Annotated in this window: 106 protein-coding genes and 1 pseudogene (2 of these 107 only partly in view); 54 read left to right on the top strand and 53 right to left on the bottom strand. The window is 65.4% G+C overall.

Annotated elements, in window-relative coordinates; genetic code table 11:
- The 4 genes from AB4Y40_RS16360 to AB4Y40_RS16375 all read left to right on the top strand — a co-directional run.
- Positions 1–741: the 3' portion of an alpha-D-ribose 1-methylphosphonate 5-triphosphate diphosphatase gene (locus tag AB4Y40_RS16360; RefSeq protein WP_368688599.1), read on the top strand. It extends 393 nt beyond the left edge of the window; only the last 741 of its 1,134 coding nucleotides appear in the window; the start codon falls outside the window, past its left edge; it ends in the stop codon at positions 739–741.
- 479 nt (positions 742–1,220) lie between these two features.
- Positions 1,221–1,988: an ABC transporter substrate-binding protein gene (locus AB4Y40_RS16365; RefSeq protein ID WP_324160635.1), complete on the top strand. Its 768-nt coding sequence runs from the start codon at positions 1,221–1,223 to the stop codon at positions 1,986–1,988.
- A gap of 245 nt (positions 1,989–2,233) precedes the next feature.
- The gene (locus tag AB4Y40_RS16370) at positions 2,234–3,349 is read left to right on the top strand and encodes a succinylglutamate desuccinylase/aspartoacylase family protein (RefSeq protein ID WP_368688600.1); all 1,116 of its coding nucleotides are present in this window, start codon (positions 2,234–2,236) and stop codon (positions 3,347–3,349) included.
- Between the two features lie 501 nt (positions 3,350–3,850).
- The gene (locus tag AB4Y40_RS16375; protein WP_368688601.1) at positions 3,851–5,017 is read left to right on the top strand and encodes a porin; all 1,167 of its coding nucleotides are present in this window, start codon (positions 3,851–3,853) and stop codon (positions 5,015–5,017) included.
- Between the two features lie 154 nt (positions 5,018–5,171).
- Here AB4Y40_RS16375 and AB4Y40_RS16380 read toward each other — a convergent pair whose 3' ends face one another.
- Positions 5,172–5,513 carry a zinc ribbon domain-containing protein YjdM gene (locus tag AB4Y40_RS16380; RefSeq protein ID WP_368688602.1) on the bottom strand — a complete coding sequence of 114 codons (342 nt, stop codon included), beginning with the start codon at positions 5,511–5,513 and terminating at the stop codon, positions 5,172–5,174.
- A 167-nt stretch (positions 5,514–5,680) separates the two neighbouring features.
- On the opposite strand from AB4Y40_RS16380, the gene AB4Y40_RS16385 reads away from it, so the two are divergent.
- A complete protein-coding gene (locus AB4Y40_RS16385; protein WP_368688603.1) occupies positions 5,681–6,097 on the top strand; it encodes a DUF6232 family protein in 417 nt (138 codons plus the stop codon).
- Positions 6,098–6,152: 55 nt separating this feature from the next.
- Here AB4Y40_RS16385 and AB4Y40_RS16390 read toward each other — a convergent pair whose 3' ends face one another.
- Complete coding sequence (locus tag AB4Y40_RS16390) at positions 6,153–8,606, bottom strand: glycogen/starch/alpha-glucan phosphorylase (protein ID WP_368688604.1); 2,454 nt, start codon at positions 8,604–8,606, stop codon at positions 6,153–6,155.
- Between the two features lie 604 nt (positions 8,607–9,210).
- Here AB4Y40_RS16390 and AB4Y40_RS16395 point away from each other — a divergent pair.
- Complete coding sequence (locus tag AB4Y40_RS16395) at positions 9,211–10,563, top strand: MFS transporter (protein WP_368688724.1); 1,353 nt, start codon at positions 9,211–9,213, stop codon at positions 10,561–10,563.
- An 81-nt stretch (positions 10,564–10,644) separates the two neighbouring features.
- Here the strand turns inward: AB4Y40_RS16395 and ltaE are convergent, their stop codons facing one another.
- Positions 10,645–11,649, bottom strand: a complete 1,005-nt coding sequence (gene ltaE / locus AB4Y40_RS16400; RefSeq protein WP_368688605.1) for a low-specificity L-threonine aldolase — start codon at positions 11,647–11,649, stop codon at positions 10,645–10,647.
- A 153-nt stretch (positions 11,650–11,802) separates the two neighbouring features.
- Positions 11,803–12,525, bottom strand: a complete 723-nt coding sequence (locus AB4Y40_RS16405) for a peptidoglycan DD-metalloendopeptidase family protein (RefSeq protein ID WP_368688606.1) — start codon at positions 12,523–12,525, stop codon at positions 11,803–11,805.
- Positions 12,526–12,815: 290 nt separating this feature from the next.
- Between AB4Y40_RS16405 and AB4Y40_RS16410 the strand changes: the two genes are divergently transcribed.
- Positions 12,816–13,136: a hypothetical protein gene (locus AB4Y40_RS16410; protein WP_324161282.1), complete on the top strand. Its 321-nt coding sequence runs from the start codon at positions 12,816–12,818 to the stop codon at positions 13,134–13,136.
- Positions 13,137–13,266: 130 nt separating this feature from the next.
- On the top strand, positions 13,267–14,079 hold the full coding sequence (locus AB4Y40_RS16415; protein WP_342919043.1) for a DUF2968 domain-containing protein: 813 nt from the start codon (positions 13,267–13,269) through the stop codon (positions 14,077–14,079).
- Here the strand turns inward: AB4Y40_RS16415 and AB4Y40_RS16420 are convergent, their stop codons facing one another.
- The 11 genes from AB4Y40_RS16420 to AB4Y40_RS16470 form a co-directional block, all read right to left on the bottom strand.
- On the bottom strand, positions 14,080–15,003 hold the full coding sequence (locus tag AB4Y40_RS16420; protein ID WP_368688607.1) for a dihydrodipicolinate synthase family protein: 924 nt from the start codon (positions 15,001–15,003) through the stop codon (positions 14,080–14,082).
- A 17-nt stretch (positions 15,004–15,020) separates the two neighbouring features.
- Positions 15,021–16,748, bottom strand: coding sequence for an IlvD/Edd family dehydratase (locus AB4Y40_RS16425; RefSeq protein WP_368688608.1), 1,728 nt, complete (start codon positions 16,746–16,748; stop codon positions 15,021–15,023).
- Positions 16,749–17,235: 487 nt separating this feature from the next.
- Entirely contained in the window at positions 17,236–17,562 is a 327-nt protein-coding gene (locus tag AB4Y40_RS16430) for a DUF4148 domain-containing protein (protein ID WP_368688609.1), read from the bottom strand.
- Positions 17,563–17,771: 209 nt separating this feature from the next.
- Positions 17,772–19,184, bottom strand: a complete 1,413-nt coding sequence (gene gndA, locus AB4Y40_RS16435; RefSeq protein ID WP_324161278.1) for an NADP-dependent phosphogluconate dehydrogenase — start codon at positions 19,182–19,184, stop codon at positions 17,772–17,774.
- A gap of 119 nt (positions 19,185–19,303) precedes the next feature.
- Entirely contained in the window at positions 19,304–19,924 is a 621-nt protein-coding gene (locus tag AB4Y40_RS16440; RefSeq protein ID WP_368688610.1) for a DUF938 domain-containing protein, read from the bottom strand.
- A 42-nt stretch (positions 19,925–19,966) separates the two neighbouring features.
- On the bottom strand, positions 19,967–20,584 hold the full coding sequence (locus AB4Y40_RS16445) for a pyridoxamine 5'-phosphate oxidase family protein (RefSeq protein ID WP_368688611.1): 618 nt from the start codon (positions 20,582–20,584) through the stop codon (positions 19,967–19,969).
- Between the two features lie 28 nt (positions 20,585–20,612).
- A complete protein-coding gene (locus AB4Y40_RS16450; RefSeq protein WP_368688612.1) occupies positions 20,613–21,479 on the bottom strand; it encodes an NAD-dependent protein deacetylase in 867 nt (288 codons plus the stop codon).
- 20 nt (positions 21,480–21,499) lie between these two features.
- Positions 21,500–21,760 carry an oxidoreductase-like domain-containing protein gene (locus AB4Y40_RS16455; protein WP_368688613.1) on the bottom strand — a complete coding sequence of 87 codons (261 nt, stop codon included), beginning with the start codon at positions 21,758–21,760 and terminating at the stop codon, positions 21,500–21,502.
- Positions 21,761–21,846: 86 nt separating this feature from the next.
- Complete coding sequence (locus AB4Y40_RS16460; protein WP_368688614.1) at positions 21,847–22,611, bottom strand: SDR family oxidoreductase; 765 nt, start codon at positions 22,609–22,611, stop codon at positions 21,847–21,849.
- Complete coding sequence (locus AB4Y40_RS16465; protein WP_368688725.1) at positions 22,604–23,533, bottom strand: LysR family transcriptional regulator; 930 nt, start codon at positions 23,531–23,533, stop codon at positions 22,604–22,606. The genes AB4Y40_RS16460 and AB4Y40_RS16465 overlap by 8 nt, the downstream gene beginning before the upstream one ends.
- A gap of 112 nt (positions 23,534–23,645) precedes the next feature.
- Complete coding sequence (locus AB4Y40_RS16470) at positions 23,646–25,055, bottom strand: DUF2252 domain-containing protein (RefSeq protein WP_368688615.1); 1,410 nt, start codon at positions 25,053–25,055, stop codon at positions 23,646–23,648.
- Between the two features lie 252 nt (positions 25,056–25,307).
- Here AB4Y40_RS16470 and gltS point away from each other — a divergent pair, with 252 nt between their 5' ends.
- The 3 genes from gltS (at position 25,308) to AB4Y40_RS16485 (ending at position 28,399) form a co-directional block, all read left to right on the top strand.
- Positions 25,308–26,522 (top strand): sodium/glutamate symporter, encoded by a 1,215-nt coding sequence (gene gltS / locus AB4Y40_RS16475; protein ID WP_368688616.1) that lies wholly within the window; start codon positions 25,308–25,310, stop codon positions 26,520–26,522.
- An 86-nt stretch (positions 26,523–26,608) separates the two neighbouring features.
- Positions 26,609–27,229 carry a LysE family translocator gene (locus tag AB4Y40_RS16480; protein WP_368688617.1) on the top strand — a complete coding sequence of 207 codons (621 nt, stop codon included), beginning with the start codon at positions 26,609–26,611 and terminating at the stop codon, positions 27,227–27,229.
- A 192-nt stretch (positions 27,230–27,421) separates the two neighbouring features.
- Positions 27,422–28,399, top strand: a complete 978-nt coding sequence (locus AB4Y40_RS16485; RefSeq protein WP_368688618.1) for a 2-dehydropantoate 2-reductase — start codon at positions 27,422–27,424, stop codon at positions 28,397–28,399.
- Between the two features lie 124 nt (positions 28,400–28,523).
- Here the strand turns inward: AB4Y40_RS16485 and AB4Y40_RS16490 are convergent, their stop codons facing one another.
- Both AB4Y40_RS16490 and oxlT (AB4Y40_RS16495) read right to left on the bottom strand, forming a co-directional pair.
- Entirely contained in the window at positions 28,524–29,660 is a 1,137-nt protein-coding gene (locus tag AB4Y40_RS16490; RefSeq protein WP_368688726.1) for a LysR family transcriptional regulator, read from the bottom strand.
- Positions 29,661–29,682: 22 nt separating this feature from the next.
- Complete coding sequence (gene oxlT, locus AB4Y40_RS16495; RefSeq protein ID WP_368688619.1) at positions 29,683–31,035, bottom strand: oxalate/formate MFS antiporter; 1,353 nt, start codon at positions 31,033–31,035, stop codon at positions 29,683–29,685.
- A gap of 372 nt (positions 31,036–31,407) precedes the next feature.
- Between oxlT (AB4Y40_RS16495) and AB4Y40_RS16500 the strand changes: the two genes are divergently transcribed.
- Complete coding sequence (locus AB4Y40_RS16500; protein ID WP_368688620.1) at positions 31,408–32,352, top strand: LysR family transcriptional regulator; 945 nt, start codon at positions 31,408–31,410, stop codon at positions 32,350–32,352.
- Between the two features lie 103 nt (positions 32,353–32,455).
- Here AB4Y40_RS16500 and AB4Y40_RS16505 read toward each other — a convergent pair whose 3' ends face one another.
- From AB4Y40_RS16505 to AB4Y40_RS16525, 5 genes are all read right to left on the bottom strand, one after another.
- Positions 32,456–33,430 carry a hypothetical protein gene (locus AB4Y40_RS16505; RefSeq protein WP_368688621.1) on the bottom strand — a complete coding sequence of 325 codons (975 nt, stop codon included), beginning with the start codon at positions 33,428–33,430 and terminating at the stop codon, positions 32,456–32,458.
- Positions 33,431–33,481: 51 nt separating this feature from the next.
- Entirely contained in the window at positions 33,482–34,294 is an 813-nt protein-coding gene (locus AB4Y40_RS16510; RefSeq protein ID WP_368688622.1) for a fumarylacetoacetate hydrolase family protein, read from the bottom strand.
- A 15-nt stretch (positions 34,295–34,309) separates the two neighbouring features.
- Positions 34,310–35,557: a formyl-CoA transferase gene (gene frc / locus AB4Y40_RS16515; protein ID WP_368688623.1), complete on the bottom strand. Its 1,248-nt coding sequence runs from the start codon at positions 35,555–35,557 to the stop codon at positions 34,310–34,312.
- A 463-nt stretch (positions 35,558–36,020) separates the two neighbouring features.
- The gene (locus AB4Y40_RS16520; protein WP_133185668.1) at positions 36,021–36,749 is read right to left on the bottom strand and encodes a GntR family transcriptional regulator; all 729 of its coding nucleotides are present in this window, start codon (positions 36,747–36,749) and stop codon (positions 36,021–36,023) included.
- Positions 36,730–36,966 (bottom strand): hypothetical protein, encoded by a 237-nt coding sequence (locus AB4Y40_RS16525; protein WP_368688624.1) that lies wholly within the window; start codon positions 36,964–36,966, stop codon positions 36,730–36,732. The genes AB4Y40_RS16520 and AB4Y40_RS16525 overlap by 20 nt, the downstream gene beginning before the upstream one ends.
- A gap of 558 nt (positions 36,967–37,524) precedes the next feature.
- Here AB4Y40_RS16525 and AB4Y40_RS16530 point away from each other — a divergent pair.
- On the top strand, positions 37,525–37,938 hold the full coding sequence (locus AB4Y40_RS16530; protein ID WP_368688625.1) for a DUF2917 domain-containing protein: 414 nt from the start codon (positions 37,525–37,527) through the stop codon (positions 37,936–37,938).
- A 117-nt stretch (positions 37,939–38,055) separates the two neighbouring features.
- On the opposite strand, the gene AB4Y40_RS16535 is transcribed toward AB4Y40_RS16530, so the two are convergent.
- On the bottom strand, positions 38,056–39,219 hold the full coding sequence (locus AB4Y40_RS16535; RefSeq protein WP_368688626.1) for a porin: 1,164 nt from the start codon (positions 39,217–39,219) through the stop codon (positions 38,056–38,058).
- A gap of 625 nt (positions 39,220–39,844) precedes the next feature.
- Between AB4Y40_RS16535 and mprF the strand changes: the two genes are divergently transcribed.
- The 3 genes and pseudogenes from mprF to AB4Y40_RS16550 all read left to right on the top strand — a co-directional run bounded on the left by mprF (position 39,845) and on the right by AB4Y40_RS16550 (position 44,312).
- Complete coding sequence (mprF, locus tag AB4Y40_RS16540) at positions 39,845–42,454, top strand: bifunctional lysylphosphatidylglycerol flippase/synthetase MprF (RefSeq protein ID WP_368688627.1); 2,610 nt, start codon at positions 39,845–39,847, stop codon at positions 42,452–42,454.
- On the top strand, positions 42,451–43,824 hold the full coding sequence (locus AB4Y40_RS16545; RefSeq protein ID WP_368688628.1) for a virulence factor family protein: 1,374 nt from the start codon (positions 42,451–42,453) through the stop codon (positions 43,822–43,824). Before mprF ends, AB4Y40_RS16545 begins: the two co-directional genes overlap by 4 nt.
- Before the next feature lie 264 nt (positions 43,825–44,088).
- Positions 44,089–44,312 (top strand): annotated as a pseudogene (locus AB4Y40_RS16550) (HigA family addiction module antitoxin).
- Positions 44,313–44,323: 11 nt separating this feature from the next.
- Here the strand turns inward: AB4Y40_RS16550 and AB4Y40_RS16555 are convergent.
- Positions 44,324–44,587 (bottom strand): cupin domain-containing protein, encoded by a 264-nt coding sequence (locus AB4Y40_RS16555; protein WP_368688629.1) that lies wholly within the window; start codon positions 44,585–44,587, stop codon positions 44,324–44,326.
- A gap of 467 nt (positions 44,588–45,054) precedes the next feature.
- Between AB4Y40_RS16555 and oxlT (AB4Y40_RS16560) the strand changes: the two genes are divergently transcribed.
- The gene (oxlT, locus tag AB4Y40_RS16560) at positions 45,055–46,398 is read left to right on the top strand and encodes an oxalate/formate MFS antiporter (RefSeq protein ID WP_368688630.1); all 1,344 of its coding nucleotides are present in this window, start codon (positions 45,055–45,057) and stop codon (positions 46,396–46,398) included.
- A 75-nt stretch (positions 46,399–46,473) separates the two neighbouring features.
- Here oxlT (AB4Y40_RS16560) and ahpF read toward each other — a convergent pair whose 3' ends face one another.
- From ahpF to AB4Y40_RS16575, 3 genes are all read right to left on the bottom strand, one after another.
- Positions 46,474–48,075 carry an alkyl hydroperoxide reductase subunit F gene (gene ahpF / locus AB4Y40_RS16565; RefSeq protein ID WP_368688631.1) on the bottom strand — a complete coding sequence of 534 codons (1,602 nt, stop codon included), beginning with the start codon at positions 48,073–48,075 and terminating at the stop codon, positions 46,474–46,476.
- Between the two features lie 188 nt (positions 48,076–48,263).
- On the bottom strand, positions 48,264–48,827 hold the full coding sequence (gene ahpC / locus AB4Y40_RS16570) for an alkyl hydroperoxide reductase subunit C (protein WP_368688632.1): 564 nt from the start codon (positions 48,825–48,827) through the stop codon (positions 48,264–48,266).
- A gap of 312 nt (positions 48,828–49,139) precedes the next feature.
- Complete coding sequence (locus AB4Y40_RS16575) at positions 49,140–50,048, bottom strand: LysR family transcriptional regulator (protein ID WP_368688633.1); 909 nt, start codon at positions 50,046–50,048, stop codon at positions 49,140–49,142.
- A 127-nt stretch (positions 50,049–50,175) separates the two neighbouring features.
- On the opposite strand from AB4Y40_RS16575, the gene AB4Y40_RS16580 reads away from it, so the two are divergent.
- From AB4Y40_RS16580 to AB4Y40_RS16605, 6 genes are all read left to right on the top strand, one after another.
- On the top strand, positions 50,176–50,901 hold the full coding sequence (locus tag AB4Y40_RS16580; protein WP_342919069.1) for a pirin family protein: 726 nt from the start codon (positions 50,176–50,178) through the stop codon (positions 50,899–50,901).
- A 133-nt stretch (positions 50,902–51,034) separates the two neighbouring features.
- Entirely contained in the window at positions 51,035–51,448 is a 414-nt protein-coding gene (locus AB4Y40_RS16585; protein WP_042268447.1) for a DoxX family protein, read from the top strand.
- Positions 51,449–51,527: 79 nt separating this feature from the next.
- The gene (locus AB4Y40_RS16590) at positions 51,528–51,794 is read left to right on the top strand and encodes an FCD domain-containing protein (protein ID WP_368688727.1); all 267 of its coding nucleotides are present in this window, start codon (positions 51,528–51,530) and stop codon (positions 51,792–51,794) included.
- Positions 51,795–51,851: 57 nt separating this feature from the next.
- A complete protein-coding gene (locus tag AB4Y40_RS16595; RefSeq protein WP_342919072.1) occupies positions 51,852–52,409 on the top strand; it encodes an FUSC family protein in 558 nt (185 codons plus the stop codon).
- Positions 52,410–52,675: 266 nt separating this feature from the next.
- Entirely contained in the window at positions 52,676–52,804 is a 129-nt protein-coding gene (locus tag AB4Y40_RS16600; RefSeq protein ID WP_368688634.1) for a hypothetical protein, read from the top strand.
- Between the two features lie 40 nt (positions 52,805–52,844).
- Entirely contained in the window at positions 52,845–53,261 is a 417-nt protein-coding gene (locus AB4Y40_RS16605; RefSeq protein ID WP_368688635.1) for a rubredoxin, read from the top strand.
- Positions 53,262–53,287: 26 nt separating this feature from the next.
- Here the strand turns inward: AB4Y40_RS16605 and AB4Y40_RS16610 are convergent, their stop codons facing one another.
- Positions 53,288–54,142, bottom strand: coding sequence for a response regulator transcription factor (locus AB4Y40_RS16610; protein ID WP_368688728.1), 855 nt, complete (start codon positions 54,140–54,142; stop codon positions 53,288–53,290).
- 130 nt (positions 54,143–54,272) lie between these two features.
- Between AB4Y40_RS16610 and AB4Y40_RS16615 the strand changes: the two genes are divergently transcribed.
- Both AB4Y40_RS16615 and AB4Y40_RS16620 read left to right on the top strand, forming a co-directional pair.
- Positions 54,273–55,103 carry a carbon-nitrogen hydrolase family protein gene (locus AB4Y40_RS16615; protein WP_368688636.1) on the top strand — a complete coding sequence of 277 codons (831 nt, stop codon included), beginning with the start codon at positions 54,273–54,275 and terminating at the stop codon, positions 55,101–55,103.
- A gap of 132 nt (positions 55,104–55,235) precedes the next feature.
- Entirely contained in the window at positions 55,236–56,591 is a 1,356-nt protein-coding gene (locus AB4Y40_RS16620) for an APC family permease (RefSeq protein WP_368688637.1), read from the top strand.
- 98 nt (positions 56,592–56,689) lie between these two features.
- On the opposite strand, the gene AB4Y40_RS16625 is transcribed toward AB4Y40_RS16620, so the two are convergent.
- A complete protein-coding gene (locus AB4Y40_RS16625; RefSeq protein WP_368688638.1) occupies positions 56,690–57,361 on the bottom strand; it encodes a GntR family transcriptional regulator in 672 nt (223 codons plus the stop codon).
- A gap of 386 nt (positions 57,362–57,747) precedes the next feature.
- Here AB4Y40_RS16625 and AB4Y40_RS16630 point away from each other — a divergent pair, with 386 nt between their 5' ends.
- Both AB4Y40_RS16630 and AB4Y40_RS16635 read left to right on the top strand, forming a co-directional pair.
- A complete protein-coding gene (locus AB4Y40_RS16630; RefSeq protein WP_368688639.1) occupies positions 57,748–58,905 on the top strand; it encodes a branched-chain amino acid ABC transporter substrate-binding protein in 1,158 nt (385 codons plus the stop codon).
- A 386-nt stretch (positions 58,906–59,291) separates the two neighbouring features.
- Positions 59,292–60,389: a DUF2242 domain-containing protein gene (locus AB4Y40_RS16635; protein ID WP_368688640.1), complete on the top strand. Its 1,098-nt coding sequence runs from the start codon at positions 59,292–59,294 to the stop codon at positions 60,387–60,389.
- 76 nt (positions 60,390–60,465) lie between these two features.
- On the opposite strand, the gene AB4Y40_RS16640 is transcribed toward AB4Y40_RS16635, so the two are convergent.
- Positions 60,466–61,092: a LysE family translocator gene (locus AB4Y40_RS16640; RefSeq protein WP_368688641.1), complete on the bottom strand. Its 627-nt coding sequence runs from the start codon at positions 61,090–61,092 to the stop codon at positions 60,466–60,468.
- Positions 61,093–61,481: 389 nt separating this feature from the next.
- Between AB4Y40_RS16640 and AB4Y40_RS16645 the strand changes: the two genes are divergently transcribed.
- Positions 61,482–61,964 (top strand): Lrp/AsnC family transcriptional regulator, encoded by a 483-nt coding sequence (locus AB4Y40_RS16645; protein WP_028202732.1) that lies wholly within the window; start codon positions 61,482–61,484, stop codon positions 61,962–61,964.
- Between the two features lie 39 nt (positions 61,965–62,003).
- Here the strand turns inward: AB4Y40_RS16645 and AB4Y40_RS16650 are convergent, their stop codons facing one another.
- The 6 genes from AB4Y40_RS16650 to AB4Y40_RS16675 all read right to left on the bottom strand — a co-directional run bounded on the left by AB4Y40_RS16650 (position 62,004) and on the right by AB4Y40_RS16675 (position 67,998).
- Entirely contained in the window at positions 62,004–62,666 is a 663-nt protein-coding gene (locus tag AB4Y40_RS16650; RefSeq protein ID WP_368688642.1) for a flagellar motor protein MotB, read from the bottom strand.
- 6 nt (positions 62,667–62,672) lie between these two features.
- On the bottom strand, positions 62,673–63,476 hold the full coding sequence (locus AB4Y40_RS16655; protein WP_368688643.1) for a flagellar motor protein: 804 nt from the start codon (positions 63,474–63,476) through the stop codon (positions 62,673–62,675).
- A gap of 20 nt (positions 63,477–63,496) precedes the next feature.
- Positions 63,497–64,720 carry a cyclic nucleotide-binding domain-containing protein gene (locus tag AB4Y40_RS16660; protein WP_368688644.1) on the bottom strand — a complete coding sequence of 408 codons (1,224 nt, stop codon included), beginning with the start codon at positions 64,718–64,720 and terminating at the stop codon, positions 63,497–63,499.
- Between the two features lie 317 nt (positions 64,721–65,037).
- Positions 65,038–65,268, bottom strand: a complete 231-nt coding sequence (locus AB4Y40_RS16665; RefSeq protein WP_254333091.1) for a DUF2783 domain-containing protein — start codon at positions 65,266–65,268, stop codon at positions 65,038–65,040.
- An 18-nt stretch (positions 65,269–65,286) separates the two neighbouring features.
- Positions 65,287–66,999, bottom strand: coding sequence for an FAD-dependent oxidoreductase (locus AB4Y40_RS16670; RefSeq protein WP_368688645.1), 1,713 nt, complete (start codon positions 66,997–66,999; stop codon positions 65,287–65,289).
- 39 nt (positions 67,000–67,038) lie between these two features.
- On the bottom strand, positions 67,039–67,998 hold the full coding sequence (locus tag AB4Y40_RS16675; RefSeq protein ID WP_254320125.1) for an MBL fold metallo-hydrolase: 960 nt from the start codon (positions 67,996–67,998) through the stop codon (positions 67,039–67,041).
- 274 nt (positions 67,999–68,272) lie between these two features.
- Between AB4Y40_RS16675 and AB4Y40_RS16680 the strand changes: the two genes are divergently transcribed.
- Genes AB4Y40_RS16680 through AB4Y40_RS16690 form a run of 3 tightly spaced genes read left to right on the top strand, consistent with a single transcriptional unit; the run spans position 68,273 to position 71,512 of the window.
- A complete protein-coding gene (locus tag AB4Y40_RS16680; protein WP_368688646.1) occupies positions 68,273–69,145 on the top strand; it encodes an IclR family transcriptional regulator in 873 nt (290 codons plus the stop codon).
- A 59-nt stretch (positions 69,146–69,204) separates the two neighbouring features.
- On the top strand, positions 69,205–70,011 hold the full coding sequence (locus AB4Y40_RS16685; RefSeq protein WP_368688729.1) for an IclR family transcriptional regulator: 807 nt from the start codon (positions 69,205–69,207) through the stop codon (positions 70,009–70,011).
- 49 nt (positions 70,012–70,060) lie between these two features.
- A complete protein-coding gene (locus AB4Y40_RS16690; protein ID WP_368688647.1) occupies positions 70,061–71,512 on the top strand; it encodes a cytochrome P450 in 1,452 nt (483 codons plus the stop codon).
- A gap of 3 nt (positions 71,513–71,515) precedes the next feature.
- Here AB4Y40_RS16690 and AB4Y40_RS16695 read toward each other — a convergent pair whose 3' ends face one another.
- The 3 genes from AB4Y40_RS16695 to AB4Y40_RS16705 all read right to left on the bottom strand — a co-directional run bounded on the left by AB4Y40_RS16695 (position 71,516) and on the right by AB4Y40_RS16705 (position 74,407).
- Positions 71,516–72,427 carry a MurR/RpiR family transcriptional regulator gene (locus AB4Y40_RS16695; protein WP_028202741.1) on the bottom strand — a complete coding sequence of 304 codons (912 nt, stop codon included), beginning with the start codon at positions 72,425–72,427 and terminating at the stop codon, positions 71,516–71,518.
- Between the two features lie 76 nt (positions 72,428–72,503).
- Positions 72,504–73,565, bottom strand: a complete 1,062-nt coding sequence (locus tag AB4Y40_RS16700) for an ABC transporter ATP-binding protein (protein ID WP_368688648.1) — start codon at positions 73,563–73,565, stop codon at positions 72,504–72,506.
- A gap of 59 nt (positions 73,566–73,624) precedes the next feature.
- Entirely contained in the window at positions 73,625–74,407 is a 783-nt protein-coding gene (locus AB4Y40_RS16705; RefSeq protein WP_368688649.1) for an SDR family oxidoreductase, read from the bottom strand.
- 301 nt (positions 74,408–74,708) lie between these two features.
- Between AB4Y40_RS16705 and AB4Y40_RS16710 the strand changes: the two genes are divergently transcribed.
- The 3 genes from AB4Y40_RS16710 (at position 74,709) to AB4Y40_RS16720 (ending at position 77,873) form a co-directional block, all read left to right on the top strand.
- Positions 74,709–75,941, top strand: coding sequence for an ABC transporter substrate-binding protein (locus tag AB4Y40_RS16710; RefSeq protein WP_368688650.1), 1,233 nt, complete (start codon positions 74,709–74,711; stop codon positions 75,939–75,941).
- Positions 75,942–76,125: 184 nt separating this feature from the next.
- A complete protein-coding gene (locus tag AB4Y40_RS16715; protein ID WP_368688651.1) occupies positions 76,126–77,031 on the top strand; it encodes a carbohydrate ABC transporter permease in 906 nt (301 codons plus the stop codon).
- Entirely contained in the window at positions 77,028–77,873 is an 846-nt protein-coding gene (locus AB4Y40_RS16720; RefSeq protein ID WP_324140996.1) for a carbohydrate ABC transporter permease, read from the top strand. The genes AB4Y40_RS16715 and AB4Y40_RS16720 overlap by 4 nt, the downstream gene beginning before the upstream one ends.
- Before the next feature lie 15 nt (positions 77,874–77,888).
- On the opposite strand, the gene AB4Y40_RS16725 is transcribed toward AB4Y40_RS16720, so the two are convergent.
- The 3 genes from AB4Y40_RS16725 to AB4Y40_RS16735 form a co-directional block, all read right to left on the bottom strand.
- Positions 77,889–78,092, bottom strand: coding sequence for a glycine zipper 2TM domain-containing protein (locus AB4Y40_RS16725; RefSeq protein WP_368688652.1), 204 nt, complete (start codon positions 78,090–78,092; stop codon positions 77,889–77,891).
- 63 nt (positions 78,093–78,155) lie between these two features.
- Entirely contained in the window at positions 78,156–79,097 is a 942-nt protein-coding gene (locus tag AB4Y40_RS16730) for an AEC family transporter (RefSeq protein ID WP_368688653.1), read from the bottom strand.
- A gap of 69 nt (positions 79,098–79,166) precedes the next feature.
- Positions 79,167–80,654 (bottom strand): DHA2 family efflux MFS transporter permease subunit, encoded by a 1,488-nt coding sequence (locus AB4Y40_RS16735; protein ID WP_368688730.1) that lies wholly within the window; start codon positions 80,652–80,654, stop codon positions 79,167–79,169.
- 223 nt (positions 80,655–80,877) lie between these two features.
- Between AB4Y40_RS16735 and AB4Y40_RS16740 the strand changes: the two genes are divergently transcribed.
- Positions 80,878–81,321 (top strand): MarR family transcriptional regulator, encoded by a 444-nt coding sequence (locus AB4Y40_RS16740; protein ID WP_342919094.1) that lies wholly within the window; start codon positions 80,878–80,880, stop codon positions 81,319–81,321.
- Positions 81,322–81,340: 19 nt separating this feature from the next.
- Here the strand turns inward: AB4Y40_RS16740 and AB4Y40_RS16745 are convergent, their stop codons facing one another.
- Positions 81,341–82,831, bottom strand: a complete 1,491-nt coding sequence (locus AB4Y40_RS16745; protein WP_368688654.1) for an aldehyde dehydrogenase — start codon at positions 82,829–82,831, stop codon at positions 81,341–81,343.
- A gap of 82 nt (positions 82,832–82,913) precedes the next feature.
- Positions 82,914–83,465 (bottom strand): cupin domain-containing protein, encoded by a 552-nt coding sequence (locus tag AB4Y40_RS16750; protein WP_368688655.1) that lies wholly within the window; start codon positions 83,463–83,465, stop codon positions 82,914–82,916.
- Positions 83,466–83,910: 445 nt separating this feature from the next.
- Between AB4Y40_RS16750 and AB4Y40_RS16755 the strand changes: the two genes are divergently transcribed.
- The 12 genes from AB4Y40_RS16755 to AB4Y40_RS16810 all read left to right on the top strand — a co-directional run bounded on the left by AB4Y40_RS16755 (position 83,911) and on the right by AB4Y40_RS16810 (position 97,986).
- Positions 83,911–84,135: a hypothetical protein gene (locus tag AB4Y40_RS16755; protein ID WP_236596917.1), complete on the top strand. Its 225-nt coding sequence runs from the start codon at positions 83,911–83,913 to the stop codon at positions 84,133–84,135.
- A 278-nt stretch (positions 84,136–84,413) separates the two neighbouring features.
- On the top strand, positions 84,414–85,223 hold the full coding sequence (locus AB4Y40_RS16760) for a gamma-glutamyl-gamma-aminobutyrate hydrolase family protein (protein ID WP_368688656.1): 810 nt from the start codon (positions 84,414–84,416) through the stop codon (positions 85,221–85,223).
- A gap of 31 nt (positions 85,224–85,254) precedes the next feature.
- A complete protein-coding gene (locus AB4Y40_RS16765; RefSeq protein WP_133185707.1) occupies positions 85,255–86,589 on the top strand; it encodes a glutamine synthetase family protein in 1,335 nt (444 codons plus the stop codon).
- A gap of 18 nt (positions 86,590–86,607) precedes the next feature.
- A complete protein-coding gene (locus AB4Y40_RS16770) occupies positions 86,608–88,050 on the top strand; it encodes an aspartate aminotransferase family protein (protein ID WP_368688657.1) in 1,443 nt (480 codons plus the stop codon).
- Positions 88,051–88,125: 75 nt separating this feature from the next.
- Positions 88,126–89,247 carry a polyamine ABC transporter substrate-binding protein gene (locus AB4Y40_RS16775; protein WP_368688658.1) on the top strand — a complete coding sequence of 374 codons (1,122 nt, stop codon included), beginning with the start codon at positions 88,126–88,128 and terminating at the stop codon, positions 89,245–89,247.
- Between the two features lie 250 nt (positions 89,248–89,497).
- A complete protein-coding gene (locus AB4Y40_RS16780) occupies positions 89,498–90,649 on the top strand; it encodes an ABC transporter ATP-binding protein (protein WP_368688659.1) in 1,152 nt (383 codons plus the stop codon).
- A 25-nt stretch (positions 90,650–90,674) separates the two neighbouring features.
- Positions 90,675–91,634 carry an ABC transporter permease subunit gene (locus AB4Y40_RS16785; RefSeq protein WP_368688731.1) on the top strand — a complete coding sequence of 320 codons (960 nt, stop codon included), beginning with the start codon at positions 90,675–90,677 and terminating at the stop codon, positions 91,632–91,634.
- A complete protein-coding gene (locus AB4Y40_RS16790) occupies positions 91,631–92,545 on the top strand; it encodes an ABC transporter permease subunit (RefSeq protein WP_133185711.1) in 915 nt (304 codons plus the stop codon). Before AB4Y40_RS16785 ends, AB4Y40_RS16790 begins: the two co-directional genes overlap by 4 nt.
- Positions 92,546–92,659: 114 nt before the next feature.
- Positions 92,660–94,240 (top strand): DUF3138 family protein, encoded by a 1,581-nt coding sequence (locus AB4Y40_RS16795; protein WP_368688660.1) that lies wholly within the window; start codon positions 92,660–92,662, stop codon positions 94,238–94,240.
- 62 nt (positions 94,241–94,302) lie between these two features.
- A complete protein-coding gene (locus tag AB4Y40_RS16800; RefSeq protein ID WP_368688661.1) occupies positions 94,303–95,595 on the top strand; it encodes an NAD(P)/FAD-dependent oxidoreductase in 1,293 nt (430 codons plus the stop codon).
- Complete coding sequence (locus AB4Y40_RS16805; RefSeq protein WP_368688662.1) at positions 95,595–96,896, top strand: NAD(P)/FAD-dependent oxidoreductase; 1,302 nt, start codon at positions 95,595–95,597, stop codon at positions 96,894–96,896. The genes AB4Y40_RS16800 and AB4Y40_RS16805 overlap by 1 nt, the downstream gene beginning before the upstream one ends.
- A gap of 115 nt (positions 96,897–97,011) precedes the next feature.
- Complete coding sequence (locus AB4Y40_RS16810; RefSeq protein WP_368688663.1) at positions 97,012–97,986, top strand: aldo/keto reductase; 975 nt, start codon at positions 97,012–97,014, stop codon at positions 97,984–97,986.
- Here the strand turns inward: AB4Y40_RS16810 and AB4Y40_RS16815 are convergent.
- Positions 97,934–99,466 carry a PLP-dependent aminotransferase family protein gene (locus AB4Y40_RS16815; RefSeq protein ID WP_368688664.1) on the bottom strand — a complete coding sequence of 511 codons (1,533 nt, stop codon included), beginning with the start codon at positions 99,464–99,466 and terminating at the stop codon, positions 97,934–97,936. The two genes, AB4Y40_RS16810 and AB4Y40_RS16815, sit on opposite strands and share 53 nt — an antisense overlap.
- Before the next feature lie 100 nt (positions 99,467–99,566).
- On the opposite strand from AB4Y40_RS16815, the gene AB4Y40_RS16820 reads away from it, so the two are divergent.
- Positions 99,567–100,031, top strand: coding sequence for an N-acetyltransferase family protein (locus AB4Y40_RS16820; protein WP_368688665.1), 465 nt, complete (start codon positions 99,567–99,569; stop codon positions 100,029–100,031).
- An 18-nt stretch (positions 100,032–100,049) separates the two neighbouring features.
- On the opposite strand, the gene AB4Y40_RS16825 is transcribed toward AB4Y40_RS16820, so the two are convergent.
- The 3 genes from AB4Y40_RS16825 to AB4Y40_RS16835 all read right to left on the bottom strand — a co-directional run bounded on the left by AB4Y40_RS16825 (position 100,050) and on the right by AB4Y40_RS16835 (position 102,576).
- Positions 100,050–100,631 (bottom strand): DUF3501 family protein, encoded by a 582-nt coding sequence (locus AB4Y40_RS16825; RefSeq protein ID WP_368688666.1) that lies wholly within the window; start codon positions 100,629–100,631, stop codon positions 100,050–100,052.
- Positions 100,632–100,670: 39 nt separating this feature from the next.
- On the bottom strand, positions 100,671–102,008 hold the full coding sequence (locus AB4Y40_RS16830) for a heterodisulfide reductase-related iron-sulfur binding cluster (RefSeq protein WP_368688667.1): 1,338 nt from the start codon (positions 102,006–102,008) through the stop codon (positions 100,671–100,673).
- A 145-nt stretch (positions 102,009–102,153) separates the two neighbouring features.
- Positions 102,154–102,576, bottom strand: coding sequence for a rubrerythrin family protein (locus AB4Y40_RS16835; protein ID WP_069261580.1), 423 nt, complete (start codon positions 102,574–102,576; stop codon positions 102,154–102,156).
- A 306-nt stretch (positions 102,577–102,882) separates the two neighbouring features.
- Here AB4Y40_RS16835 and AB4Y40_RS16840 point away from each other — a divergent pair, with 306 nt between their 5' ends.
- The 3 genes from AB4Y40_RS16840 to AB4Y40_RS16850 all read left to right on the top strand — a co-directional run bounded on the left by AB4Y40_RS16840 (position 102,883) and on the right by AB4Y40_RS16850 (position 104,570).
- Positions 102,883–103,242 (top strand): DUF3564 domain-containing protein, encoded by a 360-nt coding sequence (locus tag AB4Y40_RS16840; protein ID WP_042268533.1) that lies wholly within the window; start codon positions 102,883–102,885, stop codon positions 103,240–103,242.
- Between the two features lie 243 nt (positions 103,243–103,485).
- The gene (locus AB4Y40_RS16845; protein WP_368688668.1) at positions 103,486–104,274 is read left to right on the top strand and encodes a DNA/RNA non-specific endonuclease; all 789 of its coding nucleotides are present in this window, start codon (positions 103,486–103,488) and stop codon (positions 104,272–104,274) included.
- Between the two features lie 35 nt (positions 104,275–104,309).
- Positions 104,310–104,570, top strand: coding sequence for a hypothetical protein (locus tag AB4Y40_RS16850; RefSeq protein WP_368688669.1), 261 nt, complete (start codon positions 104,310–104,312; stop codon positions 104,568–104,570).
- Positions 104,571–104,594: 24 nt separating this feature from the next.
- Here the strand turns inward: AB4Y40_RS16850 and AB4Y40_RS16855 are convergent, their stop codons facing one another.
- The 3 genes from AB4Y40_RS16855 to AB4Y40_RS16865 form a co-directional block, all read right to left on the bottom strand.
- Positions 104,595–105,836 (bottom strand): dienelactone hydrolase family protein, encoded by a 1,242-nt coding sequence (locus tag AB4Y40_RS16855; protein WP_368688670.1) that lies wholly within the window; start codon positions 105,834–105,836, stop codon positions 104,595–104,597.
- A gap of 80 nt (positions 105,837–105,916) precedes the next feature.
- The gene (locus AB4Y40_RS16860) at positions 105,917–106,558 is read right to left on the bottom strand and encodes an HAD family hydrolase (RefSeq protein ID WP_368688671.1); all 642 of its coding nucleotides are present in this window, start codon (positions 106,556–106,558) and stop codon (positions 105,917–105,919) included.
- 177 nt (positions 106,559–106,735) lie between these two features.
- Positions 106,736–107,440, bottom strand: coding sequence for a Crp/Fnr family transcriptional regulator (locus AB4Y40_RS16865; protein ID WP_368688732.1), 705 nt, complete (start codon positions 107,438–107,440; stop codon positions 106,736–106,738).
- 139 nt (positions 107,441–107,579) lie between these two features.
- Here AB4Y40_RS16865 and AB4Y40_RS16870 point away from each other — a divergent pair, with 139 nt between their 5' ends.
- Positions 107,580–108,116 carry a DUF962 domain-containing protein gene (locus tag AB4Y40_RS16870; protein ID WP_368688672.1) on the top strand — a complete coding sequence of 179 codons (537 nt, stop codon included), beginning with the start codon at positions 107,580–107,582 and terminating at the stop codon, positions 108,114–108,116.
- Between the two features lie 21 nt (positions 108,117–108,137).
- On the opposite strand, the gene rarD is transcribed toward AB4Y40_RS16870, so the two are convergent.
- Positions 108,138–109,031, bottom strand: coding sequence for an EamA family transporter RarD (gene rarD, locus AB4Y40_RS16875; RefSeq protein WP_368688673.1), 894 nt, complete (start codon positions 109,029–109,031; stop codon positions 108,138–108,140).
- A 478-nt stretch (positions 109,032–109,509) separates the two neighbouring features.
- Between rarD and egtD the strand changes: the two genes are divergently transcribed.
- Complete coding sequence (egtD, locus tag AB4Y40_RS16880) at positions 109,510–110,514, top strand: L-histidine N(alpha)-methyltransferase (RefSeq protein ID WP_368688674.1); 1,005 nt, start codon at positions 109,510–109,512, stop codon at positions 110,512–110,514.
- A gap of 66 nt (positions 110,515–110,580) precedes the next feature.
- Here the strand turns inward: egtD and AB4Y40_RS16885 are convergent, their stop codons facing one another.
- Positions 110,581–110,877, bottom strand: coding sequence for an acylphosphatase (locus tag AB4Y40_RS16885; protein WP_069261571.1), 297 nt, complete (start codon positions 110,875–110,877; stop codon positions 110,581–110,583).
- A gap of 128 nt (positions 110,878–111,005) precedes the next feature.
- On the opposite strand from AB4Y40_RS16885, the gene hpnA reads away from it, so the two are divergent.
- Positions 111,006–111,116: the 5' end (the start) of a hopanoid-associated sugar epimerase gene (hpnA, locus tag AB4Y40_RS16890; RefSeq protein WP_368688675.1), read on the top strand. The gene runs 912 nt beyond the window's last position; 111 of the gene's 1,023 nt are visible here — the first part of the coding sequence; its start codon is at positions 111,006–111,008; its stop codon lies beyond the right edge, outside the window.

Below are 111,116 nucleotides of genomic sequence, written 5' to 3' on the forward strand. Positions count from 1 at the left end.
CACTTCCTGCACTTGCGCTGCGAAATCGCCACCGAAGACGTGATCGAGCTGTTCGACACGTTGAGCGACCACCCGCTGCTGCGCCTCGCCTCGGTGATGGACCACACGCCGGGCCAGCGCCAGTGGCACGACCGCGAGCAATGGCGCAAATTTCAGGAGCGCCACGGCAAGTGGACCGACGAGCAGACCAACACCATGCTCGCCGAAATGGCCACCGAGCAGGAACGCTACGCCGACGCGCACCGCCTCGAAATCGTGCAGCGTTGCCGCACGCGCAACATCCCGCTTGCGAGCCACGACGACACGCTCGTGGAGCACGTCGAGCAGGCCGCCGCCGAAGGCATCGTGCTCGCCGAATTCCCGACCACGCGCGTGGCCGCCGAGGAAGCGAGAAAGCGCGGCATCGCGACGATCATGGGCGCGCCGAACGTGGTACGCGGGGGCTCGCACTCGGGCAACGTCTCGGCGCTGGAGCTGGCGCAGGCCGGTTTGCTCGACATCCTCTCGTCCGACTACGTGCCGTCGAGCCTCCTGACCGCCGCGTTCGACCTCGTGACCAAGGCCGACTGGACGCTGCCGCGCGCACTCGCCACGGTCTCGTGGGAACCCGCCAGCAAGTCGGGCCTGCACGACCGCGGCGCGATCGAGCCGGGCCTGCGCGCGGACTTCGTGCGGGTGACGATGCTCGATTCGCTGCCCGTGCCGCGCGCGACGTGGCGCGCGGGCGGGCGCGTGGTCTGACGTCATCGACGCAGTGCAGCCGATGTGACTGCTGCATCGCAACAAAAAACGGCGCGCCGCCCGGCCCCATTTGAGCCGAAAGCCAACGGCACGCCGTCGATTCAATTTCAATCTCCCTTCAGACTACTGACGATGCCGCGAGCGCGCGGCATCGCATTCTTCCGACTGTTGCGGCAGAGCATCGCGCAGCCCATCCCAAGCCCCTCGTAGCGGCCTGTCCCCATTGGCCTGCACGCCTTGCCCGACAAGGCTTCGCGTTAAATCGTACAAGCGCACGGGCGTACACTTACCGGCACCCTTTCCCGCTATCCGGTATTACACTAGCGACGCAGCAATTTTGACCTGGTAAGCTTGCGCGCGCTTCGCTGGCCGCAGGCTGGCGGGTCCAACAATAATCCTGCGCGAGCCGCGCCGGAAAATGCGCCACGGCGGCACAACCGCACGCGGCGCGTCCTGAACCATCTCGAGGAGTACCCATAGTGAAGAAACTGCTTGCCACCCTCACGGTTGCCATGCTCGCCGTCTCGGCCGGCGTCGCCCATGCGAAGGACTGGTCCACCGTGCGTTTCGGCGTTGACGCCAGCTACGCACCGTTCGAATCCAAAGCACCCGATGGCAAGCTGGTCGGCTTCGACATCGACCTCGGCAACGAAATCTGCAAGCGCCTGAACGCCAAGTGCGTGTGGGTCGAGCAAGACTTCGACGGCATGATCCCGGGCCTGAAGGCCAAGAAGTTCGACGGCGTGCTCTCGTCGATGACGATCACCCCGCAGCGCGAGCAGCAGATCGCCTTCTCGGCGAAGCTGTTCAACACGCCGACGCGCCTCGTCGCCAAGAAGGGCTCGAGCCTCGCCCCGACGGCCGACTCGCTCAAGGGCAAGTCGGTTGGCGTCGAGCAAGGCACGATCCAGGAAACCTACGCGAAGGAAAACTGGGCGCCGAAGGGCGTGAACGTCGTTCCTTACCAGAACCAGGACCAGGTCTACGCCGACCTGATCTCGGGCCGTCTGGACGCCGCGCTGCAGGATGAAGTGCAAGCGGATCTGGGCTTCCTGAAGACGCCGCGCGGCGCTGGCTTCCAGTTCGCCGGCAAGGAAATCCCGACGGGCGCCGCCGCCATCGGCCTGCGCAAGGAAGACGCCGACCTGAAGGGCAAGATCGACAAGGCCATCGCCGACATGATCAAGGACGGCACGTACAAGAAGATCGAAGCCAAATACTTCGACTTCGACGTGTACGGCGGCTAAGCACCGCATCGCGCCGGCGCTGCATCACGGCGCGCGAAGCCCGGGCTTTCCGCCCGGGCTTTTTCTTTTCTGGAATTTTATTTCGGATTCCGTATTTTTAGACGATGCCACAGGCACGTGCGGGCGCGCTGGTTCCGGCAGCGCGTCGAATCGGCTAAGATCGGTCTACCGCCCCCTGCACATGCTCAGGGGGCCATCGTTCACCCCAACACCTTTTGCGGGCCGCCGCGCCCCGCGCATCCATCATGCAAACCCGAAACCACCCGTTGATCGCGCCCGCCCTCGGTACCGCGCGGGAACTTGCCAGTTTCCACTACGGCAAGGCCGGCGGTCCCAAGGTCTATATCCAGTCCTCGCTGCACGCCGACGAATTGCCGGGCATGCTCGTCTCGTGGGCGCTGCGCCGCAAGCTCGCGGACCTGGAAGCTGCGGGCCGCCTGCGCGGCGAGATCGTGATCGTGCCGGTGCCCAACCCCGTGGGCCTGAATCAGCACTGGCTCGGGCATATGATCGGCCGCTTCGAATCGAACACGGCGCAGAACTTCAACCGCAATTTCCACGAGCTCACCGCGCTCGTGCTGCCCAGCATCGAGGCGCGCCTCGGGGCCGACGAAGCCGCGAACCGCACCGCGATCCGCGCCGCCATGGGCGAAGCACTGGCCGCGCAGGAGCCGAAAACCGAACTCGATTCGATGCGCCTCGCGCTTCAGCGCCTTTCGTACGACGCCGACATCGTGCTGGACCTGCATTGCGACTGGGAAGCCGCCATGCACATCTACACGAACCCCGAACTATGGCCCGAAGTCGAGCCGCTCGCGCGCTATCTCGACGCCAAGGCGTCGCTCCTCGCGCTCAACTCGATCGGCAATCCGTTCGACGAGATTCACAGCTTCTGCTGGTCGGAGCTGCGCGAGCACTTCGGCACGCGCTTCCCCATTCCGTATGGCTCGATTTCGGTGACGGTCGAGCTGCGCGGCCAGCGCGACGTCTCGCACGAGCTCGCCGAGCACGACGCCCAGGCCATCGTCGACTATCTGATCGGGCGCGGCATCATAGAAGGCACGGCCGCGCCGCTGCCGCCGCTCGCCCATGCGGCCACGCCGCTCGCGGGCACGGAGCCGATCGTGGCGCCTGCCAGCGGCGTGCTCGTGTTTCGCGTGGATTGCGGCACGTGGGTGGAACGCGGCGCGGCCATTGCCGATGTCATCGACCCGCTCGCCGACACCGTGACGACGCTGCATGCGGGCGTGAGCGGCGTGATGTACGCACGCCATAGCGCGCGCTTCGCCACGGCCGGCATGGAAGTCGCACGCATTGCCGGCGAAAAACCCATTCGCAGCGGCTCGCTTCTTTCGCTGTAACGGCAACGCCATACCGTAAAAAGGCTCGCATCACGGATGCGAGCCTTTTTACATGAGCGTTTCCCGCCATTTCAGTTAGTTCGGGTAACTAATTTTTGACTATCATGAATCGACCGCAATCAACCATGTAAAGCGCGCATTGATCGGCCGCTAATGCGCCCTTGAGATAAATCAAGCTCAGCCTGAAGCCAGATTCAAAAAATCGATTAACCCGGCGAATAGAAGAAAGCTTAGAAAAAATTTTTATAAGGCCGATTGCCGCAGCCCAGCCTTTCAAATTGACAGGAAAATCGCCCGCAAAGCCAATAACGGCGGGCTTCGGGCGCTGCCTTCCCCGTCTGCAACTCGTGTGTCGCATCCACACAACAGAATGGCGACATTTTCCCTACAAAGCCTTACTGTCACATTCCTTTCGTTATCGACCCTTAAATTGCAGCCCGTCACATTGACCGGCCCATAAGAGGCCGGAGTAGTCATCTCGTCCTTTACCCGGAGAAACAGTTGAAAAAGAAAATTCTGACCACCGCTATTCTGGCCTCGATCGCAGGCGTTGCCCACGCACAAAGCAGCGTAACGCTGTACGGCGTGATCGACGCGGGTGTGAACTACATCAGCAACGTGAAGAACGCGACGGGCGGCAGCTCGCATCAGTTCTCGTACGGTGACGGCGTGGCCCAAGGCAGCCGTTGGGGCCTGCGCGGCACGGAAGACCTGGGCGGCGGCCTGAAGGCAATCTTCGTGCTCGAAAACGGCTTCAACAGCGGTAACGGCACGGCAGGCCAGGGCGCCGCGATGTTCGGCCGTCAAGCATTCGTCGGTCTGACGCAGTCGAACATCGGTTCGCTGACGTTCGGCCGTCAATACTCGTTCAGCACGGACATTCTCGGCTCGCAGTACTCGACCGGTGGCAACACGGTTTCGGGTAACTGGGCCTACCACTTCAACGACGTCGACCAGCTGACCTCGAGCCGCATCAACAACGCGGTCAAGTTCCAGAGCGTGAACTTCTCGGGCTTCACGTTCGGCGGTCTGTATGGCTTCTCGAACTCGACCTCGTTCGCCGGCGCACCGACGACGGCTTCGACGGCTTCGTCGCGCGCATACAGCTTCGGCGCGAACTACGGCTACGGCCCGTTCAGCCTCGGCGCGGCCTACACGAACATCACGTACCCGGGCAACACCACGCAGTCGACGACCTCGATCGCCAACCTGCCGGCAACGCAACAGGCCAACTTCGCGCTGAAGGGCCTGCGCTCGTTCGGCGTTGGTGGCCGTTACATCGTCGGCCCGGCCACGCTGTGGGCCCTGTGGACCAACACGCTGCTCTCGCCGATCGCCACGTCGTCGACGCTCTACAACGCGTATGAAGTGGGCGGCAAGTACGCCTTCACGCCGGCTATGTCGGCTGGTCTCGGCTACACGTACTCGCGCGCGTCGGGCAGCCAGACGGCTCACTGGAACCAGGTCAACGCTTCGCTCGACTACGCGCTCAGCAAGCGCACCGACGTCTACGGCCTCGTGTCGTACCAGGACGCATCGGGCACGCTCGCGAACGGCCAGAAGGTTCAGGCGCAGATCGGCGACTCGAGCTCGAGCATCTACCAGCCGTCGGGCACGGGTTCGCAGGATCAAGTCGCGGTTCGCGTCGGTATCCGCCACAAGTTCTAAGCAGCGTCACGTACGCAACAGCGGCGGCCGGCGACTCATAGCGCCGGCTCTGCTCGGCGCGCCGCAGCTCACGCGCCGCGCCTTACCGGACGGGGCATCCCTTGGGATGCCCCGCTTTTTTTGCTTCATCGCAGTCGGTGCGCGACGCCCTTCGTCACGCCTTCTTGACGAATTCCGATTTGAGGCTCATGGCGCCGAAGCCGTCGATCTTGCAATCGATATCGTGATCACTGTCCACCAGCCGGATGTTCTTCACTTTGGTGCCCATCTTGATCACGCCACCCGAACCCTTGAGTTTCAGGTCCTTGATGACCGTGACGGTATCGCCGTCCTGCAGGACATTGCCGGCCGAATCGCGATAGACCTTGCCCGCTGCTTCGGCGGGCGACGTGGCTTGCGCCGACCATTCATGGGCACACTCCGGGCAGATGTAGACGCCCCCATCTTCGTAGGTGAACTCGGAATTGCATTTCGGACAGCGTGGCAGTGCGCTCATGGAGAATCCCTGGTGCCGACGGGGGCATTAAAAGCGCGCAAGTATAGCGGCTTCGGCAGGTGCCCCAACCCGCCATGCGTTCGGCCTGCGACGTTATGTCCGCCGCGACCCCGCCCTGGCCCCGCTTCTGGTACGCTGCGCTCTCTCACCTCGCAGCTATCGAACCGATGGAACTCCCTTTCAACGAAGCCGCCGTCTCGGTCACGCGCAACGCGCTCTCCGCAGCCGGCCAGGTCTTCCCCATGCGCGACATCGAGGACGTGCGTATCGTCATCGGGCGGCGCAGCCGCGTCGTGCCGATCGCGATTAGCCTGGTCGGCGCCGCCGGGGCCGTCGTGGGCGGCGTGCTCGGCTCGGCGGCCGGTCTCGCGTGCGGCGTGATGGTGATCGTGGTGGGCTGGCTCGCGTGGCTCTGGCAGGAAGCCGTGCACCGGCTCTACGTCGTGACGGGCGGAGAATCGCGCGAAGCGGTCACGAGCCTCGATCCGGCATTCCTCGAACGCGTGCAGGAAGCCGTGCGCACCGCCAAGGCCGCGCAAGCGGCGCAGGCCGAAGGCGGAGCGACGCGGCCCGCAGCGCCCTGATCCCGCCGGAAGCACCGCTGGAAGCACCGCCGGCAGCACCGCGGGCGCTCGCCCCTCACTCCATCTCGATCGACTTCACGTGCCAGATATCGCGGGCGTATTCCGCGATCGCACGGTCCGACGAGAACTTCCCCATCCCCGCTACGTTTTCGATCGCGCTCGCGGTCCACGCCGGCACGTCCATGAAGCGCTGGTCGGCGGCGTCCTGGGCCTCCATGAAGGCCGAATAGTCGGCCAGCACGAGGTAGTGGTCACCCCAGTCCACGAGCGTATGAAAGATGTCCGTGTAGCGTGCCGAATCGTGCGGTGAGAAGAAGCCCGTGCGGATCTGGTCGAGCGCGCGGCGCAGCTCGGCGTTTTCCTCGTAGACCTGGCGCGGCCGGTAGCCCGCGCAACGCAGCTGGTCGACCTGGTCGGACGTGTGACCGAAGATGAAGATGTTGTCCTGCCCCACGGCCTCGCCGATCTCGATGTTCGCGCCGTCCAGCGTGCCCATGGTGAGCGCGCCGTTGAGCGCGAGCTTCATGTTGCCGGTGCCCGAGGCTTCGGTGCCCGCCGTCGAGATCTGCTCGGAAAGGTCCGCCGCGGGAATCAGCACCTCGGCCACGCTCACGCCGTAGTTCGGCACGAACACCACCTTGAGCCGGTCGCCCACCACGGGATCGTTGTTGATCTTCGCGGCCACGTCGTTGATGAGGTGGATGATCATCTTCGCCATGCGGTACGCCGACGCGGCCTTGCCCGCAAACAGCACGACGCGTGGCACCCAGTCGCGCTCGGGCGCTTCGAGAATGCGGTTGTAGCGCGTGATCACGTGCAGCACGTTGAGCAGCTGCCGCTTGTACTCGTGAATGCGCTTGACCTGCATGTCGAACAGCGCGTCGGGATTGAAGACGATGCCCGTGCGCTGCAGGGCGCGATGTGCGAGACGCACCTTGTTGCTGCGCTTGGCCGCGCGGAACGCGGCTTCGAACGAAGCGTCGCCGCGCAGCTTGCGCAGCGCGCCCAGTTCGAAGAGATCGCTGCGCCAGCGCGGCCCGATCGCTTCGTCCACGAGGTGCGCGAGCGGCGGGCTCGCCTGCGCGAGCCAGCGGCGTGGCGTGATGCCGTTGGTCACGTTGGTGAAGCGGTCGGGAAAGAGGCGCGCGAAGTCGGCGAAGATATCGCGCGTCATCAGTTGCGAGTGCAACTTCGACACGCCGTTCACCTTGTGGCTCGCCACGATCGCGAGATAAGCCATGCGTACGCGGCGCTGGCCATATTCGTCCACGAGCGAGATGCGGCGGATCAGGTCGAGGTCGTGCGCGCCGCGGTCGCTCGCTTCGCGCAGAAATGCCGCGTTGATGTCGAAGATGATTTCGAGGTGGCGCGGCAGGAGGCGCGCCAATAGTTCGATGTCCCAGGTTTCCAGCGCTTCGGGCATCAGCGTGTGGTTGGTGTACGAGAACACGCGGCGCACGTGGCCCATCGCCTCGTCCCATGGCAGATGATGCACGTCCACGAGCAGGCGGATCAGCTCGGGAATGGCCAGCACCGGGTGCGTGTCGTTCAGGTGCACCGCGACCTTTTCGGAGAAGCGCCCGAACGTGCTGTGCGTGCGCAGGTAGCGGCGAATCAGGTCCTGCATCGTCGCGGAGACGAAGAAGTATTCCTGGCGCAGACGCAGTTCGCGCCCGGCCATCGTCGAGTCGTCGGGATAGAGCAGCCGCGAGACGTTCTCGGAGATGTTGCGCGCTTCCACCGCGCGCTGATAGTCGCCCTGGTTGAACGCCGAGAGATCGAGCTCTTCATCCGCGCGCGCGGACCACAGCCGCAGCGTGTTGGTCGCGCTGGTGGCGTAGCCGGGAATCACCGTGTCGTAGGCCATGGCGTTCACGTGCTGCGTGTCGACCCATTCCACATTGCCGTTGCGCTGCATGGTGCGCCCGCCAAAGTGCACGGAATACTGCACCTCGGGCCGCGGAAATTCCCACGGATTGCCATAGCGCAGCCAGTAGTCGGGCGCTTCGACCTGTTCGCCGTTCACGATCTGCTGACGGAACATGCCGTAGTCGTAGCGAATGCCATAGCCGAAGCCCGGAATGCCGAGCGTCGCCATCGAATCGAGAAAGCACGCCGCGAGCCGGCCGAGACCGCCGTTGCCGAGCGCCGCGTCGGGCTCGTAGTCGAGCACCGTGTCCATGTCGACGCCCACGCTCGCCAGCGCCTCTTTCATCTGGTCGTGGATGCCGAGCGCGATCAGCGCGTTCGAGAACGTGCGGCCGATGAGAAATTCCATCGACAGGTAATAGACGCGTTTGACGTCCTGGTCGTACTGGCGGCGCGTGGTGATCATCCAGCGCTCGACGAGCCGGTCGCGCACGGCGAGCGCCGCGGCGTGCAGCCAGTCCTGCGGACGGGCCGTCACGGCGTCCTTGCCGACACCGTACATCAGGCGATTGGAGAGGGAACGGCGCAGCGCTTCGACGCTGCTTTGCAACTGATCGAACTCGAGACCGATGGCTGTCATCGATTGACTCCTGTCGAGTGCACCTGGTGCAGAGCGCCTGGTGCAGTCCCACGCATAGCGCTGGAAATGGCGGCGCACCCATAAAGGTGCAGGGCGCGCGGTTGTTCCGGGCCTGCGCCGCGCGCGGCGGTACGGAACGATGACGCATCGGCGCCACGGCGGAAATGGCCGGCACCGCTCCCCAGCGAGCGCAGATCAATTTGCAGAGTAGTGCATTTTCAAATGGCGTGCGGCGGCGCGCCATGCGGGCGCGGAGCGCGGCCGCCAGCCACGCGGAACCCGCCGGCCGCCTCGATCCCTTGCCATGCGGACGGTTGCGCGCGCGCAGCGCGGCGCCACACCTGCGCGTGACGGGCTTGGCAGTTAGTTGCGATATGCCGGCGCGCGATGGCGGTCGCGCGCGCCACCCACTGCCTTACAGTCGCCCCACGCTCTGGAGCGTCTCCTGCAGAACCCGGCGGCCTCTGTAACAATCGCAAAATTCGTCCGCTCGGCCCGCGCCGCAGCCTTCATCGTCCATCCGCCCGAGACTGTCTTGTCCGAAACCTTTTCCGCGGCGCGCGAAACCCGCAATACCCTCAATACCGAGCCGCCCGACGCGCCGATGTCCGCGAAGAACCGCCGCGCCATGGGCGCGGTGATGCTCGCCGTCGCGCTCGCCACGCTCGATACCGCCATCGCCAACACCGCGCTGCCCGTCATCGCCACCGACCTGCACGCGGCCCCCGCCGCCTCGGTGTGGATCATCAACGCGTACCAGCTCGCGATGGTCGCCACCTTGCTGCCGCTCGCCGCGCTCGGCGACATCATCGGCCACCGGCGCATCTATATCAGCGGCCTCGCGATCTTCACGGTCGCCTCGCTCGCCTGCGCGCTCGCACCCACGCTCACCGCGCTTGCCGGGGCGCGCGTGCTGCAGGGGCTCGGCGCGAGCGCCATCATGAGCGTGAACACCGCGCTGATCCGCTTTCTCTACCCGCCGCACCGGCTCGGGCGCGGGCTCGGCATGAATGCGCTGATCGTGGGCGTTTCGTTCGCCGTGGGTCCGACCATGGCCTCGCTGATCCTCTCCGCAGGCACCTGGCCATGGCTCTTCGCGATCAACGTGCCGCTCGGCGTGCTCGCGCTCGTGTTCGCGCTGCCCGCGCTGCCGCAGACGGCGCGCGGCAAGCACGCCTTCGATCCCGTCGCGGCGGTGCTCAACGTGATCACGTTCGCGGCGCTGATCTTCGCGCTCGGCGAGGCTGCGCAGCGCGCGCCCGGCATGGAAGTGGGTATTGCGGCCGTCGTCGCGCTGGTGTTCGGCGCGCTGCTGATCCGGCGCGAGGCCGGGCATCCCGCGCCCATGCTGCCCGTGGACCTGTTCCGCCGGCCGGTTTTCGCGCTTTCGTCGGTCACCGCGATCTGCTCGTTCGCAGCGCAGGGCCTCGCGTTCGTCTCGCTGCCGTTCTATTTCGAAACCGTGCTGATGCGCAGCCAGGTGGAGACCGGCTTCCTGATGACGCCCTGGCCCGTGGTCGTGGCCGCCGCCGCGCCGATTGCGGGACGCCTCTCCGACCGCTATCCGCCGGGCCTGCTCGGCGCGATCGGGCTCGCCATTCTCTCGGCGGGCATGGCGTCGCTGGCGCTGCTGCCCGCGCACCCCTCGGTGACGGACATCGTCGTGCGCATGGCGATCTGCGGCGCGGGCTTCGGCTTTTTCCAGTCGCCCAACCTGCGGGCGATCATGGCGAGCGCGCCGCCCGAGCGCAGCGGCGGCGCGAGCGGCACCATCGCGGTCTCGCGTCTGCTCGGGCAGACCACGGGCGCGGCGCTGGTGGCGCTGTGCTTCGGGATCGTGGGCCGGCACGGCCCGACACTCGCCCTGGGCCTTGGCTGCGCCTTTGCGGGCGCGGCGGCCATTGCGAGCGGGCTGCGGCTGTTCGCGCCGTCGCACCGGGCGGTGCAGCGCGGGTGATGCGGGTGGTGCGGGCGGCTGAGGTCTGAGCCAATGGCGCGCGGGAAACGCGCGCCTTCGCCAGCTAGCCCGTCGACCGGCTTATCGCGCGAAGTAACCCTTCACCGCCGCCACGAACGTGTCGATATCGGCGGCCGTCACGTCGAGGTGCGTGACGAAGCGCGACGCGTACAGCATCTGCGTGAGGATGCCGCGCTCCTTGAGATACGCCTCCAGCGGCGCGCAGTGTTCCTGCGGGAACTGCACGAACACCATGTTCGTGGCCTGCGACATCACCTTCACCTGCTCGATCTGCGCGAGACCGGCGGCGAGACGCGCAGCGTTCGCATGGTCGTCGGCGAGACGCGCGACGTTGTGATCGAGCGCGTAAAGGCACGCGGCCGCGAGCACGCCCGACTGGCGCATGCCGCCGCCCAGCACCTTGCGCCAGCGATGCGCCGCGTCGATGAGCGCGCGGCTGCCCACCAGCACCGACCCCACCGGCGTGCCCAAGCCCTTCGAAAAGCAGATCGACACCGAGTCGAAGCCCGCCGTGAGCGCCTCGAGCGGCTGGCCCGAGGCGACCGCCGCGTTGTACACGCGTGCACCGTCGAGGTGCGTGGCGAGCGCGCGCTCATGCGCGAGCTGCGTGGCCTTCGCGACGTAATCCGCCGGCAGCACCTTGCCGCCGATGGTGTTTTCGAGCGCGAGCAGGCGCGTGCGCGCGAAGTGGTCGTCGATCGGCTTGATCGCCGCGGCGATGCGATCGAGCGGGATCGAGCCGTCTTCGGCGTTGTCGAGCGGCTGCGGCTGGATGCTGCCCAGCACGGCCGCGCCGCCGCCCTCGTACTTATAGGTGTGGGCCGCCTGGCCGACGATGTACTCGTCGCCGCGCGCGCAATGCGCCATCAGCGCGGCGAGGTTGCTCTGCGTGCCGCTCGGGAAGAAGAGTCCCGCCTCCTTGCCCGCCTCTTGCGCCACGCGCGCCTGCAGGCGCAGCACGGTCGGGTCGTCGCCCCATACGTCGTCGCCGGTTTCGGCGCGGGTCATGGCGGCGAGCATGGCTTCGCCCGGACGGGTGACGGTGTCGCTGCGCAGGTCGATCATTGCGATGAAATCCTCGTGGTTGAAGCACGCGCGGGACGCACTGGCGCGCGCCTGGTCGAGCGCGCGCCGCGCGGCGTGGGAACCATCGAGTGTATTTTCAAACGGCGGCCCAGCGCAATGCCGCGCCGGGCGCAGAGCGCGCTTTCGCCGTGACTAGTGCGCGAGCAGCGGCAACGGATCGACGGGCTTGCCGTCGCTACGGACTTCGAACTGAACGCCGCCGGTGCCCATTTCCGCGATCGGCTGGCCTTGCGAGACGGCGTCGTCTTCCTTCACGAGCAGCTTGCCGTTGCGGCCGTAAGCGGTCACGACCTGGTCGTTGTGCTTGATGATCACGAGCGGCCCGTAGGCCTCGATCCCCGTGCCCGCGTAGACCACGCGGCCAGCGGCGGCGGCCTTGACCTCCTCGCCGGGCGTGCCGCCGATCACGATGCCGGTGGACTTGCCCGGCACGAAGCGCTGCAGGATCGGCCCGCGCGCAGGCCACGCGAGCGCGATGCTGGGCGCGACGGGCGCCGGCATGGCGACGCCGGCGGCGGCGGGCGCGCCGCCAGGCATCTGCGCCTGCGGCGCAGCCGCTGCGTAGTTGGGCGGGGGCGCGACGCGCAGCACCTGGCCCGGCAGCAGCTGGGCGTTGGCCGAAGGCAGCTGGTTCCAGCTCGCGATGTCCTGGGGACGCTGGCCGAAGGCCCCCGCCACGCGCGAGAGCGTGTCGCCCGGATTGACGCGGTAGTAGCCCGCGGGCACGCCGCTCGTGGACATGGGGGGCGCGCTTTGGGATTCCCAGGGCGTAAAGGTGCTGCTACAGGCGCTGCAGACGAGCGTGAGGGCGGCCAGCGCCGCATACGCGCCCGGGTTTCGCCGTTGTCGATTCATCTTGCTGTTCCTCGCTTGGTCCTCGCGTATGACGAAAAAATACGCATGTGGAGTGCGCGGCGGGCCGCAGGCGTTCGCTTGCGCGCCACCTTCCGCGCGAATGAAGACGGAATAAGCCGGAAATGGCGAACGTCCCCCATTATATCGTTCATGCTCCAGCCGCCTTTTTTCGCCGGCATGCTCGCCCGGCCTGCGTTTGCGCGGGTCAACGCCTATACTGGTTCACGCGTCGCCCGATAATCAGATGAAAGGCCTCTCGCTGCAGTCCCATGGCCCTGAGGGATCCGAGAATGAACAAAGCCACCTTTCTTTCGCTGCAGCTCAACGTCGAAGATGTCACGTCGTCGCCGGGCCTCGTCGAATTGTTGAACAACCATCTCATCTTTGCGGCCGACGTGGCCGAAGCCGCCGACGAACTGGTCCAGCACGCCAGCATCGCACGGCTTTCCGGCGCCACCGAGGCGTCCGTGGAAATTCCCGCCGTAGTCATCGAGCGCCTGCGCGATGCGCTCGACACGCTGAGCGGCTATGACGAAACCTGGCTTTTCGCGCTCGAGCCCGGGCGTGCGCTCTTCGACGACATCGCACGCCGGCCGCGCCTGCTTCACTAGTACGCGAACCCGGAGCGGACGGCGCCCTACCCGCATCGCCCGCCCCATTTGCCTGCGCGCCGGCGCCCGTATGCCACGCTGCCGCGCGCGGAGCGCCTTGTTTTTGGCGCGCCAAACTGGGGGAACCGCCGTGAAATCCATTTTGAACCGCCGTAACGCCGCGCTCTCTGGCGCACCATCACGAATCCTGGCCGTCGCCCATGATGCCGCCACGCAGCGCGCCGTCGCAAGCGAAGCCGCGAGCCGCGTCCCGCAGTCCGCGGCCGAGCCTACCGTGACGCCGCCCGAGGCCCCCGTCGAGATCGAATCTCGCGCGGAGCCGGCCGCGGGCGCGGCCGTGCAGCCCGAAGGCGCCGGCGGGCCACGGCCGGTCTCCACGCTCCATCCGGTACCGGTGATGCCCGCGCACCTGAACGGCCGCCCGGTGCAGATCGCCGACGGCGCCGCATTCGAAGCCCTCCACGCCGCCGACGAGTTGATGACGTTCCGCGTCTTCCGCTGCTTCGCGTATACGGTCAGCCTCTTCTTCCATCCGCCCACGCTCGGCTACTTCGTCGCGCTCCATCAGGAAAGCGTACTGTGGCGCGCGCTGAAAGCCAACGACCTCGACGCGGCCGGCTCGGCGTTTCACCTGATGCAGGAGCAAGCCACGCGCCTCGCCGACGGCGAAACGCGCCGCGTGCAACTCGTCGCGCAAAACGCGGAACTCACGCGGCAGATCGAGGAGTCGGAAGCCCAGGCCGAACGCCTGCGCGTGGACCTGCAGCGCCATGCGGAACAGGAACAGACGGTGACGGGCCGCCAGCACCAGATACGAAAGGACGTCGCTCAGCTGGAGGCGCAGCGCATCGCCGCGCAGGCCCAGTTGAACAAGGCCCACCGGGCGCTGCATCAGCTCAAGGTCGCGACGAGCGAGGGCGTGCCCCATCTGCATGCGCGGTGATCACGCGAGCGGGCCCAGTTGCCGCGCGAATCGCCGGGCGGCTTCGAGGCCGAAGCAGCTCGGCGCCAGCTTCACGTCGCGCTCATGCTCGACGTCGAGGCCCATGCGCCATGCCGCGATGCGCTTGCCGTAGCAAATCAGCGTATCGAGCGACTGCATGACGAAGACGATGGCGGGCAGCACCTGCTGGTACAGGGCTTGTGCGCGCTCGAGATCGCCTGCGCAATACGCGGCGTACACCTGCTGCTGCCAGTCGAAGCAATCGGGCGCGACGATCATGCCCGCGCAGCCCGCGCGCAGGTTGTCGAGCAATTCCAGGCCGCCGCGGCCGTTGAGCACGGGCATCAGGTCGCCGATCTGCGCGATCGTTTCGGCGATCGTCACCGCCGGGCCTTCGCCCTTGAGCACGCGAAAGTTCGGGCATTGCGCGGCGAGCGCGCGCAAACTGCCCGGCGCGAGCCCGACGCCCAGATACTCCGGCGCGTTCTGGATGCCGACCGTCACGTCGAGCCCCGCCATCACGCCAGCGAAGAAGTCGAAGTAGAACGATTCGGGTTGCGCAGGCTCGCCTTGAGCGCGCGCGGGCGGCTGGAGGATCAGCCATGCCGCGCCGCGCCCGATCGCGTGTTGCGCGAATTCGCGCTGCGCCTGCACCGTGGGACCGCTCACCGTGACGGCAATCGGCCGCGCGCCGCCGCTGTCCTCCTGGGCCCAGTCGATCACCTGCTCGCGTTCGGCGCGCGAAAGCTTGTTGACCTCGGTGGCGAGCCCGAGCACCGCGATGCCCGGCGCGCCGCCGCGCACGGCCGCTTCGACCTGGCGCCGCATGGCGGCGCGGTCGAGACGGTTATTGCGATCGAAGAACGCATAGAGGATCGGGTAGATGCCGGCGATGGCACCGGCGGCTTTGGCTGGCGCGCCCATCGCGTGCTCCGGCGCGCTCAGTGGGAGTCGCGCGGCACGGCCGCGCCGCTCGCGCCGACAAGAAAGTCCAGGTCGGCGCCCTTGTCGGCCTGCAGCACGTGTTCGACGTAAAGCCGGTAATAGCCGCGCTCGGGCAGCTCGGGCGCCGTCCACTCGGTCTTGCGGCGCGCGAGTTCTGCGTCGGAGACTTCCAGATGCAGACGCCGCGCCGCGACGTCCAGCTCGATCATGTCGCCCGTGCGCACGAGTGCGAGCGGACCGCCCGCCGCCGCTTCTGGCGACACGTGCAGCACGACCGCGCCATACGCCGTGCCGCTCATGCGGCCGTCCGAAATGCGCACCATGTCGGTAATGCCCTTTTGCAGCACCTTCTTCGGCAACGGCATGTTGCCGACCTCGGCGAAGCCCGGATAGCCCTTCGGCCCGGCGCCCTTGAGGACCATGATGCAATGCTCGTCGATATCGAGCGAATCGTCGTCGACCTTCGCGTGCAGTTCCTCGACGTTCTCGAACACCACCGCGCGGCCGCGATGACGCAACAGCGCGGGCGTGGCTGCCGAAGGCTTGATGACCGCGCCGTCGGGCGCGAGATTGCCCGTGAGCACGGCGATGCCGGCTTTGGGCTTGAACGGCTGCGCGAACGAGGTAATGACTTCGGCGTTGTAGTTCGGCGCGTCGGCCACGTTTTCCCAGATGGATTTACCGTTGACCGTCAACGCGTCCCGATGCAGCAGCCCTTGCTCGCCCAGTTGCCGCAGCACCGCAGGCAGGCCGCCCGCGTAATAGAAGTCCTCCATCAGATAATGGCCGGAAGGCTGCAGATTCACGAGGCAAGGAACATCGGAGCCCAGCTCCCAGTCGTCGAGCGAAAGCGGCACGCCGATGCGCCGCGCGAGTGCGATCAGGTGCACGACGGCGTTGGTCGAGCCGCCGATGGCAGCATTGGTGCGGATCGCGTTTTCGAATGCCGCACGGGTGAGGATCTTCGACATCGTGAGGTCCTCGCGCACCATCTCGACGATGCGCCTACCGGCGAGTTGCGCGAGCACCTGGCGGCGCGCATCGACAGCGGGAATGGCCGCGTTGTGCGGCAGCCCCATGCCCAGCGACTCGACCATCGAGGCCATCGTGGACGCCGTGCCCATGGTCATGCAGTGGCCGCGCGAGCGGTTCATGCACGACTCCGCCTCGACGAATTCGGCCTGCGACATCGTTCCCGCGCGCACTTCCTCCGACATTTGCCACACGCCCGTGCCCGAGCCGATCTCATGGCCCCGGAAACGGCCGTTGAGCATCGGGCCGCCCGAGACGGCGAGCGCGGGCAAGTTGCACGACGCCGCACCCATCAGCAAGGCCGGCGTGGTCTTGTCGCAACCGACGAGCAGAATCGTGCCGTCGATCGGATTGCCGCGAATCGACTCCTCGACGTCCATGGACGCGAGATTGCGAAACAGCATCGCGGTGGGCCGCAGGTTCGATTCGCCGAGCGACATGACGGGAAATTCGAGCGGCAGGCCGCCGGCTTCGTACACGCCTTTTTTCACGTACTCCGCGAGTTCGCGAAAATGCGCGTTGCACGGCGTGAGTTCCGACCACGTATTGCAGATGCCGATGACGGGACGGCCGTCGAACGCGTCGTGAGGGATGCCCTGATTCTTCATCCACGAGCGGTGAATGAAGCCGTCCTTGTCGGCTTTGCCGAACCAGGCCTGGCTGCGCAAGGGCTTGCGGGTGGAGCGGGTCATGGCGGGGCGTCTCCTGTAGCGAGGCAACTTCAGGGAAACTGCCGCCCGATCATAGGAGTGACGTTCGGACCCGTCAATGTTTGATATGGCGTCCTTAGATATGGACAAACCACGCCACAAAAAAGTACGGGCCGGTGGAGAACCGGCCCGTGCTGGACTGCCTTGCAACAACGTACTGCCTACTGCGTTCTGCGTACTGCAACTGCACGGCTGCACCTCTCACTGCGCCAGCCAACTTCAACTACCTTCTGCTCTCTGCGTACTGCAACTTCCTGACTGCAACAACTCACCTACTGCGTACTGCGTACTGCGTATTGCAACTGCACACTGCGAACTGCACCTTCTACTGCAACCACTCACTGCGTATTGCAACTGCAACTGCAACTCACTGCTCACTTCTGCTGCAACAACTGACTACGTACAGCGACAACTCACTACAGGGGGTAGCTTGCCGGAACCGCCTGGAGCGGTTCCGTTCGGTCAGGGCTTAGTGGCCGAAGTAAATGCGCTGGTTCGGTGCGACTTGCGCCGGTTGCACCGCGGCACCCGACTGCGACGTGCCGACTGCCGGTGCGCCGTAACCGCTGGTATCGCCGGCGGCCAGCTTTTCCTGGCTCACGCGCGCTTGCGCGGCCTGCAAGTTTTCCGGGTAGTTCACATGGTCAGCCGACGGGTTGTAGCCAGCGTGCTCGAGTTGAACCAGTTCCGCGCGCACTTGAGCGCGGGTCAGGCCCTGTTCGCTCGACTGGGCGAACGAGATTGCCGGGATGGCAAGAGCGGCGGCAACGACAACTGCGGGGATAAGCTTGTTCATGATCGGACCTCCATCTGTTTTATTTCCGCTTCGGAACACCGTGTTCGTCAGCGATTGATTACAGTGTAGGCGTCCGATCACGCTAGGGAAAACCCTAATTCGTCAAAACACCATTGCGATTTCGGTAATAAAAAAAGGTGAGCCCTGCGGACTCACCTTACGATTCCAACAAAGACCGCAACGACAGTGCGGCCTTCTGTCTTGCGACCTTACGACCAGTCGGCGTGGAAGCTGCCCGGCTTGTCGATGCGCTCGAACGTGTGCGCGCCGAAGAAATCGCGCTGCGCCTGCACGAGGTTGGCGGGCACGCGCTCCGAGCGGTAGCCGTCGAAGTACGCGATGGCCGACGAGAACGCCGGCACCGGCACGCCCGCGCTCACCGCCTGGATCACGACATCGCGCAGCGCCGACTGATAGTTGGCCGCGATGTCACGGAAATAGGGATCGAGCAGCAGGTTGTCGAGCTGCGGGTCCTTCGCGTAGGCGTCCGTGATCTTCTGCAGGAAGCGCGCGCGGATGATGCAGCCCGCGCGGAAGATCTTGGCGATCGTGCCGTATTGCAGGTCCCACTTGTACTCGTCGGAAGCCATGCGCAGTTGCGAGAAGCCTTGCGCGTACGAAATCACCTTCGAGAAGTACAGCGCGCGGCGCACCGACTCGATGAACGCCTTGCGGTCGCCCGAGAACGGTTTCGCGTCGGGGCCCACAAGCACCTTGCTCGCGGCCACGCGCTGCGTCTTGAGCGACGACAGCACGCGCGCGAACACGGCTTCGGTGATGAGCGGCAGCGGCGCGCCGAGATCCAGCGCATTTTGGCTCGTCCACTTGCCGGTGCCCTTTTGTGCGGCGCGGTCGAGGATCACGTCGACGAGATCCTTGCCCGTTTCCTCGTCCTTCTTGCCGAAGATCTTCGAAGTGATCTCGATCAGATAGCTGTCGAGCTCGCCTTCGTTCCACTCGGTGTAGACCTTGCCCAGTTCCTCGTTCGAGAGGCCGAGCACCTGCTTGAGCACCGCGTAGCTTTCGGCGATCAGCTGCATGTCGCCGTATTCGATGCCGTTGTGCACCATCTTCACGAAATGGCCCGCGCCGTCCGGGCCCATGTAGGCCACGCACGGCTCGCCGTCCGTCGGCGCCTTCGCGGCGATTTCAGTGAGGATCGGTGCAACCAGATCGTAAGCATCGCGCTGGCCGCCCGGCATGATCGACGGCCCCTTGAGCGCGCCTTCCTCGCCGCCCGACACGCCCGTGCCGATGAAGTGCAGGCCCGACTTCGCGAGTTCCTGGTTGCGGCGGATGGTATCGGTGAAGTGCGTGTTGCCACCGTCGATCAGGATGTCGCCCTTCTCCAGCAGCGGCTTGAGCGCGGCGATGGTGTCGTCGGTGGGCGCGCCGGCCTTCACCATCATCAGAATGCGGCGCGGCTTTTCCAGCGAATCCACGAACTCTTCGAGCGTGTACGCCGGCACGAGCTTGCGATCCGGATACTCGGCGATCAGCTCGTCGGTTCGGGCGCGGCTGCGATTGAACACCGAGACCGCGTGGCCGCGGCTTTCGATGTTGAGCGCCAGATTGCTACCCATCACGGCCAGACCTACAACGCCGATTGGCTGTTTGCTCATGTTGTTTCTCCACTTCATTCATTGACGGCGCCGCAACGGGGCGCCAACCGTGCAAGCATAAGGGAAACGTAGCGGCGCTGCGCGAACGCGCGCATGCGCGCCGGACGTTTGCCGACTGCTTAGCGTTTTCGGAACACCAGGCTGAAATTGTTCGCGGGCATCGGCACGCGCGCTTCGCACTCGAAGCCTTGCGCCTGGGCCAGCGACTCCACGTCCTCCATGTCGCGCACGCCCCAGGACGGGTCGCGCGCGCGCAAGTCGGCGTCGAAGGCCTCGTTGCTCGGCGCCGTGTGCGCGCCTGCGCGCCGGTACGGCCCGTAGAGCACGAGCGCTCCACCCGTAGCAACGCGCGCGCCCGCGCCTTGCATGAGCGCCTGCGCCGCTGCCCACGGCGCGATGTGAATCATGTTGATGCAGACCATGGCGTCCACCGCGTCGATCGGCCAGGGCTCGCGGCACACGTCGAGATCGAGCGGCGCGCGCAGGTTGGCGAGACCCGAGTGCTCGCGCCAGGCGTCGATCGAGGCGCGGGCGCGCGCGTCGGCGTCGCTCGGCTGCCAGGCGAGGCCGGGAAACGCGGCCGCGAAGTGGACGGCATGCTGGCCGGTGCCGCTCGCGATTTCGAGCACGGTGCCCCGCGCGGGCAGCGCGCCGCGCAGCACCTCCAGGATCGGCGCGGCGTTGCGCTCGGCGGCGGGCGCGGACAGGCGTTGGGCGGCTTGCGGGTCGTTCATCGTCATGCTGTCTTTCGGCGTTCGGTCGGCGTTCGGTCGGTTGTTCACTCAGTACAGCGAGTTCTTGATGCGCTCGGCGAGCCCGGCTTCGTAAGTCTCGGCGTCGAACGTCTCGCCATATTGCTCCTCGTTCACGCGGCGCAGCATTTCGCCCGCGCCCGGCAGGTGCGAGCGTTCGACGTGGCGCGACGGGTCCCACAGCTTCGAGCGCACGATGGCCTTGGAGCAATGGAAGTACACGCTTTCCACGTCGACCACGAGCACCGAGCGCGGCGGCTTGCCATCCACGGCGAAGCTCGCGACGAGCGCGGCGTCGGTGCTCACGCGGCCACGCCCGTTCACGCGCAGCATCTCGCCTACGCCCGGCACCATGAACAGCAGCCCCACCTGCGACGAGGCGATCACGTTGCGCAGGCTGTCCACGCGATTGTTGCCGGGCCGGTCGGGCAACGCGAGCGTGTGCTCGTCGAGAATGCGCACGAAGCCGGGTGCATCGCCGCGCGGTGAGCAGTCGAGACCTTCCGGACCGCCCGTGGCGAGCACGACGAACGGCGAACTCTCGATGAAGCGCCGGTAATCCGCGTTGACGTGATCGATTTCCTTGCGCAACGCGCGTTCGTGCGGCGTGCCGTAGTGCGCTTCGAGGTCGGCTAGCGTGGTCAGCATGTCGTCGGTTCCGTGGGGTCGTGAAGTGTCAGGAGGCGAGGCGCGCACCCAGCGCGTCGAGCACGGCCGCGCAGGGAGCTTCGAGCTTGAGGGCGAGGAGCGGGTCGGCACGCGTCTTGCCCATGTTGATCGCGGCCACGGGTTTGCCGCGCTGCTGCGCCCACGCGCAGAAGCGGTAGCCCGAGTAGACCATGAGCGAGGAGCCGACCACGAGCACGGCGTCGGCCTCGTCGAGCGCGTTCGAGGCGCTCGCGACGCGCTCGCGCGGCACGTTCTCGCCGAAGAACACCACCGAAGGCTTGAGCATGCCGCCGCACGCCGCGCACGCGGGCACGTGGAAGGCATTGGCGCCGTCGAAGTCGAGATGGGCGTCGCCGTCGGCGGCGGGTTCCGCGCTCGCGCCCGCAATGGCCGGGTTGCGCGCCTCGAGTTCCGGCTGGATCGAGGCGCGCGAATACTGCGCGCCGCAGTCGAGGCAATGCACGTGCGCGATGCTGCCGTGCAGCTCGATCACGTCGCGGCTGCCCGCGCGCTGATGCAGGCCGTCCACGTTCTGCGTGACGAGCGTGCGCGCGTAGCCCGCCGCACCGAGGCGCGCGAGCGCGCGGTGCGCGCCGTTGGGCTGCGCGAGCCCCACCGTGGGCCAGCCGATCAAGCTGCGCGCCCAGTAGCGGCGCCGCATGCTTTCGGAGCCGAGGAATTCCTGCAGCGTGATGGGCGGCAAGCGCTTCCAGGCGCCGTTCTCGTCGCGGTAGCCCGGAATGCCCGAATCCGTGCTGATGCCCGCGCCGGTCAGCACGAACAGGCGTGGATGACACTCGACGAACGCCTGCAGCGCGTCGAGGGCGGCGGCATCGAGGACGGGAGCGTTGGCAACGAGGATGGATTCGGTCATGGCGGCAGGCAGTAGGCAGTTCAGCGCGAGGGCTTGCCGCCCGACGGCGCGGCCGCTGGCGAAGCCGGTTTTGCGGCTCGCTTGCGCGGGGCTTTCGCCTGCGCCTGCCGTTCGGCTTCGCGCGCTTCCCACGCGGCCAGCGCGGCGCGGTACCGGCCGTACTCCTCGTCGTACAGATCGAAGATGCAGGGGTCGCAGCCGCTATGGCAGCAGTCGCCGTTATCGGGGCATTCGGGCGGCTGGGGACGGGGATCGTCGTCCGGACGCGGGGGCAAAGACATGGGCGCTCGGGCGTCGTAGTGGTTCAGCGGCCAGTATACGGGACGTGGCGGCCGGGCGTGCGGCAGCGCCCGCCCGGCCTGCGCACTCAGCCGCGCCCCACGAACGGCATCTTCGTCGCCATGATGGTCATGAACTGCACGTTCGCTTCGAGCGGCAGCTGCGCCATGTGCAGCAGCGCGTCGGCCACGAGTTCGACGTCCATCAGCGGCTCGACGGCGATCTCGCCGTTCGCCTGCGGCACGCCGCGGGCCATGCGTTCGGCCATCTCGGTCGCCGCGTTGCCGATGTCGATCTGCCCGCACGCGATGTCGTAGCGCCGGCCATCGAGCGAAACGGTTTTCGTGAGGCCCGTGATGGCGTGCTTGGTCGTCGTGTAGGCGGCGCTGAACGGCCGCGGCGCGTGCGCCGAAATCGAGCCGTTGTTGATGATGCGCCCGCCTCGCGGCGTCTGCCGCTTCATGAGCCCGAACGCCGCGCGCGTGCACAGGAACACGCCGGTGAGGTTCGTATCGACCACGGCGCGCCAGTCGTCCACCGAAAGCTCGTCGATGTCCACGGCCGGCGCGTTGCGGCCCGCGTTGTTGAAGAGCAGATCGAGCCGTCCGTAGCGCGTGCGGATCGTCTCGAAGAGCGCCTCGACGGCCGCCGCGTCGGTCACGTCGCAAGGCGCCGCCAGCGCCTCTTCGCCGCGCAAGCGGGCCTCGCTCGCGAGCGCTTCGAGCGGCGCGGGCCGCCGGCCCGCCAACACGACGGCAAAGCCGTTGGCCAGCAGCCTTTGCGCGCACGCGCGGCCAATGCCGCTGCCCGCGCCCGTCACCAATGCGATCTTGCGTGGTTCCGTATCACTCATCGTTGCCTCCTGGTTTCGGTTGAGCCTTCCACGCCGTGCAGGCAGCGGCGAGGCAGCCACGCAGCACTTCCACGAACGCGTTGCCTGCCTGCGAGTCCATGCCGCCTTCGCGCCACATCGCGAACACGCCGACCGTGAGCGCCGGCTCGACGCGCCGGATCGCCACCGGCTCGCCCGCCCCGCGCGCGCTGAGTTCGTCGAGCAGCACGCGGCCGATGCCGCGCGCCGCGAGTGCGCGCGCGACGTGCCACGTCTGCGCCTCGACGGCCGCGAGCCGGTCGTCCACGCCTTCGGCTTCGAGCAGGTTGCCGATCGCCTCGCCGAGCGGATCGACGTTGCCGATGCTGATCCAGTCGCCGTCGACGAGATCGCGCAACGCGAGCGGCGCGTGTTCCGGCGTCGGGTCGTCGGGCGGCCCGACGCAGACCACGGCCGTGCGCGCCAGTTCGACCGCGGCGATGCCCGGCCGCGCGGGCGGATTGAGCGCGACGCCCAGATCGAGTTCGCGCGTGAGCAGCGCGTTGAGCAGTTCCGCCGTGTGGCGCGTCTGGATCCTGAGCGACACCTCGGGATAGCCCGCGCGAAACATCTGCACGGCGGCCGGTATCAGGCTCATGCCGAGGCTCGGCAGGCAGCCGATGCGCAACAGCCCTTGCGGACGCAGCGCGAGATTGCGCGCGAGATCGCGAATGCTGTCGAGGTTCGATTGCAGCTTCTGCGTTTCGGCGAACAGCAACTCGGCCTCGCGCGTGGGCTGCAGGCGGCCGTGCGCGCGGCTGAAGAGCTTGAGGCCCGCGCTGCGCTCCGAATGCGCGAGCACCTTGCTGACCGCGGGCTGCGAAACGCACAGCAACTCGGCCGCCTTGGAGAGCGAGCCGGTGCGCATGATCGCGTGAAAGACTTCGATATGACGTAGACGCATGGGGCGCATGCCGGGCATGCGTACGAGGCTCATGCGCGGCGCGATGAAAGAAAAGCGCAAGGATAGCGCGTTCGGCTGCGCGCTTCGCCTGCCGGTTCGATTCAGGCTCTGCTCAAACGCGGAAATCGGCGGCCATGTCGTCGTCGCTGCGCGCGACGATCGCGCCGCTGCGCGCGGCCTTGAGGAACACGTCGTAATCGCGCTCGACCTGGTCGGCATAGCTGAACGCGTAGCCCGTGAGCGCCTCAGCGAACTGGTCGCTGCGGCCGATGTACGAAGAGATTTCAATGGCGGCGCTGCCCGACTTCGCATGCGCGCGTGCAAGCGCCCAGCCGCACAAACGCGCATAGCCGCAGAGCAGCGTGCTGTCGAGCAGCTGGAGATCGACCGAAAGCTTCATGTCGCGCAACTGGCGCACGTAGAAATGACGCCCGTTGGGCCCCGTGGTCCAGCCAAGGAAGATATCGCTCGCGGCCTGCAGCAGCCGCTGGCCGTGCACGACGCGCGCGCCTTCGTGCTTGATCGAAGGCGACTTGAAGTACTGCGAAACGACCGAGCGACGCGCCTCTTTCACTTGCAGGAAAAGCGGCTTCTCGTGATGATCGACGAGCAGCATCACGAGGCAGCGCGTGCCCACGCTGCCCACGCCCACCACCTTGAACACCAGGTCCTGAATCGCGAAGTGATCGAGCAGTTCGCGCCGGTCGGGCGCGAGCGTCTTCGCGTAATCCTCGTACATGGGCTCGATCAGCGTGCGCCAGTCACCGAGCGTGAACCAGTCGTCTTCGGGTTCGAACAGCGTGTTGACGCCGTGCACGTGAAAGAGCGCGGGCGGGGCGTCGTGAATCGTCCAGTGGTCGCCATCGCGCTCCGCGAGCTTTTCGAGCAGGTTCTCGTGCGTGCGATTGGCGGCCTTCTCCATGCCGCGCCGGATCAGGCGGCGGCCTTCGGGCGTGAGCGCGGTTTCGACCATGCGGTCGAAGGTGATTTTGTCGTACCAGAGATCGAGCGCGCCGTACTCCGCGTACTGGCGCAGGCGGTCGCGATAGCTGGTGACGGCCGTCATCACCAGTTCCTCGGCCGCGCCGCGCGAGTAGCGCATGTGCCGCGCCGCCACGACGAAGCTCGCCACGAGGCGCTTCACGTCCCACTCCCACGGCCCGGGCGCGACCTCGTCGAAGTCGTTGAGATCGAACACGAGCTGGCGCTCGGGCGTGGCGAAGGCGCCGAAGTTCAGCAGATGCGCGTCGCCGCAAATCTCCATCGCCATGCCGGTGTTGGGCACACCCGCGAGGTCGTGCGCCTGGAGGATCGCGCTGCCGCGAAAGAACGTGAAGGGCGAAACGATCATGCGCCCGTAGCGCAACTGCACGAGGTTCGGCACGCGGCCTTCGCTGCTCGAGCGCAGCAATGCGAGCGGATCGCGCTTGATGGTGCCGGTTTCCTTGTGGCTCGAACGCTTCGAGCGCTCGCGCGCGGCACGCCCGGCTGCCTCGCGATCAGCAACGGTGCTCCCATTCATGACCTTCTCCGGTTCTTGTACGGTCTCGCGCCATCGTGGCGAACGGGGAAATGCGAGGGTATTCGTCCTGCATGGGCGGCGGCTTTGCACCTGTGAATGTCTGCCAATTTAAGCGTGGGGCCCCGTTTCGTGCAAGCAACGTGGCCGGCGCCGCGCTGCGCACCATGCGCGCAACGCGCAGGCGCCTGATGTACCGTGCGCGAAAGATGCGCCGCCAGCCTGGCCCCCTCTTCGCCCCGCCGGACACTCGCCATGAACGTCAAAGTCTACGGAACGCTCGTCGTCGCATCGCTCGTGTTGCTGGTCGGCCAGTGGCTCGTCGCCGCCGTGCCGGTCCTGCGCAAATGGACGATACCGGAACCCGTGGCAGGCGGCATCGTCGCCGCGCTGATCGTGTTCGGACTGCACAGCTTCGCGCACATGGACGTGGTCTTCGACACCTCGCTGCAGGCGCCGCTCATGCAGGCGTTCTTCGCCACCATCGGCCTCAATGCGAACCTCGCCAACCTGAAACACGGCGGCCCGGTACTCGTGCGCTTTCTTGCCGTCGTGGTCGCCCTGCTCGTGCTGCAAAACGTGCTGGGCATCTCGCTCGCCATGGCGTTCGGTGTCGATCCGCTGTTCGGGCTGCTGGGCGGGTCGGTCTCGCTCGCGGGCGGGCATGGCACGGGCGCCGCATGGGGCGCGGTGTTCACCGAGCATCACGGGCTGCAGTCCGCGACCGAAGCGGCCATTGCGTGCGCCACCTTCGGGCTGATCATGGGCGGCATTCTCGGCGGGCCCGTCGCGCAGCACCTCATGAAGCGCATCGACGCTCAGGGCGGCGACGCCGCGTCCGGCGCCAGCGGCGCGGCGACACCCGATCCCTACGCATTCGAGGAGCCGAAAGCCGAGCAGCCCACCACGCCGGGCGCGTTCATCAACACGCTCACGCTCATCGCCATCAGCCTCGCCGTGGGCGAAGCGCTCTCCGGGCTGATCGCGGGCACCGCGTTCGAACTGCCCACCTTCGTGTGCGTGCTGTTCGTCGGCGTGCTGCTCGCCAATGGGCTCTCGCTCATCGGGCGGCCGGTGGCCGAGCACGCCGTCGCGCTGATCGGCAACGTGAGCCTCGCGCTCTTTCTCGCCATGGCGCTCATGACGCTGCGCCTGTGGGACCTCGCCGCGCTCGCGCTGCCGGTGTTTACGATCCTCGTCGCGCAGACACTGCTCATGGTGGTCTACGCGATCTTCGTGACGTTCCGCGTGATGGGCGCGAACTACGACGCCGTCGTGCTTTCGGCGGGCCACTGCGGCTTCGGCCTCGGTGCTACGCCGACGGCGATTGCAAACATGCAGGCGGTCACGGCGCGCTTCGGCCATTCCCATCTGGCGTTTCTCGTGGTGCCGATGGTGGCCGCGTTCTTCATCGACATTGCCAACGCCATCACCATCAAGCTCTTTCTCATGCTGCCGGTTTTCCATTGAGCGGCCAGGCGGTTCGCGCGGTGCGCGCTAGAATGGCGCAATTCCCCGCGCGCCGCGCACGGCGCTAACGTTTTTCGAGCGTCATCATGTCCCTCACCGCCTGGCTGTTCTTTCTGCCCGCCTGCTTCGCACTGAACATGGCACCGGGGCCGAACAATCTCCTCTCGATCAACGTGGCCGCGCGGCACGGCTTCCTGCGCGCGTTCGTTGGCGGTACGGGCCGGCTCGTTTCGTTCGCCGCCATGATCGCGCTCGCGGCCGCGGGTCTGGCCGTGGTGCTGCGCGCTTCCGAGGCGGTCTTCTTCGTCATCAAGCTCGCGGGCGCCGCTTACCTCGTGTGGCTCGCCGTGCAGCTCTGGCGCAGCGACGCCAACCCCATCGGCGAGAGCATGGATAGCGACGCCTCGCTCGCGCGCCTCGCGTGGCGCGAGTGCCTCGTGGCGGCGGGCAACCCCAAGGCGATTCTGGTTTTCACGGCCTTCCTGCCGCAATTCGTCGATGTCGCGAGGCCCATCGCGCCGCAGTTCGGCGTGCTCGGCGCGAGCTTTCTCGTGCTCGAATGCGTGGCCATCGCGCTGTACTCGCTCGCCGGCATGTACCTCGGCCGCTGGCTCACCCGCACCACCGTGCGCCGCTGGTTCAATCGTACCTGCGGCGCATTTCTCGGCCTGATCGGCGTAAGTTTTCTGCTCGTGCGGCGCGCCTGAACAGCCTGGTCACACGTCCTTCATCCATAAGTTTCTCTTGATGATTTTCGCGAGAAACTTTAACTGTCGTTAATCGACAGCACCCCCTATGCTCAAACCATCGTCCGGGGTCGCGGCGAGCGGGCAGCTTTTCCCCAACGCTTGCGAAACGCCCTGCGGACAAGCGGTTTTCAACGTCATTGGGGTTTCAACATGAAGATCTGCATCTTTGGAGCGGGCGCCATTGGAGGCATGATGGGCGTGCAGTTCGCACGCGCCGGCGCCGACGTGAGCTTCGTTGCCCGCGGCCCGCATCTGGCCGCGATGCGCGAGAACGGCGCCCGCCTGCTGATGGACGGCGAGGAGTACGTGGCGAAGGTGCGCTGCACGTCCGATCCGCGCGAACTGGGCGTGCAGGACGTCGTCATCATTACGCTCAAGGCGCATTCGGTGGCGGGCGTGATCGACGCGATGCAGCCGCTCCTCGGCAAGCACACGGCCATCGTCACGGGCACCAACGGCATTCCCTACTGGTACTTCTACCAGCACGGCGGCAAGTTCGCGGGCACGCGGCTCGAAAGCATCGACCCGGACGGCGCGCAATGGAACCGTCTCACGCCCGAGCGCGCGATTGGCTGCGTGCTCTACCCGGCCGCCGAAATCGACGCGCCTGGCGTGATCCGCCACGTGTACGGCAAGAAGTTTCCGATCGGCGAGCCTTCGGGCGAGCGCACGCCGCGCATCGTCCAGCTTCATGAAGCCATGCAGGCCGCCGGGTTCGAGGCGCCGATCCGCGAGAACATCCGCGACGAAATCTGGCTCAAGCTGTGGGGCAATCTCTGCTTCAACCCGATCAGCGCTCTCACGCACGCCACGCTCGACGTGATCACCAGCGACCCGGCCACGCGCGCCGTGGCGCGCACCATGATGCTCGAAGGCAAGCGCATTGCCGAGCAGTTCGGCGTGAACTTCCGCGTGGACGTGGAGCGTCGCATCGACGGCGCGGGCGCGGTGGGCGCACACAAGACCTCGATGCTCGTCGACCTCGAAACGGGCCGGCCGATGGAGATCGATCCGCTGATCACCGTCGTGCAGGAAATGGGCAGGCTGGTCGGCGAGCCGACGCCGGCGATCGATACCGTCCTTGCGCTGGTCAAGCAGCGTGAGCGGATGGCGATGCAGCCGGCGTAACGTCAGTCATCGCGAAGGGGCGGCGCGTGCGCCGCCTTTTTTCTGTGCCGGTTCCGGTGCCGGAAAAACAAAAACGGATCGCTTCGAGCGATCCGTTTTGCTTTGCAGAAGAAAGAAACGCGCGCTATTCGATGCGGGCGTGGGTGCGGGTCACCTGGAGCGGCGGCGGTGTATCGGCGCCGCGCAACGCGACGCGCATCGGCGTGCCGTTCGAGCCACGCATCGGCGAGCCGTCGATGGACGTTTGCGGCAGCGCCTCGCTATCCGGCGATGGGGCCGGTGCGTCCGAACCGACCGCCACTGCCCCGTCCGCGACTGGCCCGTCCGGCATGAACTGCGACCACGCCGCCTGAGCACAAGGCCGCAGCGAACGATGGCGACGCCGCACGAGCATCGTCGTCACGTTCACCACAGGATGCAGCAAGCGCGTCACGAGCGGCCCCGCGGGCACGGGCCAGTGACACGTTGCGTGCGCAACGTCGCCCGCACGCTGCGCGTGCCCCCCGCGCGCGCCATCCGTGCACACCGGCAACACGCCGATGCCCATGCCGAGCTGCGCCATGCGCGCCACGCCCGCCACGTGCGCGAACTCCTGCAGCGGCCTCCCCTCAGGCCGCAGACCGTCCAGCGCACGCATCACCGCGCCGCGGCAACCGGCGTCGCGATTGAGCGTGACGAGCGGTTCCCGCGCGAGATCGTCCCATCGCAGCGCCCCCTGTAGCGCGAGCGGATGGTGGGCGGGCAAGAGCGCGCAAAGCGGCGTGGCCGAAAGCGGCTGCACGTCGAGGTTGCCGCTCGCGAACGGCACGCTTTCCGCGATCACGCCGAAATCGGCCTCGCCCTGCTCGACCGCCTGCAGCACGGCCGCCTGCGGCAAGTCCTGCAGTTGCAGCGTGAGTGAAGGAAAAGCCGCTGCGCAGCGCGCGAGCGCGGCGGGCACCCAGGTCGACGAAAGCACCGGGTTGCTGGCCACGAGCACGACGCCGCTATGCGCCTGGTGCGCGTCGCGGCCTTCGTTGAGCGCCATCTCGATCTCGTCGAGCAAGCGGCCGATGCGCCGCTCGAAGCCGCTGCCCGCAAGCGTGAGCTCGACCTGGCGCGTGGTGCGGTCGAACAGCTTGAGCTCGACCGCTTCTTCCAGTTCGCGCACGCAGCGGCTCACCGCCGACTGCGTGAGCCCGAACTCGCGCGCGGCGCGCGTGAAGCTGCGCGCCCGCGCCACCGCGACGAATACCTTGAGCTGCTGGAGCGATACGTTCATCGACATGGCGGGCCCGCGCGCCTCATTCGCCGCTTTGGTTGGACCAGTGCGGCAATCCCGCGCCCGTATTCGTGGCCAGCGTGACGTTGGACTCGTTGCTCGCGTCACTGCCTTCGCTGCTCTGCTCGATCAGCCGCTTGCGCATCGGTGCGAGGAAGAACTTGGCGCTCACGCCCGCCGCGATCGTGATGACCGCGGCCGCGATGAACACCGCGCTCCAGCCGCCCGTAGCGGACAGCACCGAGGCCACCGGCACGAGCAGCGCTGCCGTGCCCTTGGCGGTGTACAGCGTGCCGGCGTTCGATGCGGCGTACTTGCTGCCGAAGGTGTCCGCGCAGATGGCCGGGAAGATCGAGAAGATCTCGCCCCAGAACAGGAAGATGAGCGCGGCGAAGGTCATGAACGCATACGGGTTCGTGCCGAACTGCATCATGCCGAGCAGCGCGAGCCCTTCGCCCACGAAGATCAGGAACATCGCGTTCTCACGGCCGATCTTGTCGGAGATGAAGCCGCACAGCGGACGCGTAAAGCCGTTGCAGATGTTGTCGATCGACAGCGTGAGCGTGAGGAGCGGCAGCGTCATGCCGAACACCGTCATCGGAATGCGGGCGAGGCCCCAGTCCTTGGCGATCGGGCCGATCTGCGCCGTTGCCATCAGGCCGCCGGCGGCCACCGCGACGAAACAGACATAGATCACCCAGAATACCGGCTGCTTGACCATCTGGCCCGGCGTGTAGTCGACGCGCGAGACGAGACGGCGGCCTGCCACGGCGACGGGGCGCGTCACGGGCTTCACGAGCAGGAACGAGAGCACGAGAATCGACACGCCCTGGAGCACGCCGAAGAAGAAGAACGTGTGCTCGTAGCCGGAGCGCGTGATCATGTTCGCAATCGGAATCACCGTCACGGCGGCGCCGGCGCCGAAGCCCGCGGCCGTGAGGCCCGCGGCGAGGCCGCGGCGGTCCGGGAACCACTTGAGCGCGTTACCCACGCAGGTGCCGTACACGCCGCCCGCGCCGATGCCCGCGATCACGGCCGACACGTAGAGCATCGGCAGCGTCGTGACGTAGGAGTTGATCACCCAGGCGAGGCCTGCGCAAACCGCGCCGCCCGCCACGACCGGACGCGGGCCGAACTTGTCGACCAGCCAGCCTTCCACCGGCACGAGCCAGGTCTCGGTCAGAATGAAAATCGAGAACGCCAGTTGAATTTCCGCCTGGCCCCAATGGTGGCGCGAGTTCATCGGTGCGACGAACAGCGTCCATGCGTACTGCAGATTGGCAACGAGCGCCATGCATAGCATGCCCACCACCAGTTGAAACCAGCGGTTCGTCCAGAACGGACCGCTCTCGCTCCTCTGACCGATTGCATTCATATCGCTTGTCTCCGCTATCTATTCATTGCAGCCTGCATGATTACGGGTCTGCATAAATTGAGGCTTATGGTTTTAACTTTTCACTTCGCTACGCTGTGTTTTTTATTCGCCGGGTGAATCAAAAATCGGAATGAAAATCCGTCAATCCTCATTCACCCTGGCATTACGTCAGACCCCTGAAAACATCGTGAAACAAGGGCTTTTCTACGTGTTGTCCCTTATGAAATCGTAGTTCCGAGCGTTAACCCGAACGTAGCTTCGAGCGCTTTGCGCGGCATTCGGACTCCTTTCAACTTATGCTAGGGTGATTGCTGAATTACTCACAATTAAAGTTTGTTATTATGTGGATTCAGTATCCTTTATGGTTCGGCCATGACGATGCGAAACGCCACGCTGCGCCAGCTCAAGGTCTTCGAGACCGTGGCGCGCCACCTCAGTTTTTCGCGTGCTGCGGAAGAGCTGCATCTCACCCAGCCGGCCGTTTCCACGCAGGTTCGGCAGCTCGAAGACCACGCAGGCCTGCCGCTCTTCGAGCAGCTCGGCAAGAAGATCTATCTCACGCCCGCGGGCACGGAGATGCTGCACTACAGCCGCGCGATCATGCAGCAGTTCCACGAAGTGGACGAGGCAATGAGCCAGCTGAAGGGCGTCTCGGGCGGCAAGCTCAACGTCGCCGTCATTAGCGCCGGCGATTACTTCTTTCCGCGCCTGCTGGCCGAGTTCACGCGCCGCTACAAGGGCGTCGCGCTCAACCTCTCCGTGCACAACCGCGAGCAGCTGCTCCAGCAGCTCGCCACCAACCAGACCGATCTCGCCGTGATGGTGCGTCCGCCCCACGCGACCGACGCCATCAACGAGCCGTTTGCGCCCCACCCGTACGTGATCGTTGCGGCGCCCACCCATCCGCTCGCCAACAAGCGCGCCATCAAGCTCAGCACCCTCGCCAACGAGGCGTTCATCGTGCGCGAGCGCGGCTCGGACACATGGAACTCGATGGAAGAAGGCTTCGCCGGGAAGATCACGAACCTGAAGATCGCTATGGAGATCCAGAGCACCGAGACGATCAAGCAGGCCGTGATCGCGGGCATGGGCATCGCGTTTCTTTCGGCGCATACCATCAGCCTCGAATTGCAGGTCGGTCACCTCACCGTGCTCGACGTCGAAGGCTTCCCGGTCATGCTCAACTGGTACGTCGTGCATCGGAAAAACAAGCGCCTGCCGCCCGTCGCGCTCGCGTTCAAGCGCTTCCTCATGGAGGAAGGCGCGGCGCTCATCGAGAACATTACAAAAGTGTCAGAATCGAGTTTGCATAAGTAAGGTTTGATGGTTTTTACACGAACCATCATGCATGACTAATCGTTCGCGTCGCAGTGCGCGTTCTGTTGTTTTCCCCTGGTCCCGCAGGATGGTCGTTGCGACGTCAGTGCGGCCCTTGCCGCTGACGCAGTGGGCCGCCCCGGCTGCGCCGCCGCCGTGGCAAGTCCTGCGACGCGTGATGACCGGCGCGCCCCGCGCCGCCCTGTGGCGGGTCGCTCGCGGCCAGCCAGGCGGGTTCGAACGCGCCGCCGCCGCAGGCCGCGACCAGCAGTTCGTCCGGCACACCCGCAAAACTTGCGTTGAATGTCGCGCTGAAGGGCTCGCGCGGCGGTGACGCCTCGACGGCGCCCGTGCGTGCGAGCCGCGCCCGCCGGCCGCCGTTCATGAACCGCGCGCCCAGCGCCGCGCACAGCACGCTCGCCGCGACCAGCACGGAGATTTCGAAATCGGGCGATTCACGCGCGCTCAGGAATCCATAGCCGAGCGCCGCGCCTAGCAGCAGCGCGATGACATGCATGACGCGGTCGCCGCGGCCGAACGGCACGCGCCTGCGCGCCGCGCCGCTCGCTTGCGCGCCACGGCTGAAGAGACTCAGCGCGCCGCCGGTCAGCAGCGCGCCGGTTGCCGCCGCAACGAACAGTGCCACACGTTCGCCAGCACTACGCTCGGGCTGCAGCACGTAGCCAGCGAACGCGCCGATCAAGACACTCGCGCCCGCTACCCCGCCCAGCAGCGCCGCCGTCCGCGCGCGCCGCGTGAGGTCGCGCCGGCCAGCCAGGCACAAACCGCCCAGCACGCCGGCTTCGACTGCAACCGTCGCGTCGGGCGCATGCATCCAGCCCGCGGCGATCACGCCAGGGGGCACGGTCAGCAGCAATGCGAACGAAATGGCGAAGGCGAGCCGATGTTTGTGCGGCGCACCAGCGCGCCTGGCGCAGCGCAGCGCGGCGCGAGAACGCGACAAAGGCCACGCACGCACCGGCGCGAGCGCCGTCAGTTGTGCAAATGCACAGCCGAGCCATGCGAACAGCGCGCCGGCGCCCAGCCACGCCAGGTCGCCAGCCAGTTGCTCCGGCATCTCTCCTCCTCGCGCGTCATCGCTGCTGCGCGCGTCTTTGGTTTTAGAGCGTCAAGCCGCGCCCTCGACGGCAGCGAGCGACTCGATTGGCGCCGGCGCGGCGCCCAGCGCATTGCTCAACGTACCGATCCCTTCGATGATGACTTCGACCGTTGCGCCATCAACGATCGAGCCTACGCCGAGTGAGGTGCCGCACGCAATCACGTCGCCGGGTTCGAGCGTCAGGTCCTGTGAAATGAGGCTCACCTGCTGCGCCGGCGAAAACACCATGTCGTCGAGCGGATAATTCTGCCGCTCCACGCCATCGAGTTTCGTGACGACGCGCGCACGTTGCCAGTCGAACCCGGAAACGATCGCCGGGCCCAGACAACAGAACGTATCGAAACCTTTGGCGCGGCACCATTGCGGGAAGTGCGGATTCTCGGTGATGAGGCCCGCGGCCGTGACGTCGTTGACGATCGTATAGCCGAAGATCGCCGACTCGGCCTCTTCGACGCTCGCGTCGCGGCAGCGCTTGCCGATCACGATGCCGAGTTCGCCTTCGAAGACGATTTTTCCCGCATAGTGAGCAGGACGCCGAATCAATTCCGAAGAGCCGATCACCGAAGCCGCCGGCTTGATGAGAAAAAGCGGGTGCGAGGGCACCGGTTTTTCGAGTTTCGCGGCGAGTGCGTGAAAATTGTTCCAGAGCGCGACGACCTTGCCGGGCGCACAGGGCGCGAGCGGTGTGAGCGCGCGCAGCGACAGCACCGCCCCAGTGGGCACCGGCTGATCGAGTCCTTCGTATTCGTGCAAGTAACCGTTCTCGACGCGGCCGAACACGATGCTGCCGTCGCTCGCCATCAAACGCATCCACGTTTCCATGTTTCCTCCTGGGTTTCAAACGGCGCCAGAAGCGCGCAGCGAGTGGATCTCGTCCTTCGTGTAGCCGAATTCGGCGAGCACTTCGTCGGTGTGTTCGCCCAGCATCGGCGAGCGCGTGACTTCGGTCGGGCTGTCCGAGAGCTTGATCGGGTTGCCCACCGTGAGGTACTTGCCGCGCACCGGGTGATCCACCTCGACGATCGTGCCGCTCGCGCGCAGCGATTCGTCGCTGGCGATCTCCTTCATCGAGAGAATCGGACCGCACGGAATGTCGTAGCGGTTGAGCACGGCCATCGCGTCGAACTTCGTGCGATGCATGGTCCAGTGCTCGATCTCGTCGAAGATCGCCTTCAGGCGCGGCAGGCGCGCATTCGGCGTGGCGTAGTCGGGATCGTCGATCCACTCCTCGCGCCCGATCAGCTTGCAGATGCGGTCCCACACGGGCGCCTGCGCGATGAAATAGATATAGGCGTTCGGATCGGTCTCCCAACCCTTGCACTTGAGAATCCAGCCCGGCTGGCCGCCGCCCGACGCATTGCCGGCGCGCGGCACGGCCTCGCCGAAGCCGTCGTTGGGATACTGCGGGTACTCCTTCATGACGCCGGTGCGCTCGAGCCGCTGCTGGTCGCGCAGCTTCACGCGGCACAGGTTGAGCACGCCGTCCTGCATGGCCGCGAGCACCTTCTGGCCGCGCCCCGTGTGCGTGCGCTGATAGAGCGCCGTGACGATGCCGAGCGCGAGATGCAGACCCGTGCCGCTGTCACCGATCTGCGCGCCCGAGACGACCGGCGGGCCATCGTCGAAACCCGTCGTCGACGCTGCGCCGCCCACGCACTGCGCGACGTTCTCGTAGACCTTGCAGTTCTCGTAGGGGCCGGGGCCGAAGCCCTTCACCGAGGCGACGATCATGCGCGGGTTCAGCGTCTGTATATGCTCCCAGCTGAAGCCCATGCGCTCGAGCGCGCCCGGCGCGAAGTTTTCGACCAGCACGTCGCAGTCGCGTATGAGCCGTTCCAGCACACGCTTGCCTTGCGGGTTCTTCGTGTCGAGCGTGAGCGAACGCTTGTTGCCGTTGAGCATCGTGAAGTAGAGGCTGTCCGCGTCCGGCAGGTCGCGCAGCTGCTCCCGCGTGATGTCGCCGGCGCCTGCGCGCTCTACCTTGATCACGTCCGCGCCGAACCAGGCGAGCAGTTGCGTGCAGGTGGGTCCCGACTGCACGTGCGTGAAATCGAGGATGCGCACGCCGTTCAATGCCTTGCCCATGTCATGTCTCCTTATCTAATCGTGGCCGGGCGAGTTTTCGAAAATCGGTGGGGTTGCGTGGGCAGAGGCGTTTCGCGCGATGGCGCGTCATCTGCGTCCTTAAACAATACGGTATGTGATATATCAGAACGAAGCAAGAGGGGAATTGCCCATCGGGAATGCCATTAGAATCGCGTCGAAGCCTTATCCAGCATGGTCTTGGCGCAACTTCGACGGTGTTGATGCGGCGCACAAGAGGGAAAACCCCGAGCATTTGCTGCATCTGATATGCCAGATTCCGTGTGAAGGATGCTGTCTGGCAACAGGAGTTGGTCAGGGATGCCAAGGGTTGATGCGCATAAAGTCGGCTGTCGGAGGTCGTTCAGCCGACGCGTGCTGAATGGGCGTGAAGGGACGTAAACGCAAAACGGGAGACCCGAAGGTCTCCCGTTTTGCCCTGAATTCGCGGCGCTAGGTGTCCGTCTCAGTCAAGGAAATCGCAGTTCTTCTCGACATAGACCGCGAGATCGAGCGAATGCTGGCGCACGAGCTTTTCCGCCAGTTCGGTGTCGCGCTTCTCCAGCGCCTCGATAATGCGCAGATGATCGACGATCGAGCGCGAAGCCCGGTCGCTCTGCGAAATCGTCATGCGGCGAATGGCGCGCACGTGCACGAAGATGTTCTTGATGGTGTCGAGGATGATCTGCGAGCGGGAAAGCTCGACGATTGCCTGGTGGAACGCGATATTGGCGTCCGAGTACTCGGCGATGTGTTCGGCAGGCGTGCTGTCGCGGAAGTCGTCGAACATGTGGCGCAGCCGCGCGATTTCCTCGTCGGTGGCGTGGATCGTGGCGAGGCGCGCGGCCATGCTTTCGAGCGCGGCCCACATCTGGATCATCTCGACGATCTCGCGCTTGCTCTTGCGCACGATATAGATGCCGCGGCGCGGCACCATGCGCAGGAAGCCTTCCTGCTCGAGCAGCGTCATGGCCTCGCGCACCGGCGTGCGGCTCACGCCGAGCGATTCGCTCAGCACGCGCTCGTCGAGCCGGATTTCCTCGCGCGACTGGTAGATGTCGGCGTCGGCAATGGCCTGGCGCAGCATGGCGTAAGCCTGATCGCGCAGGCTCAGTGTGGCGTTGATGGGCTGCAGCGCCAGCTTGAGCGGCGCCGCTTCCCGGCTTGCTACAACTTCAGTTTGTTCTGACGACATTGATTACCTCTTTTCCGACCTGCGGACGGATTCGCGGACCGAATTGTGCACGACGAACGGCCCTGGCGCGCGGCGCTTCGCCCAAACCAGCGTACCGGCCATGCTGCGCGGCCTGCTCAATGGCAGACTGCGGCAGCCACCTGGCGATCATGACCGTAGCAGCTGCACCCAGACCCACAACCGCTGCACTGAACAGTGCGAGAGAAACGAAATCCATTTGAAGCTCCGCATGATTGAGTAATCGAATAACTCAATCATATGCTGCGTCGCGACAAAAATCAATATTCTGTATGTGATATATCAGATGCAGTCGTTTCCACACGACACTTCGATGCGGCGGGGGCTTATCAGGGGTGCGCTCCCACATTGTGGGCGCGGTCGACCGGATCTCCATGAAAAACAACCAATCCTAGTGAGAAACCGGTGTTGCCCGCAAGGGGGTATGCCATCGAAGGGCACGATCGCGTCGTGCAAAGGCGCGCACGAGACTCGCACACAACACAAACTACGGCCGCCAATGCCATTTAAGTATTTCAGGTTGACAGCGCTGCGAGGCACCCCGCACACTCGACCCATGCACACTTCCTTCACCCACCTCGTCATCGCAAACACGATGAATCATCCGTGGAAAACCCATACGGGTATTCCACGGGGATGGTGTGCGTACTAGCAGTCTGTCGTCACGCAAATCACAAGCCCCGCCGGCATCGACGGGGCTTTTTGTTTTTCTGGGTGACAGCGCTCCGTTCGTCGGCTCCAAAAACTGGAGAAAACGATGGATGACGCTTTTCAGGCAGCCTCACTGACCGCTTCACAACCCGCTCTGCATGCCGTTGCGGACGCAACCGACCGTTTCGACGATCCGTTGCCCGTCCAGTCTGTCCACTTTGCCGTGCCGCCCATGCGCACGATCACCTGGCGCGTGAATGCGTCGGCCACACTGCGGGTTCAGGTGGCCCAGGTGTGGGTCACGCGCGCCCGCTCGCCCTACGACCACTGGCTGCAACCGGGCGAGACGCTTCGGCTCGAGCGTGGCGAGCGCATCTGGCTCAGCACCGAGGCCGCCTTGCCGGCGCGCGTGAGCATCACGAGCGCCTGGCAGCCGCCGTTTGCGGGCGTGCGGCGCGGTATGGAGCGCCTCGCCGCCTGGCTTGCGCTGCTCACGCTCCGGCGCTCGCGCGAGGCGTGATGTGCGAAGCCCTGGCGCTTGATGCGCTTTGAGGCTAAGCCAGAGCCGCAAACGCCAAAACGCCGGATGCGCCGCCCAACTGGCGCATCCGGCGTCGTCATAAGTCGAAGCACGCGATCAGAACTTGTGCCGCAGCCCGAGGTTCACGATGGTCTGGTTCGACGTGCCCGAGTAACCATACGAGCCGACCGAAGCCTCGGCCGGCATTGAGCCGCCCGTGCCGTTGCCGGTATCGCCGCTCGCATGCTGCCAGGCCGCCGTCATATAGAGGTCGGTGCGCTTCGAGAGGCTGTAATCGGCGCCGAGCGACACCTGGTTGTAATTCGCCGACGTATCGCCATTGGCGTGCGTGTAGCTGTAGCCAATGCCGAGCAGCAGCGCGGGGTTCAGCTGATAGTTCACGAAGCCCTGGCCGGTGTTGTACTTTTGCGTCTCGCGGAACACCGAGCTGCCGTCCGGCGAGTAGCGCGCGTTGCTGTAGCCGAGGCCGAGCGTGAACTGGCCGAGCTGATACTGCGCCGCCGCACGCGCGATGGTGAGCGAGTGTGCCGTAGCGTAGCCGGAGTTGATCGGGCCGTCGAAGGTGCCGTCCGAAGTGCTCGTCCAGCCGCCGGTGCGAATGCCGTTCACGGCCTGGCTGTTGGTCGCGTAGAAGTAGCCGCCCGCCAGTGCGAGCGGACCGTTGGTGTAGTTGACCGCCGCCGAGTACGACTGTTCGGCGCCTGTCGAGCCCGCAATGCCGCCAAACGAGTACATCGCCGCAGCCTGGAGGCCGCTCCAAACGGGCGTGGTGTACTTGACGGCGTTGTTCACGCGGAAGCTGTTGTCGTAGTTGTCGACGTCGCCGGGCGTGGCGAACACGGAGCCGAAATAGTTGTCCGCCGTGATGCCCTGCACGAGGTCGATGAGCGGGTCATACTGCCGCCCGAGCGTGAGCGACCCGTACTGCTCGGCTGTCAAGCCCACGTATGCCTGTCGGCCGAACAGCCTGCCACCCTGCGCGAGCGCGCCGGTGGACGGGTTGAAGCCGCTTTCCAGCTGGAAGATCGCCTTGAGGCCGCCGCCGAGATCTTCGGCGCCCTTCAAACCCCATCGCGAGCCGGAGAGATTGCCGAAGCTGCTGTTGCCGAGCGTCCAGAGGTTTTTGCTGCCGTCGGCGTGATTGACGTAGGTGATCGACGTGTCGATCGTGCCGTACAGCGTCACACTGGTCTGTGCCTGAGCCGTGCCGGCAACCCCGAGCGCGGCCAGCGAAAGGGAAGTCAAGGCTAGTCTTTTCACGTCATTCTCCCGGCGCAGTAAAACAACTCTTGACCAAAGCAGACTAACTCGCCCGTCGCGCATTGTAAAAGGAATAAACAAGCTGTCTCGAATTAGTGACAGCGATTTCAGGAAGCGCCTGACTAACAGCCCAAACATTATCTCCGGCTGCGAAACAATCACGAAGCGCCCGCCTGCAACGCCGGCCACGCAAGGCTTGCGGCGAACCGGCCTGATCGGCGCGTGTTTCAGTATGCGACAAACGCCCGCCCATTACTCACAACTTAACGATTACCTTGCCGTTCAATCCATCTGTTAATCAGGTTCTGCAAACATCAATCACGAAAAGATTATTCCCTAATTAAATCCACTAGTTACGGCGCGCCATCGCGCCGAATTGATCCGCACCCAATAGCGGTTTCTTGCACCGGGGCGTCAACCGGCGGGTAGTCCTATGCGTTTGCTGAGCTTAACTAGTCCTTTCCGAACGATTACGATTCGGCTCGAATTTCCGGTTCGCGCGCGAGGTGCGCGAGAACCGGCCTCGAAAGAACGTAAGCGCAAAACGCGAATAAACACGATGTCACCGCCGGGGAAGCTGTAACAGTCGATACGGCGACATCGCAGAGAGCCACCAGACCGATCCATGTCTCAATCGCATTCTTCGCGCGCGGCGCGCGCCCTCGGGGCGCTGCGCCGCCGTGCCGGTGCCCTGCACCTGCAGCGCTTCGTCGCGCCGGTGTTCGCGCTCGGCATCTGCGCGCTGCTGCTGGTCGTGTTCCAGCACCTCTCGCGCACGGTCGACTACCACTCGGTGATCCGCCAGCTCTGGACGCTCACGCCGGCACAATGGGTCGGCGCGCTCGCCGCCACGGCCGTGAGCTTCGTCGCACTGGTCGGCCGCGACGCCGTGGGCCTGCGGTACCTCGGCGCGCGCGTCTCGCGCGGCGCGCTGTGGGCCGGCGCGATCGCCGGCTCGGCGCTCGGCAACGTCACCGGCTTCGGCGCGCTCACGGGCGGCGCCGTGCGCTGCCGCGTGTATGGCGGCGCGGGCGTCACCGCCGCGCAGATCGGCCGCATGACGGTGTTCACGAGCGTCACGCTCGCCCTCGCCCTCGTGCTCATGACCGCGCTCGGCATGGTGGGCGCCGCCGGCACGCTCTCCGGTCTGCTGCACCTCTCGCCCGACGAGCTGCGCCTGATTGGCGGCGTGGTGCTCGGCTGCGGCGCGGTGATGGTCATCCTTTGCCCCGCAAGCGCGCGCGAGATCGAGCCGTTCGGCCGCGCCTGGCTGCGCTTTGCGGTGCCGGCGCGGCGCGACCTCGTCGCGCAACTGCTGCTGGCCGCGCTCGACGTGGTTGGCGCCGGGCTCGCGCTCTGGTCGGTCATGCCGCATGCGCTCCTCGGCTTCACTGACTTCCTCACTGTGTATTGCGCCGCCATGCTGCTCGGCCTGATCGGCCACACGCCCGGCGGCATCGGCGTGTTCGAAGCCGCAATGGTCTACGCGCTCGGGCCGAGCGTCCCCACGTCGAAGGTGCTTGCCGCATTGCTCGCCTATCGCGCGATCTACTTCGGCGCGCCGCTCGCGCTCGCCGCCGCGGTGCTCGCCGTATTCGAGGGGCGCGCGCTCAAGACCCCGCTCAGCGCCCGCTTTGCGAAGCGCGGCGCCGACGGCGTCTCGCAACTCGCGCCGCTCTTCCTCGCCATCGTGACGTTCGTGACCGGCAGCATGCTCGTGATCTCGGGCGCCACGCCCGCGTTCTCCAAGCGCATCGCGTTGCTGCAAACCATCGTGCCGCTCTGGGTGCTCGAAAGCTCGCAACTGATGGGCAGCCTCTTCGGCGTGTTGCTCCTGTTCGTCGCGCGCGGTCTGCTGCGGCGTCTGGACGCCGCCTGGTGGCTCGCGCTCGTGATCGCCGTGGCCAACCTCGCGCTCTCGCTCGCCAAGGGCCTTGCCTTCGTCGAAGCGGGCGTGCTGGGCGTGCTGATCGTGCTGCTCCTCGGCACGCGCAAGCGCTTCAATCGCCACTCGTCGATGTTCTCCGAACGCTTCACGCCGGCCTGGCTCGCCTCGGTCGGCTGCGTGATCGCGCTCGCCGTGTGGGTGCTGCTGTTCGCGTTCCGCGACGTACAGTACTCGCAAAGCCTCTGGTGGCAATTCGCCTTCCACAGCCGCGCCCCGCGCGCGCTGCGCGCCACGCTCGGCGCCGGCGTGTTCGCCGCCGCGCTCGCGCTGTGGCAACTGCTGCGCCCCGCCGCCGGCCGCTTCGTGATGCCCCCGAGCGAAGACCTCGAAGAGGCCGCGCGTATCGTGCGCGCGCAGGAGCGCAGCGACGCGGGACTCGCGCTGATGGGCGACAAGAGCTTCCTCTTCTCCGCCTCGCGCAAGGCATTCCTCATGTACGCGAAGCGCGGCCGCACATGGGCGGCGCTGCACGATCCGGTCGGCCCACGCGAAGAGTGGCCCGCGCTGATCCGCGAATTCGTCACGCTCGCCCATGCTCACAACGGCCGCGCGGCGTTCTATCAGGTACGCGCCGACGCGCTGCCGCTCTATCTCGACGCCGGCCTCACGCTGATGAAGCTCGGCGAGGAAGCGCGCGTGATGCTGCAGGAATTCGATCTCAGGGGTCCGCAGCGCGCGCATCTGCGCTACGCGCTCAAGCGCGGCGAACGCGACGGTTTTTCGATCGAGCATATCGAGCCCACGCAGATGGGCGCGAGCCTGCCGGTGCTGCGCGCGATCTCCGACGCCTGGCTGCAGGACCGCGAAGCGCGCGAGAAGAGCTTCTCGGTGGCCGCGTTCGACGACGACTATCTCGCCGCGCAGTCCGTGCTGCTCATTCGCCAGAACGGCGAGCCGCTCGCCTTCGTCACCTTCATGACGACCGATCTGAACACCGACGCGACGGTGGGCGTCATGCGCCATCTGCCGGGTGCCTCGCCCTATGCGATGGAGTATCTGTTCACGCAGCTCGCGCTGCATCTGAAGGCCGCCGGCTACCAGTCGCTCTCGCTCGGCATGGCGCCGCTCTCGGGCATGGGCCCCTCACCGCTCGCGTCGTCGTGGCACCGGCTCGCGGGCTTCATCTGGCGCTTCGGCGGCCGTTTCTATAACTTCCGGGGGCTGCGCGGCTTCAAGAACAAGTTCGCGCCGCGCTGGGAACCACGCTATCTGGCCGCCTCGGGCTCGATCAGCGTGTTCATCACCCTCGCCGATCTATCGCTGCTGGCAGGAGGCTGGCGCTCATGACATTCCGTATTCCCAGGCTGCCGCGCATCGCAGGCACGGCAGCGGGCGCCGCTGCGCTCGCGTTTTGCGCGGTTCACGCCAACGCGGCTTCGACGCCCGCCTCGACGCCCGCCTCCGCCGCGACGATGCACGTTTCCGGCGGCCGTTACGGCGAAGTCGCGGTGACGAAACAGGCTGGCGCGATGCGCGGCTTCACCGTGCTGTTCTCGGCGGACAAGCACTGGAGCGCCGCCGACCAGACGCGCGCCGACGCGCTCGCGCAGCATGGCGCGCTCGTCGTGGGCGTGGATACGGAGCGCTATGCGCAGAACCTCACCGCCGTGAAGAACGAGACCTGCCACAAGCTCTACAGTGACGCCGAAGCGCTGAGCCACCAGCTCGAACGCCAGCTGGGCTCCAGCGAGTACTACGCGCCGATCGCCATCGGCAGCGGCGAAGGTGCGCTCATCGCACAGCACATGCTCTCGCAGGCGCCCGCGAACACGATGGCGGGCGCCGTGTCGCTCGATCCGGCCGCGAAGCTCGACGCGCGCTTCGCGCCCTGCGCGGCCGATCCAACGCTCTCGCGCGGCAATGGCCTGCCCGGTTTCTTCGAGCAGGGCGTGACGACGAAAGATGCGCGCGCAACGGGTCCTGGTGCATCGCGCACCTTCGCCCCCGGCGTTGCCGACGCCGACAAGATAGTTGCGCTCACATCGAATCACCTGCGCGTCGTGACGGAAAGCGAAGAGGACGTGTCGGACCTGCCGCTCGTCGAACTGCCCGCGGCGCACCCCACCGACATGCTCGCGGTGGTGATCTCGGGCGACGGCGGCTGGCGCGATCTCGACAAGACGATTGCAGAAGCGCTGCAAAAGCAGGGGATTTCGGTCATCGGCTGGGACGCGCTGCGATACTTCTGGAGCGAAAGGACGCCCGAGCAAACGAGTCACGATCTCGCCCGCGTGCTGAAGACTTACGGCTCGCGCTGGCATGCGCAGCACATCGCGCTGGTGGGCTACTCGTTCGGCGCGGACGTGATGCCGTTCGCCTACAACCGTCTGCCCGACGCGTTGCGCGCGAAGGTGTCGTACATGTCGCTGCTCGGCTTCGCGCCGGACGCCGACTTCCAGATCCGCGTGACGGGCTGGCTCGGCATGCCCGCCAGCGACAAGGCACTGCAGGTGCGCCCGGAACTCGCGAAGGTGCCGCCTTCGATCGTGCAATGCGTGTATGGTGCGGGCGAGAAAGACACGCTGTGTCCGGCGCTCGTGAATACCGGCATCGACGTCGTCAAAACGAACGGCGATCACCACTTCGACGGCGACTACAACGCGCTCGCCGGGAAGATCATTGCGGGGTGGAAGAGGGAGATCGCGGTGCGGGGGTAAGGGAGCGCGTCGCATTTCCAGGTTCGCTTGACGCGAACGGACTTTGGTCGACTATAACGCCGTGCGTCATATGACGCACGGCGTTATGTTTTGGCATGGCGATCCAAAACTTCCATGACAAGGAAACGGCACTCATCTGGTCCGGTGCGCAGTCGCGGCCACGCCCATGACGTCGAAATCGTCGACTACCACTGAGGTGCGGACTATGAAAAAACTCCGAAACGCCATCCCGGCGAAGTGCTGCAGGAGGAATTCCTCACGCCGATGGAGATGAGCCAGAACGCGCTGGCGCGAGCCATGAAAGTACCGCCGCGGCGCATCAACGAAATCGTCATGGCGCGCGCATCGTGACCGCTGACACCGCGCTGCGTCTGTCGATCGTATTCGGCACCGCACCGCGGTTCTGGATGAACCTCCAGAGCGACTACGATCTGGAGGAAGCCGCAGCAAACACCGACCTCTCGGAGCGTCGGCCCCTCGCGGCATAGGCGCCCCGCCCTCACTTCCTCCCCACCAGATACTGCACGCCCTGCGGCCCGTAGCGCTCGGCGTGCGGCAGGTTGGCGGCGAGATGAAACACGTCGCCGGCCTTGTAGAGCCGCTCCTCGTCGCCCACGCGGATGTGCAGTGCGCCCTCGATGACCAGCGCCTTCGCTTCGAATGGATGCGAATGAACCTCCGTGACGCCGGCTTCGCGCGTCACGACGACGGGCTCGGGAAAGCCTTCCTCAGCCAGGCTGCGGATGAATGTTTCGCGCTGCATGATTCGTCTCCTCGATCGGCGGTGTCGACCCGCCGGCAGCCAGTTTGGCACGCTGCACGACCTCGCGTCCTGCCGGGCCGCCAACTTGCGCGCCAAACCGGCGGCCAACCTTTCACTCAAATCAATCTGAAAGGCTTTAGAAACATTTCCCCTTACATTACCAAAAGCTTTCACCTATAACGACATCACATGTCGCGATTTCCGCTATCTCGCGCATGCCTCGGCCCGCCCGGCCTAGCCGGCGGGCTTTTTTTCTGGCTCCGGCCGCATCGGTGGAAAACTTTCAAAAACCATACTCATCAATGCCCGGAGCTAGTAGAAGCCCTGACATGTCTTCCGCTTGACTTCATTGATATATCACATATTGTGTAAACGACTGTCAGCTAAACGACAGGAACCGTGACTGCGATCCGGGCAACCGCCGCGCTTCGCAGATGGCCATTCATTCGAAGAAACCGGAGACACACATGGAGCATCGGCAAGGAGGGGCGGCGCGATTCGCGTCGCCGTGGACGCAACTCGTGCTCGGCGTCATCTGCATGGCAATGATCGCGAACATGCAGTACGGCTGGACGCTGTTCGTCACTCCGATCAACGAGAAGTATCACTGGGGGCGCGCCGCGATTCAGGTCGCGTTCACGATCTTCGTCGTCACCGAAACGTGGCTCGTGCCCGTGGAAGGATGGCTCGTCGACAAGTACGGGCCGCGTCCCGTGGTCGTGGGCGGCGGGCTGTTGTGCGCGATTGCCTGGGTGCTCAATTCGGTCGCCGCGTCGCTGCCCGTGCTCTATATCGCGGCCGCCATCGGCGGGCTCGGTGCGGGCGCCGTCTATGGCACCTGCGTCGGCAACGCGCTCAAATGGTTTCCGAACCGGCGGGGGCTCGCGGCCGGCATCACGGCGGCGGGCTTCGGAGCCGGCTCGGCGGCGACCGTCGTGCCGATCGCCAACATGATCAAGAGCAGCGGATACGAATCCACCTTCCTCTGGTTCGGTCTGGGGCAAGGGATCGTCGTGCTCGTGCTCGGCTTCGCGCTCAGCGCGCCCGCCTCGCACGGCGTCGCGGCAGCGAAACGCGCCATCGGACAAATGGGACACGCGGCGAAGCAGGTCGCGCAGAGTGCGAGCGCCGTCTACAACGCTAGCCCGCGCGAGGTGGTTGCGTCGCCCATCTTCTGGGTGATGTACGCCATGTTCGTGATGATGGCCGCAGGCGGCCTGATGGCGACCGCGCAGCTCGGCCCCATCGCGAAGGACTTCGGCCTGCACGACGCGCCCGTCTCGCTGCTCGGCCTCACGCTGCCTGCGCTCACGTTCGCGCTCACCATCGACCGCGTGCTCAACGGTCTCACGCGGCCCTTCTTCGGCTGGGTATCGGACCGCATCGGCCGCGAGAACACGATGTTCGTCGCGTTCGGCATCGAGGCGATCGGCATCGTGCTGCTCTCGCAATACGGCCACAGCCCGACGGCGTTCGTCGTGCTCACGGGCATCGTGTTCTTCGCATGGGGCGAGATCTACAGCCTTTTTCCCGCCACCTGCGGCGACACCTTCGGTCCAAAGTTCGCCGCGACCAACGCGGGTCTGCTCTACACCGCGAAGGGCACGGCCGCGCTGCTCGTGCCGTTCACGAGTGTGATCACCGCGGCAACCGGCAGCTGGCACTCGGTATTCATGCTCGCCTCGGGCATGGCGGCGGTCTCCGCCCTGCTCGCCGTGTTCGTGCTCAAGCCATTGCGCCAGGCCCATCGGCAAAAGCATGCGGAACCGGCGACCGACTTCCCGTATGGCAGCCCGCTCGTGCAGGACTGAGCCGCCTCATCTCGCGAAACCATAAAAAAACGCCGGCGTGAGCCGGCGTAAAGAGAGACTGCTACAACCCTTTGCTTAGGCGACCACAGGCGCCGCCTTCGCGTCTTCTTCCTGTTCCACCGACGAGCGGATCAGGTAATCGAATGCGCCGAGCGATGCCTTCGCACCTTCGCCCACGGCGATCACGATCTGCTTGAACGGCACGGTCGTCACGTCGCCCGCAGCGAACACGCCCGGCACCGACGTCTGGCCCTTCGCGTCCACTTCGATCTCGCCGTGCTTCGACAGCGCCACCGTGCCCTTGAGGAACTCGGTGTTCGGCACGAGGCCGATCTGCACGAACACGCCTTCGAGTTCGAGATGACGCTTCTCGCCCGACGTGCGTTCGAGAAAAGCGAGACCCGTAACCTTCTGGCCGTCGCCGGAAATCTCCGTGGTTTGCGCATTCACGTGCACCGTGACGTTCGGCAGGCTGCGCAGCTTGCGTTGCAGCACTTCGTCCGCACGCAGTTGCGCGCCGAATTCGAGCAGCGTGACATGGCTCACGATACCGGCCAGGTCGATCGCCGCTTCCACGCCCGAGTTGCCGCCGCCGATCACCGCCACGCGCTTGCCCTTGAAGAGCGGCCCGTCGCAGTGCGGGCAGTAGGCCACGCCCTTGTTCTTGTACTGCTGCTCGCCCGGCACGTCGACATTGCGCCAGCGCGCACCGGTGGCAAGCACCACGCTCTTCGCGCGCAGCGTCGCGCCGCTTTGCGTGCGCACTTCGAAGCCGTTGCCCGTGGGCACGAGCGCATCGGCGCGCTGCAGGTTCATGATGTCGACGTCATAGGCGCGCACGTGCTGCTCCAGCGCCGTGGCGAACTTCGGCCCTTCCGTTTCCGTGACCGAGACGAAATTCTCGATGGCCATCGTGTCGAGCACCTGGCCGCCGAAGCGCTCGGCGAGCACGCCGGTCTTGATGCCCTTGCGCGCCGCGTAGATCGCAGCCGCGGCGCCAGCGGGGCCGCCGCCGACGATGAGCATGTCGAAAACATCCTTCTGGTTCAGCTTCTCGGCGGCACGCGACGAGGCGCCGGTGTCGAGCTTCGCGAGAATCTCTTCCACGCCCATGCGGCCCTGGCCGAACACTTCGCCGTTCAGGTAGATGGTCGGCACGGCCATGATCTGGCGTTTCTCGACTTCGTCCTGATACAGCGCGCCGTCGATGGTGACGATCTGCACGTTCGGGTTGAGCGCAGCCATCGCGTTGATCGACTGCACGACTTCCGGGCAGTTCTGGCACGACAGCGACATATAGACTTCGAACGAGAACGCGCCGTCGAGCGCCTTCACCTGTTCGATGGTGTCGTTCTCGAGCTTGACCGGATGGCCGCCCACCTGGAGCAGCGCCAGCACGAGCGACGTGAATTCGTGGCCCATCGGAATGCCCGCGAACGTGACCTTCACGTCGGAATTCGCGCGCTTGATGTCGAACGAAGGGGTACGCGCGTCGCCGGCTGCGGCGCCACGGCGTTCTTCGTAGGAGATGCGATTCGAGAGCGATGCGATGTCCTGCAGCAGTTGCTGCAGTTCTTGCGACTTCTCGCCATCGTCCAGGTACGCAACGATCTCGATCGACTGCGTGACTTTTTCGAGGTAGCTTTTGAGTTGATCTTTGAGGTTGGCGTCGAGCATGGCTTTTTTTCCGGCTAGAGAAGAAGCGGGGGAATTCTAAGTATTGCCTGGCAATTTCGCCGTTCCGCTTATGGCGTCGAGAGGCGAACAGGGCACCCGGGCCGCGGCCGCGTGGGCGCGGCCCGGGGATACAGCTAGTCAGACTTCGGCGTCATGCGATCAGGGCGATCGCATTTGCACAGCGACGCTTAGATCTTGCCGACGAGGTCGAGCGACGGCTTGAGCGTTTCAGCGCCCGGCGTCCACTTGGCGGGGCAGACTTCGCCCGGGTGTGCTGCCACGTACTGAGCAGCTTGCACCTTGCGCAGCAGTTCCTTGGCGTCACGGCCGATGCCGTTGTCGTGGATTTCGCACAGCTTGATCTCGCCTTCCGGGTTGATCACGAACGTGCCGCGCAGTGCCAGGCCTTCTTCTTCGATCACGACGTCGAAATTGCGCGTGATTGCGCCCGTCGGGTCGCCGACCAGCGGATACTTGATCTTGGCGATCGTGTCCGACGTGTCGTGCCATGCCTTGTGCGTGAAGTGCGTGTCGGTCGACACACCGTAGACTTCAACGCCCAGCTTCTGGAATTCTGCGTACTGGTCAGCCAGGTCGCCGAGTTCCGTCGGGCACACGAAAGTGAAGTCGGCCGGGTAGAACACGACAACCGACCACTTGCCCTTGAGGTTTTCCTCAGAGACCGGAACGAACTTACCGTTGTGGTATGCGGTTGCCTTGAACGGCTTGACTTGCGTGTTGATGAGAGACATGCGTTGTTTCCTCGCTCTGGGTTGGGAAAAGGTATGGACGAAGATTACGGGAACCGCGTCCGTTTGAAAAATTGGTTGCTTTGATCGCGGGTATTAACCCTGCCTATCGGACCCCATAGCGTCCGTCAAAGCCCGCCGGCATGGGGGTTCCGCGCCCGCATCGCGCGGCCCGAGCAACCCTCGGGGCGGTGAGCATACAACGAAACTGCGACAATGCGCCTCACGCGGCGGCGCTGTCATGATGCGTTCACGAAGCTTAAGCGTTAGATGCAGGCGCAACGGCCCTTCTGCAAGGGCCGCAGGCTTGCTGCGTCAAAGCGCCCCACCACGCGCAGTTGCCGCACGCGCCGCCAGCCGCTCGCGCAGGTATTGCGTGAATGCGCGGATCGTCACGGAAGCTTCACGATGCTGCGGGTACAGCGCATGGAGCGCGTTGGGCGGCGGCATGAACGGTTCCAGCACCTCCACCAGCAAGCCCGCATCGACCGATCCCGCCACGATGAAGTCCGGCAGATAGCAGATGCCGAGCCCGGCAATGGCCGCGTCGCGGATCACTTCGCCGTTGTTCGCGCGCAGCGGCCCGTGCACGTCGAAAGGCGTGCGCACGCCGTCGACGATGAATTCCCACGGCGCGCGGCCCTGCTGCCCGTACGGCAGGCAGGCGTGCTGCGCGAGCTCGGCGGGCGTTTGCGGCGCGCGCCGCCGGCGCCGGTAGCCCGGGCTGCAGCAGGCGATCATGCGTACGTCGATGAGCTTTTGCGCGACCAGCGTGGAATCGGCGAGGCGGCCGATCCGCAGCGCCATGTCGAAACCCTCGCCGATCACGTCGACGGTGCGGTCGCTCAGATCCATGTCGAAGCGCACGTCCGGATGCTCGCGCAGAAATTCGGCGACGAGCGGCGAAAGGTGCGCCATGCCGAACGACATCGGCGCGCTCACTTTCAGGAGGCCGCGGGGCTCGCTGCGCCGGTCCGACATGGCCTGCTCGGCCTCCGAGACGTCCGCAAGGATGCGCTTCGCGCGCTCGTAGAAGTCCTGGCCGAGGTCCGTGACCGCCAGCTTGCGCGTGTTGCGCACGAGCAGGCGCGCGCCCAGATCGGCCTCCAGCGCCGCCACGCGCCGGCTCACGAACTGCTTGGAAAGCCGCAGCCGATGGGCTGCCGCCGTAAAATTACCCGCATCTACGGTATTCACGAAGATCCGCATGTCGTCGAGTTGCATTCCGATTGTCCACTTCAATGTGACAGTGAGTCGTATTTTACGTCGATTCAAGTCGATTTGATTGACCTAAAATTCTTTCATCGCAACCAGTCAACTGAATCGAAACGATTCACACAGAGAGACGAAAATGATCGAACTTCGCAAGGCAGACCAACGCGGCCGCGGTGAACATGGCTGGCTCAGCTCGCGTCACACGTTTTCGTTTGCCAACTACTACGATCCGAAGCAAGTGGGCTTCTCGGACCTGCTCGTGATCAACGACGACCGCGTGGCCCCGGCTCGCGGCTTTGGCAAGCACCCGCACCGCGACATGGAAATCTTCTCGTACGTGCTGGAAGGCGCGCTGGAGCACAAGGACTCGATGGGCACGGGCTCGGTGATCGTCCCCGGCGACGTGCAGCTGATGAGCGCCGGCACCGGTGTCGCGCACAGCGAGTTCAACCACTCGGCCGACGAAGGGGTGCACTTCCTGCAGATCTGGATTGCACCGAACGTGAAGGGTGCGCAGCCGCGCTACCAGCAGAAGAACATCGCCGATGAGGAGAAGCGCGGCAAGTTCCGCCTGATCCTCTCGCCCGACGGCGCCGAAGACTCGCTGCTGCTGCGCCAGGACACACGCGTGTATGCCGGCCGCCTCGACGGCGCGGAAACGGCGAAGGTCGAAGTGGGCGCCGACCGCTACGCCTACGTTCACGTGGCGCGCGGCAGCGTGAAGCTGAACGGCGTGGAACTGGGCGAAGGCGATGGCGCGCGCATCCGTTCCGAGCGCGAGTTGAGCTTCAGCGACGGACACGATGCAGAGGTCCTGGTGTTCGATCTGCGTAATATCGAAGTGTCGGAGCTGTGGTCCTGACTTCGGCGTTGCGCCTGAGGTTATGCTGGCGCAGTCCGGCGCGCGGCGGTCCGCTCACTGAGAGCGGCCCGCCGCCCGGCAAAGCGCGAACTGATACGTAGTGAACTGCTTAAAACTTCTTCGGAGAAAAACCATGCGATACAACCTGTTCGGGCCGGGCAACGACGTCGTGCTGCTGGTCTCGCGCATTCTGCTGACTTCCCTGTTCATCCTGTTCGGCTGGTCCAAGATCACCGGCTTTTCGGGCACCGTCGACTACATGGCGCACGTGGGCGCGCCCGTGCCGATGCTGTCGGCCGTCATCGCCGTGATCATGGAGTTCGCGGTCGGCATCCTGCTGCTCGTGGGCTTCTACACGCGGCCGCTCGCCGTGCTGCTCGCGATCTATACCGTTGCGACCGCCTTCATCGGCCATCACTTCTGGACCATGACGGGCGCCGATCAAATGGCGAACATGATCAACTTCTACAAGAACATCAGCATCGCCGGCGGCCTGCTCGCACTCGCGGTAACGGGTCCGGGAGCGATCTCGATCGACAGGAAGTAACGCACGGTTTTTTTGGCTGTAGAAAGGCGCGATGCTGGATGGCATCGCGCCTTTTTTGCATGCGTGAGAATTTGATCAAATTCGCTATCGCGCGAGCGGATCTGCGCTGCTCGTGGATCTGATCGAAACGGTGTGGCTCCAGGTGGGCCCGATCTCGAACCTGCTGTTCGACGACGCCGACTTCACGCGCACGCTCGACGATGCGCACGAAGGCCTCATGCACCGGCTCAAGCGCCGCGACGCGCAAGGCGCGCGGCGCGCCGTCGAGCGCGACCTGCGCCACGCGGCGAAGCCGTTGCGCATGCATTGCCTGCCCGACGATCCGCACACGGCAAACACGGCTTGATATGCTTGGCAGCGCGCCCGCCTGGCCTCACGTTTTCCTTACGACCGATCACGCGCAATGCACGACCCACAAGACAACCTCTACGCCTATCTCACTTCACTCCAGCAATCGGCGCTGGGCGCGCTCAAGCGCCTGCCGCTCAGGAGCCGCGCCGCGCAAGGCACGCTCATGGCGCTGCGCGCCGTCTGCGCGGCAGGTCTCGCGTACAGCATCGGCCGCGCGCTCCACACCGAACAGGCGTTCTGGGCCGCGATCACGGCGATTGCCGTGACCCAGCACGATTACGCCGATACGCTCGCGCAGTCGCGCGACCAGTTCATCGGCGCGATTGCGGGCGGCGCGGTGGGGCTCGCAACGGCGGCGTTCGGCCCGGAAAATCTCGCGGCCTACCTCGTCGCCGTGAGCGTGGTGATCATCGGCTGCTGGTGCCTTAGCGTGAGCACCGCCGCGCGACTGGGCGCGATCACCACCACCATCGTGCTGCTCGTGCCCATGAACGGGCCGGTGTGGGACGTCGCGCTCTTTCGCGTGGCGCAGGTCGCCATCGGCATGGCCTGCGCGGTGCCGGTCAGCTGGCTGTTTTCGTATGTCGAACGGCGCTGGCTGCAGTTGTGAGCGGCTTCTCTCAACGCCTGCGAAATAAACCATCTCCGTGCGCTCAGGAATCCGGGCCGCATTAGCGGCGATAATCAGTCCCGCTGTGCGGCGCAGGTTGCCGGGGGCGAAATCTGCGGCGCGTGCGCACAGCCGCCGCGCAAATGCCCCCGTCGATGCGAAATCGTGCGAAACTCCCCCGCCGCGCTCTGCCGCCGTCATGCCGATGATGGCGATTTTTCGGGGCGCAATCGAGACTGCAACCCACGCCGCCGCAAGATCACCCTATGAACACCACCACCCGTCCCGCCGCTTCGAACACCAAGTCCAGCAAGTCCATCTCGCTCCTGCAAATGCTCGCGCTGATCGGCGCTGTCGGCATCGCGGCCTCGCTGCTGTTCCGCTACTTCCTGTAAGCGCAGCGCGTCCGGGGCATCAAGCCAACCGTTTTCGCTTATGTACAAGAAAGGCGTCGCCCTCGAAATCCAGTTCTCGCCCGAACGCCTGAATGACGGCGCAGGCGACCCGTACTGGATCGACCTCACCACCGACGAAGCCGCCGCGCTGCTCGCCACGCTGCAAAGCAAGCTCGCTGAACGCGAGAGCACCGCAGCGCCGCTCGTCGTCGCGCTCGACAGCCCGCCCGAAGGCGCCGCGCTCGAGGCACCCGCAAGCGCCTCGACGGCTGCGTCCAGCGCCGACGACGGCCTCAAGCAATGGGTCTGCGTGATCTGCGGCTGGGTGTACGACGAAGCCGCAGGCGCCCCCGACGACGGCCTCGCTCCCGGCACCCGCTGGGCCGACGTGCCCGACGACTGGCGCTGCCCGCTCTGCGACGTGGGCAAGGAAGACTTCGCGCTCGTCGAGTTCTGACGCGCGCAGTCAAAGGCGCGCGGCGCTCATGCGCCCACGCGCCCGAGTGGCTCGTAGAAGAGCGCAAACAACTCCGACTGCGAACTCACGCCGAGCTTCGCGTAAATATGCTTCTTGTGCGCACGCACGGTCTCGAACGAAATTTCGAGCCGCTCCGCAATCGCACGCGTGGAAAAGCCGCTCAGGCTCAAACGCACCACTTCGATCTCGCGCGCGGTGAGCGCCACGCGTCCGCTTTGCTGCGTGACCGCCTCGATGCGGCTGGCGAAGCCCGCCTCGCTCAACTGCCCCTGCTGCGCCGCGCTGTCGACTTCGGCCACATCCGACGCGACCGCCTCGGCGACACCCTCGGCAAACGTCTCATACGCGAGCCGCTGCTTCATGAGCGCGACCACCCACGGCGCGAACATCGCGAACAGCGCAATATCGCGCTCCGTGTAATGGTGCTTTGCGCCTAGCGAGAAAATCAGCGTGCGCGCTTCGTCGAGCGGCACGTTGAACTGCACTTCGTCGCCGATGATGTTGCTCTTGAAGTAGCGCTGGTAATAGTCCGTCATGCTGAAATTGTCGGGCGCGACTTCGGCGAGCGTGACGAGCCCCGCGCGCGGCTTCTCGCTCGCGTTCAGATAGAACGGATCGAGCAGGTACATCCCCTCCAGATACGCACGGAACAACAGATCCACGGTGCCGTCGGGCATAGGCGACTCGGCGCATACGAGCGGCGCGCGGTCGCGCCGGAAGACGAGCGCAACCCAGTTGTCGAACGCGACGAAGCGCTCGACCACACGCGTCATGCGGGTCCAGAAGTCGGGGCCGTCGAGGGCGTCGATCAGCGTCGCGATATGGTGATGGAACGCACGGTCCTGCCAGTCCAGTTCCATGAGGGGCTCCATGGGTCCTCCGATCAGGGTACCCCTGCAGGGTAATTTCTCGACAAAAATAACGTGGAGATAATAGCCGCTCCAGACGCCCACGCGGTGCTTTACGTAATACATAAGGAAGGAGACAGGCATGCAACTCGAACTCGCGCAGATCCCGGTCGTGGACGGCGCAGTCGCTCCCAACCTCTCCCGCGTACTCGACGCTACGGCCAAACGCCGCGCAGGCAGCGATCTCATCGTCTTCCCCGAAGCCACGCTCACGGGCTTTCCCACCCGCGAAAACGTGCGCGACGTGGCCGAATCGCTCGACGGTCCGTCTTTGAGCAAAGTGCGTGACGCCGCGCGCGCTGCCAACATCGGCGTGGCGGTCGGCCTCGCCGAGCGCGACGGCGACCGCTTCTACAACACGACCGTCCTGATCGACGAACACGGCGACATCGCGCTGCGTTACCGCAAGACGCATCTGTGGGCCACGGACGTGGGCGTGTTCACGCCCGGCGACCGCTTCGAGGTGTGCGAATACAAGGGCACGACCGTTGGCCTCTTGATCTGCTACGACATCGAGTTTCCCGAAACAGCGCGGGCCGTGGCCTCGCTCGGCGCGGAAATGCTCGTCGTCACGAACGGCAATATGGATCCATTCGGCCCCGTGCATCGCCGCGCGATCGTTGCGCGCGCCATGGAGAACCAGATGTTCGCCGCGCTCGTGAACCGCACCGGCGACGGCGACGACAACCTCACGTTCCCCGGCGAAACGGCGCTCGTGAGCCCGTTCGGCGACGTGCTCTGCGAGTTGAAGAACGAAGACGCGGTGCTGCACGCGAAGGTGGATCGCGCGCTGCTCGCCCAAAGCCGCGAACACTACAGCTATCTGCACGACGCACGCATTGCGCTCAATCTCGCGGACGAGAACGACGCGCAAGGCCGTCGCTCGCTCAGTATCCGGCCGCGCACGCGCTAATGGCCTTAGCAGCGTCAAGCAGCAAAACCCGGTAACAAGCCCGGCAACCAGCGATCCGGCAAGCCGCCCTGCGCGGCGCGCCAGGCTCGCCCATGCCTGCCAGAACCGCAGCACCCAGGAGACAACTGCATCATGAAGCCTGCCTCGCCGTCGCATGAACGCGGCACTCAAGAACCTCACCTGAAGCGCACGCTCGGCCTGCCGTCCGTGCTCCTGTTCGGCCTCGCCTATATGGCGCCGCTGATCGTCTACGGCACCTACGGCGTGCTCGCCGGCGCGAGCCAGGACACCGCCGCCCTCGCGTATCTCATCGCGCTCGTCGCAATCGTGTTCACGGCGCTCAGCTACGGCAAGCTCGCGCGCCTTTTCCCGGTCGCGGGTTCGGCCTACACCTACACGCGCAAGAGCTTCAATTCGCACCTGGGCTTTATGATCGGCTGGGCCACACTGCTCGATTACTTCTTCCTGCCGATGGTGATCTGGCTGATCGGCGCAGCGTATCTTGGCGCGGCGTTCCCGAGCGTGCCTACGTGGATCTGGATCGTCGCGTTCATCGTGCTCACGAGTGCGCTGAACGTCGTCGGCATCGAACTCGCGGCGCGTTTCAACATCGTGCTGATGATCGTGCAGCTCGGCATTGCGGCCATGTTCGTAGTCCTGTGCTTGCACTACGCCTCCGCGGCCGCGGGCCCGGGCGGCCTGATCACGGCGCAGCCGTTCTTCCAGCCGCACGTGCCGCTCTCGGCCACGATGGCGGGCGCCGCGATCGCCGCGTATTCGTACCTCGGCTTCGACGCCGTTTCCACGCTCACCGAGGAAACCATCGAACCGGAAAAGACCATTCCGCGCGCCATCGTGCTGATCGCGCTGGTGGGCGGCGCGATCTTCGTGATCGCCGCGTACACGCTGCAGCTCGCGCATCCGGGCGCGGTCTTCAAGGACCCCGATTCGGCCGCGTTCGAAATCGCGCGCAAGGTAGGCGGCGATATCTTCGTGACGATTTTCCTCGCGGGCCTGATCCTCGCGCAGTTCGCCTCGGGCATCTCCGCGCAGGCCAGCGTGGGGCGTCTGCTCTATGCGATGGGCCGCGATGAAGTGCTGCCGAAGTCGATCTTCGGCTACATCCACCCGCGCTTTCGCACGCCTGCGATCAACATTGCGATTGCCGGTGTCGTCGGGTTGATCGCGCTGAAACTCGACGTGGCCACCTCCACCTCGTTCATCAACTTCGGCGCGTTCCTCGCGTTCACTTCGGTGAACCTGTGCGTGATCCGCCAGTACTTCAGCGGCGCTGCGGGCACGCGTGGCTTCGGGTTGCTCGGTGGCGTGGTGTTCCCGCTGATCGGCGCCGTGACCGACATCTGGCTGCTGTGCAGCCTCGAAAAGACCGCCATCGTGCTCGGCGTGGTCTGGTTCGTACTCGGCCTCGTGTACCTCGGCTGGATCACGCGGTGCTTCCGCCAGGCGCCGCCGGAAATGGCGGTGTAAGCGCAGCGCTCCACACGTAAGTTTGCTGCGAAGAAAACGGCGAGCGTCCCTCACGGGGCGCTCGCCGTTTTTCCATCCTGTAAAGCAAAAAGAAACGCTTAGTTATCCAGACCAGCCAGCCGCGCCGCGGCCATCACCTCGCGTTTGGTATCGAGAATATGCCGCTCGATCAGCGCCACCACTTCATCCACGGCGCGCCGCTTGCAGGCGTCGACGATCGCGTAGTGATCGCTTTGCACCTCGTTCTTCTCCGTATCGAGCGACATGCGCAGATGCGGATATCGATTCGTCGTGCTCAGGCAGTACTCCTCGATCATCTTGCGCAGACGCGCGTTATTCGCTGGCGCGCACAGCGCCAGATGGAACTGGCGGTTGCATTCGGCCCACTCCGCGGGTGACGAAGCGGCGTCGTACGCCGCGAGAATGCGCTTCATCACGTCGATGTCGCCGGCCACCATGTTCGGCACCGCGAGCTTCGCCGCGTAGGTCTCCAGCGCCGCGCGAATGTCGAGCAGCTCGCAGATCTCCTGCGTGGACATGGCGATCACCACCGCGCCGCGATTGAGCTGGTAGCTCACGAGCCCTTCGGCCTCGAGCTGGCGCAGCGCCTCGCGCACGGGAATGCGGCTCGCGCCGAAGCGCTCCGCCAGGCTCTCCTGGCGCAGCTGCGCACCGGGCGGCAGTACGCCGCGCAGGATCTCGTCGCGCAGCTGGTCGCGGATCGTTTGAGGCAGCGATCGCTGGTCTTCCTTGGCCTGCACTGTCGTCATGAGCTCGTGGGCGCCGGACGGACGAACGCCGTCCGACGAAAAAGTGTTGTCGTCAATATTTTTGCCTGCCAGAATTGGATACAATCCAATCACTTCTGGATATTTATGCTGACAGTACGGATCCGCCAGCCATTCCCACTGTGCCGTTTCCTTCTCTGGAGACTGTAGAGGTTTCTGTAAGCATCTGAAAACCAAGCAATTTTAGCGTATCCACCGGGCCGTCCCCGGGGCTGTTGCGTGCGCAACGGCTTCGCCCGGCAAACCGCCATCCGGCGGCCGGTTCCTTTTGCTTCACCCCTGCGCAAAAAGGCACGCCGCGCGCTCCGAACGCGGTGCGGGCCCGGCTGCGCCCATGAAAAACGTAGACCACTGAGGAGAGAACCAGAATGAACCCAAGCAAACCCCATCTGCGCCTGCGCGCGCCCGTTGTGCTTGCCGCTGTCGCGGCCCTGTGGAGCGCCGGCGCGCTCGCCCAGGCCACCGACGTCAAGATCGGCTTCGCCGCCCCGCTCACGGGCGGCCAGGCTCACTACGGCGCGGACTTCCGCAGCGGCGTGCAAATGGCGATCGACGACGAGAACGCCACGAACCCGACCATCGGCGGCAAGCCGGTGCGCTTCGTGCTCGACGCCTACGACGACCAGGCCGACCCGCGCACCGGCACGACCGTCGCGCAGAAGCTCGTGGACGACGGCGTTGCGGCCGTGATCGGCCACTTCAACTCGGGCACCAGCATTCCCGCCTCGCCGATCTACGCGAAGGCCGGCATTCCCGAAATCGCCACGGCCACCGCGCCCAGCTATACGCGCCAGGGGCTGCCCACCACGTTCCGCCTCGTCACGTCCGACGCGCAGCAAGGCAGCGTGCTCGGCGAGTACGTCGTGAAGGACTTGAAGTTCAAGCGTTTCGCCGTGATCGACGACCGCACGGCCTACGGTCAAGGCGTGGCCGAAGAGTTCGCCAAGGCCGTGAAGGCAGCGGGCGGCACGGTGGTCGCGCAGGAATTCACCAACGACAAGGCCGTGGACTTCCGCTCGATCCTCACGCACATCAAGTCGGCCGACGCCGACGCGATCTTCTACGGCGGCGCCGACACCCAGGCCGCGCCGATGCTCAAGCAAATGAAGTCGCTCGCGATCAAGGCCACGCTGATCGGCCCCGACATGATGCACTCGGACGAACTCATCAAGATCGCCGGTCCGGCGGCCGATGGCGCGCTCGCTTCGTCGGGCGGCAGCCCGCTCGACCAGATGCCGGGCGGCAAGCGCTACGTCGAGCGCTACACCAAGCGCTTCAACAAGCCGGTCGAACTGTACTCGCCGTACGCGTACGACGGCACGCGCGCCGTGTTTGCCGCCATGAAGAAGGCGAACTCGACCGATCCGCACATCTACCTCGCTTCGCTCAAGACCACCAACATGAAGGGCGTGACCACGAACGAGCTGGCCTACGACCAGTACGGCGACCTCAAATACGGCGGCGTGACGGTCTACAAGGTCGTGAACGGCAAGTGGCAGCCGCTCACGACGGTCGGCACGAAGTAAGTCGACGGAACGAACCGATGAAGTGAGCCCACACTGACGCCGCGTTGCGGGCGCGGCGGCCAGTGTGGCCCGACGATTTAGCGCACTGCGCACAGGAACAGCCGGCGGTACCCGGCTGCGGCGCACGCCAGCGAGTGCTCTTCTCCGCTCGCTGTCCCGGGCGCCGGGTTGGCACGGGCTTTCGCGTTGGGCGGAAGCCCGTTTTTTTTCGTCATGTGGGATGTAAGCTTCGGGACGCCTTCGTCCGGCTTTCGAAATCCCTCGAAAAAACGAGCGTTCGGTCGTGCGCAGCGGAACCGAACTACAATGCATGCCGTCCGATGCAATGCCGCATTGCTGCCCTGTTTGCCCCGAACATGTCCCGTTTTTTGAAAGTTGTCCCTCGTTTGCCCGTCCCGCTTCGCAGCGCCGCCCTCGCCGTCGTCTCGGTGACGCTGGCTGCTGCGCTCGGCGCGTGCTCGTCGCCCAAGCCCAAGTTCCAGGAAGATCAGCTGCTGAGCACGGCGCCGAGCCAGTTCTCGCGCAGCTTCAACTACGCGAGCACTGACGCCTGCGAGTCGTCGCGCCGCGCGCTGCTGAGCCAGGGCTACATGACGACGATGACGCGCAACGACACCGTCGACGCCACGAAGAATTTCCAGCCGACGATGGATCAGCACATCGTCGTGGAGGTGCACGTCGTCTGCACGCCGGGCGACGCGAGCAATACCAGCATGGTGTACGTGAACGCCGTGCAGAACGGCTACGCGCTCAAGAAGAGCGATACCTCGGCGAGCGTCGGGCTCTCGATCCTGGGGTCGGTTTCGCTGCCGATCCGCTCGAACAGCGACGAAATGGTGAAGATTTCGAGCGAGACGATCCAGTCGGGCCCGTTTTACTCGCGCTTCTTCGATCTGGTGGGGCGCTATTTGAGCGCTTCGGCGCGCAGCGAGCCTGTGCCGGGCGTTGGCGCGATCAAGATTTCGCCGTTGCCGCCGCCCATTGAGCCGGTCACGGCAAGCGCCGCGCCCGCCGCGACCACGGTCGGGTCGGCTGCGCCGGCAGCCGCCGCGGCGGCTGCGGCGACGGGCGCGGCGGTGTTGCATGGCAGCACACTGCCTGCCGCGCCGGTTGTGACAGCGCCACCGGCTGCGCCCGCGTCTGCGCCGGCGCCTGCCACGGCGGCACCGGCACCCGCCGCCTCTGCGCCGGGCGCATCCGCACCGGTCGACCACGGCGCTGCGGCTGCGGCGGCGATCATGGGCGTGCCGGCGCCGGCTGCGGCAAACCCGCAGGCTGCGGGGCTCGCGACGAGTGTGACCACTCACAATGCGGCGATGCCCGCGGCGGCGTCTGCGGCCGTGGCGGCGTCGGCTAGCGTAGCGGCGGCACAAACGCTCGCGTCGGCCTCCGGCACCCAGAGCGTGGCAGCGGACTCGGCAACGCCATCAGCTGCCGCCGCCACGTCGACTGCAGCGCCGGCCGCATCGCCCCCCTCGCCTTAAGCGCCGCCGCGCGCCAAACCGGCGTCAGGCCAGCCGGCTCGCGCACCCTCGCGCGAGCCATCCGCCGCCTGCGCGCTCAGCGCAAGCCGGCCATCATCGCGCCCATTCCGACAAGCAGGCTGCCCATCAGGCGGTTCACGGCACGCATGCGCCTCGGCCGCTGCAGCACGTGGCGCAGCCGGTGCGAAAACAGCGCCATCGAAGCCACGCCGCCCGCAAACAGCAGCGCGAACGTCGCCGCCAGCAGCCAATACTGACGGTTGGCGCTCCAGGGCGCATCGGCGCTCATGAACTGCGGGAAAAACGACGGGAAGAACAGCAAGGTCTTCGGATTGAGCCCGGAGGTCGCGAATCCGCGCCAGAACAAATCGCGACGGCAGGCATCGTCGGCATCGGCAGGCGCATCCGTGCCCGTCAAAGAGCGGCTGCGCCACTGCTTGCACCCCAGCCAGATCAGATAGGCCGCGCCCAGCCAACGCAACAACGTAAGTGAATGCTCACTAATGAGCAGTAGCGAATTGAGGCACAGCGCCGTCAGCGCGAGCTGGAGCAGCACCGCGAGCGTGCCGCCCCAGACGCAGGGCAGCGCGCGGCGCCAGCCGGCGTGGAGCGCCTGGCTCATGGTGAGCACGTTGACGGGACCGGGCGTGTAGACAAGGACGAGCGCGGCGGCGAGAAAAGAGAGATACAGCTGGATCGACATTGCGGGGCGTGCTGGCGAAGACGGGGTGACGAACGGCGCTCGGGGTCGCGGGTATTAAAAACGGGCAACAAAAAACCGCGCGAAAGCGCGGTTTTTAAATGCCATCTGCCTGACCGGACACTGCTGGCTGCGTGGTGAACGCGCGCAACGCCCGGTAGCCGCCGCAGGGTGCAACGGAAACGGCCCTGACGGACCACCGCGGCTCGTGGCTGCGGCGGCGCTCCCCACAGCGGGGAGGTGGCCGCGTGGGTCGTGCCAGGCAAGAAGGCATGTGGAAAATATACCGGGGAATTACGTGGATAGGCTTCCGGTTTTCAGGCAAAAACGGCCAATAGACAGAATCTTCTTCCGCTAGAATTGTATCTACCTGTACAAGATTCTTTTTCGCCATGAGCCCCCGTGAACGCCCGCCCAAAGCGCTCGACAACCAGGATCGCAAGATCCTCAGCGCCCTGCAAAAGAACGCCCGACTTTCCAACGCCGAACTGGCCGAGCAGGTGGGCATGTCCACCACCGCGTGCTGGAATCGCACCCGCCAGCTCGAAGCCGATGGCTATATCGACGGCTATGTCGCGCTCGTGAACCAGCAAAAGCTGGGCTACGCCGACATCGTGATTCTGGAAGTGACGCTCGACCGCCACGAAGACGACGCGCTCGCGCGCTTCGGCGCCGAACTCGCGGCGCTGCCCGAAGTGCTGGAGGCCTATCTCGTCTCCGGCGAGTACGACTACTGGATCAAGGTGGCGGTGGATGGCACCGCCGGCTACGAGCGCTTCCTGCGCGAGAAGCTCTATCGCATCTCGAGCATTCGCCACAGCCGGTCGATGTTCGCCTTGCGCTGCATGAAGGATGTGCCGTCCATGCAGGTGTGACGCGCGTTTGCCTTGGCGACCACGCGAAAGGCGTGAGCGTCAGCGCTGGACGATCAGCGTCACGCGCCGGTTCAGCGCGCGGCTCGCGGGGTCGTTGCCTGCCACGAGCGGGAAGTTGTCGGCGCGGCCAATCGCGGCGAGCCGGTGAGGCTCGATGCCGCGCTCGACCAGAAAGCGCACCACCGCGCCCGCGCGCGCCGAAGAGAGCTCCCAGTTCGACGCGAATTTCGCGTTCGCGATCGGCGTGCTGTCGGTGTGCCCTTCCACGAGGATATTGCCCGCCGGTGCCGCGCGCAGCACCTCGGCGATACGCCCCAGCACGCCAAGCGAATCGGGCAGCAGCGTGGCATCGCCCGCGTTGAACAGGATCTTCGCGTTGATGCCGATCTCCACGCCGCGCGCCGCTGGCACGATCGTGATTTCGCCGCGCTCGCGCAGCGTTTCGAGCGAGGCGAGCAACGCCTGATCGACGGCGGGCATATTCCCGACCGCTGCCGCCGTGCTCGTGCGCTGCGCCGCCGAGCGTATTTCGGATTCCTTATGCTTTGCGAGCTGCATCGCATAGAGCGCGAGGAACAGCACCATCAGCGTCGTGATCAGGTCCGCGTAGGAAATGAGCCAACGGCCCGAACTCGATTCGCCGCCTTCGTCCTCGTCGTGATCGAAATGCGCCGTGAGCGGCAAGTCTTTATCGGAAAGCATGGGCGGTCAGCTCGCGTGCGTCGTGTCCAGCGCCCAAACGTTCGCTTCGCCCTGCAAACCGCCGCTCTTGCCGCCCACCTCGCCAGCGAGACGCGTGGCGATCGTGTGCGGCGACTCCTTGCGCGAAATAGCGAGCAGGCCGTCAAGATAGAGCTTGCGCAGACGCAGTTCGCTTTCGATATGCGCGCGCATCTTGCCATACAGCGGCAGAAAAACCAGGTTCGCGAAAGCCAGGCCATAAAGCGTGGCGATGAAGGCCACGGCAATGCCGGGCCCGAGTTCCGCAGGCTCGATCAGATGCCCCGTGACCTGAATCAGGCCGAGCACCGAGCCGAGAATGCCGAACGTGGGCGCATAGCCGCCCGCCTGCTGCCACACACGCGCCGCCGCCATGTGCTTGCGCCCGGAGGCTTCGAGTTCGCGATGGAGCGCATCTTCGAGCACGGCAGTCGAAACGCCGCTCGCAAGCAGTTCGAGCCCGCGCCGCGCGAACGGATGAATGCCCTGCAGATCCATCGATTCGAAGGCTAGCAGACCGTTGAGCTTGGCCTGATCGCCCCACTCCAGCACGGCGGCGAGGCTCGCTTCATCTACACGTGGCGCTTTCACGAAGGCCATGCGCAATTGCTTGATGGCATCGAAGAAGCGCGCCCACGTGTTCTGGATCATCACGGCGCCGAGCGTGCCGCCCAGCACGATGGCCAGCGCCTCGGGCTGAAGCAGCGTGACGAAATGGCCGCCTTCCAGCGAGAAGCCCGCGACCACAGCGAGCGCGCCGATGGCGATACCGATCAGGGTAAGCAGATCCATGCGTGTCTCCCCATCCCCACTCAGCGATCCGCCTGGCGCGCGCCAGGCGACTTGAGTGCACGCACCGCTTCAAGCAGGCGCTGCTCGATATCTTCGACTTCCACGGGATCGATCTTGATGTCGCGGCGCATGACCCACGACACTTCGTTCTTGCGTGCGTCCGCCATCACCGAGAGCAGGCGCTCGGATACGGCCGGATCCTCGATCGAGGCGAGCAGTTTCGCGAGATCGTAGGTATCGAGCGCGCTCACGGCTTCGAACAGCGTGCGCTGATCGACGAACAACAGATCGTCGAGCGCCTTGAGTTCACCCGAACCGCGATTCGTGCGCTTCGAGAAATACGCCACGCCCTTTTGCTCGACGAAGTTGAGCACCTTCGACTTGCGGAACGCGAAGACCTCGTCGGCGATTTCGGCGTGCGAGAGCTTGTTGAGAATGACCTTGCGCTCCACGCCGATCAGCGCTTCGAGATCGCCCAGTTCGATCAGTTCGAGTTCGCTGTTGATCGACACATCGAGATCGCTGTCTGCGACCTGTGTCGCGCGCTCCACGATGCGCACGGGGTCGAACGTCACCACCTGGCGGCCCAACGCTCCTTCTGCCGCTGCGGCGTTGTTGGCGAGGTGCGTGGCCTGCCCGCTTTGCATCGCGACGAGATTGAGCTTTTCCATACGCCGGAGCATGGCCATCACATGCGGACGAGAATGGCCGGCCACGGCACGGCATTTCTGCACGACGTCGGCGAGCGGCACGCTCACTTCGGCGCCGCTCGCGCCGTGTCGCGACCAGGTATCGCCGCCTTCGGCGCGATCGCTCGCCCCTGCGATCAGCGCGAGCACGTGCGCGTAAGACAGTACGCCCGGCATGAAGTCAGCATGGGTGTAGGTGGCGAGCAGATCGTCCTTCGCCTTGACGCGCCGCGTGAGCGTGCGCACCACATGGCGCAGCATCGGCGTGACGCGTTCGAGTTCCTCTTCGATGAGACTCGCCGGCACGACGGTCAGTTGGCAAAAGCTGAGCGCCTTCGCCGTGTTCGGTCGCGGTTCCGCGCCGAGCAACGCCGTCTCGCCGAAAAATTCGCCGCGTCCGAGCGTGGCCATCACGACTTTCTTGTCGTCGCAACGGGTGGAGATTTCGACCTTGCCGTCGGCGATCACGAAAATCAATCGTTCGCCTGCAAAGCCTTCCGAATAAATGATCTCGCCCGGCGCCGCCGTACGCGACCATGTTTGACTGCGATTCAAGTTCTATCCCCGGAAAACGATTCCATCGCCCGCATTTGTCTGACTATCTTATGCGTTTGCGAAGTGAGTGCTATGAGCCGCGTTTACGGCGTTTTCCAGGACGTTCTTGAATCAGCTTGCATAGTTGGCCCGCGTGGAAAGCATGCCGAAAGCCCTTGTCGCGAGTCTATGCGCCGAGGTGTCATGCGCGTTTTGCGAACGCAAACGATTGCTTGCGCGAGAAGTGCTGCAAATGGCGATGAATTGCGTGCGGGAAAATGAATGCGGCCAGTTTGCACTGGCCGCATTCATTAACGCTATCAGTCTCTTTCAGTCTTTCACGCCGCAAGTTTTCCCGTCGCACCGTTGCTCGCTGGCGCACTCACGCCTGCGCGCGCGAAGCGAAGCGCTTGCATCAGCGTTTCGTGCTCGCCGATGTGGTTCGCGAGCAGCAGGATCAGTTGCGCATTGGCCGATTGACTCTGCGCCTCGTCGAGATCGCGATGCATGTCGATCAGCGCTTCGTAAAAGTCGTCCGGTCTTGCCAGGTTCGGTTGGGTGTTCAGCATGGTTGTCTCCTCGCTCCTCTATGCCGTGCCTTGCACGCACAGCGCCCGCTTGAGCGCGCTCTCCACGCGCGCCGCATCGGCGCGCCGCCAGCGTGCGCTCACGTGCTGGTCCGGACGAATCAGATAGAACGCGCCGTCCTGCGCGCCGTAGCGCTGCGCCGCCAGGCCTTGCACGTCGCGCAACACCACCGTCGATGCCGGCAGGCCTGCCGGAACAGCCTCATCGCCTTCGAGCATCACGACGAACTTGAGCGGCACCGCAGAACGCGAGAGCGCCTGCAGCGTGTCGAGCGTCGCGGTATCGAACGCCGAGCCCGCACCGCTGAACACGAGGCCCGCGAACTGGTCGCCCAGATGCGCGAGCAGCCAGCTCTCGTCACCCGACGCGTTTTGCACCGGCGCGTCTGCACACGAAGCGCCCGGCTCCATCTGGCCGTCGAACGTCTCTTCGTCGGGCGTGTTCAAGGTCGATTCGCGCAGCACCGCCGGCACGGAAAGCCGGCCGCTGTTCACCAGTTGCCGCGCAAAGGCATGCTCGCGGGCAAGCGTGAGCACGGCGTCGCGGAACACGCGGCTCACCGCGCTCTTGGGCGTGATGAAGTCGGTCGAGCGCGTGGAGTTGCGGATGTTTTCGTCGGCGGCGTATTCGCGCTCGCTCGCATAGGTGTCGAGCAGCGCGTCGGGCGCATGGTTCTCCAGCACCATCGCGAGCTTCCATGCGAGGTTCTCGCCGTCCTGGAACCCGCTGTTCGCACCGCGCGCGCCGAACGGCGAAACCAGATGCGCCGAGTCGCCCGCGAACAGCACGTTGCCCTGGCGAAAGCTGTCCATGCGCAGACACGAGAACGTGTAGATGCTCACCCATTCCAGCTCGAACTTCACGTCGGGCCCGAGCAGTGCGCGCACGCGCGGAATCACGCGCTCGGGCGTTTTTTCGAGCACCGGGTCGGCGTCCCAGCCGAGCTGGAAGTCGATGCGCCAGACGTTGTCGGGCTGGCGATGCAGCAGCACCGACTGGTTCGGATGGAACGGCGGATCGAACCAGAACCAGCGTTCGGTGGGGAAGTCGGCTTCCATCTTCACGTCGGCGATCAGGAAGCGGTCCTTGAAGGTGCGGCCGTGGCTGTCGAGACCGAGCAGCTTGCGCAGCGGGCTGCGCGAGCCGTCGGCGGCCACCACGTAGCGCGCGAGCAGCGTGTACGGGCCGTCGGGCGTTTCGATTTCGAGCGCGACGTGTGCATCGGCGGCGCCCGGCGTGCCATGCTGCGCGACGCCCGTCACCTTGTTTTTCCAGCGGATTTCGAGGTTGGGCAATGCCTGCGCACATTCGAGCAGGTAGCCTTCCACGTAGTACTGCTGAAGATTCACGAAGGCGGGCCGATGATGGCCGCTTTCGGGCAGCAGGTTGAACGTGTAGACGAGTTCGTCCTTGCGAAACACCTTGCCCACGTTCCAGCTCACGCCCTTCTCGACCATGCGGTCGCCGCAGCCGAGGCGGTCGAAGATATCGAGCGAGCGCTTGGAAAAGCAGATGGCGCGCGAGCCCGTGGAAAGCGTGCAGTCGTCGTCCACGAGCACCACCGGCACGCCTTGCCGCGCGACGTCGATGGCCGTCGCGAGGCCCACCGGCCCCGCGCCGACCACCACGACCGGACGCACGCACGCGGCGGCGTCCGGAGTTTGTTCGCTGCATCGCGCGTAGTCGAAGGTCAGCGTCTGATAGTCGATCATCGTTTTGTCTCCACCGTCTTCAGCCTGTCAAGCAGCACGTCAATCCTGCAGCGCGTCCCACATCTCCTTGTCGCGCTGCGCCGTCCAGATGCGCGGATGCGTAATGCCGCTCGCCTCGTCATACGCGCGCGTCACGTCGAACGGCAGGCAGTGCTCGTAGATGAACACGTGGCCGAACTTCGGGTCCATCGCCTCGCGCGTGAGCGACATCGCGCCCTTCAGGTCGAGCTTCTGCGCCACGGCGGCGCGGCCTTGCGCGAGCAACGTAGTCACGAAGTCCTTCGTGTAGTCGAGACCCTTGTTGACTTCCGCGGGGTTGAGCAGCGCGGGGCCGCGGCCCGGCACGAGCTTTTCGGCGCCCAGCGAGCGCAGCGCTTCTAGCGTGGCCGGCCAGTCGGCGAGCTGGGCGTCGCCGCAATAGCACGCAGCGTCGTATTCGACGAGGTCGCCTGAGAACAGCACCTTCTGCTGCGGCAGCCACACCACCGTGTCGCCCTTGGTGTGACCCGAACCGAGGTGCGCGATCTTCACTTCGAGCTTGCCGAGGAACAGCGTGATTTCCTTCTCGAACACGAGCGTGGGCCACGTGAGGCCCGGCACCGTTTCGACGCCCGCGAACAGACGCGGGAAGCGCTCGATTTCCGACTTCATGTCGGCTTCGCCGCGCTCGACGATCATTTCATACGTACCGCGGCTCGCGATGATCTGCTGCGCGCCTTCCTTGAAGTACGCCGAAGCGCCCAGCACGCGCACCGCGTGATAGTGCGAGAGCACGACGTACTTGATGGGCTTGTCGGTAACGGTGCGGATCTTCGCGATGAGGTCCTGCGCCATGGCGGGCGTGGCCGTGGTGTCGACGATCAGCACGCCGTCGTCGCCGATGATGACGCCCGAGTTGGGGTCGCCTTCCGTGGTGTACGCGTATGCGTTTTCCGAGAGCTGCGTGAAGGTGACCTTCTTTTCTTCGAGGTCGGCCTGGGATGCGAACGCCTTTGCCATGTTGAGTCTCCGTATCGAGGGGCTCTTGAAGCCGGGGCGGGGCGAAGCGCGCACGGGCCGGGCGCGTTGGGCGCCAGCCCTGGTTGTCTCGCCCCGTTTGAAATTGAAATGAACCGCTGTTGTGCCGGGGTGAGGCCATGATGGTCTTCCCGTTTTTATTTGTCAATAGCGAATTATATTGCTATAGGTTAATTTCTGGCCAAAGCATGCTGCTGTCCGTGCGGCTGCCGCCGTTCAGTTAACATGGACCCTTTTTCAGCCAGAGAAAAGCGCCATGAGACGTCGCAACGACAGCGCCGCGTCCGCGCCGGAAAGCAACGCGACGGCGGCCCGCACGCAGCGCGGCATCCAGAGCGTGGAGGTGGGCGGACGCCTGCTGCGCGCCCTCGCCGACGCGCGCGCGCCGCTTGGCCCCACCGATCTCGCGGCGAGCGGCGACATTCCGTCGAGCCAGGCGCACGCCTATCTCGTGAGCCTCACGCGCCTCGGGCTCATCAAGCGCGACGCGCTTTCGGGGCGCTATGAGCCCGGGCCGCTCGCGCTGCGCCTCGGCCTGCTGCATCTCGCGCAGCAACCCGCGCTGCGCGAGGCCGTGCCGCGCGCCGCCGCGCTCGCGCAGGCGCTCAACTGCAGCGTCGCGCTGTGCATTGCCGGGCCCCAGGGGCCGACGATCGTGCACTACGAGCACGCGAGCCTGCCTCTGCACGTGAACTTGCATGTCGGCACGGTGATGTCGCTGCGGGCCACGGCCACGGGCCGCGTGTTCTGCGCGTTCCTCGGGTCCGAGGCGCTCGAAGCCGCATGGGCCACGCAAACCGCGCAGCCGGTGTGGCGCGGCACCAGCCACGTGGCCAGTGCCGCGAGCGCGCCCCAGGAAAGCACGCCCGATGCCGCCTTCCTCGCCTCGCTCGACGCCATCCGCGCGCGCGGCTACGAACTCGCCATCGACGCACCGAGCCCAGGCGTGAGCAGCGTCTGCGTGCCCGTGCTCGGCCCCGGACGCGAACCGAGCCTCACGCTCACCGCCATCGGCGCGAGCGGAGTGATCGACGTGCGCGCGAACGGCGCGGTCGTGCGTGCGCTGCGCGACGCCGCTGCCGAAATCACCGCCGCCGCTTTTTCATCGACACCGACATGCCCCGAGTAAGCTCCAGGCCTCCGCGCGACGACGCAACGCAAGCCGCCGGCGAAGACGCCGTGGTCGGCATGGCAGCCGAAGCCGCCGACAAACCGCAACGCGGCATCCAGTCCCTCGATGTCACGGGCGAACTGCTCGCCGCGCTCGTCGCGGCGGGCACGCCCTTGCCGTTGCGCGACCTCGCCGCCGCCGCGGGGATGGCGCCCGCCAAGGCTTTCCCGCACCTCGTGAGCCTGCAGAAGATCGGCCTGCTCGCGCGCGACGCCGCGGGCCGCTACGAAGCGGGACCGCTCAGTCTCGAACTCGGCCTGATCGGCCTCGCGCGTCTTTCGCCGGTTCGCGAAGCCGACGCCGAGCTGGTGGGCCTCGCCGCCGCCACCGCGATGAGCGTCGCGCTCGCGGTGCCGGGGCCGCTCGGCCCGACCGTCGTGCGTCTCGAAGAATCGGCGCTGCCGCTGCACGTGAGCCTGCGCCCCGGCACGGTGATGTCGCTCGTCAACACGTCGATCGGACGCGTGTTCGCCGCATGGGTCGACGACGATGTGCGCGCGGCCCTGCTCGCCCAGGACGAGCTGCGGCTCGCGGGCGCGAAGCCGCGCGAGGGCGCCACGCCCGCCTACCTCGCGCGGCTCGCCGCCATTCGCGCCGAAGGCGTGGACACGGCGCTCGACAAACCCATTCCCGGCATCAGCACCGTGACCGCGCCCGTGTTCGACCACACCGGCAGCGTATGCCTCGTGCTCGCGGTGATGGGGCCTTCGGGCAGCCTCGACATCGCACGCGAAGGCGCGGCGGCGCAACTGCTGATCGCCGCCGCGGAACGCCTCTCGCGGCGCTTCGGTTACATGGAAGGGGCGGCGGCCGCGCCGCTATGAGCGCCTTTCGCACGCGATATAAAAACGACCACGTGATGAGAACCACCCCATGAGCACGGCATCCACCGGACAAGCATTGCGCCAGATCGCCGACCTGCCCTGCCCGCGCGGCCTGCCGCTCGTCGGCAATCTGCTGCAGCTTTCGCCGCCGCGTCTGCATCTGATCCTCGAACAATGGGCCGCCGAACTCGGCGCGCCCTACCGCTTCCAGGTGGGCGGCATCCCCATCACGATCTGGACCGATACCGAGCTGATCCAGCAGATCATGCGCGAGCGTCCGCATCGCTTCCGCCGCTATCAGCCGATCGAAGCGGTGTTCGAGGAGATGGGCTTCAACGGCCTTTTCTCGGCAGAAGGCGTTGCGTGGGAACCGCAGCGCAAGCTCGTGATGCAGGCGCTCTCGATTCCCAACATCAAGGCGTTCTACCCCACGCTGGCCGATATCACGCAGCGTCTTCACTCCCGCTGGCAACGCGCGGCCGAGCGCGGCGAAACCGTCGAGATGACCGACGACCTCAAGCGCTACACGGTGGACGTGACGAGCGCGCTCGCGTTCGGCGAAGATCCGCGCACGCTGGAGCGCGATCACGGCGTGATTCAAGAGCACCTGGAGCGCATCCTGCCGGGCGTGATGAGGCGCACCAACGCGCTCTTTCCGTACTGGCGATATGTCAAGCTGCCAGCGGACCGCAAGCTCGAGCGCTCGCTCGAGGAAGTGCACCGCTACGTCAACGCGATGATGGCGCGCGCCCGCGAGCGCATGCGCGACGATCCGTCGGATGCGCCGCGCAATCTGCTCGAAGCGATGCTCGCGCAGCAGCAGGCGCCGGGCGGCGAGACGACCATCAGCGACGCGCAGATCCGCGCGAACGTGCTCACGCTCCTGATCGCGGGCGAAGACACGACCGCCGACTCCATCGCGTGGACGCTACCCTATCTCGCCGAAGATACGTCGTTGCAGCAGCATCTCGGCGACGAAGCCTCACGCGTGCTCGGCAATTCGACGGTCTGCCCCGACTACGCCACGTTGAAGGACCTCGATATTTTCGAGGCGATCTGCATCGAAGCCACGCGTCTGCGCCCGGTGGCGTCCGTGCATTCGTTCGAGCCTCTGGAAGACGTGGTGGTGGACAACGTGGCGTTGCCCAAGGGCACGCGCATGTTCTTCGTCGCGCGTCCCGCCATGCTCGACGCGAAGCATTTCGCCGATCCGCAGCATTACGATCCGTGGCGCTGGATGAAGCGCGGCGAACGCGAAGCCGATGACGGAAAAGCCCATGACGCGCGCGCTTATCTGCAGTTCGGCGCCGGGCCGCGCGTGTGTCCTGGCCGCCATCTCGCGACGGTGGAAATGCGCCTCGCGCTCTCGATGCTGATGCAGTCGTTCACGATCGAACTGGCAATCGATGCCGCGAAGATTCAGGAAGTGCAGGCGTTTACGATGGTGCCGGATACGATGCCGGTGAAACTCAAGCCGCGCGAGCGCACTGCGGCTGCCTAAGCGTCAACGCCCGTCCTCCGGCGTGCCCACCGTGGAAGCATCGTCGGGCGCGCCGTCGCTGCGCGCCTGCGCATCGCGCATCTTGGCAAGTGCCTTGGGCCCGAGGCCGAGCGACACGCCCAGCGCGAGCGCGTCGAGCACCGCGAGATGCGCGATGCGCACCACGGCGGGCGCGTGCGCATCGCTCGCGGCGGGCACGCGCAGCAAAAGCGGAATATCCACCACCCACGCGAGACGCGAGCCCGCACTCGTAAGCGCGATGGTCGTCGCGCCGCGCTCCTTGGCGATCTGTATGCTCTCGTTCACCTCCACGCTGCGCCCCGACTGCGAGATCGCGAACGCCACGTCGCCCGGTTCGAGCAGCGCCGCGTAAAGGCGCTGCAGATGTGCATCGGTGAACGCGCTCGCGGCGATGTCGAGCCGCAGCAGCCGCAGCGCCGCGTCTTGCGCAACGAGCCCCGAACCCGCGCCCACGCCGAAAAAGTACACGCGCCGCGCGCTGGAAAGCGCCGCGACGGCAGCCTCGAACACCGCCGTATCGAGCGAAGCGCGCGCATGGGTCACGCCCTGCACGACCGACTCCGTCACCTTGTCGAGCAGGGTGCCGACCTCGCCGGCCCACCCGGCGCCACTTGCCTCGCCGCCCGTCATCTCCGTGGCGAGCGCGAAGGGCACGTTGCCTGCCGCGCTCTGCGCGAGCCGCATCTTGAAGTCGCGCAGGCCGTGCGCACCCACCGCGCGGCAAAAACGCGTGACGGAGGGCTCGGACACGTCCGCGCGCAACGCGAGCTCGGTGATGCTCGCGCGCATGGCGAAGTCGATGTCGGCAAGCACCATCTCCGCGACCTTGCGCTCGGCGGGACGCAGCGACTCCGCGACATTGCGGATGTGATGGATCAGGTTGGAGACCGGCAAGCTGTTTTTCCCGTGGAAGATACCAGGTTCTGCTCACATGAGGGCCCGCTATCCAGTTTCGATGCGTGCTTCCGCTTCAATCGAGCCGCTTGCCGCTTTCAGTATCGAACAGATGCAGGTGCGCCAAAGGCAAACCTAGCGTCATGCGCTGGCCCGGAGAAACGTCCGGGCGCGCGCGCGTGGTGACGCACCATGTCGTCTCGCCTATTTTCCCGTACAAGTGGGTCTCCGCGCCAGTCGGCTCGATCACGTCGACGTTGAACGGCACGTCGCCGCCCGCCTCGATGTGCTCGGGCCGCACGCCGAGCGTCACGCGCGCACCCGCCTGGGCCTTGCCTTCCGGCAGCGCAATGCGCACGCCGTCTTCGAGCACGAGCGCCGTGCCGCGCGCGTCGCTCATCACCGTGCCCTCGGCGAAGTTCATCGAAGGCGAGCCGAGGAAGCTCGCCACGAACAGGTTGCCCGGTTTGTCGTAGAGGTCGAGCGGGCGGCCGATCTGTTCGATGCGCCCCGCGTTCATCACGACGATGCGGTCGGCCATCGTCATCGCCTCGATCTGGTCGTGCGTGACGTACACCACCGTGTTGCGCAGACGCTGATGCAGCGCCTTGATCTCGGTGCGCATCTGCACGCGCAGCTTGGCGTCGAGGTTGGAAAGCGGCTCGTCGAACAGGAACAGCGCGGGCTCGCGCACCACGGCGCGGCCCATGGCGACGCGCTGGCGCTGGCCGCCCGAGAGTGCGCGCGGCAGGCGCTCCAGGTAGCCCGACAGGTTGAGCATTTTCGCGGCGGCTTCGATGCGCGGCTTGAAACCATTCTCGCGCTCCTTGCGAATGCGCGGACCGAACGCGATGTTGTCGTACACCGAGAGGTGCGGGTAGAGCGCGTAGCTCTGGAACACCATCGAGATGTTGCGCTGCTGCGGCGGCAGCGCGTTCGCCCGCGTGCCGCCAATGGTGAGGTCGCCGCCGGAGATGTCTTCGAGGCCGGCGATCATGCGCATCACCGTCGTCTTGCCGCAACCCGAGGGGCCGACGAGCACGACGAATTCGCCGTCTTCGATGTCGAGGTCGACGCCGTGCACGACCTGGGTGTCGCCATAGCGCTTGTAGATGCCGTTCAGTTGTACCGCTGCCATGCTGTCCTCGTTTGCGTGAAGTCTTTTCAGGTCGCTCAGGTCAATGCGCCGCGCGCGCCTCAGAACGGATCGAGCGTCAGTTCGTTCGCCATCATCCGGTTGCCCGCCATGAGGCCCGCGTCCACGGGCAGCGCCACGCCCGTGATCACGCGCGCCTGCGGCGAGGCGAGAAACTGCACGGCGTCGGCGATGTCCTCGGGCGTGGCCACGTCGCCGAGCGGATACCACTTGCTTAGTTCTTCGAAGATCTTCGGATGCTGCTCGACACGCGCGCGCCACGCGGGCGTCTTCACCGTGCCGGGGCAAACGATGTTCGCGCGTATGCCGTGCGGGCCCAGCTCCATGGCGAGCGCCTTCGTGTAGCTCACGAGGCCCGCCTTCGCCGCGCTGTACGCGGGGTGGCCGAGCGCCGACAGGCCGTTCACCGAGCCGATCAGCACGAGCGCGCCGCGCCGGCGCTCGATCATCGAGGCGCGCACGGCTTCGACCGTGTAGTAGGTCCCGTTCAGATTCAGGTCGATGTCGCGCCGCCAGCTCGCGGCGTCGGTATGCGCGAGCGTCGTGCCGAGCGCGCCGCCCGCGTTCGCCACGGCCACCTCCACCGGGCCGCGCGCCGCCACGCCGCGCGCCACGGCTGCGGTCACGGCGGCCTGATCGCTCACGTCGGCGGCGAGCGTCTCGAGGCGCGCCGCGCCCGCTTCGCCGAATTCGGCCGCGAGTTGTTGCACGCCCGCCGCGTCTCGGTCGAGCGCGAGCACCGTGTCGCCCGCTTCCAGAAACCGTTTGCACAGCGCGCGGCCTATGCCGCCGCTCGCGCCCGTCACCAGCACCACCCGGCTCATGTCGACTCTCCGTGCGGCTCGCCAGCCTTGCCGGAGAGCCTGAAAATTTCCTACATACGAATGACAGACAGTGGTCCGTATGCGGGTTTATACCGAGCGCGCCGCGCTGCTGCAGCGCATGAATTTCCCCTGTTTTACAGCATGTTATGCAAATTTCTGCGCTCGAAACAATATCGAGTTTACCAGGTGACAACGCTTTTTTCATCCTGTAGGATTTTTTCAAACAACGCAACCCAGCAGCCGGGTCAAGGCGGCGGCATTAGTGGAAAAAGCGCAGGAACAACCACCAAGGAGAAAGAGAATGTCGTTTCAGGCACGTGCAACCACCATGCTCGGCAAGCTCGCCGTCGCGCTAGCATTCGCCGGTATCACCGCCGCGGCGCACGCCGATACGGTCCGCGTGACCGTCGCCCACTACAGCGACGCCACCGCCCCGTACTTCGAGAAAATGGCCAAGCAGTTCGAGGCCGCCAATCCCGGCATCACGATCAAGATCGAAGACGTGAACTGGGACTCGCTGCAACAGAAGCTGCAAACGGACATCTCCGGCGGCGCGAACGCCGACCTCGCGATCATCGGCACGCGGTGGCTGCTCGACTTCGTGAAGGACGACATTGCCGAGCCGCTCGACCCGTACATGGACGCGAACTTCAAGGGCCGCTTCATCGGTCCGTTCCTGGCTCCGGGTCAAATCAACGGCAAGACCTACGGCCTGCCGATCGCCGCTTCGGCGCGCGCGCTGTACTACAACAAGGACATGCTCGCTTCGGTTGGCTATCCGCAAGGCCCGAAGACCTGGAACGACGTGATCGACGCCTCGAAGAAACTGAAGGCGAAGGGCATTGCGGGCTTCGGTCTGCAAGGCAAGGAAATCGAAACCGACGTGTACTTCTACTACGCGTTGTGGACCCACGGCGGCGAAGTGGTGGGCAAGGACGGCAAGGCGGCATTCAACTCGCCGGCTGGCGTGAAGGCCGCGACGCTCTACAAGAGCATGATCGACGAAGGTCTCACGCAGCCGGGCGTGACGGGCTACAGCCGTGAAGACGTGCAGAACCTCTTCAAGCAGGGCCGCGTGGCGATGATGATCTCGGCGCCGTTCCTCGCCAAGCAGTTGCAGAAGGAAGCACCGAACATCAAGTACGGCATCGACCCGATCCCGGTAGCCACGACGCCCGCCACCTACGCGGTGACCGACTCGATCATGATGTTCAAGAACTCCAAGGTGAAGCAGAGCGCCTGGAAGTTCCTGGACTTCCTGTTCACGAAGGAACCGCGCGTGCAGTTCACGAGCACCGAAGGCTTCCTGCCGACCACCAAGGCTGAAGCGAGCGACCCGGCTTTCCAGAATCCGGACACGCAAGCCTTCATCGCGCTGCTGCCGCATGCGAAGTTCGCGCCGACCGTGACGGGCTGGGAAGACACTGCCAAGGCCGTGACCAACGCGATGCAGTCGGTCTACCTCGGCAAGTCCAAGCCGGCCGATGCGCTGAACCAGGCGGCCACCGAAGCGAACAAGTCGCTCGGCAAGTAAGTCTGGCAAACAAGCCTTGATGGCAACCCCGGCGCGCGCCCGCAGTTTCCGGCGCGCGCCGGAGCGCCTCAGAACCGACGTTTCGAAGCACTGACGATTCGACATGACTACGGGTCCCCTGAAGCCCTCGCCCGCCACAGCACCGGCCGGCGATGCCCCCGACCGATCACGCGCACGAACCCGCATGAGCCGACTACCCCGCGCCGTTTCCGCGCCCCGCGCGCCCTGGCTCCTGATCGTGCCGAGTCTCGTGCTCGCGCTCTTCATCATCAGCTATCCGATCTTCAACATCGTGTATCAGTCGCTGCACGATGTGTCGCGCTTCGGGCAGATTCGCGACTTCAGCGGCCTGCAGAACTTCTATAACGTGTTCGGCGACCCGGTGTTCATGAGCGCCCTGAGGAACACGCTGATCTGGACATTCTTCGTCGTGGTGGGGACGGTCGGGATTTCCGTGCCGGTCGCGCTCGTGCTCAATCAGGACTTTTACGGCCGCGGCATTGCGCGCACGATCGTCATGCTGCCGTGGTCCGTCTCGCTCACGATGACGGCCGTGGTCTGGCGCTGGGCGTTCAACGACGACTACGGCATGGTCAACGTCACGCTGCAACGCCTCGGCCTCGTTTCCGGGCCGATCCACTGGCTCGCGACGCCCGAGTATGCGTTCCCTGTCGAGATCTGCGTGGGCATACTCGTCTCGATCCCCTTCACGACCACGATCCTGCTGGGCGGCCTTTCCTCGGTGCCGGGCGATATCTACGAAGCCGCGCGCATCGACGGCGCAAGCGCCTGGCAGCAGTTCCGCGAGCTCACGCTGCCGCTGCTCAAGCCGTTCATCAACATGGCGGTCCTGCTGAACGTGATCTACGTGTTCAACTCGTTCCCGATCATCTGGGTGATGACGCAAGGCGGCCCCGACGACAGCACGCATATTCTCGTCACGTACCTTTACGAACTCGGCTTCCGGTTAGGACGACCGGGCGAAGCTGCCGCCGTCTCGCTCATCATGCTCGTCATCCTGTTCGCCTTCTCGGTGGCCTACCTGCGCCTGCAGGCAAAACGCGGCGGCGCCGAAGGAGACCTGGCATGAACCGCAAGCTCAAACGCTCGATCTGGTGCTGGCTCGCGCTCTCGCCGCTCGTCGTGGCCGTGCTGTTCCCGTTCGCGGTGATGTTCTTCACCTCGTTCAAGCCGGCTTCGGAAGTGTTCGTGTTCCCGGCACGTTGGCTGCCCATGCAGTGGCGCTGGCAGAACTACGTCGACATGTGGCAGGCCGCGAACTTCGGCGTCGCGCTGCGCAACAGCATCGTGGTGAGCTGTCTTTCCACGGCGCTCGCGCTCGCCGTGAGCCTGCCGGCCGCTTACGCGCTCGCGCGCTTTCCGTTCCGCGGGCGCGGCCTGTACCGCCAGTTCCTGCTCGTCACGCAGATGCTCTCGCCCATCCTGCTCGTGGTCGGCCTGTTCCGGCTCGCCGCGATGATTCCGTACGGCGACGGCAATCTCGTCGATTCGAAGATCGGCGTGATCGTCTCTTATGCGGCGTTCAATATCGCGTTCGCCGTGTGGATGCTGTCGTCGTATTTCCAGACCGTGCCGCGCGATCTCGAAGAATCGGCGTGGCTCGAAGGCTGCAGCCGCACGGGCGCCGTGTTCCGCGTGTTCCTGCCGCTCGCGGTGCCGGCCGTGGTGGTCACGGCGATCTTCACGTTCATCAGCGCGTGGAATGAGTTCGCCGTGGTCTACACGCTGATCCGCTCGCCCGAAAACAAGACGCTCACGGTGCAGGTCACCGACATGGTGGCCGGCAAATACACAGTGGAATGGCAACTCGTCATGGCGGCGACGCTCGCGGCCACGCTGCCGGTGTCCGTGGTGTTCGCCTGGTTGCAGCGCTACATGGTGAAGGGACTCGCACTAGGCGCCGTGAAGTAACAGGAAGTCTCGCGCCTACTTGCTCAGTTCATGGCCGATCACGCCGCCGGCCACGGCGCCGCCCACGGTGCCGACCGCGCTGCCGTTGGTGGCCCGGTTGCCGATATAGCCGCCCGCGGCGGCGCCGCCCAGCGTGCAGGCTCCCGTGCCCGCTGCGGTGAGCACGACGGTGATGACGAGTGAGGCGCGCGCGGCGCTTAAGCGTCGTAGCCAGTTCATCGCCGATTCTCCTGATCGATGGTCCTGGCTTTCATGCCAGCAAGCATCGTGCCGCGCCGGCTTTCAGCCGTGGTGCAGGTGCAGCAGGATCAGCGTGAGCGTGACGAGCGAACCGAGCGTGGAATGCAAAATGGTGCGCGAAGTGACGTGCGCCTCGCGCCGGTAGTACTCGGCGAGCATGAACGGGCCGGTGCCCGTGGGCAGCGCCGCGAGCAACACCGCGATCTCCACGAGCTGGTCAGACAGCCCGAATACGCGATCGGCCAGCCACCACGTGAGCAGCGGCTGCGCGACGAGCTTGCAGAGCGTGAGCCACCACGACGACTCACGCGGCGCCTCGCCGCTCGCGCGGCGTTCGGCGAGAAAGAGCCCGAGGCTGACGAGCGCACACGGGCTCGCCGCGCCGCCCAGCAGCTTGAGGAAGGTTTCCGCGCTGTCAGGCAGCGTGACATGCGCGGCCGAAACGACCGCCCCCAGCGCCGGCGCGACCAGCAGCGGATTGCGCACGAGCGAGCGCACGACCTTGATGGCGAGCCGGTGCGGACGCCGCTCGCTTTGCAGTCCCGTTTCGATCAACACGATGGCGATGGCGAACAGCACGCAGACCACGAGGATCGTCGCGATGGTCGTGGGCGTGAGGCTCGACGGCCCGAAGGCGATCATGCACAGCGGGAAGCCCACGTAGCCGGTATTCGGATACGCGGCAGCAAGCCCGTCGATGCTCGCATCCGCGAGCGGGCGGCCGAGGAACACGCGCGCGCCCACCACGGCGACGAACACGGCGAGCCCGGCAAGACCGAATGCAGCAACGAACGCCGGCTGATAAAGCTCGTGCCACGTTGCATGCGCAAGGATATCGAAGAGCAGCGCGGGAAGCGCGAGCCACACGACGAAGCGGTTCAGCTCGGAAGCCGCAGCGGGGCCGAGGACATTCGTGCGACGGCAGGCGAAGCCCGCGAAAATGAGGCCGAAAACCGGCAGGAGAATGGAAACGGCAGAAAGCATCGGGATTCGTGAATGCAAAGCGCGCGGGAGTGCCGCGCGCCAGGGTCAAACGGAAGACGATCCGTTCCGCTAATCCATCGCCGCGTGACTCGTATCGACGGTGGCGGCGCTCGGGCCGGTGCGGATCAGAAAGAGCAGCGGAATCACGAGCAGCGTCGCCACGAACATCATCTTGAAGTCGTTCAGATACGCGATCATCTGGGCTTGCTGCGTGATCGACTGGTTGAGCAAGGCGAGATCGTACCGCGAACCGCTTTCGAGCATCTGCTGAACCGCCGGATTGAACGGCGTGATGTTCGCGGCGAGGTCCGAGTGCGCGACCTGCGCGCCGCGCGTGACGAAAGTCTGCACGATCGAGATGCCGATACTGCTGCCGATGTTGCGCATGAGGCTATAGGTGGCCGTGCCATCCGCGCGCAGTTGCGGTGTCAGCGTCGAGAACGTCAGCGCGGAAAGCGGCACGAACACGAAGCCGAGGCCAAAGCCCTGCACCACGCCCGGCCACACGATATCCGAGGGCGACAGCACGAGCGTGTACTGCATCATCTGCCAGAGCGCGTACGCGGAGACCACGAAACCGAACAGCAGCATGATGCGCGCGTCCACGCGTTTCAATATACGTCCCGCTATCAGCATGGCGACCATGGTGCCCGCGCCGCTCGGCGCAGTCACGAGCCCGGTGGTCGCGACCGGATAGCCCATGAGGTTCTGCAGCATTGGCGGCAGCAGCGCGCGCGTGGCGTAGAGCACCGCGCCGATCACGAAGATGAAGAGCGTGCCCGTGGCGAAGTTGCGGTCCTTGAGCAGCTGGTAGCGAAAGAACGTGCCGGGCCCCGAGGTGGCCGTATGCACGATGAAGAACGCAAAGGCAATGGCCGCAACCAGCGCTTCGATGCGGATCTCCAGCGAGCCGAACCAGTCGAGCTGCTCGCCGCGGTCGAGCAAGGCCTGCAGCGCGCCGATGGCAAGCGCGAGCGTGGCGAAGCCGAACACGTCGAAGCGTTGCGTGCGGCCCGGCACGCGGGCAGGCATGAAGGTCGAGACGCCGAAGAACGCAAACAGGCCGACCGGCACGTTGATGAAGAACACCCAGCGCCAGTTGTAGCTGTCCGTAAGCCAGCCGCCGAGCGTCGGCCCTAGCACGGGGCCGACCATCACGCCCATGCCCCACACGGCCATGGCCTGCCCCTGGCGTTCGCGCGGATTGATGTCGAGAAGAATGGACTGCGAGAGCGGCACGAGCGACGCGCCGAACACGCCCTGCAAGAGCCGCGAAGCGACGATCTCGCCAAGCGTTTCGGAAAGCCCGCACAGCGCCGAGGCCACGGTGAAGCCCGCAATCGCCACGCCAAGCAGCCGCTTGACGCCGTAGCGGTCGGCGAGCCAGCCCGTGAGCGGCGTGGCAATGGCGGCCGCGACGATATACGAGGTGAGCACCCAGGTGATCTCGTCCTGGGAGGCAGACAGCGTGCCCTGCATGTGCGGCAGCGCGACATTGGCGATCGTGCTGTCCAGCGTCTGCATCAGCGTGGCGAGCATGATCGAGAGCGTGATCATGCCGCGATTGAGCGGGGCTTCCTTGCCGGCGTCTGCCCGATGCTGCGCGGCGGCGCCGTCCTGCATGACTGCGGTCATCGTGCGATTAGCGTGATTGGGGGGCGGAGCGCGTCAAATTAATAAGCCTGCTTTTTATACGACTCGCACCCGCTGACGCAATCGGTATCGCCAGGCAGGGGACGCTCGTGAGAAGGCGCGAGCCGCACGCCCGTATAATCGCGCGATGACTACCGACCTCGAAAAGCGCTTTGGCTTCCTGGTCGTCGACGTGGGCCGGCTCTATGGCAAACGTTACGACGAGCTTGCGAAGTCGTCGCTCGAACTCACGCGCGCGCAGTGCCGCATGATCGCGTACCTCGCGCACTACGGCGACATGAACCAGGCGCGCCTCGCCGAACTGCTGGAAGTGGCGCCCATTTCCGCGGGGCGGCTGCTCGAGCGCATGGAAGAAGGCGGCTGGGTCGTGCGCACACCCAACCCGGACGACCGCCGCGAATTGCTGGTGAGCCTGACGCCCAGGGCGGCAGGCGTGCTCACGGGCGCGCGCCGCGTGGGCGACGAAGTCCAGGCGGAAGCCCTGGCGGGCTTCACGCCTGAAGAAGCCGAGCAGTTCGGCACGATGCTTCAGCGGGTGCGCGCCAATCTCGGCGCGCTGGTGGAACGGTAACCCGCAGCGATAGCTCGCGTTATCGCAGCCGCACGAGCGTGGACTTGAGTTCCGTGTACTTCTCGAGCGCGTGCAAAGACTTGTCGCGACCGTTGCCGGATTCCTTGAAGCCGCCGAACGGGAAGTTCATGTCCCCGCCTTCGTCGTAGCAGTTCACCCAGACCGTGCCCGCGCGCAGCCTGCGCGAAATTTCATGCGCGTGCGTGAGGTTCGCGGTCCAGACGGCCGCCGCGAGCCCATAGTCACTGTCGTTGGCAATGCGCACCGCTTCGTCGATCGTGCTGAACGTGATGACCGACAGTACCGGCCCGAAGATCTCCTCGCGCGCGATCTTCGTGTCGTGATGCGTATCGAACACCGTGGGCTGCACGTAGAAGCCACCACCCTCGGCATTCACGCGTTCGCCGCCGGTCAACAGCTTCGAGTCCTTGCGGCCGGCCTCGATATAGCCCAGCACCCGCTCCAGCTGAATCTTGTCGATGATCGCGCCCATCGACACCTCCGGATCGAGAGGATTGCCAGGCTTATAGGCCTTCGCGGCTTCGACGAGCTTGGCAAGGAATACGTCCTTGATCTCGTGATGCACGAGCAGGCGCGAACCCGCCGTACACATTTCACCCATGTTGTAGAAGATCGCACCCGCCGCCGCACGCGCCGCGCGGTCGAGATCCGGGCAGTCGTGCAGCACGATGTTGGGCGACTTGCCGCCCAGCTCGAGCCACACGCGTTTGAGGTTCGACTGGCCCGCGTACTGCATGATCTGCTTGCCCACGTTCGTCGAGCCCGTGAACGCGATGCAGTCCACGTCGCGATGCAGGCCGAGCAGCTTGCCGGGCTCCCCGCCACCGGGCAGCACGTTGAACACGCCCGCCGGAATGCCGGCCTCGTGCGCGAGCTGCGCCACGCGAATGGCCGTGAGCGGCGACTTCTCCGAAGGCTTGAGCACAACGCTGTTGCCCGCCGCGAGCGCGGGTCCGAACTTCCACGAGGCCATCAGGATCGGGAAATTCCATGGCACGACGGCAGCGACCACGCCAATGGGCTCGCGCGTAACGAGGCCCACGAGATGATGATCGGCGGGCACGACTTCGCCGCCCACCTTGTCGATGGCTTCCGCGAACCATTCCACGCAATAAGCTGCGCCCGGCACATCCACGGTCGTCGTGTCGCCAATGGGCTTGCCTGCGTCGAGCGTTTCGAGCAGCGCGAGTTCGTCGAGATGCTCGCGCATGAGCGCGGCCCAGCGCAGCAGGACGGCCTTGCGCGCACGCGGATTCAGGCCGGCCCAAACCCCTTCGTCGAACGCACGGCGAGCGGCGCCCACCGCGGCATCGACATCGGCTGCGCCGCAATCGGCCACGCTGGCGAGCACGCGGCCGTCGATCGGGCTCACGCAATCGAACGTGCGGCCCGAATACGCGTCGCGATACGCGCCGTCGATGAATGCGCGGCCTTCGATCGAAAGCGTCGCGGCCTTGTCCTGCCAGTAAGTGAAAGTTTTCTTTTCCATCAGGATGCCTCAATGATTTGCGATCCACCTTGCACGCCGCAGTGCAGCGTCACAGGTGAAACGGGTTCGCGCGATCAGGGAGTCAGAAGGTGGGCGGCGAATTGGCCGACACCACTTCGCAGACTTCGTTCGCGCTGGGATTGCGAAACCGGTGCGGGAAGCGGCTTTCGAAGTAGTAACTGTCTCCGGGGTCGAGCAGCCAGGTCGTGCCGTCTACGGTCAACTCGAGTTGTCCGGCGACCACCACGCCGCCTTCGTGCCCCGCGTGCGCCAGCATTTCAGGGCCGGTATCGGCAAGCGGCTGATAGACCTCGCGCATGATGCCCATGTTGCGATCTTTCACATTCGCGCCGGCCAGATAGAACTCGATCGACGCGTTGCCGAGGTTCGGCATTTCGCCGCGCCGCGACACGACTTCTGTCCCTTCGGTCAGGTCGAATGTGAAGAATTCGGCGAGGCTCATCGGAATGCATTCGAGCAGCTTCTTGAGCGAGCCCACAGAGGGACTGACGCGACTTTGCTCGATCAGCGAGATCGCACCATTGGTCACGCCCGCGCGCTTGGCGAGTTCGCGCTGCGACAAGCCATAGCGTTTGCGGACATAGCGCAGGCGCGTGGCGACTTCGGATGACACAGAGGCGGACTCGGACACGATGAAGGACCGTTGGCAGTGAGCGCGCGTAGACAGGGCGCGGTGGACGTGTTGAATATTCTAATCAGTTTGCTTTATTTTGCGTCAGTACAAACCCCTGTAAGTTATTCGAAATATAAGTGTAGGAGCCGATATTTCGCACAGCGTGCTATTTCACAAGACTCTCGGGGAAAGTGCTGACATCAAAAACTTGAAAAAATAATTGACGCCCTTTTTGACTCGTATATGCTGAACTACAAGTCGAACACGACATCGTTTCTGCCGCATTGCAACGCAAAAAGCGCGCTTTATGCGAGAAACATAGCGAGTCGGCGCAGTTTGGAAAGCAATACATCGATGTCGTTCAATGTTTAATGCATTACTCAAATTGGCGACCTCGAGTGCTTGAACCAAACGCCTTTTTCAACGCAACCAGTCGAGTGTTATTGTGAGAGTCCGTGGCCCTCTGGTGAGGTGGGATCGTAGTCATGCGAGGTGTCTTCGCAGTGACTGCACCGCCATCGCCGACGGCAGTAGCGGCAGGCTTGCCTCTCGCCTGTTCCTGTCCGTCTTCACGATCCTTTCCCGCCGCTCTGTGCGGCGTCACAACTCGGTCTCCGCACGCGCCTTCATTGCCGTCCACACGGACGAAGTCGCGTCGCTTCTGCCCTAGCGCCTCTCCCTCCCGCGCCGTTCGTTTTCTTCGCCGTCGTTGGTTCGCGAAGTGTCCTGTCGCGCCTTCGCGATATGGCTGCGCACGCCTGAACACCGTCGCGCCTCACAACGGCAAGAAACGAACCGCCTACATGATCTCCACGCGCAGCGCCATCCGTTAGCGCCGCTGCGCGGAGCACACAGGGTTTGTAGTTTTGCGTCCCGCAAGGCTGCAAGGTCATGTCACGCCCGTAGCGTCGATACATCGCGCACGGGCAAGCAAGCGAATCATTAGTCATGCGAACCAGACCAGTAGTTGGCGTTACTGCCGACCGCACGATGATGGGACCGCACGCGTCACATGTTGCCGGTGAGAAGTACATCGCCGCGGCTGTGGATGGAGCAGGCGCGCTCGCATTCGTGCTGCCCGCCCTGGGCGAGCGGCAGGCTGCGACCGACATTCTCGAAGCCGTGGACGGACTGCTTTTCACGGGCAGCTATTCGAACGTCGAGCCGCATCGTTATGGCGGCGCGGCGAGCGAGGGCGGCACGCTGCACGACCCCGCTCGCGACGCCACCACGCTGCCGCTCATGCGCGCCGCGATCGAGGCCGGCGTGCCGGTGCTCGCCATCTGCCGCGGCTTCCAGGAGATGAACGTGGTGTTCGGCGGCACGCTCCATCAGCAGGTGCACAACGTTGCACGCTACGACGACCATCGCGAGAACAAGGACGATCCGCTCGACACGCAATACGGTCCGGCGCACGCGTTGAAGCTCGTGGAAGGCGGTGTGCTGCAACAGCTTGCGGGCGGCGCGCGCGAAGCCCGCGTGAATTCGCTGCACGGTCAGGGCATCGAACGGCTGGGCGCGGGCCTCGTGGCCGAGGCATTCGCACCCGACGGCCTCATCGAAGCCGTGAGCGTCGCGAACGCACCCGGTTTTGTGCTTGGCGTGCAGTGGCACCCCGAATGGAAGTACGCCGACGACGCACTGTCCACCGCTATCTTCCGCACGTTCGGAGAAGCCTGCCGCAACCGCATGCTGGCTCGAATACCGGGCGGGGCCGGACACGACGTGGCGCACGCGCCGCGCGCCGCCCACGCCTGATGCCGGCCCATACAGAACAGAGAGAAAGATCATGCATGAAATCGACGAATTCCTGAAAAAGCATCACATCACCGAAATCGAAGCCATCATCCCCGACATGGCGGGCATTGCGCGCGGCAAGATCATCCCGCGCAGCAAGTTCGAATCGGGCGAGTCGATGCGCTTGCCGCAAGCCGTGATGATCCAGACCGTGACCGGCGACTATCCCGAAGACGGCAGCCTCACGGGCGTCACCGATCCCGACATGGTGTGCGTGCCCGACCCGTCCACGATTCGCATCATTCCGTGGGCCGTCGATCCCACCGCACAAGTGATCCACGACTGCGTGCACTTCGATGGCTCGCCCGTCGAAATCTCGCCGCGCCGCGTGCTGCGCCGCGTGCTCGAACTCTACGAGGCAAAGGGCTGGAAGCCCGTCATCGCGCCGGAGCTCGAGTTCTATCTCGTCGACATGAACAAGGATCCGGACATTCCGCTCACGCCGCCGATCGGCCGAACGGGCCGTCCCGAAACGGGCCGCCAGGCGTACTCGATCGAAGCGGTGAACGAGTTCGATCCGCTCTTCGAAGACATCTACGAGTACTGCGATATTCAGGACCTCGAAGTCGACACGCTCATTCACGAAGTGGGCGCTGCGCAGATGGAGATCAACTTCCTGCACGGCGATCCGCTCAATCTCGCCGACCGCGTGTTTCTCTTCAAGCGCACGGTGCGCGAGGCGGCGCTGCGCCACCACATGTACGCCACCTTCATGGCGAAGCCCATGGAGAACGAGCCGGGCTCGGCCATGCACATCCATCAGAGCCTCGTCTCGGCGGAAAGTGGCCAGAACCTCTTCACGGGCTCGGACGGCAAGCCGACGGACATGTTCTATGCGTATATCGCGGGACAGCAGAAGTACACGCCCGCGCTGATGCCGATCTTCGCGCCGTACATCAACTCGTATCGTCGCCTTTCGCGCTTCATGGCAGCGCCGATCAACGTGGCATGGGGCTACGACAACCGCACGGTGGGCTTCCGCGTGCCGTACTCGTCGCCGGCCGCGCGCCGTGTGGAAAACCGCATTCCGGGCGTGGACACCAACCCGTACCTCGCGATCGCCGCGACGCTCGCCGCCGGCTACCTCGGCATGACGCAGCACCTCAAGCCCACGGAACCGCTCGTGAGCGACGGCTATTCGCTGCCCTACCAGTTGCCCCGCAACCTGGAAGAAGGCCTCACGTTGATGAGCGCAAGCGAACCGCTCATGGGCATCCTCGGCGAGAAGTTCGTGCGCGCCTACCTCGCGCTCAAGGAAACCGAATACGAAGCCTATTTCCGCGTGATCAGTTCGTGGGAACGCAAGCACCTGCTGCTGCACGTGTAAACGAAAGGAGACATAGCAATGAGCTATCGAATCGACGCCCCCGCCAGCGCGCTGCAGGAAGTGCCGACGACGCTACGCGCGCAATCCAGCCGAACGGCGCGCTCGACGAGCGAGTACCGCGCGCTGGACGCCGCGCATCACATTCACCCGTTTTCCGACATGGGCTCGCTCAACCAGACGGGCAGCCGCGTGATCGTGAAGGCGAAAGGCGTGTACCTGTGGGACTCGGAAGGCAACCAGATCATCGACGGCATGGCCGGGCTCTGGTGCGTGAACGTGGGCTACGGCCGCAAGGAACTGGCCGACGCCGCCTACGAGCAAATGCAGGAACTGCCGTTCTACAACACGTTCTTCAAGACCACGCACCCGCCGGTCATCGAACTCTCGGCGCTGCTCGCGCAGCTTTCGCCCGAGCCGTTCAATCACTTCTTCTATTGCAACAGCGGCTCCGAAGGCAACGACACGGTGCTGCGCATCGTGCATCAGTACTGGCTCACGCAAGGCAAGCCCTCGAAGAAGGTCGTCATCTCGCGCAGGAACGCGTATCACGGCTCGACCATCGCGGGCGGCACGCTGGGCGGCATGGGCTACATGCACGAGCAGATGCCCTCGAAGGTCGAGAACATCGTGCACATCGACCAGCCGTACTTCTATGGCGAAGCGCAAGGCAACCTGTCGCCCGAAGAATTCGGTCTCGCACGTGCGCAACAGCTCGAAGCGAAGATTCTCGAAGTGGGCGCGGAGAACGTGGCCGCCTTCATCGGCGAGCCGTTCCAGGGCGCGGGCGGCGTGATCTTCCCGCCCTCGACCTACTGGCCGGAAATCCAGCGCATCTGCCGCAAGTACGACATCCTGCTCTGCGCCGACGAAGTGATCGGCGGCTTCGGCCGCACCGGCGAATGGTTCGCGCATCAGCACTTCGGCTTCGAGCCCGATCTCATCACGATGGCCAAGGGCCTCACGAGCGGCTATGTGCCGATGGGCGCAGTGGGCATTCACGACCGCATTGCGAAGGCGCTCATCGAGAACGGCGAGTTCAATCACGGCCTCACATACTCGGGGCATCCGGTCGCCGCCGCCGTGGCCGTGGCGAACCTCAAGCTGCTGCGCGACGAAGGCATCGTCACGCGCGTGAAGAACGACACCGGCCCGTACTTCCAGCAACGCCTGCGCGAGACGTTCGCCAATCATCCGATCATCGGCGACATCTCGGGCGCGGGTTTGGTGGCGGGCCTGCAGCTCGCCGAGGACCCGAAGGCGCGCAAGCGCTTCGCGAATGGCGGCGAGGTGGGCACGCTGTGCCGCGACTTCTGCTTCAACGGCAATCTCATCATGCGCGCCACGGGCGACCGCATGCTGCTCTCGCCGCCGCTCGTCGTCACGCGCGGCGAGATCGATGAAATCGTGTCGAAGGCGAAGAAGGCCATCGACGCAACTGCGCAACAACTGGGTCTCTCTTAACGCGACTTGTCCACGGCGGGCGGCGCAACGGGGTGCTGGGCCTCCCGCCGATCTTCATCTTCAGGGGAAAGCAACATGAGTGTTAGTCATCTTCGTCATGCGGTCGCGATCGCGGCCCTCGCTGCGTGTGCCGGCCTCACGGCCCTTCCCAGCGAGCCAGCGCACGCGGCCGACGGCGATCTGAACGTCTACAACTGGTCCGACTACATTGCGAAAGACACGATCCCGAACTTCGAAAAAGAAGCGGGCATCAAGGTCAAGTACGATAACTACGACAGCGACGACACGCTGCAAGCCAAGCTGCTGGCCGGCAGCTCGGGCTACGACATCGTCGTGCCCACCTCGAATTACATGGCCAAGCAGATTCAGGCCGGCGTCTACCAGAAGCTCGACAAGTCGAAAATCCCCAACCTCGCGAACCTCGATCCCGTGCTCATGCACATGATTGCCGACGCCGACCCGGGCAATCAGTACGGCGTGCCCTGGGCGTTCGGCACCGACGGCATCGGCTACAACAAGCAGGCCGTGGAGAAGGCGCTCGGTCCGAACGCGCCGGTCGACAGCTGGGCACTCGTGCTCGATCCGCAAAATCTCTCCAAGCTCAAGGGCTGCGGCGTGTCGTTCCTCGACCAGGCCGTGGACGTGTTCGCCGCGACGCTGCAATACATGCACAAGGACCCCAACAGCACGAACCCGGCGGACTATCAGGCCGCATTCGAAGTGCTGAAGAAAGTCCGCCCGTACATCACCCAGTTCAATTCGTCGGGCTATATCAACGACCTCGTGAACAACGATATCTGCGTTGCCGTGGCATGGTCGGGCGACGTCGGCATCGCGCACCGCCGCGCCGAGGAAGCCAAGCGCTCGTACGACGTCAAGTTCTCGAACGTGAAGGAAGGCGGCCTGCTGTGGTTCGACGTGATGGTCATACCCAAGGACGCACCGCACCCCGAAAACGCAATGAAGTGGATCAACTACATCTCGGATCCGAAGGTCAACGCGCAGATCACCAACGAAGTGTTCTACCCGACGGCGAACAAGGCCGCGCGCCAGTTCGTCACGCCGGCAGTGGCGCAGGACGCGACGGTGTACCCGTCGGAAGACGTGCTCAGGAAGATGACGCTGATGAAGCCGATGCCGGCCGACATCCTGCGCCTCGAGAACCGTCTGTGGGCCCAGTTGAAGACCGGCCACTGACACGCTGATTCCCCCTGAAGGAGACAAGAAGGAGACGACGCGGAAGAGGGATCGCTCGACCCCTCTCCGCCTGAAGTGCGCAATTCCGAAGTCAGGCAGCGCAGCGCCGCCCCCCTTTTTTGACGACGCGCGCGAGCCTTTCCCGAGCTCCGTTCGCAGTACTAAATCGCGAGTCGCGCCAGCGCCCCGTGCGGGCCGGCTCGCGCCTGAAAAACGTGTACTGCGATCAGAAAGGAACCAAGGTCAGATCATGAATTCGACGTCCAAAGTCAACGCCCCAGAAGCTTCGCGCGCCAACGCGACCCCGGCCAGGAACGATGCGTTCGTGCGTATCGAAAACGTCGTCAAGAAGTTCGGCGATAGCACCGCCGTGGACAACGTGAACCTGAACATCGCCAAGAACGAGCTGTTTGCGCTGCTCGGCAGCTCGGGCTGCGGCAAGTCCACCCTGCTGCGCATGCTCGCGGGCCTCGAAACGGCCACCTCGGGCCGCATCTTCGTTGATGGCGAAGACCTCGCGTCGCTGCCGCCGTACCGCCGCCCCGTCAACATGATGTTCCAGTCGTATGCGCTCTTCCCGCACATGAGCGTGGAGTCGAACGTCGCGTTCGGTCTCAAGCAGGAAGGCGTGCCGAAGAACGAAATTCGCGAGCGCGTGGCCGACGCGCTCAACCTCGTGCAAATGGGCCGTTACGCGCAGCGCAAACCCCATCAGCTTTCGGGCGGCCAGCAGCAGCGCGTGGCGCTTGCGCGCTCGCTCGTGAAGCGCCCCAAGCTCCTGCTGCTCGACGAACCGATGTCGGCGCTCGACAAGAAGATCCGCCAGAAGACCCAGCTCGAACTCGTGAACATCATCGAGAAAGTCGATGTCACCTGTGTGATGGTCACACACGACCAGGAAGAGGCGATGACCATGGCCAACCGCCTCGCCGTGATGAGCGAAGGCCGCATCGTGCAGATCGGCTCGCCCGGCGAAGTCTACGAGTTCCCCAACAGCCGCTTCTCGGCCGAGTTCATCGGCTCGACCAACCTGTTCGAGGGCAAGGTCGTCGAGGACGAACCCGATCACATCTTCGTGGAAAGCGAAGACCTCGAAACGCGCATGTACGTGAGCCACGGCGTCAGCGGCCCGCTCGGCATGCCCGTGGGCATTTCGGTGCGGCCGGAGCGGGTGCGCGTGACGCGCGAGAAACCAGGCACGCTGCACAACTGGGCGCGCGGCGTGGTCACGGATGTCGCCTACATGGGCAGCTATTCGCTTTATCACGTGCGCCTGCCGGGCGGCAAGGTGGTCGTCTCGAACCTCTCCAGCTCGCACCTCATGAACGAGGGTGCGCCCGCCTGGAACGACGATGTCTACGTGTCCTGGTCGCCGGCCAGCGGCGTCGTGCTCACGCAGTAAGGAGGCCTCAATCATGAGTACCACTATTCCCACCACGCCTGGATCAGGCCGCGCAGCCGCAGATGCGCGCCGGGGCGCGCTCGCGCGCTTCTTCTCGCGCTTCGTGCCTTCGGGCCGCACCGCCGTGATCGGCGTGCCGTTCATCTGGCTCACGCTGTTCTTCGCGCTGCCGTTCGTGCTCGTGCTGAAGATCAGCTTCGCCGACCAGGTGATGGCCGTACCGCCCTACTCGAATCTGGTCGAGATGAAGGACGGCGTGGTGCACTTCGCGCTGCAACTGGGCCACTACGCGTTCCTGCTGCAGGACAGCCTGTACATCGCCACGTACATCAGCTCGCTGAAGATGGCGGCAGTCTCGACGATCTTCTGCCTCTTGATCGGCTACCCCATTGCGTACTACATCGCGCGCTCGAACCCGGCCACACGCAACCTGCTCATGATGGCCGTGATGCTGCCGTTCTGGACTTCGTTCCTGATCCGCGTCTACGCGTGGATCGGCATTCTCAAGGACGACGGCCTGCTCAACCACGCGCTGATGGCCATCGGCCTGATCCACTCGCCGCTGCGCCTCTATCACAGCGACGCAGGCGTCTACATCGGCATGGTCTATTCGTACCTGCCCTTCATGGTGATGCCGCTCTACGCGCACCTCGTGAAGATGGACCTCACGCTGCTCGAAGCCGCCTACGACCTCGGCGCGAAGCCCTGGGTGGCGTTCACCCGGATCACGCTGCCGCTCTCGAAGAACGGAATCATCGCGGGCAGCCTGCTCGTGTTCATTCCCGCCGTGGGCGAGTACGTGATTCCCGAACTGCTCGGCGGCGCCGACACGCTCATGATCGGCCGCGTGATGTGGGACGAGTTCTTCAACAACATGGACTGGCCGATGGCCTCCGCCGTCACCGTGGCGATGGTGCTGCTGCTGCTCGTGCCGATGGCTCTCTTCCAGCACAACCAGGTCAAGGAACTGGAGGACCGCAAATGATCAAGCCTAATCGCGCACTCTCCGCAGGGGTGCTCACGCTCGGCATGCTGTTCCTGTATATCCCGATCGTCAGCCTCGTGGTGTATTCGTTCAATGAGTCCAAGCTCGTCACTGTATGGTCGGGCTTCTCGCTGAAGTGGTACGCCGCCCTGCTGCAGGACGACGAACTGCTCAGCGCCGCGTGGCTGTCGCTGAAAATCGGTCTGATGACGGCGTTCGCCTCTGTCGCGATCGGCACATGGGCCGGCTACGTGCTCGCCCGCATGGGCCGCTTCAGGGGCTTCGCGTTCTTCGCGGGCATGATCAACGCGCCGCTCGTGATTCCCGAGGTCATTCAAGGCATCTCGCTGCTGCTCCTCTTCGTCGCAATGGAGCAGTTCCTCGGCTGGCCAAAGGGACGTGGCGTACTGACCATGTGGATCGGCCACGTCATGCTGTGCGTGTCGTATGTCGCGATCATCGTGCAGTCGCGTGTGAAGGAGATGAACAAGTCGCTCGAGGAAGCCGCGCTCGATCTCGGCGCCACGCCGCTCAAGGTGTTCTTCGTCATCACGCTGCCGCTCATCTCGCAGGCCCTGCTCTCGGGCTGGCTCCTCTCGTTCACGCTTTCGATCGACGACCTCGTGCTGTCCGCGTTCCTCTCCGGTCCGGGCTCGACCACGCTGCCGCTCGTCGTGTTCTCGCGCGTACGCCTCGGCCTGAACCCGGAGATGAACGCGCTCGCCACGCTCTTCATCAGCGCGGTGACGATCGGCGTGATCGCCGTGAACCAGCTGATGAGCGCACGCGAGAAGAAGCGCATGCGCGACATGCAGCTCGCCTTCGTCCAGCCCGATGCCGCTGAAGCCATCACGCCAGCCGCCGCCCCTGCCGGCGCGGTGGGTGCGCCGATCGGACGGCGCGCGGCGTGATGCGCAATCCATAAGAAGCCATATGCGACCCATGCGGGTGGCGGCGCGCGCCGCCCGCCGCGCCCCAGCCACACGCCGAAGTATCTGTAATAACGACCAACAAGGAGAATTCCAATGAAGAAGAAGTTAATCTGTCTGCTGGTGGCCGGGGCGTTGCCAGGGCTCGCTTTTGCCGACTCGACCAGCGAACAGATCAAGGCCCTGCAGGAGCAGCTCAACGCCCTGCAAAAAGAGGTCAAGTCCCTGAAGACCGAGCTGGCACAGTCGAAGAGCACCGGCAAGGTGGTAGCCGCAGCACCCGTGACACCCGTAGCCGCAGCAGCGCCGGTCGACATCAGTTCGCCCGATTACGGCAAGGCGCAGGCGAACCTGACCAACGACCAGGTCGATGCGATGAAGCAGCAGATCGCGAACCAGCAGCTCAAGGTCGATTCGCTCACCGACGCCGCCAACACCGGTCCGCTCGCGGGCCTTTCGATCACCGGCTACATCGACCCGACGTACATCTACAACCGTGCACCGGGCACCTCGTCGTTCCTGTTCGCGAACCACACGGGTTCGTATAACTACTTCAACAGCACGTTCGGCGATGTCTATCTCGACATCAAGAAGACCTTCGGCGTGGGCCCGATGGCGCCTTCGGCCGAAATCACGCTCATGCCGAACCGCGGCAATGGCATCACGCTGCTGCAGAACGAGCACGGCGAGATCGGCAACAACATCCTGAACACCGCAGTCGTTACCGTGCCGGTGACTTCCACGGGCACGTTCGTCGCCGGCCTCATGCCGAGTTTTGGCGGCTACGAGGTGCAGCAGTCCAACCAGATGCTCACGCTCACGCATAACCTGCTCTACGACTTCTCAGATCCGGGCAGCTACGTGGGTATCGGCTGGAACTACACACCGGGCGGCAGCCAGTGGGCGTTCAAGTTCATGATCGGCAACGAGCAGTACCGCACCAACGGCGCGGTCGTGCAGACGGGCCAGAATGCGCTGGGAGACCCGATCACGACGAGCAACAGGATCCCGACGTTTACGGCACGTGCCGACTATACGTGGTCCAGCGCACTCGATATTGGCGGCTCGTTCAACATCGGCCGCCAGACGCTGCCGAGCGCGTTCGATTCGACGACGGGTCAGGCCGTGTACGGCGTGGGTGGCCAGGCATCGAGCTCGGGCGGCTACTTCTTCTTCGGCGAAGTGGACGCAAGCTACACGCTCGCGGACATCCAGTACAACGCCGAAGTCGATTACGGCCAGCAGCAGCGCGCGGCATTCAACGGCGGCAATGCGCAGTGGTACGGCTTCTCACTGCTCGCGCACCGCAAGTTCTTCGCGCCGGTGGTGGGCCGCATGGGCGTGACCGCACGCTACGACCTGCTCGCGAACGGCAAGAACGGCGGCGGCGGCGGCGGTATCGTGCTCAACTCGAACGGCATGGATACGGCCAACGGCTTCGGCATTGGTGCGGACTGCCTGGCGAACTCGAAGGCCGGCGGCGGCTTCGGCTTCGAGTGCAAGGGCGCAACACGCCAGGACGTCGCGCTCGACCTGCTGTTCTTCCCGACGCAGCAGATCCAGGTGAAGGTGGAATATCGCCACGACTGGGCCACGCAGCGCGTGTTCCTGAACAGCGACGGCTCGTACAGCAAGAGCAACGACCTGTTGGGCGCGCAGTTCATCTACTCGTTCTGATGAAGTCGCGGCGGGCGGCGCAATCGTGCTGTCGCCCGCTGTTTCCTGATTCGCTTTCCTCTATGCTCAAATTCGCCAATCAGCCTCATGCCCCGTCCTGGTACGCGGCCACCGTCAACGACACCACCGCGCACCCGGTGCTCGAAGGGGCGCTCGATGCCGATGTCTGCGTGGTCGGCGCGGGCCTCACGGGCGTTTCCGCCGCGCTGAATCTCGTCGAACGCGGCCACCGCGTCGCGCTCGTGGAAGCCTCGCGCGTGGGGTGGGCCGCAAGCGGGCGAAACGGCGGACAGTTGATCGGCGGTTTTGCCTGCGATATCGACACGTTCGCGCAGTTCATGCCCGAAGCCGAGGTCCAGCAGATCTGGGACATGGGTCTGGAAACGCTCGACATCGTGAAGCGGCGCGTCAGGCAGCACAACATCGACTGCGCGCTCACGGCAGGTTATTTCACCGCCGCGAACAAGGCACGCGACGTCGATGCGCTCAAGCGCTGGCGCGACGAGGCGGCGCAGCGCTTCGGCTACGACCGGTTCCAGTACGTGGACGGCGACGGGGTGAGCCGCTACGTGGCGTCGTCGCGCTATCCGGGCGGCCTCTACGATCCCGATAGCGGGCATCTGCATCCGCTCAACTACATACTCGGGCTCGCGCGCGCGGCCGTCGTTGCAGGCGTGCACGTGTACGAAAACAGTCCCGTCACGCGACTGCGCGAAGAGAACGGCGCGCACGTGGTCGAGACCGCGCGCGGCAACGTGCGTGCGAAATTCGTCGTGCTCGCCTGCAATACGTATCTGCGCGATCTCGCACCGGCGCTCGCGCGCAAGATCATGCCCGTAGGCACCTACGTGATCGCCACCGAAAAGCTCGGCGCCGAACGCATGAACGCGCTGATGCCCGCTCAGGCTGCCGTATGCGACAGTCGCTTCGTGCTCGATTACTTCCGTCCCGCCGCGGACACGCGCCTTCTCTGGGGCGGCAAGGTGAGCTATTCCACCTTCGCGCCGCCCAATCTGGGCGAAGCCATGCGCCGCGACATGCTGAAGACGTTTCCGCAACTCGCCGACGTAAAGGTGGACTACGCGTGGGGCGGCTACGTTGACATCACGATGAACCGCGCGCCGCACTTCGGCCGCCTCTCGCCAACGGTGTATTTCGCGCAGGGCTTCTCGGGCCACGGCGTGAACGTCACGGGACTCGCGGGCACGCTGATCGCCGAGGCGATCCACGGCCAGGCCGCGCGCTTCGACCTGTTCGGCAAGATCCGTCACCGCGATTTCCCCGGCGGCGCTACACTGCGAACCCCTGCCCTCGTGCTCGCGATGGCGTGGTATCGAATGAAGGACCTGCTTTGATGACACTCGACCTCGACGCCCAGGCGGACGCCCTCGCCCGCCACTCGTACTACGAAGCCACCGCGACGCGCCCCGCCGACGACCCCGTGCTCGAAGGCACGCTCGACGCCGACGTGTGCGTGATCGGCGCGGGCTTCGCCGGGCTCTCGGTCGCGCTCGAGTGCCGCGCACGCGGCCTTTCGGTCGTGGTGCTCGACGCCCATCGTCCCGGCTGGGGCGCCTCGGGCCGTAATGGCGGCCAGACGCTCGTGGGCTTCGCGAAAGACGAAGTGCTCGAAAAGCAACTCGGCGCGCAGGGCATACGCGCGGCGTGGGCGCTCTCCATCGAAGGCGTGAACCTCGTGCGCGAGCGCATTGCGCGCTATGGCATCGATTGCGACTTCACGCCGGGCTATCTGACCGTCGCGACGAAAACGAAGCGCGTGCCCGATCTACGCGCATGGATGGACGCGGCACGCACGCGCTGGGGCTACGATCGCCTCGAATGGCTCGACACCGACGCCACGCGCGCACGGGTGGCGTCGCAGCGTTATATCGCGGGCGTCTACGATCCGGTCTCAGGACATCTGCATCCGCTCAAGTACTGTCTTGGCCTCGCCGCCGCCGCGCGCCGCGAAGGCGCGCAACTCTTCGCGCATACGCGTGCGCTCGAAGTCGTACGCGGTGCCCGGCCCGTGGTCAGAACGGCGCACGGCGAAATACGCTGCCGCTTCGTGGTGTCGTGCTGCAACGCCGCGCCGGGCGGCGTGCTGCCCGGCAGCGTGGCCGCGCGCATCGCGCCCATCGCCTCGTACATCATCGCGACCGAGCCGCTAGGCCGCGAACTGGCCGACTCGTTGATCGCGCAACGTTCCGCCGTGTGCGACAACAACTTCTTTCTCGACTACTTCCGCGTCTCGGCCGACCACCGCATGCTGTTCGGCGGCCGCGCCGATTCGACCAGCGCCGCGCCCGAACGCCTGACAGCGGCCATGCAGACGCGCATGAGCGATACCTTCCCGCAGCTCGCGGGCGCGCGCGTGGAATACGCGTGGGGCGGCTTCGTCGATGTCACGCGCAACCGCGCGCCCGACTTCGGCGCGATCGACCCGAATTATTACTATGTGCAAGGCTTTTCGGGGCACGGTGTGGCGCTCACGGGCATGGCAGGGCGTCTCGTTGCGCAGGCCATCGTCGGCGAGCGCGCTTCGTTCGATCTGTTCGCGCAGCTGCGGCACGCGCGCTTCCCCGGCGGCCCCGCGTGGCGGCGGCCCGCGCTCGAAATCGGCATGCTCTACCACCGCGTGATGGAAATGTTCTAACGCGGCACGCCCTGCACGTTCTGCCGGCCTGTTATACCCTTGCGAAAGTCCGCCGCCCTCGCGCGGCGCACGCACTTCCTCTGCTTGAATCGCCTTTTCGCCAGGAGCAACAGCAATGGATTACGTCAGGTTCGGCTCGACAGGGCTGCAGGTTTCGCGTCTTTGTCTCGGTTGCATGACCTACGGCGTGGCCGAGCGCGGCACGCACCCGTGGACGCTCGGCGAGGACGCCAGCCGGCCGCTCATCCGCCAGGCGCTCGACGCCGGCATCAACTTCTTCGACACCGCGAACACCTACTCGGACGGCACCTCGGAAGAAATCGTCGGGCGCGCGCTGCGCGACTTCGTCAAGCGCGACGACATCGTGCTCGCCACGAAGGTCTACAACCGCATGCGGCCCGGCCCGAACGGCCAGGGTCTGTCGCGCAAGGCCATCCTCACGGAAATCGACCATAGCCTCAAGCGCCTCGGCACCGATTACGTCGATCTCTACCAGATCCATCGCTGGGACTACAACACGCCCATCGAAGAAACGCTCGAAGCGCTGCACGATGTCGTGAAGGCCGGCAAGGCGCGCTATATCGGCGCTTCGTCCATGCACGCGTGGCAGTTCAGCAAGGCGCTCTACACCTCGCGCCTGAACGGCTGGACCGAGTTCATCAGCATGCAGGACCACGTGAATCTGCTCTACCGCGAGGAAGAGCGCGAAATGCTGCCGCTGTGCGCCGATCAGGGCATTGCCGTGATGCCGTGGAGCCCGCTCGCACGCGGCCGCCTCACGCGCGACTGGAACGAATCGAGCGAGCGCGAGGCCACCGACAAGTTCGGCAAGACGCTCTACGGCGCCGATGCAGATAAAGCCATCATCGATGCGGTTGCCACCATCGCGCGGGCGCACGACGTCCCGCGTGCGCAGGTCGCGCTCGCGTGGTTGCTGCATAAGCCCGCCATCACGTCGCCGATCATCGGCGCGTCGAAACCGCAGCATCTCGAAGACGCCGTCGCGGCGCTCTCGCTCAAGCTCTCCGACGAAGAGATCAAGACACTCGAAGCGCCCTATCTGCCGCATGTGATTGCGGGCCATCAGTAAGCGGTGAAGCCGCCGGCAGCCGTTCGCGCACGATGCGCGCGAGCGTCTGCATGAGCGTGTCGGCAACCTGCGGCGGCGTTTCCGCATAGCCGAGCAGGAAGCCGTTGTAGCGCGTGGCGTCCGGTGCATCGACGCAATACGCGCTCAATGGCGACAGATGCAAGCCGTGTGCACGCGCGGCTTCGCTCACCTCGGCATCGGAGAGCGGCGCGTCGAGGCGTACGCTCAAGTGCATGCCGCCCGCGTCCGCCGACACCGTCATCACGCCGGCGAGATGTTTGTCAATGGCGGCGACCAGGCCGTCGCGGCGCTCTTCGTAGAGCTTGCGCATGCGCCGCAAATGGCGCGCGTAACGCCCGCTTTCGATGAATTCCGCCAGCGCCAGTTGTTCCGCCACGCGCCCCTGGCGCACGAGCGTGTGATGCGCCTGCGCGAACGGCGCCGCCACACGCTTCGGCACGATCATGAAGCCGATGCGCAGCGCCGGAAACAGCGTCTTGCTGAAGGTGCCGAGATAGATCACGGGCGCGTCGTCGGCGAGGCCCTGGATCGACGGCAGCGGCGGCCCGTCGTGGCGCAGCTCGCTGTCGTAGTCGTCCTCGACGATCCACGCGCCGCACGCGCGCGCCTGCTCGATCAGCGCGAGACGCCGCTCGAGGCTCAGCACGCAGCCCAGCGGATACTGGTGCGACGGCGTGAGATAAACGAGTCGCGGCGGCCGCTCGCGCCAGTCCTCGGGGCGCGCCGCCATGCCCGCCGCATCCACGCTCATCGGCACGAGTTGCAGCCCCGCGGCCGTGAACGCCACACGCGCGCCGAGGTAGCCCGGATTTTCGATCCACGCGCGCTCGCCCTCGTCCGCGAAGAGACGCGCGCACAGGTCGAGGCTCGACTGCGTGCCGTCCGTGACGAACACCTGGTCGGGCTGGCAGCGCACGCCGCGCGACACGCGCACGTATTGCGCAATGGCCTCGCGCAGCGCGGGCATGCCTGCGCTGTCGCCATAGCCGAGATCGTGGGCGCGCAACTCGCGCAGCGCGCGTTCGACCGCCGTGCGCCATTGCGCGTAGGGAAACGCGTCGAGCGCGGGCACGCCCGGGCGCAGCGCCTTCGCACCGTGGCGGCCCGAGCGGCGCGGCGGCAGTTCGCGCACGCGGCGCGCAAGCGCAGGCACGGGCTCTTCGCGCTGCGCGGTCTGGGCCGGCGTTGCCGCAGCACCGGCGCTGACGGCGTTGACGATCGAACCGTGGCGCGTCGCGCTGACGAAGCCCTCTTCCACGAGCCGCTCATAGGCATAGAGCACCGAATTGCGCGCGATGCCGAGTTGCTCCGCAAGCGCGCGGCTCGACGCGAGGCGCGTGCCGCGGCCAATGTCGCCGTCGAGAATCGCGCGGCGCAGGCTCTCGTAAAGCAGGTCCTGCTGCGTGAGCTTGCGCACGGCGCGCTTCGCATAGGCCGTCATCATCAACGCGTAGTCCAAACCCGTGGCTCCATTGTTTTTGGTTTCGGTGGGACTAACAATGGTGCCACAAGTCGCTTACGCTTGGGAGTTTGGGAAGCCCTGCCAACAAGGAGAAGATATGATCGACACGACGCTTCAAGTCCGCGCCGTCGCACCCGACGATTTCGCCGCATGGCTGCCGCTCTGGGACGGCTACAACCGCTTTTACGGCCGCTTCGACGCCACCGCATTGCCGGAACACATCACGCGCACGACCTGGTCGCGCTTCTTCGACGGCTACGAGCCCATGCACGCGTTCATCGCCGTGCGCGGCGAACGCGTGCTCGGCCTCGTGCACTTCATCTATCACCGCAACACGATTCTGGAAGGGCCGATCTGCTATCTGCAGGATCTCTTCACCGTGGAAGAGGCGCGCGGCCAGGGCGTGGGCCGCGCGCTGATCGAGGCCGTGTATGCGCACGCGAAGGTGTCGAATTCGTCGCGCGTGTACTGGCACACGCACGAGACGAATCACACGGCCATGCGGCTCTACGACGACGTGGCCGTGAAGCCCGGCTTCGTCATGTACCGCAAGGACGTTTGATGAGGCAGGTGAAGCGCCTCAGGCGAGATCCTTGAGCAACGAGGCGCGCACCTCGCCGTCGATGGTCTGCGTCGGCACGCGGTAATTCGGATGATCGCAGCCTATCGTGAGCGCGGCGCCTTCGCGCAGGCGCGTCTTCATCTGTGGCGTGAGTTCGAAGCGGACGAAATGCACCGCCGAGGTCTTTTCGTCGTTCTCGCGTTCGAGGTCCTCGTCGGCGATCGCGTAGACGGGCGCCTCGCCATCCACCTGGACGAACACCTTGTCCTCGATGCCGATCAGCCGCGCCAGCGCCGCGCGCCGCTCGACTTCACTCTCGTATTCGAGCTGCATGGTCGCCTTCAGGTTGCCGCCGTCGGGCACGAGCGGCAGATAGGCCGCGAGTTCGCCCTGAATGCCGTCTTCGTCGAAGATCTTTTCGATGTGCAGCATCTCCTGGATCTGGTAGCGGATCGTGGTCTCGTCCTCGAACAGGAACGTCAGGTGATTGCCGAGCGGCACCACGCGCTGCTTCTTGTGCTCGATGATGCGTTTGCGCATGTCGCCCCGCACCCTGGCGTAGGCTTCCAGCGTCAACAGCGAATTTCTCGCGATCGTCATGAGTCGTGCCTCGTGAATGTTGCGGGTTGGCGTCGGGGCCTAGATGCCATAGGCGCGGCGCAGCAAGGTAATGGGGTGAGCGAGCGGCGGCTCGCCAAACTGGTTCTCTTCGATGCCCTGCGCAATGTGATGCCCCGCGAGCTGGCAATCAGAGGAGATGAAGTTTGGCTCGGCCTGCCCCATCTGCTTGAACACGGGCGTGCCGATCTTCATCGACATGGCGTGGAATTCCTTCTTCACGCCGAACGTGCCCGCGTGGCCCGAACAGCGCTCGACCACGGTCACTTTCGTTTCGGGCACGAGCGAAAGCAGGTCGAAGGTCTTGCGGCCGATGTTCTGCACGCGCGCATGGCACGGCACGTGATACGACACGTTGCCAAGCGGCGCACGGAAATCGGTCTTGAGCAGGCCGTCGCGATGACGCGCCACGAGGTACTCGAACGGGTCCCAGAACGCGTCGCTCACGGCTTTCGTGTTGGCGTCGTCGGGGAACATCAGCGGCAGTTCGTGCTTGTACATGAGCACGCAGCTCGGCACCGCGCCGATCAGCGCATAGCCTTCTCGCGCGTAACGCGCGAGCATCGGCATGTTCTGCGACTGCTTGTGCGCCACGCCCTCCAGATTGCCCTGCTCCAGCAGCGGCATGCCGCAGCACCACTCGCTCTTCACCAGCTCGTAGGGAATCTCGTTGTGGTCGAGCACCGCGAGCAGATCGTGGCCGATGCCGGGCTCGTTGAAGTTCACGTAACAGGTCGCGTAAATGGCGACCTTGCCCGGCGTGCGTTCGCCGTCGCGCACCTCGCTCGACGCCGCGCGCTTCGCAACGTTACGAAACTTGTGCGTGGCGAAGTCGGGCAGCCACGCCTTGCGATCGACGCCCAGCATGTCTTCCATCGCGCCGCGCATCGCCTTGGTGTGATTGATGGCGTTGACCGTTTGCGTGACGACGGGAATACCGGCGATCTGGCCGAGCGCGTCGGTATTCGAGAGCACGCGGTCGCGCAGCTTCACTTCGCCCTTGCGATAGTGAACGGCCTTGGCGCGCAGCATCAGATGCGGAAAATCCACGTTCCACGGATGCGGCGGCACGTAGGGGCACTTCGTCATGTAGCAGAGATCGCACAGATAGCACTGGTCGACGACCTTGTCGAACGACGCCTTGTCGACGTCGTGCGCTTCGCCGGTATCGGTTTCATCGACGAGATCGAACAGCGTGGGAAACGCACCGCAGAGCGACACGCAGCGCCGGCAGCCCGCACAGATATCGAACACGCGCGCGAGTTCCGTGTCGAGCTGGGCCTGGTCGTAAAAAGCGTCGGAGCGCCAGTCGAGCGGATGGCGGGTCGGCGCTTCGAGACTGCCTTCCTTGTGGGGCATGACGTCTCCTTCTTTTATTTATCAGCCAAATACGCGGCTAAACGAGCGCGCGCGTACGCGCGCCGGTGCTTGCCCGGCACGCGAAACCAAAAGCGCGCGCGTCATGGGTGCGTGCCTTCAGGCACGCGGCGATGCCCGCCCCGCCTCAGTCCGCCAGCACGTCCAGCGCCTTCGTATAGCGGTTGGCGTGGCTGCGCTCCGCCTTCGCGAGCGTCTCGAACCAGTTCGCGATTTCGTCGAAGCCTTCGTCGCGCGCGACCTTGGCCATGCCGGGGTACATGTCGGTGTATTCGTGCGTTTCGCCCGCAATGGCCGCCTGCAGATTCAGACGCGAGGTGCCGAACGGCAGCCCGGTTGCCGGGTCGCCTACCGCTTCCAGATATTCGAGGTGGCCGTGCGCGTGGCCGGTTTCGCCTTCGGCGGTCGAGCGAAACAGCGCCGCGACATCGTTTTGTCCTTCTACGTCGGCCTTGGCTGCGAAATACAGATAACGGCGGTTGGCCTGTGATTCGCCGGCAAATGCATCCTTGAGGTTCTGTTCCGTCTTCGAGCCCTTTAGCTGTGCCATCTGTGCCTCCATCGTTCGACCTGAAATGTGGGGACGCGACGCAATTCGCCTCGTGCAATGCAGCATGCGTGGGCGACTTCGCCGCACTATCAATCTAGGTTGTGGCGTTTGCGTTCCCAATTGTGAATTTCAATCCCGGCGATAGCGTAGCCGGGTTTACGCGGGCAGAAATGCGCATAAACGGGGTAGGTCCAGGCACGCGCCATGCGCGCGGCGATCTGTCCTGCACTCTTCACTTTGCGCGCGCGCGGAGTCGTCCTAGACTTTGAAATTGCCGACGCGCCCGATCAATTTTGCGGAGATGCCATGCGACTTACGATCCTGATCAACGGTTCCGATCCAACCGTCAATCACGACTATGCAGTGCTCTGGCTCGACACCGACCAGCAACGCTGGTCCCGCGAGTCTCACGAAGGGATCGACCTGCCAGAATGGGGTGAATTGCGCGACGTGAATGGTGTCACGTCGCTGTGCGCACCGCTCGAAAACGAGCCGCTGTGCACGCTGCGCGGCCTGCATGTGAACCGCCGCCAGGAAATCAGTTCAGCACACGGCGACGCGACATGGTCGTGCGAAACCTCGCACTCGCCGATGGAAGGCCAATGGCGCCTTCAGGCGGTGGACCGCCAGATGGTCCGCGCCGAGCATTCGCTTTTTGCAGGCTGAGTCGTTGTCGATGATTTGACCGATTGAATGCAGGCGGCATCATTTGCCGCCTCGCTCCTCGCGCAGCAACGCAACGCTGCCGCGCTCATTGCATGTGTTTGTGCGTCACCTCTCGCTTGCGCCCGCCCTTGAGCGGGCGCGCGTTTTTTTGCGCCTGCATTTTGTCTCCCGCCTCCACGCGCGCCATGCGCCCGCTATACTTTCAGCCCGCTTGATCCCACCCCAGTCCAGCCTGTCCTTTCGATGAAGAAGCTGTTTGCCTCGCTTGTTGCCTCCCTGCTGCTCGCCGCCGCGAGTCATGCAATCGCCGCACCGGCCTGTTCGCAATTCGTGCCCGACGGCCAGTTCCCGACGCTCACGAATCAGCGCATGGCGCCGAAAACGCGCATGCTCTGCTATTCGGATTTTGTCGTGCTGCATTCGGGCGTCACGCACGGGCCGCTGTGGTCGGCCGAGCATCTCACGCGCGACCACCTCGAAGCCGCGAAGGACATGACGCGCACGAACCGCTTCTTCGAAGACGACCGCCTGCCCGAAGGCGAAGGCGCGACGCTCGCCGACTACAAGCGCAGCGGCTTCGACCGCGGCCACATGAGCCCGGCGGGCAACCGCTGGAATGCACAGGCCATGGCGGAATCGTTTTCACTCGCCAACATCGTTCCGCAGAATCGCGACAACAACCAGCGCCTTTGGGCCCATATCGAAAGCGCCGTGCGCAAGCTCGCGTCGAAGTATGGCGAAGCCTATGTCGTGACCGGCCCGCTGTTCACGGGCGCCCAACTCCAGACGATCGGCGCGACGCGCGTGCTCGTGCCGACGCAGATCTTCAAGGTCGTGTACGTGCCCTCGCAGCAGCTCGCGTTCGCGATCGTCGCGGACAATACGGCTGTCGACCGTTACGACGTGCGCTCGGTGCGCGATATCGAAGCGCAGAGCGGCATTTCATTCCCCGGAATTCCAGCGAATGTCGCGGCGAAGGAAAAAGTTTCGTTCAATGGCCACGGCTTTGCCGTGAGCAAATGGGGCTGGTAGGCGCGCCCCCCATTACGCATAAGGAGGATCACAAAGTGTTCGACGCATATGCAAACGACAACGACGTGCTCAACGTGCAAGGCGACGCGCTCACGCTCACGAACGGCACGACGCGCGTGACGCTCGCCGGCACGCTGGAACTCACGCGCGACAAGCGCGGGCTCGCCGCCGCGCTGGCGCTGAAGGCGGCGCTCGACGACGTCGTGAAGACACTGGAGGCCGACCCGCACCTGCCCGCGAAGGTCGCCGACGAGCCGGACCAGAAGCCCGGCGTCGTCGACAATCCGTTCAACTGATCGGGCGCGCGCGAAAGGTACGCGTTAGAACGGCTTGCCTTCGCTCTCGCTCCAGGCGCGCGCCATGAGCGTGTTCGAGGGCAGCGTTTCGTCGAGCAGCTTCTTCGCGCTCTGCGCGCCCCCGATCGGCAGGCCGGTGGGATCGATCGCGCCGATCTGCGCGAGCACCGAAGCCTGATCCCAGTAGATGTGCTCGTTATAGAGCTTGTTGCCGCGAAAGCAGATCACGGCGAGCATCGGCACTTCGAAGTATTTCCCCGTGGGCGCGAGGCCCGGCAGCAGCCAGTCGATCTCGCGGTCGTGCGTGCAGCAGAAGATGAACTCGTCCACCACGCGGTCCGAGCCGATCGTGCGCGAAATCGGGATCAGACGTGTGTCCTCCGGGTTCGAATGCACGAAGTGGTGCGTGTAGAAGCGCTTGAGCTCGTCGTGGCCCACGCCGCCCGTCATCGTCGGAATGTGGTTGACATAGGGCTGCGCGACCATGGTCGGCATCACGTCGCTCGGGTTGCGCGCCACGAACTCGTGATAGCAGTGCTCTTCCCACAGGGCGTTGAAGTCGTAGATCGGGCCAAGCACCCGGCGCAGCATGGCGAGCGTGCGCGAGTAGGCCATCATCGTGGCCGGCTTGTCGTACGTCGAGCGGGAAGACGAAGCGAACGCGTGATCGCAGCCCGGGTACGTGTACAGCTCGACGCCAGGCTTACCCGCCAGCGCCTGCGCGATGCGCTCGCGTGTTGCGGCGTCGCAGTGGGCGTCGTCGGCGCCGAAGTGCAGCATCAGGGGGCACGTGATGCGCGCGGCTTCGTCCAGATCGTTTTCGAGGCCCACGGCGTAATAGCCGATCGCGCAATCGACATCGGTGCGCGTCGCGCTCAGGTACGCGAGCTTGCCGCCCAGGCAGAAACCCACCACGCCGACCTTGCCGCGATGTTGCGGATGCGCGCGCAGCGCGCCGAGCGTTTGCGCCACGTCCTGCATCGCGAGATCGACGTCGAAGCGCTCGTAGAGCGAGAACGCCTTCTGCGCGTCGGCGCCTTCGTAGCCAAGATCGACGTTCGGCTCCAGACGCCAGAACAGGTCCGGCACCATCACGACGTAGCCTTCCTCGGCATAGCGGTCGGCGAGCGCGCGCATGTAGCCGTTCACGCCGAAGATCTCCTGCAGCAGCACGAGGCCGGGGCCGCTGCCCTCGGGTGGCAGCGCCGTGTAGGCGCGGAATTCACCGCCGTCGTGCGACTTCACCTGAGTCCATTGTCCGTTCATCGGGGCTGTCTCCTCTCTTCGGTCTGGTTAGCTGCCGTAGATTAGCGTCGATCTCGCGCCGCTGCAGCGCGTCGCACCATTCAAGCCGCGCCGAAGCCGCCCGCCGCCGCGAGCGGCGGCAGCGCCGACTCGCCGCGTATCCATGCGTACTGCGCCAGCTCGACCATTTCCTTGTCGCCGCGGCTGTCGCCATACGCGTAGAGCGTGGCGGGCGCGTTCGCCCCCCACCACGCGCGCAGCCGCGCGACCTTCTCCGGCCCCCAGCAGTTGTTGCCCGCCAGATGGCCCGTGTATATGCCATCGCGCCATTCGAGCTCGCTCGAAAGCACGGTGCCGATGCCGACCGTCTTCGCCCACATGCGCAGATAGATCGACGGCGACGCGCTCACGAGCACGACCTCATGTCCGAGCGCCTGGTGTTCGGCCACGCGCGCGAGCATCTCGGGGCGCAGCAGCGCGCGGAGACGGCGCTCGACAAAGCGCTGCGCGGCAGCTTCGAGCACCTCGCGCCGCACGGCTCCCATCGCGGCGTACAGGAAGCGCGCCTTAGTGGGCCCGCGCGGCGACCAGCCGAGCGGAACGCCGATGAGCGACGGCAAACAGCGCAGCGCGGCGGCGGCGAAGCGGACGGGCCCGGCGGCGTCGAGCATGAACGCGCGAAAGCTGTCGGACGTGGTGATGGTGCCATCAAAGTCGAATGCGGCGACGACGCGGTCGTTCATGAAGCGGTATGGGCCTGGCGTGGATGGGAAAGGCGACGCGGCTGGGCGCGCCGAACGGGCGTCATTGTCGGCGCAAACGCGATCCTGCTGCAACGCGGCCCAGGCGCGCTCTTTGATGTTGACGTAATGCATCAACATGTATCGATATGGACGTGCATGGATGCCGAAGCATCAGCGTCATTGCGCGTTCGACGCCAGACCCGCGGCATCGACGATTTCGATTTCGCCGTAGCGCAACGCGAGCCACCCCTCGCGCTCGAACTGGCGCAGGATCTGGTTCACCGTCTGGCGCGAGAGCGCGAGCATCAGCGCGAGATCCTCCTGCGGCACGTTGATCACGCGGCGCGCGCGCGGCCCGCCTTGCGTGCCGGCCGCCTCGCCGTACTCGTTCGAGAGCAGCAGCAACCGGCGCGCCACGCGCGCGGAAGCGCCCAGCAGCGCGCTTTCCTCGATCGCGTCGAACGCGAGACGCAGTTTTTGCGCGAGCAGCAGGCCAAACGCGTGCCAGTACGCCGGCGTTGCCTCGAGCAGCGCCACGAGCGCCGCGCGCGGCACGTGAAAGAGCGTGGAATCGCGCTCGGCGTAGGCGTCGTGCGTGCGCGCGCCGCCGTCGAAGAGGGCGATCTCGCCGAACCAGTGCGCGGTCCCGACCACGGCGAGCAGCGCCTCGCGGCCCGCTACGCTCGCCGCCCCGACGCGCACCGCGCCTTCCAGCACGCAGTAGAGACCGTCGTCGGCGTCGCCGCGCATGAAGAGGCGTTCGCCCGCCTGCAGCGTGCGCAGGCGCCCCGCCGCGCGCAACGCCTCGCGCAACGGTTCGGGCGCGCCGCGAAACCACGCGCTGCGCTCGAGCGCGGCGACGGACGGCGAACTGGCGGTGATGGACGGGACGGAACGTGAAGGGATCGGGACAGGGTGAGCGGGGCCAGGCGAGTCACAAAGCGGCGCAATTGTCGGCTAGCCGAAGGTTTGCGCTCGTCAGCCCGACGATCATAATGATTTTGGAGACAGAGAGACACCCATGAGAAACCTGACCGAGCAACTCACCCAGTACGCGGCCTATCACCGCGACGCGCGCAACATCGGCACCCATTTCGTCGGCATTCCGCTCATCGTGCTCGCGCTCGCGGTGCTGCTGTCGCGCCCGGCGATCGCGCTCGGGCTGCCGGTTCCGGTCTCGCCCGCGTGGCTCCTGTTCGGCGCCGCGACGCTCTACTACCTCGTGCTGGACGTGCCGCTCGGCCTCATGATGGCGGTCGTTTCCGTCGCGTGCGTGGCCTTCGGCGCCTGGCTCGCGCAGCAAGGCACCGCCGCGTGGCTGGGCGGCGGCGTGGGGCTGTTCGTCGTTGGCTGGATCTTCCAGTTCGTCGGGCATATCGCGTGGGAGCATCGCAAGCCGGCCTTCGTCGACGATCTCATCGGCCTCATGATCGGCCCGCTCTTCGTGCTCGCCGAAGCGCTCTTCAGCCTCGGCTGGCGCCCGGCGCTGCGGGCGGCGATCGAGGCGAAGGTGGGCCCTACGCGCATCAATCCGCCGCGCGCCCAGGAGGCGCGGTAGTAAACGGCCGTCGCAAGGTCCTCAGCGTTCGAACCGCACGAGCCGCGCCGCGTGCACCGCCGTGAGCGCGACGGCGAGCCAGATCGGCACGTAAGTCCCGAGCTGGCGCATGCCCAGGTGCTCCCCGAGCAGCGTCACTGAAACGATCACGAGCAGCACCGGCTCGACATAGCCGAGGATGCCGAACAGCGCCATCGGCAGCAGCCGGCTCGCCTTCAGGTACGACGCGAGCGCGACGGTGCTGAGCACGCCGAGTCCGGGCAGCAGCACGAAGGCGAGGAACTTGTGCGCGTCGAGCAGCGCGAGCGAGCCGCCCGCGCGCACGACGATCACCGCCACCGGCACGAGCAGCAGCATCTCCACGGCGAAGGTGACGAGCGAATCCGCGTGAATCTTGCGGCGCAGCACGAAATACGGCGGATAGCCGAACGCGACGAGCAGCGTGGGCCACGAGAACGCGTGCGTCGCCCACAGCTCGTGCGCCACGCCGACGGCGGCGCACGCCACGGCGAGCCATTGCAGCGGTTCGAGGCGCTCGTGATAGTAAAAGCGCCCCACCAGCACCATGATCAGCGGCAGCAGGAAATAGCCGAGCGACACTTCCAGCATGCGCCCGTGCAGCGGCGCCCACAGAAACACCCACAGCTGCGAGCCCAGCAGCGCGGCGCTCGCCACCAGGGCGAGCGCGGTGCGCGGCTCCTTCACCATACGCGCGACGAGCGCGCCCAATTGCGGCGCGCGCTTGCGCAGCACCAGCAGGGCCAGCGCGCCGGGCGCGGTCCAGATCACGCGCCACGCGAAAATATCGAGGCCGCCGAGCGGGGCGAGCAGGAGCGTATAGGCCGACATCAGCGCGAACAGCGCCGAAGCGCCCACGGAAAGCGCAATGCCGCGCCCGGGTTCGTACTGGTTCATCGCGATGTGCGGGGACGGAAAGCGAGAACGGCGGGATTGCGAGCGGCGCGGTGCGTAGATTTCGCACGCGCGGGTAAAAAGGTTGTCATTTGAATTGGCTATTGAATAAGGCGCGGGCCGGCGAAAGCGTCGGCGAGACCGCATTCTAGTCGCGTTTGGGCGGCCGCAGGCGGCGCAAACCCACGCCGGACAAGGCGGGCACACGCCGTGCGCGCCTTGCGCCCTGGTGCAGGCCGAGCGATTTTGTCCGGCAGATCACGCCACGATGGACTAGAACGTAAGTCTCGCCACGCCAGCCCGCCGTCGCCTTAACCGGCTGCCATTCGCGGCTGGAATTCGCGGCTGGAATTCGCTTCGACGAGCGAGATTTCACCGGGGCCGCTGGAGCCGTGCCCGGCTTATCCCGGAGCGCCACGCCAACGCCCGCCGCCGCGATTCACGACGCCGTCCCCAACGTCCAACGCCCCCTGGAGCCCGCATGCCATCTTCTGCGCCCCGCCCCGCCGTTGCCGACCCCGCCGGTGCATTCGCCCTTTCGCCCGCCGCCAGCACATTCGCCGCTGAAGTGCGCGCCGGGTTGACGCGCTCGCCGCAAAAGGAACTGCCGTCGAAATATTTGTATGACGAAGTCGGCTCGGCCCTCTTCGAGGTCATCACCGTGCTGCCCGAATATGGCGTCACGCGCAGCGAGGAGCGTCTGCTCACGCGCTACGCGTCCGAGATCGTCGAGGCGCTGCCCTCCGACGTGAAAGTCGCCGAACTCGGCAGCGGCAGCGGCCGCAAGACGCGCCGCATTCTCGAAGCGCTCTGCCGCAAGCGCCCCACGTCGTACTGCCCGATCGAGATTTCGCGCACCGCGCTGCAGCTGTGCCGGCGCGAGCTGGCCGACATCGAGCGCATTTCGATCGTCGGCTACGAGCGCGACTATCTCGCCGGACTTTCCGAAGTGAGCCGCCAGCGCAAAGAAGGCGAGCAACTGCTCGTGCTCTTTCTCGGCAGCACGATCGGCAACTTTGCGCGCCTCGCGGCCACGCGCTTCCTGCGTGACATCCGCGCGATGCTGCGCCCCGGCGACACGCTGCTGCTCGGCACCGACCTCGTGAAACCCGTCGACACGCTGATCGCCGCCTACGACGACGCCATCGGCGCCACGGCCGCGTTCAACCTGAACCTGCTGTCGCGCATCAACCGCGAGCTGGACGCCGACTTCGACCTGCACGACTTCGAGCACGTCGCGCGCTTCAATCCGGACGTGCGCAGCATTGAGATGCATCTGCGCGCGAAGCGCGACGTGCACGCCGAGGTGCGCTCGGCGAATCTCACGGTCGAGATCGGCGCAGGCGAGACGATCTGGACCGAGAGCAGCCACAAGTACCACGCCGACGAAATCCCGGCGATCGCCGCCGACGCGGGCTTCGAATGCACGCGTCAGTGGGTCGAAAAGGACTGGGGATTCGCGGAGAGCCTGCTGGCCGTGAAGTAAGCGGCGTCCGAAACGAAAAAGCGGTGCGCCAGTTGCCTGGCGCACCGCTTTTTTATCGGGCGATGCTCAATGCTGCTCGAAGCGCTCGTAACGCTTTTCGGTCAGGCGTTCCTCGCTTTCCACCGAACTGACGCGCGCGGCCGGCGGCCCGTGACGCAGCCACGACAGCATGCGGTCCACCTGGTTCGCCGTGCCCTGGATCACGGCTTCGACCGAGCCGTCCTCCATGTTCGCGACGTAGCCGCGAATGCGCAGCGCGTGCGCCTGGCGCACCGTCGCGTGACGAAAACCCACGCCCTGCACCGTCCCGTGCACGCGCACGTAGTACGTTTCGAGGCGCGTATCCAGATCCGGTTCGCTCATTATTCGTTTCTCCATGCAGGCTTTACGGTCGGCATTGTAGACGCCAACGCGCGCACGCGCCGGGCCCGCGCCACGTACAATCCGTGCCACGCCGCCGCGCCAATACCGAACATGGAAACGACCCTGCAATGACCGACACCTCCCGAGCCAACCGCGATCTCGTGCTGATCACCGGCGCGTCCGGCTTCGTCGGCTCGGCCGTCGCCCGCATCGCGCAGGAAAAGGGCTATGCCGTGCGC

The organism is Paraburkholderia sp. EG287B, from assembly GCF_040965595.1.
GTDB lineage: Bacteria > Pseudomonadota > Gammaproteobacteria > Burkholderiales > Burkholderiaceae > Paraburkholderia.

What these genes read in the sequence shown, in the direction of transcription:
- AB4Y40_RS16370 (WP_368688600.1), top strand. Translation starts at nt 2,234, where the DNA reads ATGCAAACCCGAAACCACCCGTTGATCGCGCCCGCCCTCGGTACCGCG.
- AB4Y40_RS16380 (WP_368688602.1), bottom strand. Translation starts at nt 5,513, where the DNA reads ATGAGCGCACTGCCACGCTGTCCGAAATGCAATTCCGAGTTCACCTAC.
- AB4Y40_RS16385 (WP_368688603.1), top strand. Translation starts at nt 5,681, where the DNA reads ATGGAACTCCCTTTCAACGAAGCCGCCGTCTCGGTCACGCGCAACGCG.
- AB4Y40_RS16390 (WP_368688604.1), bottom strand. Translation starts at nt 8,606, where the DNA reads ATGACAGCCATCGGTCTCGAGTTCGATCAGTTGCAAAGCAGCGTCGAA.
- AB4Y40_RS16395 (WP_368688724.1), top strand. Translation starts at nt 9,211, where the DNA reads ATGTCCGCGAAGAACCGCCGCGCCATGGGCGCGGTGATGCTCGCCGTC.
- ltaE (WP_368688605.1), bottom strand. Translation starts at nt 11,649, where the DNA reads ATGATCGACCTGCGCAGCGACACCGTCACCCGTCCGGGCGAAGCCATG.
- AB4Y40_RS16405 (WP_368688606.1), bottom strand. Translation starts at nt 12,525, where the DNA reads ATGAATCGACAACGGCGAAACCCGGGCGCGTATGCGGCGCTGGCCGCC.
- AB4Y40_RS16410 (WP_324161282.1), top strand. Translation starts at nt 12,816, where the DNA reads ATGAACAAAGCCACCTTTCTTTCGCTGCAGCTCAACGTCGAAGATGTC.
- AB4Y40_RS16420 (WP_368688607.1), bottom strand. Translation starts at nt 15,003, where the DNA reads ATGGGCGCGCCAGCCAAAGCCGCCGGTGCCATCGCCGGCATCTACCCG.
- AB4Y40_RS16425 (WP_368688608.1), bottom strand. Translation starts at nt 16,748, where the DNA reads ATGACCCGCTCCACCCGCAAGCCCTTGCGCAGCCAGGCCTGGTTCGGC.
- AB4Y40_RS16430 (WP_368688609.1), bottom strand. Translation starts at nt 17,562, where the DNA reads ATGAACAAGCTTATCCCCGCAGTTGTCGTTGCCGCCGCTCTTGCCATC.
- gndA (WP_324161278.1), bottom strand. Translation starts at nt 19,184, where the DNA reads ATGAGCAAACAGCCAATCGGCGTTGTAGGTCTGGCCGTGATGGGTAGC.
- AB4Y40_RS16440 (WP_368688610.1), bottom strand. Translation starts at nt 19,924, where the DNA reads ATGACGATGAACGACCCGCAAGCCGCCCAACGCCTGTCCGCGCCCGCC.
- AB4Y40_RS16445 (WP_368688611.1), bottom strand. Translation starts at nt 20,584, where the DNA reads ATGCTGACCACGCTAGCCGACCTCGAAGCGCACTACGGCACGCCGCAC.
- AB4Y40_RS16450 (WP_368688612.1), bottom strand. Translation starts at nt 21,479, where the DNA reads ATGACCGAATCCATCCTCGTTGCCAACGCTCCCGTCCTCGATGCCGCC.
- AB4Y40_RS16455 (WP_368688613.1), bottom strand. Translation starts at nt 21,760, where the DNA reads ATGTCTTTGCCCCCGCGTCCGGACGACGATCCCCGTCCCCAGCCGCCC.
- AB4Y40_RS16460 (WP_368688614.1), bottom strand. Translation starts at nt 22,611, where the DNA reads ATGAGTGATACGGAACCACGCAAGATCGCATTGGTGACGGGCGCGGGC.
- AB4Y40_RS16465 (WP_368688725.1), bottom strand. Translation starts at nt 23,533, where the DNA reads ATGCGTCTACGTCATATCGAAGTCTTTCACGCGATCATGCGCACCGGC.
- AB4Y40_RS16470 (WP_368688615.1), bottom strand. Translation starts at nt 25,055, where the DNA reads ATGAATGGGAGCACCGTTGCTGATCGCGAGGCAGCCGGGCGTGCCGCG.
- gltS (WP_368688616.1), top strand. Translation starts at nt 25,308, where the DNA reads ATGAACGTCAAAGTCTACGGAACGCTCGTCGTCGCATCGCTCGTGTTG.
- AB4Y40_RS16480 (WP_368688617.1), top strand. Translation starts at nt 26,609, where the DNA reads ATGTCCCTCACCGCCTGGCTGTTCTTTCTGCCCGCCTGCTTCGCACTG.
- AB4Y40_RS16485 (WP_368688618.1), top strand. Translation starts at nt 27,422, where the DNA reads ATGAAGATCTGCATCTTTGGAGCGGGCGCCATTGGAGGCATGATGGGC.
- AB4Y40_RS16490 (WP_368688726.1), bottom strand. Translation starts at nt 29,660, where the DNA reads ATGAACGTATCGCTCCAGCAGCTCAAGGTATTCGTCGCGGTGGCGCGG.
- oxlT (WP_368688619.1), bottom strand. Translation starts at nt 31,035, where the DNA reads ATGAATGCAATCGGTCAGAGGAGCGAGAGCGGTCCGTTCTGGACGAAC.
- AB4Y40_RS16500 (WP_368688620.1), top strand. Translation starts at nt 31,408, where the DNA reads ATGACGATGCGAAACGCCACGCTGCGCCAGCTCAAGGTCTTCGAGACC.
- AB4Y40_RS16505 (WP_368688621.1), bottom strand. Translation starts at nt 33,430, where the DNA reads ATGCCGGAGCAACTGGCTGGCGACCTGGCGTGGCTGGGCGCCGGCGCG.
- AB4Y40_RS16510 (WP_368688622.1), bottom strand. Translation starts at nt 34,294, where the DNA reads ATGGAAACGTGGATGCGTTTGATGGCGAGCGACGGCAGCATCGTGTTC.
- frc (WP_368688623.1), bottom strand. Translation starts at nt 35,557, where the DNA reads ATGGGCAAGGCATTGAACGGCGTGCGCATCCTCGATTTCACGCACGTG.
- AB4Y40_RS16520 (WP_133185668.1), bottom strand. Translation starts at nt 36,749, where the DNA reads ATGTCGTCAGAACAAACTGAAGTTGTAGCAAGCCGGGAAGCGGCGCCG.
- AB4Y40_RS16525 (WP_368688624.1), bottom strand. Translation starts at nt 36,966, where the DNA reads ATGGATTTCGTTTCTCTCGCACTGTTCAGTGCAGCGGTTGTGGGTCTG.
- AB4Y40_RS16530 (WP_368688625.1), top strand. Translation starts at nt 37,525, where the DNA reads ATGGATGACGCTTTTCAGGCAGCCTCACTGACCGCTTCACAACCCGCT.
- mprF (WP_368688627.1), top strand. Translation starts at nt 39,845, where the DNA reads ATGTCTCAATCGCATTCTTCGCGCGCGGCGCGCGCCCTCGGGGCGCTG.
- AB4Y40_RS16545 (WP_368688628.1), top strand. Translation starts at nt 42,451, where the DNA reads ATGACATTCCGTATTCCCAGGCTGCCGCGCATCGCAGGCACGGCAGCG.
- AB4Y40_RS16555 (WP_368688629.1), bottom strand. Translation starts at nt 44,587, where the DNA reads ATGCAGCGCGAAACATTCATCCGCAGCCTGGCTGAGGAAGGCTTTCCC.
- oxlT (WP_368688630.1), top strand. Translation starts at nt 45,055, where the DNA reads ATGGAGCATCGGCAAGGAGGGGCGGCGCGATTCGCGTCGCCGTGGACG.
- ahpF (WP_368688631.1), bottom strand. Translation starts at nt 48,075, where the DNA reads ATGCTCGACGCCAACCTCAAAGATCAACTCAAAAGCTACCTCGAAAAA.
- ahpC (WP_368688632.1), bottom strand. Translation starts at nt 48,827, where the DNA reads ATGTCTCTCATCAACACGCAAGTCAAGCCGTTCAAGGCAACCGCATAC.
- AB4Y40_RS16575 (WP_368688633.1), bottom strand. Translation starts at nt 50,048, where the DNA reads ATGCAACTCGACGACATGCGGATCTTCGTGAATACCGTAGATGCGGGT.
- AB4Y40_RS16580 (WP_342919069.1), top strand. Translation starts at nt 50,176, where the DNA reads ATGATCGAACTTCGCAAGGCAGACCAACGCGGCCGCGGTGAACATGGC.
- AB4Y40_RS16585 (WP_042268447.1), top strand. Translation starts at nt 51,035, where the DNA reads ATGCGATACAACCTGTTCGGGCCGGGCAACGACGTCGTGCTGCTGGTC.
- AB4Y40_RS16595 (WP_342919072.1), top strand. Translation starts at nt 51,852, where the DNA reads ATGCACGACCCACAAGACAACCTCTACGCCTATCTCACTTCACTCCAG.
- AB4Y40_RS16600 (WP_368688634.1), top strand. Translation starts at nt 52,676, where the DNA reads ATGAACACCACCACCCGTCCCGCCGCTTCGAACACCAAGTCCAGCAAG.
- AB4Y40_RS16605 (WP_368688635.1), top strand. Translation starts at nt 52,845, where the DNA reads ATGTACAAGAAAGGCGTCGCCCTCGAAATCCAGTTCTCGCCCGAACGC.
- AB4Y40_RS16610 (WP_368688728.1), bottom strand. Translation starts at nt 54,142, where the DNA reads ATGGAACTGGACTGGCAGGACCGTGCGTTCCATCACCATATCGCGACG.
- AB4Y40_RS16615 (WP_368688636.1), top strand. Translation starts at nt 54,273, where the DNA reads ATGCAACTCGAACTCGCGCAGATCCCGGTCGTGGACGGCGCAGTCGCT.
- AB4Y40_RS16620 (WP_368688637.1), top strand. Translation starts at nt 55,236, where the DNA reads ATGAAGCCTGCCTCGCCGTCGCATGAACGCGGCACTCAAGAACCTCAC.
- AB4Y40_RS16625 (WP_368688638.1), bottom strand. Translation starts at nt 57,361, where the DNA reads ATGACGACAGTGCAGGCCAAGGAAGACCAGCGATCGCTGCCTCAAACG.
- AB4Y40_RS16630 (WP_368688639.1), top strand. Translation starts at nt 57,748, where the DNA reads ATGAACCCAAGCAAACCCCATCTGCGCCTGCGCGCGCCCGTTGTGCTT.
- AB4Y40_RS16640 (WP_368688641.1), bottom strand. Translation starts at nt 61,092, where the DNA reads ATGTCGATCCAGCTGTATCTCTCTTTTCTCGCCGCCGCGCTCGTCCTT.
- AB4Y40_RS16645 (WP_028202732.1), top strand. Translation starts at nt 61,482, where the DNA reads ATGAGCCCCCGTGAACGCCCGCCCAAAGCGCTCGACAACCAGGATCGC.
- AB4Y40_RS16650 (WP_368688642.1), bottom strand. Translation starts at nt 62,666, where the DNA reads ATGCTTTCCGATAAAGACTTGCCGCTCACGGCGCATTTCGATCACGAC.
- AB4Y40_RS16655 (WP_368688643.1), bottom strand. Translation starts at nt 63,476, where the DNA reads ATGGATCTGCTTACCCTGATCGGTATCGCCATCGGCGCGCTCGCTGTG.
- AB4Y40_RS16665 (WP_254333091.1), bottom strand. Translation starts at nt 65,268, where the DNA reads ATGCTGAACACCCAACCGAACCTGGCAAGACCGGACGACTTTTACGAA.
- AB4Y40_RS16670 (WP_368688645.1), bottom strand. Translation starts at nt 66,999, where the DNA reads ATGATCGACTATCAGACGCTGACCTTCGACTACGCGCGATGCAGCGAA.
- AB4Y40_RS16675 (WP_254320125.1), bottom strand. Translation starts at nt 67,998, where the DNA reads ATGGCAAAGGCGTTCGCATCCCAGGCCGACCTCGAAGAAAAGAAGGTC.
- AB4Y40_RS16680 (WP_368688646.1), top strand. Translation starts at nt 68,273, where the DNA reads ATGAGACGTCGCAACGACAGCGCCGCGTCCGCGCCGGAAAGCAACGCG.
- AB4Y40_RS16685 (WP_368688729.1), top strand. Translation starts at nt 69,205, where the DNA reads ATGGCAGCCGAAGCCGCCGACAAACCGCAACGCGGCATCCAGTCCCTC.
- AB4Y40_RS16690 (WP_368688647.1), top strand. Translation starts at nt 70,061, where the DNA reads ATGAGCACGGCATCCACCGGACAAGCATTGCGCCAGATCGCCGACCTG.
- AB4Y40_RS16700 (WP_368688648.1), bottom strand. Translation starts at nt 73,565, where the DNA reads ATGGCAGCGGTACAACTGAACGGCATCTACAAGCGCTATGGCGACACC.
- AB4Y40_RS16705 (WP_368688649.1), bottom strand. Translation starts at nt 74,407, where the DNA reads ATGAGCCGGGTGGTGCTGGTGACGGGCGCGAGCGGCGGCATAGGCCGC.
- AB4Y40_RS16710 (WP_368688650.1), top strand. Translation starts at nt 74,709, where the DNA reads ATGTCGTTTCAGGCACGTGCAACCACCATGCTCGGCAAGCTCGCCGTC.
- AB4Y40_RS16715 (WP_368688651.1), top strand. Translation starts at nt 76,126, where the DNA reads ATGAGCCGACTACCCCGCGCCGTTTCCGCGCCCCGCGCGCCCTGGCTC.
- AB4Y40_RS16720 (WP_324140996.1), top strand. Translation starts at nt 77,028, where the DNA reads ATGAACCGCAAGCTCAAACGCTCGATCTGGTGCTGGCTCGCGCTCTCG.
- AB4Y40_RS16725 (WP_368688652.1), bottom strand. Translation starts at nt 78,092, where the DNA reads ATGAACTGGCTACGACGCTTAAGCGCCGCGCGCGCCTCACTCGTCATC.
- AB4Y40_RS16730 (WP_368688653.1), bottom strand. Translation starts at nt 79,097, where the DNA reads ATGCTTTCTGCCGTTTCCATTCTCCTGCCGGTTTTCGGCCTCATTTTC.
- AB4Y40_RS16735 (WP_368688730.1), bottom strand. Translation starts at nt 80,654, where the DNA reads ATGATCACGCTCTCGATCATGCTCGCCACGCTGATGCAGACGCTGGAC.
- AB4Y40_RS16740 (WP_342919094.1), top strand. Translation starts at nt 80,878, where the DNA reads ATGACTACCGACCTCGAAAAGCGCTTTGGCTTCCTGGTCGTCGACGTG.
- AB4Y40_RS16745 (WP_368688654.1), bottom strand. Translation starts at nt 82,831, where the DNA reads ATGGAAAAGAAAACTTTCACTTACTGGCAGGACAAGGCCGCGACGCTT.
- AB4Y40_RS16760 (WP_368688656.1), top strand. Translation starts at nt 84,414, where the DNA reads ATGCGAACCAGACCAGTAGTTGGCGTTACTGCCGACCGCACGATGATG.
- AB4Y40_RS16765 (WP_133185707.1), top strand. Translation starts at nt 85,255, where the DNA reads ATGCATGAAATCGACGAATTCCTGAAAAAGCATCACATCACCGAAATC.
- AB4Y40_RS16770 (WP_368688657.1), top strand. Translation starts at nt 86,608, where the DNA reads ATGAGCTATCGAATCGACGCCCCCGCCAGCGCGCTGCAGGAAGTGCCG.
- AB4Y40_RS16775 (WP_368688658.1), top strand. Translation starts at nt 88,126, where the DNA reads ATGAGTGTTAGTCATCTTCGTCATGCGGTCGCGATCGCGGCCCTCGCT.
- AB4Y40_RS16780 (WP_368688659.1), top strand. Translation starts at nt 89,498, where the DNA reads ATGAATTCGACGTCCAAAGTCAACGCCCCAGAAGCTTCGCGCGCCAAC.
- AB4Y40_RS16790 (WP_133185711.1), top strand. Translation starts at nt 91,631, where the DNA reads ATGATCAAGCCTAATCGCGCACTCTCCGCAGGGGTGCTCACGCTCGGC.
- AB4Y40_RS16795 (WP_368688660.1), top strand. Translation starts at nt 92,660, where the DNA reads ATGAAGAAGAAGTTAATCTGTCTGCTGGTGGCCGGGGCGTTGCCAGGG.
- AB4Y40_RS16800 (WP_368688661.1), top strand. Translation starts at nt 94,303, where the DNA reads ATGCTCAAATTCGCCAATCAGCCTCATGCCCCGTCCTGGTACGCGGCC.
- AB4Y40_RS16805 (WP_368688662.1), top strand. Translation starts at nt 95,595, where the DNA reads ATGACACTCGACCTCGACGCCCAGGCGGACGCCCTCGCCCGCCACTCG.
- AB4Y40_RS16810 (WP_368688663.1), top strand. Translation starts at nt 97,012, where the DNA reads ATGGATTACGTCAGGTTCGGCTCGACAGGGCTGCAGGTTTCGCGTCTT.
- AB4Y40_RS16820 (WP_368688665.1), top strand. Translation starts at nt 99,567, where the DNA reads ATGATCGACACGACGCTTCAAGTCCGCGCCGTCGCACCCGACGATTTC.
- AB4Y40_RS16825 (WP_368688666.1), bottom strand. Translation starts at nt 100,631, where the DNA reads ATGACGATCGCGAGAAATTCGCTGTTGACGCTGGAAGCCTACGCCAGG.
- AB4Y40_RS16830 (WP_368688667.1), bottom strand. Translation starts at nt 102,008, where the DNA reads ATGCCCCACAAGGAAGGCAGTCTCGAAGCGCCGACCCGCCATCCGCTC.
- AB4Y40_RS16835 (WP_069261580.1), bottom strand. Translation starts at nt 102,576, where the DNA reads ATGGCACAGCTAAAGGGCTCGAAGACGGAACAGAACCTCAAGGATGCA.
- AB4Y40_RS16840 (WP_042268533.1), top strand. Translation starts at nt 102,883, where the DNA reads ATGCGACTTACGATCCTGATCAACGGTTCCGATCCAACCGTCAATCAC.
- AB4Y40_RS16845 (WP_368688668.1), top strand. Translation starts at nt 103,486, where the DNA reads ATGAAGAAGCTGTTTGCCTCGCTTGTTGCCTCCCTGCTGCTCGCCGCC.
- AB4Y40_RS16855 (WP_368688670.1), bottom strand. Translation starts at nt 105,836, where the DNA reads ATGAACGGACAATGGACTCAGGTGAAGTCGCACGACGGCGGTGAATTC.
- AB4Y40_RS16860 (WP_368688671.1), bottom strand. Translation starts at nt 106,558, where the DNA reads ATGAACGACCGCGTCGTCGCCGCATTCGACTTTGATGGCACCATCACC.
- AB4Y40_RS16870 (WP_368688672.1), top strand. Translation starts at nt 107,580, where the DNA reads ATGAGAAACCTGACCGAGCAACTCACCCAGTACGCGGCCTATCACCGC.
- rarD (WP_368688673.1), bottom strand. Translation starts at nt 109,031, where the DNA reads ATGAACCAGTACGAACCCGGGCGCGGCATTGCGCTTTCCGTGGGCGCT.
- egtD (WP_368688674.1), top strand. Translation starts at nt 109,510, where the DNA reads ATGCCATCTTCTGCGCCCCGCCCCGCCGTTGCCGACCCCGCCGGTGCA.
- AB4Y40_RS16885 (WP_069261571.1), bottom strand. Translation starts at nt 110,877, where the DNA reads ATGAGCGAACCGGATCTGGATACGCGCCTCGAAACGTACTACGTGCGC.